This window comes from Henriciella mobilis, from assembly GCF_003576285.1.
GTDB classification, from domain to species: Bacteria; Pseudomonadota; Alphaproteobacteria; order Caulobacterales; family Hyphomonadaceae; genus Henriciella; species Henriciella mobilis.
In genome coordinates, this window is the sequence record NZ_QWFX01000014.1 from 1 (window position 1) to 113,796 (window position 113,796).

Annotated in this window: 104 protein-coding genes and 1 tRNA gene (1 of these 105 only partly in view); 47 read left to right on the plus strand and 58 right to left on the minus strand. The window is 61.5% G+C overall.

Annotation, left to right across the window (positions count from 1 at the left end):
• Positions 1-88: 88 nt before the first annotated feature.
• From tuf to D1223_RS14585, 12 genes are all read right to left on the minus strand, one after another.
• Positions 89-1,279, minus strand: a complete 1,191-nt coding sequence (gene tuf, locus D1223_RS14530) for an elongation factor Tu (RefSeq protein WP_119376170.1) — start codon at positions 1,277-1,279, stop codon at positions 89-91.
• 103 nt (positions 1,280-1,382) lie between these two features.
• A complete protein-coding gene (fusA, locus tag D1223_RS14535) occupies positions 1,383-3,527 on the minus strand; it encodes an elongation factor G (protein ID WP_119377168.1) in 2,145 nt (714 codons plus the stop codon).
• A 48-nt stretch (positions 3,528-3,575) separates the two neighbouring features.
• Entirely contained in the window at positions 3,576-4,046 is a 471-nt protein-coding gene (rpsG, locus tag D1223_RS14540; RefSeq protein ID WP_119377169.1) for a 30S ribosomal protein S7, read from the minus strand.
• A gap of 12 nt (positions 4,047-4,058) precedes the next feature.
• The gene (rpsL, locus tag D1223_RS14545; protein ID WP_119377328.1) at positions 4,059-4,430 is read right to left on the minus strand and encodes a 30S ribosomal protein S12; all 372 of its coding nucleotides are present in this window, start codon (positions 4,428-4,430) and stop codon (positions 4,059-4,061) included.
• A 253-nt stretch (positions 4,431-4,683) separates the two neighbouring features.
• The gene (rpoC, locus tag D1223_RS14550) at positions 4,684-8,880 is read right to left on the minus strand and encodes a DNA-directed RNA polymerase subunit beta' (RefSeq protein WP_119377170.1); all 4,197 of its coding nucleotides are present in this window, start codon (positions 8,878-8,880) and stop codon (positions 4,684-4,686) included.
• 89 nt (positions 8,881-8,969) lie between these two features.
• Entirely contained in the window at positions 8,970-13,097 is a 4,128-nt protein-coding gene (gene rpoB, locus D1223_RS14555) for a DNA-directed RNA polymerase subunit beta (protein WP_119377171.1), read from the minus strand.
• A 167-nt stretch (positions 13,098-13,264) separates the two neighbouring features.
• Positions 13,265-13,648: a 50S ribosomal protein L7/L12 gene (gene rplL, locus D1223_RS14560; protein WP_119377172.1), complete on the minus strand. Its 384-nt coding sequence runs from the start codon at positions 13,646-13,648 to the stop codon at positions 13,265-13,267.
• A gap of 57 nt (positions 13,649-13,705) precedes the next feature.
• Positions 13,706-14,221 carry a 50S ribosomal protein L10 gene (gene rplJ, locus D1223_RS14565; protein ID WP_119377173.1) on the minus strand — a complete coding sequence of 172 codons (516 nt, stop codon included), beginning with the start codon at positions 14,219-14,221 and terminating at the stop codon, positions 13,706-13,708.
• Between the two features lie 423 nt (positions 14,222-14,644).
• Complete coding sequence (gene rplA / locus D1223_RS14570) at positions 14,645-15,337, minus strand: 50S ribosomal protein L1 (protein WP_119377174.1); 693 nt, start codon at positions 15,335-15,337, stop codon at positions 14,645-14,647.
• A 4-nt stretch (positions 15,338-15,341) separates the two neighbouring features.
• Positions 15,342-15,785, minus strand: coding sequence for a 50S ribosomal protein L11 (gene rplK / locus D1223_RS14575; RefSeq protein WP_119377329.1), 444 nt, complete (start codon positions 15,783-15,785; stop codon positions 15,342-15,344).
• A 208-nt stretch (positions 15,786-15,993) separates the two neighbouring features.
• Positions 15,994-16,854, minus strand: a complete 861-nt coding sequence (locus D1223_RS14580; protein ID WP_119377175.1) for a M48 family metallopeptidase — start codon at positions 16,852-16,854, stop codon at positions 15,994-15,996.
• Positions 16,855-16,981: 127 nt separating this feature from the next.
• Positions 16,982-18,292 carry a hypothetical protein gene (locus tag D1223_RS14585; RefSeq protein ID WP_119377176.1) on the minus strand — a complete coding sequence of 437 codons (1,311 nt, stop codon included), beginning with the start codon at positions 18,290-18,292 and terminating at the stop codon, positions 16,982-16,984.
• A gap of 177 nt (positions 18,293-18,469) precedes the next feature.
• On the opposite strand from D1223_RS14585, the gene D1223_RS14590 reads away from it, so the two are divergent.
• Both D1223_RS14590 and D1223_RS14595 read left to right on the plus strand, forming a co-directional pair.
• Positions 18,470-19,282 carry a TrmH family RNA methyltransferase gene (locus D1223_RS14590; RefSeq protein WP_119377177.1) on the plus strand — a complete coding sequence of 271 codons (813 nt, stop codon included), beginning with the start codon at positions 18,470-18,472 and terminating at the stop codon, positions 19,280-19,282.
• 10 nt (positions 19,283-19,292) lie between these two features.
• Positions 19,293-20,180, plus strand: coding sequence for a class I SAM-dependent methyltransferase (locus D1223_RS14595; RefSeq protein ID WP_119377178.1), 888 nt, complete (start codon positions 19,293-19,295; stop codon positions 20,178-20,180).
• Positions 20,181-20,191: 11 nt separating this feature from the next.
• Here the strand turns inward: D1223_RS14595 and D1223_RS14600 are convergent, their stop codons facing one another.
• Complete coding sequence (locus D1223_RS14600; protein WP_119377179.1) at positions 20,192-22,789, minus strand: response regulator; 2,598 nt, start codon at positions 22,787-22,789, stop codon at positions 20,192-20,194.
• Positions 22,790-23,065: 276 nt separating this feature from the next.
• Between D1223_RS14600 and D1223_RS14605 the strand changes: the two genes are divergently transcribed.
• Positions 23,066-23,947 (plus strand): TerC family protein, encoded by an 882-nt coding sequence (locus tag D1223_RS14605; protein WP_119377180.1) that lies wholly within the window; start codon positions 23,066-23,068, stop codon positions 23,945-23,947.
• Between the two features lie 3 nt (positions 23,948-23,950).
• Here D1223_RS14605 and D1223_RS14610 read toward each other — a convergent pair whose 3' ends face one another.
• Positions 23,951-24,997 carry a FliM/FliN family flagellar motor switch protein gene (locus D1223_RS14610; protein WP_119377181.1) on the minus strand — a complete coding sequence of 349 codons (1,047 nt, stop codon included), beginning with the start codon at positions 24,995-24,997 and terminating at the stop codon, positions 23,951-23,953.
• Positions 24,998-25,294: 297 nt separating this feature from the next.
• The gene (gene dksA, locus D1223_RS14615) at positions 25,295-25,711 is read right to left on the minus strand and encodes an RNA polymerase-binding protein DksA (RefSeq protein WP_119377182.1); all 417 of its coding nucleotides are present in this window, start codon (positions 25,709-25,711) and stop codon (positions 25,295-25,297) included.
• Positions 25,712-26,064: 353 nt separating this feature from the next.
• Between dksA and D1223_RS14620 the strand changes: the two genes are divergently transcribed.
• Positions 26,065-27,276, plus strand: a complete 1,212-nt coding sequence (locus tag D1223_RS14620; RefSeq protein ID WP_147372850.1) for a hypothetical protein — start codon at positions 26,065-26,067, stop codon at positions 27,274-27,276.
• 3 nt (positions 27,277-27,279) lie between these two features.
• Here D1223_RS14620 and D1223_RS14625 read toward each other — a convergent pair whose 3' ends face one another.
• Genes D1223_RS14625 through D1223_RS14635 form a run of 3 tightly spaced genes read right to left on the minus strand, consistent with a single transcriptional unit; the run spans position 27,280 to position 28,634 of the window.
• Positions 27,280-27,924: a MarC family protein gene (locus tag D1223_RS14625; protein WP_119377184.1), complete on the minus strand. Its 645-nt coding sequence runs from the start codon at positions 27,922-27,924 to the stop codon at positions 27,280-27,282.
• Positions 27,925-27,934: 10 nt separating this feature from the next.
• Positions 27,935-28,213, minus strand: coding sequence for a hypothetical protein (locus tag D1223_RS14630; RefSeq protein ID WP_233353191.1), 279 nt, complete (start codon positions 28,211-28,213; stop codon positions 27,935-27,937).
• A 25-nt stretch (positions 28,214-28,238) separates the two neighbouring features.
• Positions 28,239-28,634 carry a flagellar biosynthesis repressor FlbT gene (locus D1223_RS14635; RefSeq protein ID WP_119377186.1) on the minus strand — a complete coding sequence of 132 codons (396 nt, stop codon included), beginning with the start codon at positions 28,632-28,634 and terminating at the stop codon, positions 28,239-28,241.
• 188 nt (positions 28,635-28,822) lie between these two features.
• Here D1223_RS14635 and D1223_RS14640 point away from each other — a divergent pair, with 188 nt between their 5' ends.
• On the plus strand, positions 28,823-29,689 hold the full coding sequence (locus tag D1223_RS14640) for an AAA family ATPase (RefSeq protein ID WP_119377187.1): 867 nt from the start codon (positions 28,823-28,825) through the stop codon (positions 29,687-29,689).
• A gap of 96 nt (positions 29,690-29,785) precedes the next feature.
• The gene (locus D1223_RS14645; RefSeq protein WP_119377188.1) at positions 29,786-31,102 is read left to right on the plus strand and encodes a M48 family metallopeptidase; all 1,317 of its coding nucleotides are present in this window, start codon (positions 29,786-29,788) and stop codon (positions 31,100-31,102) included.
• A 1-nt stretch (position 31,103) separates the two neighbouring features.
• Here D1223_RS14645 and D1223_RS14650 read toward each other — a convergent pair whose 3' ends face one another.
• The gene (locus D1223_RS14650; protein WP_199288220.1) at positions 31,104-33,242 is read right to left on the minus strand and encodes a beta-propeller domain-containing protein; all 2,139 of its coding nucleotides are present in this window, start codon (positions 33,240-33,242) and stop codon (positions 31,104-31,106) included.
• A gap of 50 nt (positions 33,243-33,292) precedes the next feature.
• Positions 33,293-34,051, minus strand: coding sequence for a TlyA family RNA methyltransferase (locus tag D1223_RS14660; RefSeq protein WP_233353192.1), 759 nt, complete (start codon positions 34,049-34,051; stop codon positions 33,293-33,295).
• Between the two features lie 97 nt (positions 34,052-34,148).
• Between D1223_RS14660 and D1223_RS14665 the strand changes: the two genes are divergently transcribed.
• Complete coding sequence (locus D1223_RS14665; protein WP_119377192.1) at positions 34,149-34,751, plus strand: superoxide dismutase family protein; 603 nt, start codon at positions 34,149-34,151, stop codon at positions 34,749-34,751.
• 33 nt (positions 34,752-34,784) lie between these two features.
• On the opposite strand, the gene arfB is transcribed toward D1223_RS14665, so the two are convergent.
• The gene (arfB, locus tag D1223_RS14670; protein WP_119377193.1) at positions 34,785-35,219 is read right to left on the minus strand and encodes an alternative ribosome rescue aminoacyl-tRNA hydrolase ArfB; all 435 of its coding nucleotides are present in this window, start codon (positions 35,217-35,219) and stop codon (positions 34,785-34,787) included.
• A gap of 117 nt (positions 35,220-35,336) precedes the next feature.
• Here arfB and D1223_RS14675 point away from each other — a divergent pair, with 117 nt between their 5' ends.
• Complete coding sequence (locus D1223_RS14675) at positions 35,337-36,023, plus strand: RcnB family protein (RefSeq protein WP_147372852.1); 687 nt, start codon at positions 35,337-35,339, stop codon at positions 36,021-36,023.
• A gap of 352 nt (positions 36,024-36,375) precedes the next feature.
• Here D1223_RS14675 and D1223_RS14680 read toward each other — a convergent pair whose 3' ends face one another.
• Positions 36,376-38,439 carry a lytic transglycosylase domain-containing protein gene (locus tag D1223_RS14680; RefSeq protein WP_119377195.1) on the minus strand — a complete coding sequence of 688 codons (2,064 nt, stop codon included), beginning with the start codon at positions 38,437-38,439 and terminating at the stop codon, positions 36,376-36,378.
• Positions 38,440-38,535: 96 nt separating this feature from the next.
• On the opposite strand from D1223_RS14680, the gene dapA reads away from it, so the two are divergent.
• Positions 38,536-39,411 (plus strand): 4-hydroxy-tetrahydrodipicolinate synthase, encoded by an 876-nt coding sequence (dapA, locus tag D1223_RS14685; RefSeq protein ID WP_119377330.1) that lies wholly within the window; start codon positions 38,536-38,538, stop codon positions 39,409-39,411.
• Positions 39,412-39,417: 6 nt separating this feature from the next.
• Positions 39,418-39,897, plus strand: coding sequence for an SsrA-binding protein SmpB (gene smpB, locus D1223_RS14690; RefSeq protein ID WP_119377196.1), 480 nt, complete (start codon positions 39,418-39,420; stop codon positions 39,895-39,897).
• Here the strand turns inward: smpB and D1223_RS14695 are convergent.
• The 4 genes from D1223_RS14695 to D1223_RS14710 form a co-directional block, all read right to left on the minus strand.
• Positions 39,894-40,889 (minus strand): threonine ammonia-lyase, encoded by a 996-nt coding sequence (locus D1223_RS14695; protein ID WP_119377197.1) that lies wholly within the window; start codon positions 40,887-40,889, stop codon positions 39,894-39,896. The two genes, smpB and D1223_RS14695, sit on opposite strands and share 4 nt — an antisense overlap.
• 2 nt (positions 40,890-40,891) lie before the next feature.
• Positions 40,892-41,893, minus strand: coding sequence for an NAD-dependent epimerase/dehydratase family protein (locus D1223_RS14700; RefSeq protein ID WP_119377198.1), 1,002 nt, complete (start codon positions 41,891-41,893; stop codon positions 40,892-40,894).
• Between the two features lie 69 nt (positions 41,894-41,962).
• Positions 41,963-42,838: a UTP--glucose-1-phosphate uridylyltransferase GalU gene (galU, locus tag D1223_RS14705; RefSeq protein ID WP_119377199.1), complete on the minus strand. Its 876-nt coding sequence runs from the start codon at positions 42,836-42,838 to the stop codon at positions 41,963-41,965.
• 79 nt (positions 42,839-42,917) lie between these two features.
• The gene (locus D1223_RS14710) at positions 42,918-43,187 is read right to left on the minus strand and encodes a hypothetical protein (protein ID WP_119377200.1); all 270 of its coding nucleotides are present in this window, start codon (positions 43,185-43,187) and stop codon (positions 42,918-42,920) included.
• Positions 43,188-43,423: 236 nt separating this feature from the next.
• Here D1223_RS14710 and D1223_RS14715 point away from each other — a divergent pair, with 236 nt between their 5' ends.
• Positions 43,424-44,467, plus strand: a complete 1,044-nt coding sequence (locus D1223_RS14715) for a mechanosensitive ion channel family protein (protein WP_119377201.1) — start codon at positions 43,424-43,426, stop codon at positions 44,465-44,467.
• Here D1223_RS14715 and D1223_RS14720 read toward each other — a convergent pair.
• A complete protein-coding gene (locus D1223_RS14720; protein ID WP_119377202.1) occupies positions 44,464-45,231 on the minus strand; it encodes an SDR family NAD(P)-dependent oxidoreductase in 768 nt (255 codons plus the stop codon). The two genes, D1223_RS14715 and D1223_RS14720, sit on opposite strands and share 4 nt — an antisense overlap.
• Before the next feature lie 57 nt (positions 45,232-45,288).
• Between D1223_RS14720 and D1223_RS14725 the strand changes: the two genes are divergently transcribed.
• From D1223_RS14725 to D1223_RS14735, 3 genes are read left to right on the plus strand one after another with little or no spacing between them, the layout of a single operon-like run.
• A complete protein-coding gene (locus D1223_RS14725; RefSeq protein ID WP_119377203.1) occupies positions 45,289-46,416 on the plus strand; it encodes a Re/Si-specific NAD(P)(+) transhydrogenase subunit alpha in 1,128 nt (375 codons plus the stop codon).
• Between the two features lie 59 nt (positions 46,417-46,475).
• Positions 46,476-46,781 (plus strand): proton-translocating transhydrogenase family protein, encoded by a 306-nt coding sequence (locus D1223_RS14730; protein ID WP_119377331.1) that lies wholly within the window; start codon positions 46,476-46,478, stop codon positions 46,779-46,781.
• A gap of 3 nt (positions 46,782-46,784) precedes the next feature.
• Complete coding sequence (locus tag D1223_RS14735) at positions 46,785-48,203, plus strand: NAD(P)(+) transhydrogenase (Re/Si-specific) subunit beta (RefSeq protein ID WP_119377204.1); 1,419 nt, start codon at positions 46,785-46,787, stop codon at positions 48,201-48,203.
• Positions 48,204-48,245: 42 nt separating this feature from the next.
• Here the strand turns inward: D1223_RS14735 and D1223_RS14740 are convergent, their stop codons facing one another.
• Positions 48,246-49,055, minus strand: a complete 810-nt coding sequence (locus D1223_RS14740; RefSeq protein WP_119377205.1) for an EAL domain-containing protein — start codon at positions 49,053-49,055, stop codon at positions 48,246-48,248.
• 220 nt (positions 49,056-49,275) lie between these two features.
• On the opposite strand from D1223_RS14740, the gene D1223_RS14745 reads away from it, so the two are divergent.
• Positions 49,276-51,300 (plus strand): S9 family peptidase, encoded by a 2,025-nt coding sequence (locus D1223_RS14745; protein ID WP_233353193.1) that lies wholly within the window; start codon positions 49,276-49,278, stop codon positions 51,298-51,300.
• A 27-nt stretch (positions 51,301-51,327) separates the two neighbouring features.
• Here the strand turns inward: D1223_RS14745 and D1223_RS14750 are convergent, their stop codons facing one another.
• Entirely contained in the window at positions 51,328-53,994 is a 2,667-nt protein-coding gene (locus D1223_RS14750) for a M14 family zinc carboxypeptidase (RefSeq protein WP_119377206.1), read from the minus strand.
• Between the two features lie 179 nt (positions 53,995-54,173).
• Positions 54,174-54,503 (minus strand): hypothetical protein, encoded by a 330-nt coding sequence (locus tag D1223_RS14755; RefSeq protein WP_147372855.1) that lies wholly within the window; start codon positions 54,501-54,503, stop codon positions 54,174-54,176.
• Positions 54,504-54,646: 143 nt separating this feature from the next.
• Between D1223_RS14755 and D1223_RS14760 the strand changes: the two genes are divergently transcribed.
• From D1223_RS14760 to D1223_RS14770, 3 genes are all read left to right on the plus strand, one after another.
• Positions 54,647-55,870 (plus strand): FAD-dependent oxidoreductase, encoded by a 1,224-nt coding sequence (locus D1223_RS14760; protein WP_119377208.1) that lies wholly within the window; start codon positions 54,647-54,649, stop codon positions 55,868-55,870.
• Positions 55,871-55,938: 68 nt separating this feature from the next.
• Positions 55,939-58,329: a transketolase gene (locus D1223_RS14765; protein ID WP_119377209.1), complete on the plus strand. Its 2,391-nt coding sequence runs from the start codon at positions 55,939-55,941 to the stop codon at positions 58,327-58,329.
• A 255-nt stretch (positions 58,330-58,584) separates the two neighbouring features.
• Positions 58,585-60,138 carry a phytoene desaturase family protein gene (locus tag D1223_RS14770; RefSeq protein ID WP_119377210.1) on the plus strand — a complete coding sequence of 518 codons (1,554 nt, stop codon included), beginning with the start codon at positions 58,585-58,587 and terminating at the stop codon, positions 60,136-60,138.
• Positions 60,139-60,214: 76 nt separating this feature from the next.
• Here the strand turns inward: D1223_RS14770 and D1223_RS18865 are convergent, their stop codons facing one another.
• Together D1223_RS18865 and D1223_RS14775 are read right to left on the minus strand one after the other, a co-directional pair.
• Positions 60,215-60,385: a hypothetical protein gene (locus D1223_RS18865; RefSeq protein ID WP_158588500.1), complete on the minus strand. Its 171-nt coding sequence runs from the start codon at positions 60,383-60,385 to the stop codon at positions 60,215-60,217.
• Positions 60,386-60,431: 46 nt separating this feature from the next.
• Positions 60,432-60,947, minus strand: coding sequence for a CBS domain-containing protein (locus tag D1223_RS14775; protein WP_119377211.1), 516 nt, complete (start codon positions 60,945-60,947; stop codon positions 60,432-60,434).
• A gap of 335 nt (positions 60,948-61,282) precedes the next feature.
• Between D1223_RS14775 and D1223_RS14780 the strand changes: the two genes are divergently transcribed.
• On the plus strand, positions 61,283-62,014 hold the full coding sequence (locus tag D1223_RS14780) for a type II restriction endonuclease (protein WP_119377212.1): 732 nt from the start codon (positions 61,283-61,285) through the stop codon (positions 62,012-62,014).
• On the opposite strand, the gene D1223_RS14785 is transcribed toward D1223_RS14780, so the two are convergent.
• Both D1223_RS14785 and dcm read right to left on the minus strand, forming a co-directional pair.
• Positions 62,011-62,394, minus strand: coding sequence for a very short patch repair endonuclease (locus tag D1223_RS14785; protein WP_233353194.1), 384 nt, complete (start codon positions 62,392-62,394; stop codon positions 62,011-62,013). The two genes, D1223_RS14780 and D1223_RS14785, sit on opposite strands and share 4 nt — an antisense overlap.
• 28 nt (positions 62,395-62,422) lie before the next feature.
• Entirely contained in the window at positions 62,423-63,685 is a 1,263-nt protein-coding gene (dcm, locus tag D1223_RS14790; protein WP_119377214.1) for a DNA (cytosine-5-)-methyltransferase, read from the minus strand.
• A gap of 175 nt (positions 63,686-63,860) precedes the next feature.
• On the opposite strand from dcm, the gene uvrB reads away from it, so the two are divergent.
• The 5 genes from uvrB (at position 63,861) to D1223_RS14810 (ending at position 68,903) form a co-directional block, all read left to right on the plus strand.
• Complete coding sequence (uvrB, locus tag D1223_RS14795) at positions 63,861-66,077, plus strand: excinuclease ABC subunit UvrB (RefSeq protein ID WP_119377215.1); 2,217 nt, start codon at positions 63,861-63,863, stop codon at positions 66,075-66,077.
• Positions 66,078-66,161: 84 nt separating this feature from the next.
• Positions 66,162-66,557 (plus strand): hypothetical protein, encoded by a 396-nt coding sequence (locus D1223_RS18755; RefSeq protein WP_147372857.1) that lies wholly within the window; start codon positions 66,162-66,164, stop codon positions 66,555-66,557.
• A complete protein-coding gene (locus D1223_RS14800; protein ID WP_158588501.1) occupies positions 66,523-67,071 on the plus strand; it encodes an ImmA/IrrE family metallo-endopeptidase in 549 nt (182 codons plus the stop codon). Before D1223_RS18755 ends, D1223_RS14800 begins: the two co-directional genes overlap by 35 nt.
• A 26-nt stretch (positions 67,072-67,097) precedes the next feature.
• Positions 67,098-68,153, plus strand: coding sequence for a beta family protein (locus D1223_RS14805; protein WP_233353195.1), 1,056 nt, complete (start codon positions 67,098-67,100; stop codon positions 68,151-68,153).
• 93 nt (positions 68,154-68,246) lie between these two features.
• Positions 68,247-68,903: a hypothetical protein gene (locus D1223_RS14810; protein ID WP_119377218.1), complete on the plus strand. Its 657-nt coding sequence runs from the start codon at positions 68,247-68,249 to the stop codon at positions 68,901-68,903.
• Between the two features lie 15 nt (positions 68,904-68,918).
• On the opposite strand, the gene D1223_RS18870 is transcribed toward D1223_RS14810, so the two are convergent.
• Together D1223_RS18870 and D1223_RS18875 are read right to left on the minus strand one after the other, a co-directional pair.
• Positions 68,919-69,398 (minus strand): thermonuclease family protein, encoded by a 480-nt coding sequence (locus tag D1223_RS18870; RefSeq protein WP_158588502.1) that lies wholly within the window; start codon positions 69,396-69,398, stop codon positions 68,919-68,921.
• A 20-nt stretch (positions 69,399-69,418) separates the two neighbouring features.
• Entirely contained in the window at positions 69,419-69,865 is a 447-nt protein-coding gene (locus D1223_RS18875) for a hypothetical protein (RefSeq protein ID WP_158588503.1), read from the minus strand.
• Between the two features lie 939 nt (positions 69,866-70,804).
• Between D1223_RS18875 and D1223_RS14820 the strand changes: the two genes are divergently transcribed.
• The 4 genes from D1223_RS14820 (at position 70,805) to D1223_RS19300 (ending at position 74,494) form a co-directional block, all read left to right on the plus strand.
• Complete coding sequence (locus D1223_RS14820) at positions 70,805-71,350, plus strand: GNAT family N-acetyltransferase (RefSeq protein ID WP_119377220.1); 546 nt, start codon at positions 70,805-70,807, stop codon at positions 71,348-71,350.
• A gap of 182 nt (positions 71,351-71,532) precedes the next feature.
• On the plus strand, positions 71,533-73,662 hold the full coding sequence (locus D1223_RS18880) for a hypothetical protein (RefSeq protein WP_158588504.1): 2,130 nt from the start codon (positions 71,533-71,535) through the stop codon (positions 73,660-73,662).
• 40 nt (positions 73,663-73,702) lie between these two features.
• Positions 73,703-74,128, plus strand: coding sequence for a DUF411 domain-containing protein (locus D1223_RS14830; RefSeq protein ID WP_119377221.1), 426 nt, complete (start codon positions 73,703-73,705; stop codon positions 74,126-74,128).
• A gap of 24 nt (positions 74,129-74,152) precedes the next feature.
• The gene (locus tag D1223_RS19300) at positions 74,153-74,494 is read left to right on the plus strand and encodes a DUF6665 family protein (RefSeq protein WP_119377333.1); all 342 of its coding nucleotides are present in this window, start codon (positions 74,153-74,155) and stop codon (positions 74,492-74,494) included.
• On the opposite strand, the gene D1223_RS14840 is transcribed toward D1223_RS19300, so the two are convergent.
• Positions 74,459-75,232 (minus strand): hypothetical protein, encoded by a 774-nt coding sequence (locus D1223_RS14840; protein WP_119377222.1) that lies wholly within the window; start codon positions 75,230-75,232, stop codon positions 74,459-74,461. The genes D1223_RS19300 and D1223_RS14840 overlap by 36 nt on opposite strands.
• 120 nt (positions 75,233-75,352) lie before the next feature.
• Entirely contained in the window at positions 75,353-76,954 is a 1,602-nt protein-coding gene (locus D1223_RS14845) for a peptide chain release factor 3 (protein WP_119377223.1), read from the minus strand.
• 139 nt (positions 76,955-77,093) lie between these two features.
• Here D1223_RS14845 and D1223_RS14850 point away from each other — a divergent pair, with 139 nt between their 5' ends.
• Entirely contained in the window at positions 77,094-78,722 is a 1,629-nt protein-coding gene (locus tag D1223_RS14850) for an AbgT family transporter (protein ID WP_119377224.1), read from the plus strand.
• Here the strand turns inward: D1223_RS14850 and D1223_RS14855 are convergent.
• Positions 78,719-79,099, minus strand: a complete 381-nt coding sequence (locus D1223_RS14855; RefSeq protein WP_119377225.1) for a hypothetical protein — start codon at positions 79,097-79,099, stop codon at positions 78,719-78,721. The two genes, D1223_RS14850 and D1223_RS14855, sit on opposite strands and share 4 nt — an antisense overlap.
• Positions 79,100-79,203: 104 nt before the next feature.
• On the minus strand, positions 79,204-80,139 hold the full coding sequence (gene gcvA / locus D1223_RS14860) for a transcriptional regulator GcvA (protein ID WP_119377226.1): 936 nt from the start codon (positions 80,137-80,139) through the stop codon (positions 79,204-79,206).
• A gap of 117 nt (positions 80,140-80,256) precedes the next feature.
• Here gcvA and cysG point away from each other — a divergent pair, with 117 nt between their 5' ends.
• The 8 genes from cysG (at position 80,257) to D1223_RS14900 (ending at position 86,989) form a co-directional block, all read left to right on the plus strand.
• Positions 80,257-81,660, plus strand: a complete 1,404-nt coding sequence (gene cysG, locus D1223_RS14865; protein WP_119377227.1) for a siroheme synthase CysG — start codon at positions 80,257-80,259, stop codon at positions 81,658-81,660.
• Positions 81,657-81,971, plus strand: coding sequence for a DUF2849 domain-containing protein (locus tag D1223_RS14870; protein ID WP_119377228.1), 315 nt, complete (start codon positions 81,657-81,659; stop codon positions 81,969-81,971). The genes cysG and D1223_RS14870 overlap by 4 nt, the downstream gene beginning before the upstream one ends.
• Entirely contained in the window at positions 81,968-82,585 is a 618-nt protein-coding gene (locus D1223_RS14875; RefSeq protein WP_119377229.1) for a glutathione S-transferase family protein, read from the plus strand. The genes D1223_RS14870 and D1223_RS14875 overlap by 4 nt, the downstream gene beginning before the upstream one ends.
• Positions 82,572-84,230, plus strand: a complete 1,659-nt coding sequence (locus D1223_RS14880; protein ID WP_119377230.1) for a nitrite/sulfite reductase — start codon at positions 82,572-82,574, stop codon at positions 84,228-84,230. The genes D1223_RS14875 and D1223_RS14880 overlap by 14 nt, the downstream gene beginning before the upstream one ends.
• A 20-nt stretch (positions 84,231-84,250) precedes the next feature.
• Positions 84,251-84,742 (plus strand): DUF934 domain-containing protein, encoded by a 492-nt coding sequence (locus D1223_RS14885; protein WP_119377231.1) that lies wholly within the window; start codon positions 84,251-84,253, stop codon positions 84,740-84,742.
• 8 nt (positions 84,743-84,750) lie between these two features.
• Positions 84,751-85,494 carry a phosphoadenylyl-sulfate reductase gene (locus D1223_RS14890; protein WP_119377232.1) on the plus strand — a complete coding sequence of 248 codons (744 nt, stop codon included), beginning with the start codon at positions 84,751-84,753 and terminating at the stop codon, positions 85,492-85,494.
• A gap of 93 nt (positions 85,495-85,587) precedes the next feature.
• A complete protein-coding gene (locus D1223_RS14895; RefSeq protein ID WP_158588505.1) occupies positions 85,588-86,259 on the plus strand; it encodes a GOLPH3/VPS74 family protein in 672 nt (223 codons plus the stop codon).
• Between the two features lie 100 nt (positions 86,260-86,359).
• A complete protein-coding gene (locus D1223_RS14900) occupies positions 86,360-86,989 on the plus strand; it encodes a murein L,D-transpeptidase catalytic domain family protein (protein ID WP_119377234.1) in 630 nt (209 codons plus the stop codon).
• On the opposite strand, the gene panC is transcribed toward D1223_RS14900, so the two are convergent.
• Positions 86,957-87,820 carry a pantoate--beta-alanine ligase gene (gene panC, locus D1223_RS14905; protein ID WP_199288221.1) on the minus strand — a complete coding sequence of 288 codons (864 nt, stop codon included), beginning with the start codon at positions 87,818-87,820 and terminating at the stop codon, positions 86,957-86,959. The two genes, D1223_RS14900 and panC, sit on opposite strands and share 33 nt — an antisense overlap.
• Positions 87,821-87,902: 82 nt before the next feature.
• On the opposite strand from panC, the gene D1223_RS14910 reads away from it, so the two are divergent.
• Both D1223_RS14910 and D1223_RS14915 read left to right on the plus strand, forming a co-directional pair.
• Entirely contained in the window at positions 87,903-88,358 is a 456-nt protein-coding gene (locus D1223_RS14910; RefSeq protein ID WP_119377235.1) for a hypothetical protein, read from the plus strand.
• 43 nt (positions 88,359-88,401) lie between these two features.
• Positions 88,402-89,298 (plus strand): division plane positioning ATPase MipZ, encoded by an 897-nt coding sequence (locus tag D1223_RS14915; protein WP_119377236.1) that lies wholly within the window; start codon positions 88,402-88,404, stop codon positions 89,296-89,298.
• A gap of 146 nt (positions 89,299-89,444) precedes the next feature.
• On the opposite strand, the gene D1223_RS14920 is transcribed toward D1223_RS14915, so the two are convergent.
• Positions 89,445-90,458 carry a D-alanyl-D-alanine carboxypeptidase family protein gene (locus D1223_RS14920; protein ID WP_119377237.1) on the minus strand — a complete coding sequence of 338 codons (1,014 nt, stop codon included), beginning with the start codon at positions 90,456-90,458 and terminating at the stop codon, positions 89,445-89,447.
• Between the two features lie 214 nt (positions 90,459-90,672).
• Between D1223_RS14920 and D1223_RS14925 the strand changes: the two genes are divergently transcribed.
• From D1223_RS14925 to clpA, 4 genes are all read left to right on the plus strand, one after another.
• Positions 90,673-91,098, plus strand: coding sequence for a phasin family protein (locus D1223_RS14925; RefSeq protein WP_119377238.1), 426 nt, complete (start codon positions 90,673-90,675; stop codon positions 91,096-91,098).
• 123 nt (positions 91,099-91,221) lie between these two features.
• The gene (locus tag D1223_RS14930) at positions 91,222-91,617 is read left to right on the plus strand and encodes a DUF1499 domain-containing protein (protein WP_119377239.1); all 396 of its coding nucleotides are present in this window, start codon (positions 91,222-91,224) and stop codon (positions 91,615-91,617) included.
• Between the two features lie 80 nt (positions 91,618-91,697).
• Positions 91,698-92,069, plus strand: coding sequence for an ATP-dependent Clp protease adapter ClpS (clpS, locus tag D1223_RS14935; RefSeq protein WP_119377335.1), 372 nt, complete (start codon positions 91,698-91,700; stop codon positions 92,067-92,069).
• A gap of 4 nt (positions 92,070-92,073) precedes the next feature.
• A complete protein-coding gene (gene clpA / locus D1223_RS14940) occupies positions 92,074-94,398 on the plus strand; it encodes an ATP-dependent Clp protease ATP-binding subunit ClpA (protein WP_119377240.1) in 2,325 nt (774 codons plus the stop codon).
• 58 nt (positions 94,399-94,456) lie between these two features.
• Here the strand turns inward: clpA and D1223_RS14945 are convergent, their stop codons facing one another.
• The 3 genes from D1223_RS14945 to D1223_RS14955 form a co-directional block, all read right to left on the minus strand.
• Positions 94,457-94,873 carry a DUF1489 family protein gene (locus tag D1223_RS14945; protein WP_119377241.1) on the minus strand — a complete coding sequence of 139 codons (417 nt, stop codon included), beginning with the start codon at positions 94,871-94,873 and terminating at the stop codon, positions 94,457-94,459.
• A gap of 10 nt (positions 94,874-94,883) precedes the next feature.
• Positions 94,884-95,615, minus strand: a complete 732-nt coding sequence (locus D1223_RS14950; protein WP_119377242.1) for a hypothetical protein — start codon at positions 95,613-95,615, stop codon at positions 94,884-94,886.
• A 94-nt stretch (positions 95,616-95,709) separates the two neighbouring features.
• Positions 95,710-96,594, minus strand: a complete 885-nt coding sequence (locus tag D1223_RS14955; RefSeq protein ID WP_119377243.1) for a DUF817 domain-containing protein — start codon at positions 96,592-96,594, stop codon at positions 95,710-95,712.
• A 122-nt stretch (positions 96,595-96,716) separates the two neighbouring features.
• Here D1223_RS14955 and D1223_RS14960 point away from each other — a divergent pair, with 122 nt between their 5' ends.
• The gene (locus tag D1223_RS14960) at positions 96,717-97,064 is read left to right on the plus strand and encodes a hypothetical protein (RefSeq protein WP_119377244.1); all 348 of its coding nucleotides are present in this window, start codon (positions 96,717-96,719) and stop codon (positions 97,062-97,064) included.
• On the opposite strand, the gene D1223_RS14965 is transcribed toward D1223_RS14960, so the two are convergent.
• The 3 genes from D1223_RS14965 to D1223_RS14975 all read right to left on the minus strand — a co-directional run bounded on the left by D1223_RS14965 (position 97,065) and on the right by D1223_RS14975 (position 99,427).
• Positions 97,065-97,886: an enoyl-CoA hydratase-related protein gene (locus tag D1223_RS14965; RefSeq protein ID WP_233349976.1), complete on the minus strand. Its 822-nt coding sequence runs from the start codon at positions 97,884-97,886 to the stop codon at positions 97,065-97,067.
• Positions 97,887-97,916: 30 nt separating this feature from the next.
• Positions 97,917-98,942: an acyltransferase family protein gene (locus D1223_RS14970; RefSeq protein ID WP_267896322.1), complete on the minus strand. Its 1,026-nt coding sequence runs from the start codon at positions 98,940-98,942 to the stop codon at positions 97,917-97,919.
• Positions 98,943-99,103: 161 nt separating this feature from the next.
• Entirely contained in the window at positions 99,104-99,427 is a 324-nt protein-coding gene (locus D1223_RS14975; protein ID WP_119377246.1) for an EF-hand domain-containing protein, read from the minus strand.
• A 363-nt stretch (positions 99,428-99,790) separates the two neighbouring features.
• Here D1223_RS14975 and D1223_RS14980 point away from each other — a divergent pair, with 363 nt between their 5' ends.
• The gene (locus D1223_RS14980; RefSeq protein WP_119377247.1) at positions 99,791-101,605 is read left to right on the plus strand and encodes a patatin-like phospholipase family protein; all 1,815 of its coding nucleotides are present in this window, start codon (positions 99,791-99,793) and stop codon (positions 101,603-101,605) included.
• Between the two features lie 6 nt (positions 101,606-101,611).
• On the opposite strand, the gene D1223_RS14985 is transcribed toward D1223_RS14980, so the two are convergent.
• From D1223_RS14985 to egtB, 4 genes are all read right to left on the minus strand, one after another.
• On the minus strand, positions 101,612-102,445 hold the full coding sequence (locus tag D1223_RS14985; RefSeq protein ID WP_119377248.1) for an aldo/keto reductase: 834 nt from the start codon (positions 102,443-102,445) through the stop codon (positions 101,612-101,614).
• Between the two features lie 93 nt (positions 102,446-102,538).
• Entirely contained in the window at positions 102,539-102,904 is a 366-nt protein-coding gene (locus D1223_RS14990) for an MmcQ/YjbR family DNA-binding protein (protein ID WP_119377337.1), read from the minus strand.
• Positions 102,905-102,933: 29 nt separating this feature from the next.
• Complete coding sequence (egtD, locus tag D1223_RS14995) at positions 102,934-103,872, minus strand: L-histidine N(alpha)-methyltransferase (protein WP_119377249.1); 939 nt, start codon at positions 103,870-103,872, stop codon at positions 102,934-102,936.
• On the minus strand, positions 103,872-105,146 hold the full coding sequence (gene egtB, locus D1223_RS15000; RefSeq protein ID WP_119377250.1) for an ergothioneine biosynthesis protein EgtB: 1,275 nt from the start codon (positions 105,144-105,146) through the stop codon (positions 103,872-103,874). Before egtB ends, egtD begins: the two co-directional genes overlap by 1 nt.
• 229 nt (positions 105,147-105,375) lie before the next feature.
• Here egtB and D1223_RS15005 point away from each other — a divergent pair, with 229 nt between their 5' ends.
• Positions 105,376-107,325 carry an ATP-binding protein gene (locus D1223_RS15005; RefSeq protein ID WP_119377251.1) on the plus strand — a complete coding sequence of 650 codons (1,950 nt, stop codon included), beginning with the start codon at positions 105,376-105,378 and terminating at the stop codon, positions 107,323-107,325.
• Positions 107,326-107,331: 6 nt separating this feature from the next.
• Here D1223_RS15005 and D1223_RS15010 read toward each other — a convergent pair whose 3' ends face one another.
• The 3 genes from D1223_RS15010 to D1223_RS15020 form a co-directional block, all read right to left on the minus strand.
• Positions 107,332-108,534: a lysozyme gene (locus D1223_RS15010; RefSeq protein ID WP_119377252.1), complete on the minus strand. Its 1,203-nt coding sequence runs from the start codon at positions 108,532-108,534 to the stop codon at positions 107,332-107,334.
• A gap of 83 nt (positions 108,535-108,617) precedes the next feature.
• Positions 108,618-110,009 carry a magnesium transporter gene (gene mgtE / locus D1223_RS15015; RefSeq protein WP_119377253.1) on the minus strand — a complete coding sequence of 464 codons (1,392 nt, stop codon included), beginning with the start codon at positions 110,007-110,009 and terminating at the stop codon, positions 108,618-108,620.
• A 65-nt stretch (positions 110,010-110,074) separates the two neighbouring features.
• Positions 110,075-110,159 (minus strand) — tRNA-Leu (locus D1223_RS15020).
• A gap of 82 nt (positions 110,160-110,241) precedes the next feature.
• Between D1223_RS15020 and lipB the strand changes: the two genes are divergently transcribed.
• Positions 110,242-110,946 carry a lipoyl(octanoyl) transferase LipB gene (gene lipB / locus D1223_RS15025; RefSeq protein WP_233353199.1) on the plus strand — a complete coding sequence of 235 codons (705 nt, stop codon included), beginning with the start codon at positions 110,242-110,244 and terminating at the stop codon, positions 110,944-110,946.
• Here the strand turns inward: lipB and D1223_RS15030 are convergent.
• From D1223_RS15030 to D1223_RS15040, 3 genes are all read right to left on the minus strand, one after another.
• A complete protein-coding gene (locus tag D1223_RS15030) occupies positions 110,934-111,758 on the minus strand; it encodes a DUF805 domain-containing protein (protein ID WP_119377255.1) in 825 nt (274 codons plus the stop codon). The two genes, lipB and D1223_RS15030, sit on opposite strands and share 13 nt — an antisense overlap.
• Positions 111,759-111,837: 79 nt before the next feature.
• The gene (locus D1223_RS15035; protein ID WP_119377256.1) at positions 111,838-112,353 is read right to left on the minus strand and encodes a DUF805 domain-containing protein; all 516 of its coding nucleotides are present in this window, start codon (positions 112,351-112,353) and stop codon (positions 111,838-111,840) included.
• Positions 112,354-112,417: 64 nt separating this feature from the next.
• A protein-coding gene (locus D1223_RS15040; RefSeq protein ID WP_119377257.1) for an acetyl-CoA carboxylase biotin carboxylase subunit crosses the window boundary here: on the minus strand, positions 112,418-113,796 show its 3' portion. The gene runs 619 nt beyond the window's last position; 1,379 of the gene's 1,998 nt are visible here — the last part of the coding sequence; the start codon falls outside the window, past its right edge — the gene reads right to left on this strand; the stop codon is at positions 112,418-112,420.

The following is a 113,796-nucleotide window of genomic DNA, read 5'->3' on the forward strand; positions in this document are numbered from 1 at the left end:
CCTTCAACAAAAAAGGGCCGCTCCCGGAGGAACGGCCCTTGATGTCTTGTGTCAGCCCCTTGCGGGGCGACAAGCACCTGTCCGATGCTTATTCCTTGACCGCCGAGACGACGCCGGCGCCGACGGTGCGGCCGCCTTCGCGGATAGCAAAGCGCAGGCCCTGGTCCATCGCGATCGGCGTGATCAGCTCGACGTCCATTTTGACGTTGTCGCCCGGCAGGACCATTTCCTTGTCCGCCGGAAGCGTGACAACACCCGTCACGTCCGTGGTCCGGAAGTAGAATTGCGGACGATAGTTCGTGAAGAACGGCGTGTGACGGCCACCCTCTTCCTTCGTCAGGATGTAGGCCTCGGCCTCGAACTTCGCGTGCGGCGTGATCGAGCCCGGCTTGCAGAGAACCTGGCCGCGCTCAACACCCTCACGGTCGATACCGCGGATCAGCGCGCCAATGTTGTCGCCAGCCTGGCCCTGGTCGAGCAGCTTGCGGAACATCTCCACACCGGTCACCGTCGTCTTCTGCGTCGGGCGGATGCCGACGATCTCGACTTCCTCGCCAACCTTGATGACGCCCGTCTCGACACGGCCGGTCACAACCGTACCGCGACCGGAGATCGAGAACACGTCCTCGACCGGCATCAGGAACGGCTTGTCCAGCGGACGCTCAGGGGTCGGGATGTACTCGTCGACCGCTTCCATCAGCTCGAGGATCTTCTTCTTGCCGATCTCTTCGTCACGGCCTTCGACAGCCGCCAGCGCCGAACCGGCAATGATCGGAATGTCGTCGCCCGGGAAGTCATACGAGGACAGAAGTTCGCGAACTTCCATCTCGACCAGCTCGAGCAGCTCCTCGTCATCGACCTGGTCGACCTTGTTCAGGAACACGACCAGCGCCGGAACGCCAACCTGGCGGGCCAGCAGGATGTGCTCGCGCGTCTGCGGCATCGGGCCGTCAGCTGCGTTCACAACCAGGATCGCGCCGTCCATCTGCGCCGCACCCGTGATCATGTTCTTCACATAGTCCGCGTGGCCGGGGCAGTCGACGTGCGCATAGTGGCGCTTGTCGGTCTCGTATTCCACGTGCGCGGTGTTGATCGTGATCCCGCGGGCCTTCTCTTCAGGCGCGTTGTCGATGTCCGCATAGGACTTCGCCGCACCACCATAAACTTCCGCCAGCGTCATCGTGATCGCCGCCGTCAGCGTCGTCTTGCCGTGGTCCACGTGCCCAATCGTACCAATGTTCACGTGAGGCTTGTTGCGCTCAAACTTTGCCTTGGCCATTTGGCCTCTCCTTCATTTCAACTAGCAAAATGCCATCTAATTCAAACTTGTCCGGATCGTTCTATCGCAGCCTGTTGAAGGGCTGGCGAACGATCCGATCTCGCTAGCCCGCCAGGTCCTGAACGATCTTCTGGGCCTCGGCCTTCGGAACTTCCGCGTAGTGGTCGAACTGCATCGTGAACTGTGCCCGGCCCTGCGACATGCCGCGCAGGTTCGAGACGTATCCGAACATGTTCACCAGCGGCACGAAGGCACCGATGACAACAGCGTTGCCGCGCGGGTTCGAGCCCTGGATCTGGCCACGACGGGAGTTCAGGTCACCGATGATGTCGCCCATATACTCTTCCGGCGTGATCACCTCGACCTTCATGATCGGCTCCATCAGGCGCGGATCGGCTTTCGTGCGCAGTTCGCGGAACGCCGCACGCGAGGCGATTTCGAAGGCCAGGACCGAGGAGTCGACATCGTGGAACTTGCCGTCGATCAGCGTCGCCTTGAAGTCGGTCACAGGATAACCGGCCAGAAGACCGTTTTCCTTGGCCTGCTCGAGGCCCTTCTGGACACCCGGCACGTATTCCTTCGGCACTGAGCCGCCGACAATCGCGCTCTCGAAGACAAAGCCCTCGCCCGCTTCGAGCGGTTCGAACTGGATCTTGACTTCAGCGAACTGACCGGAGCCGCCCGACTGCTTCTTGTGCGTGTAGACGATTTCAGCCGGCTGGCCGAGCGCCTCACGATACGCCACCTGCGGCTGGCCAATATTGGCCTCCACCTTGAATTCGCGCTTCAGGCGATCAACCAGGATGTCGAGGTGAAGCTCGCCCATGCCTTTCATGATCGTCTGACCGGACTCGATGTCGCTCTCGACGCGGAAGGACGGGTCCTCGGCCGCGAGACGGGCAAGGCCCGCAGACATCTTTTCCTGGTCAGCCTTCGACTTCGGCTCGACTGCAATCTCGATCACCGGATCCGGGAAGGTCATGGTTTCCAGGACAACCGGGTTCGACTTGTCGCACAGCGTGTCGCCGGTCGTGGTTTCCTTCAGACCTGCCAGTGCGATGATGTCGCCAGCACCGGCCCACTCGATTTCCTCGCGGGAGTTCGAGTGCATCATCATCATGCGGCCGACACGTTCCTGCTTGCCCTTGGTCGAGTTCAGCATCGAGCCGCCCTTGGCGATCGTGCCGGAATAGACGCGAACAAAGGTCAGCGAGCCCACGAAGGGGTCGTTCATGATCTTGAAGGCAAGACCGGAGAACGGCTCATTGTCGTCGGCGTGACGCGCAACGTTGCGAACTTCTTCCTCATCGCCCGGCTTGAAGCCCATATAGGCTGGCACGTCGAGCGGCCCCGGAAGATAGTCGATCACAGCGTTCAGCAGCGGCTGGACGCCCTTGTTCTTGAAGGCCGAACCACAGAGAACCGGCACGAAGGACATGCTGAGCGTGCCCTTGCGGATCAGCTCACGAAGCTTCGCCTCATCCGGCTCGTCGCCTTCGAGATAGGCTTCCATGGCCTCTTCGTCCTGCTCAACGGCAAGCTCGACGAGTTCGGCGCGCATTTCTTCGGCCTTGGCCTTCAGGCTGTCGCGGACTTCACGGACGTCCCAGGAGGCGCCGAGGTCGGAGCCTTCCCAGACCCATTCCTTCATGGTGATCAGGTCGACCACGCCTTCGAGCTCGTTTTCGGACCCGATCGGCAGCTGGATCGGTGCCGGCGTCGCACCCGTGCGCTCCTTGATCATCTTCACGCAGTTGAAGAAGTCGGCGCCGGTCTTGTCCATCTTGTTGACGAACACAATGCGCGGAACTTCGTAACGGTCAGCCTGGCGCCAGACGGTTTCCGTCTGTGGCTCGACACCGGCATTGGCGTCGAGAACGCACACAGCCCCGTCGAGCACGGCCAGCGAACGCTCGACTTCGATGGTGAAGTCAACGTGTCCGGGCGTGTCGATGATGTTGAAGCGGAAGGAGGCTTCCTTCGGCGTTTCGCCATAGATACCCGTCGGGTTCTTGCCGTCCTCGGTACGGAACCAGAAAGTGGTCGTGGCAGCGGACGTGATCGTGATGCCACGCTCCTGCTCCTGTTCCATCCAGTCCATCGTCGCAGCACCATCGTGCACTTCGCCGATCTTGTGCGACTTGCCTGTGTAGAACAGGATGCGCTCGGTGCAGGTCGTCTTGCCGGCATCAATGTGAGCCATGATGCCGAAGTTACGATAGCGCTCCAACGAGTATTCGCGGGCCATGGGATTAACCTTTATTTCTGGTTCCGGGAGGGGGAACGATGTGTGGGCTTACCAGCGGTAGTGCGAGAATGCGCGGTTCGCTTCCGCCATGCGGTGCGTGTCTTCACGCTTCTTCACGGCAGAACCACGGCCTTGCGACGCGTCGAGGAGTTCGCCGGCAAGGCGCTCGCGCATCGTGTTTTCATTGCGGGCGCTTGCAGCAGCAGCGAGCCAGCGGATTGCCAGGGCCTGACGGCGCTCGGGACGCACTTCGACCGGCACCTGGTAGGTCGCACCACCAACGCGGCGCGAACGGACCTCAACGGCCGGGGAGATGGCTTCAAGTGCCGAGTGGAACACTTCCACAGGGTCTTTCTTCGCCTTGTTTTCCACCAGATCGAAAGCACCATAAACGATGCGTTCGGCGGTCGACTTTTTACCATCCTGCATGATCTGGTTCATGAACTTCGTGATGACGATGTCCTTGAACTTTGGATCCGGCAGGACCTGACGTTTCTCAGCGCGGTGACGACGTGACATGGCGGGGGACCCTTATTTCGGTTTCTTCACGCCGTAATGCGAGCGGCGTTGCTTACGGTTCTTGACGCCCTGCGTATCCAGAACACCACGCAGGATGTGATAGCGCACACCCGGAAGGTCTTTCACGCGGCCACCACGGATCAGGACAACGGAGTGCTCCTGAAGATTGTGGCCTTCGCCCGGGATGTAGCACAGCGATTCAAATCCGGACGTCAGGCGCACCTTGGCAACCTTACGAAGGGCCGAGTTCGGCTTCTTCGGGGTCGTCGTGTAAACGCGGGTGCAGACGCCGCGACGTTGCGGGTTGCCCTTGAGGGCCGGAGTTTTCGACCGCGCTGGCTTTGGTTTGCGCGGATTGCGGATCAGCTGTTGAATCGTGGGCATGAGGGCCTTTTGACTACTTTCTTCCTTGGCCCCATCGGACCAGTTCAAACCAAGATAGCCCGATGGGGCCATTCCTGACCCGATCGAACCACCAATTCCGTACTAGGCCAGCTTTACGGCGCCAGTTAAGGGCCGCAAAAGACCATCCGACAGGACGGTCCTAGCCAGCGTTCGGCGCGTGTTAAGACCCTGCAGACGTCCCGTCAAGTGTTGCTGACGGTACGCGCTGCGATCAGGGCCTTGTCCACGCCGCCTATTCTGCCGCGTCGGGCGCCGGAAGCGCGGCGGCGGCTTCTTCCGCAGCCCGGCGCCGCTTCTCGCGAAGCTTGGCGTCGCGTTGTCCGGCCACACGGCGGAAGTTGCGCATGCCGCCACCCGTACCGGCCGGGATGAGCCGGCCGACGATGACGTTTTCCTTCAGGCCTTCCAGCGTATCGACCTTGCCCTGCAGGGCCGCTTCGGTCAGCACGCGGGTCGTTTCCTGGAAGGATGCCGCGGAGATGAAGCTGCGCGTCTGCAGCGATGCCTTGGTGATACCGAGGAGGACCGGGACGCCCGATGCCTCGCGCTGGTCCTGCTTGCGGGACCGGCGCACGGCAGCGTTTGCCTCGTCGAGTTCCAGCAGGTCGACATGCTCGCCCTTGAGCAGCGTTGTCGTGCCCGGATCGGTGATCTCGATCTTCTGCAGCATCTGGCGAACGATCACCTCGATGTGCTTGTCGTTGATCGGAACACCTTGCAGGCGATACACCTTCTGGACCTCGTCCACGAGGTAGTTGGCAAGCGCTTCGATGCCCAGCGAGCTCAGGATGTCCTGCGGCGCCGGGTTGCCATCGACGAGGTACTCGCCTCGGCGGATGAAGTCGCCATCCTGGAAGGAGATGCGCTTGTTCTTGGGTACCAGGTACTCGACCGGGTCGGCCCCATCCTCTTCCGGAATGATCGCGATCTTGCGCTTGTTCTTGTAGTCGCGAAGGTAGGACACGCGGCCATCGATATCTGCAATGATCGCGTTGTCCTTCGGACGGCGGGCTTCGAAGAGTTCGGCCACACGCGGCAGACCACCGGTAATGTCCTTCGTCTTCGCACCGCCTGTCGCGGTCCGCGCAAGGCTGTCGCCCGGGCCGATCTCGTCACCGTCATTGACGGAGAGAATGGCGCCTGGTGACAGGAGATAGCGGGCCTCTGTGCCGTTCGGCAGCGTCTTGGCCTCGCCCTTCTCGTCGGTGATCAGCACCGCCGGACGCAGGTCGTTGCCCTTGCTGCCGCGATAATCGACGATCACGCGCGACGAGATGCCCGTCGCTTCGTCGGTCTCGTCGCGGGCCGTCATGCCGTCGACAACGTCGATCAGCTTGGCAACACCGGCAATTTCGGAGACCAGCGGCTGTGCGAACGGATCCCAGTCGGCCAGCTTGTCGCCCGGCTTCACCTTGGCACCGTCCTTCACATAGAGGCGCGTACCGTAGCCAGGCTTGAAGGTCTGGCGGGTACGGCCGTCGCCGTCGAGCACGGAGACGGACATCTGGCGGCCGACAACCACGAGGGTCTTGTCGGTCCGGGTCACCGTCTCGGCATTCTCGAACTTGATCTTGCCTTCGAAGGCCGATTCCACGGACGATTCTTCAGCAACCGTCGCGGCGCCGCCGATGTGGAAGGTCCGCATGGTCAGCTGCGTGCCCGGCTCGCCGATCGACTGGGCCGCGATCACACCGACCGCTTCGCCCTTGTTGACGATCGTACCGCGCGCCAGGTCACGGCCATAGCAGGCCACGCAGACGCCGGTCTTGGTCTCACAGGTCAGCGGCGAGCGAACCTTCACCTCGTCGACACCAGCCTCTTCGACAGCGAGAGACAGGGCTTCGTCGAGATAGGTATTCGCCGGGCAGATCAGGTCGCCAGTCTTTGGATTTTTGACGTCCTCGCCGGTCGTGCGGCCAAGAATGCGCTCGGAAAGCGGAACGACAACATCCGCGCCCTCCATGACCGCATTGAGCTGGATGCCCTGCTCGGTCCCGCAATCGTCTTCGACGATAATGCAGTCCTGGGCAACGTCGACCAGGCGGCGGGTGAGATAACCCGAGTTGGCGGTCTTGAGCGCGGTATCGGCCAGACCCTTACGGGCGCCGTGGGTCGAGTTGAAGTATTCAAGGACGGTCAGGCCTTCCTTGAAGTTCGACACGATCGGCGTCTCGATGATCTCGCCGGACGGCTTGGCCATCAGGCCGCGCATACCGGCCAGCTGCTTCATCTGGTTCTTGGAACCACGGGCGCCGGAATGGGCCATCATGAAGACCGAGTTGGTCTCACGCTGACGGCCGGTTTCCGGATCCACTTCGGCTTCACCGGCGACGTCCATCATGGCGTCGGCAACCTTGTCGGTACAGGTCGACCAGGCGTCCACTACCTTGTTGTACTTCTCGCCCCGCGTGATCAGGCCTTCAGCATACTGACGCTCATACTCGGACACCTGGGCCCGTGTATCCTCGACCAGTTTCGCCTTGGCTGCCGGGATCTTCATGTCGTCCTTGCCGAACGAAATGCCGGCCTTGCAGGCCTCACGGAAACCAAGCTCCATCAGCTTGTCACAGAAGATGACCGTCGCCTTCTGGCCGCAGTTCCGGTAGACCTCGTCGATCAGTTTCGAGATCGCCTTCTTGGTCATCAGGTCGTTGACGATTTCCGGGCGCATGCCCTTCATCTTCGGCAGGAGCGACGCAATCATGTAGCGGCCCGGCGTCGTCTCGATGACGCGGATCTCTTCCTCGCCTTCCTCGTCGACACCCTCAAAGCGTGCCTTGATCTTGGCGTGCAGAGAGAGCTTGCCGCTCTGCAGCGCATGTTCGAGTTCGGAGACGTCGGAGATGGCCATGCCTTCGCCCGGCTCACCATCCTTGTCGAGCGACAGGTAGTAGAGACCGAGAACGATGTCCTGCGAGGGAACAATGATCGGCTTGCCGTTGGCCGGCGACAGGATGTTGTTCGTCGACATCATCAGGACGCGCGCTTCCAGCTGGGCTTCCAGCGAGAGCGGCACGTGAACGGCCATCTGGTCACCGTCGAAGTCGGCGTTGAACGCGGCGCAGACCAGCGGGTGGAGCTGGATGGCCTTGCCTTCAATCAGCTTCGGCTCGAAGGCCTGGATGCCGAGACGGTGGAGCGTCGGCGCGCGGTTCAGAAGAACCGGGTGCTCGCGGATCACCTCTTCCAGGATGTCCCAGACTTCCGGCTTTTCCTTTTCGACGAGCTTCTTGGCCGCCTTCACCGTGCCTGCGAGGCCCTTGGCGTCGAGGCGGGCATAGATGAACGGCTTGAACAGCTCGAGTGCCATCTTTTTCGGCAGGCCGCACTCATGCAGCTTCATGTTCGGGCCAACCACGATGACCGAACGGCCGGAATAGTCGACGCGCTTGCCGAGCAGGTTCTGGCGGAAGCGGCCGTGCTTGCCCTTCAGCATGTCGGAAAGCGACTTCAGCGGGCGCTTGTTGGTGCCCGTGATGACCCGGCCGCGGCGGCCATTGTCGAACAGGGCGTCGACCGATTCCTGCAGCATCCGCTTCTCGTTACGGATGATGATGTCCGGCGCGCGAAGCTCCATCAGGCGCTTCAGGCGGTTGTTCCGGTTGATCACGCGGCGATAGAGATCGTTGAGGTCGGACGTCGCGAAGCGGCCGCCATCCAGCGGGACAAGCGGGCGCAGGTCCGGCGGGATGACCGGGACGATCGTCATGATCATCCATTCCGGCTTGGCACCCGAAGCCAGGAAGGCTTCGACCACCTTGAGGCGCTTGGAGTACTTCTTGGTCTTCAGTTCGCTGGTCGACTCGGCGAGGTCCTCGCGCAGCTGGTCAGCCAGCGATTCCAGGTCGAGCGCGCGCAGAAGCTCGCGGATGGCCTCCGCACCGATCATGGCGGTGAAGGCATCTTCGCCATGCTCGTCCTGGGCGTCCATATACTCTTCTTCGGTGAGCAGCTGGTTCGGCTCGAGCGGGGTCAGGCCCGGCTCGATGACGACATAGCTCTCGAAGTAGAGCACGCGCTCGACTTCCTTGAGCGGCATGTCGAGCAGCGTGGAGATGCGCGAAGGCAGCGACTTCAGAAACCAGATGTGGGCGACCGGCGCGGCCAGATCGATATGGCCCATCCGCTCGCGGCGGACCTTGGCGAGGGTGACTTCCACACCGCACTTCTCGCAGACAATGCCGCGATACTTGATGCGCTTGTACTTCCCGCAAAGGCACTCATAGTCCTTTATCGGACCGAAGATACGGGCGCAGAACAGGCCTTCGCGCTCAGGCTTGAAGGTCCGGTAGTTGATGGTTTCCGGCTTCTTGATCTCGCCGGACGACCAGGACCGGATCTTCTCCGGGCTGGCGATTGAAATCTTGATTGCCTCGAAGCTCGTGGCTGGGGCGTTCTGGTTGAAGATGCTCGTGACGTCTTGGCGCATAGTGTCCGCTCCTTGGGAGGGGTGGCCGGATCATCCCGGCCGGATAAATTCAGTTGTCGTTACTCGACCCGAAAATGCCTGATGGCAGCCTACTCGGCTGCCACCGGCGGTTCATCGTCATCCTCATTGGCTTCGATCAGTTCGACATTGAGACCGAGCGAGCGCATTTCCTTGACGAGCACGTTGAAGCTCTCGGGAATACCAGCCTCGAAGGTATCGTCGCCGCGGACGATCGCTTCGTAGACCTTTGCGCGGCCTGCCGTGTCGTCGGACTTCACGGTCAGCATTTCCTGCAGCGTGTAGGCGGCACCATAGGCCTCCAAGGCCCAGACCTCCATTTCGCCGAAGCGCTGGCCACCGAACTGGGCCTTGCCGCCCAGCGGCTGCTGGGTAACGAGCGAGTACGGACCGGTCGAACGGGCGTGGATCTTCTCGTCCACCAGGTGGTGGAGCTTCAGAAGGTACTTGTAGCCCACCGTGACCGGACGCTTGAAGGCTTCGCCGGTACGTCCGTCGAACAGGGTTACCTGGCCGGACCGGTCGAGACCGGCACGCTCCAGCAGTTCGACAATGTCGGCTTCACGCGCACCGTCAAAGACCGGCGTTGCGATCGGCACGCCATTGCCAAGGTTGGAAGCGAGCTCGACGATCTCCTCATCGGTCTCCGGCAGCTCTTCGCCTGCACCGTAGACCGTCTGGATCGCCTCGCGCAGCGCCTTGTTGTCCTTGTTGGCATTCCACTCGTCGAGGGCATTCTGGACCATCCGGCCAAGGCCGTTGGACGCCCAGCCCATATGGGTCTCGAGGATCTGGCCGACGTTCATCCGCGACGGCACGCCGAGCGGGTTGAGAACGATATCGACAGGCGTTCCGTCTTCCAGGAACGGCATGTCCTCGGCCGGGTTGATCTTCGAGATGACACCCTTGTTGCCGTGACGGCCGGCCATCTTGTCGCCCGGCTGAAGCTTGCGCTTCACGGCCAGGAAGACCTTCACGACCTTCATCACGCCCGGCGGCAGGTCGTCGCCGCGCTGCACCTTGTCGACCTTGTCGTTGAAGCGGGCTTCCAGCTCGCGCAGCGACTCGTCGAAACGGACCTGCAGCTGGTCGAGTTCACCCTGGGCCTTTTCAGACTTCAGCGCGATCTCCCACCACTGGCTCTGGCGAATTTCAGCGAGAGCATCCTCGGTGATCTTGCCCGTCTTGAAGCCTTTCGGCCCGGCAGCGGCTTCCTTGCCGACCAGCAGTTCCTTCAGGCGCGCATAGGTGTTGCGCTCGAGAATGTTCTGCTCGTCTTCCTTGTCCTCCTGCAGCTGCTCGATCTGCTCGCGCTCGATCTGCAGGGCCCGCTGGTCCTTGTCGATGCCGTGACGGTTGAAGACACGGACTTCGACGACCGTACCGGCGCCGCCCGGAGGCACGCGCAGCGAGGTGTCGCGAACGTCGGACGCCTTCTCGCCGAAGATGGCGCGCAGGAGCTTTTCTTCCGGCGTCATCGGGCTTTCGCCCTTCGGCGTGACCTTGCCGACGAGGATGTCGCCAGCTTTCACTTCGGCACCAACGGCCACGATACCGGCTTCGTCGAGGTTGCGCAGGGCTTCCTCGCCGACGTTCGGGATGTCGCGGGTGATTTCTTCCGGGCCGAGCTTCGTGTCGCGGGCGGCGATCTCATACTCTTCGAGGTGGATCGAGGTGAAGACATCATCTTTCACGATCCGCTCGGAGATGAGGATCGAGTCCTCGAAGTTGTAGCCATTCCACGGCATGAACGCGACGAGCACGTTGCGGCCGAGGGCCAGCTCACCGAGATCCGTCGACGGACCGTCCGCGATGATGTCGCCAGCGCTCACCTCATCGCCCACGCGCACGATCGGGCGCTGGTTGATGCAGGAGTTCTGGTTCGAACGACGGAACTTGGACAGGCGATAGATATCGACGCCGGACTTGGCGGAGTCGATATCCTCGGTGGCGCGGACCACGATACGGGTCGCGTCGACCTGCTCGATCACACCGGCGCGGCGGGCAACGACAGCCGCGCGGCTGTCGCGGGCCACGACGGACTCCATGCCGGTCCCGACAAGCGGGGCCTCGGAGCGGACAAGCGGCACCGCCTGGCGCTGCATGTTCGAGCCCATCAGGGCGCGGTTGGCGTCGTCGTTTTCAAGGAACGGAATGAGGGCCGCAGCAACCGAAACAACCTGTTTCGGCGACACGTCCATATATTCGACTTCCTCACGCGGCACGAGCGTCGCTTCGCCGTTCACACGGGCGTTGACGAACTCGTTTTCCAGCTCGCCCTTGTCGGATACCGTGGCGTTCGCCTGGGCGATCGCATAGCGGTGCTCTTCCATGGCAGACAGGTAGACGACCTCGTCGGTCAGCTTGCCCTTCACAACCTTGCGGTACGGGCTCTCGATGAAGCCATACTTGTTCACGCGCGCATGGGTGGCGAGCGAGTTGATCAGGCCGATGTTCGGGCCTTCCGGCGTCTCGATCGGGCAGATCCGGCCATAGTGGGTCGGGTGCACGTCGCGCACTTCGAAGCCGGCGCGCTCACGGGTCAGACCGCCCGGGCCGAGCGCCGAAAGACGGCGCTTGTGGGTAATCTCGGACAGCGGGTTGGTCTGGTCCATGAACTGCGACAGCTGCGAGGAGCCAAAGAATTCACGCACCGAAGCCACGACCGGCTTGGCGTTGATCAGGTCGTGCGGCATCACCGTGTCGATATCGACCGAGGACATGCGCTCCTTGATGGCGCGCTCCATGCGGACGAGACCGATGCGGTAATTGTTCTCCATGAGCTCACCCACGGAGCGGACGCGGCGGTTGCCGAGGTTGTCGATATCGTCGACTTCGCCCTGCCCGTCCTTCAGGTCGAGAATGACCTTCATGACGCCGACAATGTCATCCTTGCGCAGGATACGCGTCGTATCGTCAGCGGGCTCGTAATCGTCCAGCGCCATGCTGAGACGCATATTCATCTTCACGCGGCCAACCGATGAAAGGTCGTAGCGCTCGCCATCGAAGAAGAGCTGATTGAAGAGCGCGTCTGCCGCTTCCTGCGTCGGCGGCTCGCCAGGACGCATGACGCGATAGATGTCGGACAGCGCCTCGAAGCGCGTCTCGTTCTTGTCGGCCTTCAGCGTGTTGCGCAGCCACGGACCGCGGTCGGCGCCGTCAATGTTGAGAACCTCGATCGACTTGTGGCCCTGCTCACGCAGCTCGGCGACGAGTTCTTCCTCGATCACATCGCCAGCTTCGCCGAAAATCTCGCCGGTTTCGCGATTGACGATGTCGCGGCCGAGGAACTTGCCGACCAGCGCGGTGGACGGAACCAGCAGCTCATCGGTGCCGCCTTCGGCAATCCGCTTGGCAGCGAGGGCCGTGATCTTGCGGCCGGCCGGAGCGACGACCTTGCCGGACTTGGCATCGACCAGGTCGAATTCCGGCTTCTGGCCCTTCCAGGCCTCGGCGCGAAAGCCCGTGATCCAGCCCTTCTTGTCCAGGCGGTAGACAGAGCGGGTGTAGAACAGGTCGATGATTTCGTCGGTATCGTAGCCGAGCGCATACAGCATCGTGGTGGCCGGCAGCTTGCGCTTGCGGTCGATCCGGATGTTGAGGATGTCCTTGGCGTCGAACTCGAAGTCGAGCCAGGAGCCGCGATACGGGATGATGCGGGCTGCAAACAGCAGCTTGCCAGAGGAGTGCGTCTTGCCACGGTCGTGGTCGAAGAAGACGCCCGGCGAGCGGTGCATCTGGGAAACGATGACACGCTCGGTGCCGTTGACGATGAAGGTACCCTTGTCCGTCATCAGCGGGATATCGCCGAGATAGACTTCCTGTTCCTTCACTTCCTTGATGGACTTGGCGCCCGTATCCTCGTCGACATCGAACACGACCAGCTGCAGCCGCACCTTGAGCGGCGCTGCGTAGGTCAGATCGCGCTGCATGCACTCCTGAACGTCAAATTTGGGGGGTTCGAATTCGTAGGAGACGTATTCGAGTGTTGCGCGCTCGTTGAAGTCAACGATTGGAAAAACGCTTTTGAAGACACCACCAAGGCCATCATCGGTCCGCTCCGCGAGCGGCGTATGCATTTGCAGGAAGTGCTCGTAGGAGGAGCGCTGCACTTCGATGAGGTTTGGCATGTCGATGGCTTCGGGAATACGACCGAAGGATTTGCGGATACGTTTTTTTTCCGTGAAAGAAAGAGCCATCTCTTGTTCCGTTTCTTGCCGCGCCGGGCCGAGGACTGGCCAGCGGCGGCTTGCCACCTGAAACGCGAGCACGCGGCAGGACCAGGAAGGTCCCGCCGCGCTTGTAATCTACTGAAATTGCGCCTCGCGCAGACGCAATCCCATTCTGAAGCAAGCCTGAGGGCGGCTTACTTGATTTCGACCTTGGCGCCAGCTTCTTCGAACTTCTTCTTGAGTTCTTCTGCTTCGTCCTTGGAAACGCCTTCCTTGATCGGCTTCGGAGCGCTCTCGACGAGCTCCTTGGCTTCTTTCAGGCCAAGGCCGGAGACGACTTCGCGCACGACCTTGATGACGTTGATTTTCTTGTCGCCGCCGTCGGTCAGGACGACGTCGAATTCGGTTTTCTCTTCAGCAGCAGCAGCTTCGCCGCCGCCGGCACCCGGTGCTGCAGCAACAGCAACAGGAGCAGCAGCCGAGACGCCCCACTTCTCTTCGAGAAGCTTGGCCAGCTCGGAGGCTTCGAGAACGGTGAGGTTGGAAAGATCCTCAGCGATTTGTTCAAGTTTGGACATATCTAAAGTTCCTAGTTCGGGATGAGGTTTGGTCTGTCAGCTTGGGAAAATGACCGGTCAGGCGGCGTCCTTGTTGGCGTACGCACTGATGACACGAGCCAGTTGGCCAGCCGGGGCCTGAACCACGCCTGCGACCTTGGTCGCCGGAGCCTGGATGAGGCCGATAAGCTTGCCGCGAAGCTGATCAAGGGAGGGCAGTTTGGCGAGGTCCTGGACGCCGGAAGCGTCGAGCACCTGCTCGTCCATGATCGCACCGATCAGAACGAGCTTCTCGTTTTCCTTCGCAAAATCCGCAGCAGCCTTGGCAGCAGCAACCGGATCCGGCGAATAGGCGATGACAGTCTGATCCTGGAAAAGTTCCAGGGCCGCATCGCCGCCCTTACCGTCAAGCGCGATTTTCGCCAGACGGTTCTTGACCACCTTCAGCGCAGCGCCCTGCTCTCGCAGGCCTCCACGCAGCTTGGTCATTTCCGCAACAGTCAGACCGGTATAGCGGGCGACAACAACCACCCCCGACTCCTCGAAAACACCACGAAGGGTTTTCAGGGACTCGGCTTTTCCAGCTTTATCCATTGCGGATCTCCTTCTAAGGCGTCCGGCCCATCCGGGCGCCCGGGAATTCGCCTAGAGCAGCCACCGGGCTGCCTTCAGCGCCTGCCCAGGGCCTGGCGAACCCGACCGGCCGGATCGCAAAATCCGGTAGCCTCGACAGTCGCCTCACCCCGTCTATCATGGGAATTACAAGCCGTATGGCAGGACCCATGGTCTTGGACAGGAAAACGGGAGGCCGCCGAATGGTTCGGTGATCTCCCGTCGAGCCGTGCCTGTTAACGTGTTATCCACGGCGCTGCAACCCCTCGCCAACAGAAAATAGCATCCGGGCGGGGTTGTCTTGCGTCGCTTTCCGAAACGCTACTTCGAATCCGGCTCAAAAGCAAACACCCGGGCCGCGAGACCCGGGTGCCTGTCGATATCACTTGTCCGTCAACGGAGCGATCAGGCGAGCGCCTCGGCGGTATCGACCTGGACGCCCGGGCCCATGGTCGAGGACAGGGCGACCTTCTTCAGATAGGTGCCCTTGGCGCCTGACGGCTTGGCTTTCATCAGCGCATCGATGAACGCCTTCACGTTCTTTTCCAGGTCGGCTTCGCTGAAGCTCGCCTTGCCGATGCCGGCATGGATGATGCCCTGCTTCTCGACACGGAACTCGACGGAGCCGCCCTTGGCGTCCTTCACCGCTTGCGCGACATTCGGCGTGACGGTGCCGACTTTCGGGTTCGGCATCAGGCCGCGCGGGCCGAGCACCTTACCGAGACGGCCGACAATCGCCATCATGTCCGGGCTCGCGATGACGCGGTCGAAATCCATCATGCCGCCCTGGACCTGTTCCATCAGGTCTTCGGCGCCGACAAAGTCCGCACCGGCTTCCTTGGCTTCCTCAGCCTTGGCGTCGCGGGCGAACACAGCCACGCGGACGTTCTTGCCGGTGCCGGAGGGCATGGTGACCATGCCGCGGACCATCTGGTCGGCATATTTCGGATCAACACCGAGATTGACGGCGACTTCGATCGTCTCGTCGAACTTTGCGTTCGCGTTGGACTTCACCAGCTTGATGGCTTCGGCAAGGCCGTAGACCTTTGTGGCCTCAACCGTGGAAGCAGCTGCGCGATAACGTTTTCCTTGAGCCATTGTCTCACCCCACCACGTCGAGACCCATCGAGCGCGCGGAACCCTTGATGATTTCCGTCGCAGCGTCGAGGTCGTTAGCATTGAGATCGACCATCTTCAGTTCGGCGATCTCGCGGCACTGGGCAACCGTCACCTTGCCGGCAACGTCCTTGCCCGGCTGCTTGGCACCCGAATTCGGCTTGCCGATCTTCAGGCCGGCAGCCTTCTTCAGAAGCACGCTCGCAGGCGGCGTCTTGGTGACAAAGGTAAAGGACTTGTCCTGATAATAGTCGATCACGACAGGGATCGGCAGGCCCTTCTCCATCTTCTCGGTCTTCGCATTGAAGGCCTTGCAGAATTCCATGATGTTGATGCCGCGCTGACCGAGCGCAGGACCAACAGGTGGAGACGGGTTGGCCGCACCGGCCGGGATCTGGAGCTTGAGCTGCCCCAGCAGTTTCTTAGCCATGTTATCCTCTCTGGCTGTTTCCGGCCGGTGGTCTTTCGATCCGGCCGCCGTTTTGTAGAGGTCCCGTGGTGCAGCCCGGCGATGGTCTTCTCCGCCGGCACCTCCCACGAGGGGTTCGCCCATTGCCTGAGCGAAGGGCGCGATACACACGAAAAGACCCGGCAGGTCAAGCCCGCCGGGTCAGTCAGCCTGAGGGCTGGCGCATCGCTCACATGAGGGCATAGCCCTTGGCATTGATATAGCGCACCAGCTCATCGATCCGGGTGGATGGATGGGGGTGGGTCGACAGGAATTCCGGCTGGCGGCTGCCTGACGAATTGGCGTCCATAACCTGCCACAGGCGGACCGACTGCGTGACGTCGTATCCGGCCTCATGCATGTAATCGACACCGGCGCGGTCAGCTTCCAGTTCGCTCTGGCGGCTATAGGGCAGGATCACACCGAACTGCACAGCGGCGCCGCCTAGCGCGGCAATCGCGCCGCCATACTGGCTGGCGGTTTCCGACGTGGACAGGGCGACCTGCCCGGCTGCGAGCGCACCCTGGGCCAGCATGGCGCGGGACAGGCGGCGGTTGGCATGGCGGTAGACCGTATGGCCGACCTCGTGTCCGAGGACCGAACTCAGCTGGTCGTCATTCTCGACGAGTTCCACGATGCCGCGATAGACGCCGACGCGGTTGCCGGGCATCACGAAGGCATTCACGTCATCGGTATCGAAGACCGCAACATCCCATTGTTCACCGGCTTTCGGTGTCTTGCTTTCAATCCGGCTCCAGACATTGAGCACGCGGTTTTTCATCGAGGCACTCGACGTCTGCGGTGTCTGTGCCTTCAGGTCGGTCCAGGCCGAAGCGGCCATGGACGCAATCTGCTGATCGCCCATGAAGGCGAGCTCAGTCTGCCCCGTATAAGGATTGGTCGTGCAGCTCGACAGGATCGGGAAGACGCTGCCAGCCGCCAGTCCCGAAATAATCGCCCGCCGCGACAGGTTGACCTTCGGCAAGTCCCGAAGCAGTTCGCCGTCGATTTCGACGCGCTCTGCGCCATCCAGATTCAGTTCGTTCGCCATGGTCACCTCCAATCGGCAATCTTTACCCTGTGTCTATTAACTCTGACAACCGGATAGAGTTCGATGGTGACCGTATGATGGCGCCAGAATGAACGGGAGCTGAAGCCGTTGGCCGCCTCCGGGCCGATCAGTCTGCCTTCTGGTTGGCCGATACCAGCTCGCGCGCCTGGCTGACCCAGTCCTCCCGGCTCACACGTCCGGCGAAGTTCAGCTGGTCATCGATCCAGATCTCGTTTTCCGGCGACCATTCGGCGATCTGCGAGAAATGCCAGATGCCAAGCTCATTCAGGATGGTCTGGATGCGCGGGCCGACACCGGTGATGAGCGTAAGATCGTCGGCCTGGCCATCTGCCTTTTCGAGAGCGGGCGGTGCCACACCGGCAATTTCGGGCTCCTCATCCTCGTCTTCGGTCTCATCATCCTCGGACGACGCATCTGAAGCGGCCTCTTCTTCCGGCTCATCCTCGACAGCGTCATCGTCGCCGGGGGCCTCTTCCTCGACCGTGTCTTCCGCATTATCCGCTTCGCTGGCGTCGAGGGCCCGCAACATTTTCTCGGACGGGTGCTCGCTCTCATCCTCGTCCTGCCCGTCATCCTCGACCGTCGACTCTGTCTCGGATGCGACATCGATCGAGGTGACATTGTCGGGCATCTCTTCGCCGGTATCGTTCGAGGCCTCGGCGACCGCTTCAGGCGCATCTTCCTCGACGGCCGGGACATCCTCGGCTGGCGGCGGCGCGGCCGGCTCTTCGGCAGGTGACTCCTCAAAATAGGCGAGGCGCCCTTCAAGATAACGGTTGCGCCAGCGCAGGCGCGCCAGCTCTTCGTCGGCCGCCTTATCGACCGGGGCTTCAGCCGGGACCGCGGCGGCATTCCCGGCTTCGACCAGCTTCTCCTCCAGCGCCGCGACGCGGGTCTTCAGGAAGTCGATCTGCCAGTCCTTCTTCTGCTCGGGGTCCTCGTCGCCGGACGACTCGGCAGATGCGGCCGGTGCTTGCCCCAGCTCATGAATTTTTGCCTCAAGCTCGCCGACACGCTCTTCCAGGTAGCTGTTGCGGGATTTCAGTTCCCCGACTTCATCCGAGCCTGCGCTTTGTTCGGGCGCTTCCGTGCGCGCATCGCGCAGGGCCTGCAGCTCCGCCTTGGCGCTTTCCAGTTCGCTTGACACCTGCGCGAGGCGTTCGTCACGTTCCTTGAGCTCTTCGGGTGCAATGGCCGAACTCGCCGCGGCCTGCTCTCGCTGTTTGCGCTGGGCGGCATACAGACTGTCGAGTTCGCTCCGGACCTGCTCGAGCTCGGTGATCGCAACATCCCGCTCGACCGTGGCACGACGGGTCTTGCCCGCGCTCATCATGCCCCGGATGATCAGGCCCAGGAGAAAGGCGACAAAGGCCGCCCCACCCAGGGCAAACCAGATATACTCTTGAATCATGTCCATACTGCAGGCTCCATTTCCAGGGCGCTTTAGGGCATACCGATTACAGCGGAGTGTGGCCGAATGTTGATGCCCCTCAATCTTCCGGCGTCCCTTTGATCACCCGGAACAGTTCGTCTCAACAGCTCGATGCATGCCGCATCAATTGTTTTCAGGCAAGTGTGTGCTAAAGGCCGCGAAATGCCTGCATCGCTCGAAATCATATCCAGCACTGCCAATCCTCTGATCAAGACCCTGCGGAGTCTCGACCGGAAGAAGACGCGCAACGAATCGGGGTTGTTCCTGGCCGAAGGGGCCCGCCTCGTCGAACAGGGCCTGCAGGCGGGCTGGCAACTGGACAGCCTCGTCGTCTCGGCGTCGAGCGCCGAACGCGGCTTTGTGCAGACGCTCATCGAGCGGGCGCAGACCGCTGGCACACGCACCGTACAGGTGCCCGACAGGCTCGCCGGGCAGATTGCCCGCAAGGACAATCCGCAATCGGTGATCGGCGCCTTCAAACAGCGTCATCTCGGCCTCGATGACGTGACCGCGTCAGCTCGCGATCTCTGGATTGGCCTCTACGAGGTCCGCGATCCGGGCAATCTCGGCACCATCCTGCGCACCGCCGACTGCGCCGGAATTTCCGGCGTCGTGCTGATCAACCGTTGCTGCGATCCCTACAGTATCGAGGCCGTGCGCGCCTCCATGGGTTCGGTCTTCGACATGCCATTCGTCCATGCCGGATTCGACGCCTTCGACACATGGCGGTCGCGTGGCGGCCTGAACATGGTCGCCGCGAGCGTGAACGGCACGGAGCGGCACACCGATATCGACATGGCGCGCGGCACCGTCATCCTGATGGGCAATGAACAGTCCGGCCTGCCGGATGACATCGAGGCGCGCTGCGACACACTCTGCCTTATCCCGATGCGCGGCGGCGCCGACAGCCTCAACCTCGCCCAGGCGACCGCGATCATGACCTATGAAGCGTGGCGCCAGAGAGACTTCGCGTGAGGAAATTCGAATGAAGTACGACCAGACCCTGTTTCTCGCTGACGACTGGAAAGACTATGCCCTGCTCGACTCCGGGGACGGGATGAAACTCGAGCGCTTCGGCTCGCAAACCGTCGTACGGCCCGATCCGCAGGCTTTCTGGCGCCCGCAAAAACCGGTGAAGACCTGGAAGGCCGATGCCTGGTTCGACGCCAAGGCCGGCGACGATGAGCGCGGCCAGTGGCGCAAGCTCAATCCGAAGGCGCCGGACCACTGGCCGGTCGAATGGCATGGCCTGACATTCAATGCCCGCCGCACGCCATTCCGGCATCTCGGCGTCTTCCAGGAACACTCCGTTCACTGGGCTTTCGCCATCGAACAGCTAAAGGCCGCTGGCCGTCCGGCGAAAGTGCTGAACCTCTTCGGCTATACCGGGATGATGTCGCTCGCCTGTGCCCAGGCCGGCGCAGAGGTTGTCCATCTCGACGCCAGCCCGAAATCAAACGGCTTCGGCAAGGAGAACCAGTCTCTCTCGGGCCTCGACGACCGGACGATCCGCTGGATTGCCGATGATGCGATGAAGTTCGTGGCGCGCGAAGGCCGGCGTGGCAATAAATATGACGCCATCATTCTCGACCCGCCAAAGTTCGGACGCGGCACCAATGGCGAGACCTGGAAATTCGAGGAGGACCTTCCGGCCCTGCTTGATGCGATCGTTCCGCTTCTGGTCGACGAGCCGCTTTTCGTGATCCTCACCGCCTATGCCGTGCGCCTCTCGCACATCGCACTTGCCCAGGCCCTTGGTGACCGGCTGGAGCCGTTTGGCGGGCACATCGAGATGGGCGAGATGGCCATCCCGGAACAGAAAAGCGGCCGGATGCTTCCGACCGCCATCTGTGCCCGCTGGCGGGCCGACTAGGCTTTCAGGCTTTACGCCGCCTCGCGTTCCTTGCGCAGGCTCAGCTGCTGCTTCACGCGTTCAGCCAGCTGGCGCACGCTGAACGGTTTCGGCAGGAAGGACACCTCGCGGTCGTCGTCCAGCTTCTTGGCAAGATCGCGTTCGGCATAGCCGGAGATGAAGATCACACGGGCATCGCCGAGCTGTTCCTTCGCCGCCTTGATAAGCGCGGGGCCGTCCATGCCCGGCATGACGACGTCCGAGATGACGAGATCGAACGTGCCGGCCTCGTCCTCGAGGATTTCGAGCGCTTCCTCGCCATCCTCGGCCGCGACAACCTCATAGCCGCGCGAGATGAGGTGCATGACCGCGATGTCGCGCACGCCCTTCTCGTCCTCGACCAGCAGGATCTTGCCGCGCCCGGAAATGTCCACGGGGCGATGGTCGACGGCTTCTTCCTCGGGGCCGACAATCTCAGGCTGCGGGATTTCGTCAGCGCGAAGGGCCGGCAGGTAGATCTGGAAGGTCGTGCCTTCGCCAACCTTGGAAATCGGGCAGACATAGCCTTCCGACTGCTTGATGATGCCGTAGACCGTGGCAAGGCCAAGCCCCGTGCCGACGCCGACATCCTTCGTCGTGAAGAAGGGCTGGAAGATCTTGTCCATGATATTGGCCGGGATGCCGTGGCCGGTATCGGCGATCTCGATGAGCAGGTAATCGCCGTCTTCGACGAAATTGAAGCCGTGCTTGTGCGCATCGGCGCCCGTAGCCCGGGACGTACGGATCGTCAGGCTGCCACCGGCACGGCCATTCTGAAGCATCGCATCGCGCGCATTTGTGACGAGGTTGAAGATCGCGGTTTCGAGCTGGTTCTTGTCCGCCTTCACATAAGGCAGGTTGCGCTGCGGGATGTTCTGGAACTCGATCCGCTCGTCGAGGATCTGACGCAGCAGGATGGAGAGCTCCGACAGGAAGTCGTTCACGTCGAACACTTCGCGCTTGAAGGTTTGCTGGCGCGCATAGGCGAGCAGCATGTGCACAAGGTCCTTCGCGCGCACCGAGAACTCATGGATCGACTTCAAATTCTCATAGGACGGATCGCCGACAGGGTGACGGGTCATCAGCTCGTCATTGTTGAGCATGATGCCGGTCAGCACATTGTTGAAGTCATGCGCAACGCCGCCGGCAAGCTGGCCGATGGCCTGCATCTTCTCACCCTGCGCCAGGCGCAGCTCGAGCTCTTTCTGCTCGGTCATGTCGATGATGTAGGCGACCGACGGCTGGCCGAGATTGTCCAGCGTCACGAAGACGTTCACGGATTTCGGCTCATCGCCTGCCAGTTTCAGCGGCACAGGCTTGTCGATTGCGTCGATCAGCCTGGAGGACAGCTCATCCTCGCCATCCTCATCCACGAGGAACAGGTCGGAGAATTTCGTACCCGGCGCAGACCGTCCCTCGGCCATTTTCAGCAAGGCCTTGTTCGCGTCCATGATGATTGCGCTCTCGACGGAACTGCCTTCCAGGCGCACCGCGCCAAACGGCGCGTCGTCGAACATCGGGTCGCTATCGGGACGGGCCGGGCGGCTGGCGGACGCCGCCAGGAAACGGCCCTCGCCCTCGAGCTGGTTCTGATTGTTGCCGACCACCACGGTCCGGCCCTGCGCATCGGCGCCCCGTCCGGTCCATGTCGTCATGGTCTGCACCGGCATTTCTACCCCGTCGCGGGTCCGGATCATGATGTTCGCCCGGCCCGGCGCGCCTGACTTCTTGTCCCGGCCAAGCATCTTCACGAACTCCGGGCGCATGATGTCATCAAGGCGGACATTCTTTGCCGTTTCCGGCAGGCCGATCAGTTCGCGCAGCCAGCCATTCGCATAGGTCAACGTTCCGTCGGGCTTGGCCGCGAAAAAGCCAATGGGGGCATCCTCGACATACAGCGCCTTCATGTCGGCCGCGCCGGTCGCATTCTCCGCGCCGTTGATCCGGCGCAGGCGCCAGATGATCCGCCCGCGTGGCAGCGGGGAAACGCTGGCCTCGTACTGCACCGGCAGCGCATCGGACCCGATTGTCATGGCCGGCAGCACTTCGCGGTGCGCATCGCCCGTCTTGGCTGATTTTGAAAGCCGGAAGATCGGCGCGGCAAGTCCGGGGCTGGCGCTGAAGATCCGGTCGACCGTGACCGGCCCGGCCGAATCCTGCTGGCCGGCAAGCGCGATGCGCGTCAGCTCACGATAGCGTTCATTGGCAGCAATCGGCGCGCCGCCCTGGTCGGCGATCAGGACCGCCTCATCGAGCGATTCGATCCAGCCGAATCGCGGCATCTGGGCGTTGACCGCATCAGCGGCCGCACCGCGCTGCGGGAAAAGGCCGAGGCGGCGCCCTGCCCCCTTCAGCACCCAAAGCAGGAAGACCATGCCACCGGCGGCCATGGAGATCAGCAGGATCGGGCCTGTATTACCGACGGCATCCGGCCACGCGATCGCAACGCTGGCGGCGGCGACAGCGATCAGCAGGCAGCCCCAGAATGCCAGCTGAAGCAGGTCGAGATGGTCTAGGCGGCCTGTGCCCAGCCCCAGCTCATCATCAGCTTCGGCGATTCTGGTTTCGTCTGTCGTTGCGGGTGACGTCATGAGGCCCAAACTCCTGCCGCCTGTCTGGCCATTCTGCCATGTGGCGATTCGATTACTCTATACCAGAAGTCACCGAAGCACACTTTGCCCCGGTGACCTGTCCACCTGCGATTTCTCGCCCTGAAAGGTTAATCAATCCAAAAGCGGTGTTAATGCGACCTGTGAAACTTTCGCAATTCCACACCGTTGAGTTCAGCCTGCGAGGCCATTGCGCCGCCCCTTGCACTCTTGTCCTGACGCGGCCACAACACATGCAATCAGACCAAGGGGGGCGTCATGCCTGAGATCTTCGGCGACCTGTTCACGGTGGGCGGCTTCTTCACACTGCTCATGCTGCTGATGCTGCAGGCGGTGCTCGGTTTCGACAACCTGCTCTACATCGCGATCGAATCGAAACGCGTCGGCGAAAAGGCCCCGATGGTCCGGCGCTGGGGCATCGGCCTCGCCATGCTGTTCAGGATCGTCCTTCTGATCATCATTGTCAGCCTGTTCGGAGCGCTAGCCGAGCCCCTCTTCACAATCGCCATTCCGCGCGTGCTCGATGGAGAGTTCACGCTGCAGTCCATTGTGACGCTGGGCGGCGGCGGCTTCATCATCTACACCGCGGTGAAGGAGATCACCCACCTGTTGACGGTCGACGACCTTGGCCATCATGGCGGCGGCGAGAAAAAGTCGGTGATGCAGGCGATTACCATGATCGTCGCCATGAACCTCGTCTTCTCTTTCGACTCGATCCTGTCAGCCATGGCCATTGCCAACGTCAAGGAGACCGTGGATGGCGTGACCGAGACACGCTACCAGGTCACGATCATGACGGTTGCCATTGTCTCCTCCGGCGTCGTGATGATGCTGATGGCCGACTATGTCGCCGAATTCCTGAAACGGAACCGGATGTACGAAGTGCTCGGGCTTTTCATCCTGTTCCTGGTCGGCGTCCTGCTCGTGACCGAGGGCGCGCACCTGGCCCATATGCACATCTTCACCTTCCCGATCGATGCGATGTCGAAGTCGAGCTTCTATCTCGTCGTCGGGGTCCTGGTGATCACCGATATCATCTCGACCAAGTTCCAGAAGCGCCTGTGGGCGCAGCGCGAAGCGGAGCTGCGGAAGGCGAAGGCCTATGACGCCGCGGAGGCGCGGTCGAAACAGGCCGAATGACGATCAGCTGTTGAACGTCTTCCGGATGCGGATGGCCATATTGTTGCCCTTGCGGCCAATATCGCCCTCAAAGGCTGGCACGCCGTCGCGTCCACCGGACAGGAGCTGAACCGGCTGGTCCGCCGGCAGGCCAAGCAACAGCGTGTCGCCGGCCTTGAGGCCCGTCAGCTTGCTGACAGGCACGTTCAGCGAAGCAAGCCGGGCGGTCACAACAGCCGTGACAGGGCGCTTGCGCGGCTGCTCCGACGGGCCAGCTTCGGATCGGACCGCTTTTTGGGCCTCCGTGACCAACAGGTCGAGTTCGATGGCCTCATCATTCAGGACGACCTGGAACCGCACGCGCTCACCCGACTGGCCGGGCACAAGCGCGCCAACAAAGCGGTGTTCGGTTTCGACCCCGATAAATCCGGTCTCCGGATCGAAGGCTGCGCGCAGCGGCGCCAGCAACTGTTCAATAAGGGCACAGTCAATCGCGCTGAATGCCCGCTTGAATGGCTGCGTCTGGAGATCGGCCACGCCGCCGCAGGCATGGGAGACCAGTGCGGCGCCCAGCGTCTCGGGCACCTGCAGGACATGGGTCACCGTGTCTTCGCCAGCGCCGTAGCAGATATAGGCCGCGGTGGCATCCGATGCCGTCTCGACAAGCGCCGCTTCGACATCATTGACGCGCGCCGATGAGCGGAAACGGAAGGCCGCCTTCAGCCCTGTTGCCTGCGCAAAGATCAGTGACAGCCTGGCCGCCAGCCGCTTGCCGCCTTCGGCGCCGAGCAGCTCGACATCGTCAAAGGCGCGCTCGACCGGCTGGTCCTGTCCGGGCTGGGGCGCTTCAGTGTCGTTGATGGTCGGCAGGTCCGGACGCAGCAGCGCCTCGATCTCGGCCTTGGACAGGACACCGCGCGGCGTCGGGAACTTGTAGTCATCCACTGGCGGGCGCCGCTTGCCGGGCATGTCACGCATGACTTCGCGCTCACGCCGTTCCGGCATGGCCCATTCATCTGCTTCCTGGAGCGGGGCGCCCTGCATCGTGTTCCCGTCTTTGCTTTCGATCATTTCTGGGCCGCGCTGGTTAATGAGGCGTTAGGATTCTCGGCGCTCTGCAGGACAAATACGGCAGGTTTTCGGCATCAGCGCCGAAACTGGCTAACAGAATCGCCTCTGACGTTTACCACTTCGGCGCATGATTCATCAGCCGGAAACTTCTGCTTAGGAAATGATTCGGATTCCGGTGGCAAAGTCAGCTTCAACGGATCGGCACTCAGAAAAAACCGCCGGGCGTTGGGTGATGCAAAAGCGGCAGCGACCATTCCGGGCGCTGCCGCTTTTCTCTTTTAGCTTTTCAAGGCTCGATCAGTCGTCGCGGACCGTACGTTCCTGGCGCTCGTGGCGCTCTTGCGCCTCAAGGCTGAGCGTGGCGGTCGGACGCGCTTCCAGACGGCGCAGGCTGATCGGCTCGCCCGTCTCGTCGCAATAGCCATACGTCCCTTCATCGATCCGGCGCAGGGCCGCGTCGATCTTTGCGATCAGCTTTCGCTGACGGTCACGGGTCCGAAGTTCCAGCGCCTTGTCGCTTTCCGAAGAGGCACGATCGACCAGGTCGGGCAGATTGCTCGAGTCTTCCTGGAGATTGTTGATCGTCGATTTGGTTCCAGCGAGGATGTCCGCCTTCCACTGCTCCAGCCGAGCGCGGAAGTAAGCCTGCTGGCGAGGGTTCATGAACTCCTCATCATCAGAAGGAACATAGTCCGTGATATCTGGTTCTGACATCGTCTCCACTCCTCCAACAAGGCGGGCCTATATAGCGTGTCGCCTGCCTGTGCAAATGCACTTTGCATTTTCCGTGCTAAATGCAGTCTCACACGAATAAGGCGTGAATCGGCCCAAATTGGCGAGTTTTTTCACCGCTGCCACAAAACCCTGCCGATACGGTCTTGCGTCTGACAGCGTGCCCGTGCGGTATAGCGGCATGCCCGGTGCGGGCGATTTGCGTACTAACTTTACCCAGGTCGAACATGGCCAGACTCCGCAGAAGAAGGGAAAGCAGCCGACAGGGGACCTGGCGCCAGGCCCTGCTTTTTAACAGTTTGCTGCTTCTGCTTGCGGTGCTCGGCGCGCGGATCATGACCAATGCCTACACCGCCGAAAGCGTTGGCGACGTGCCGGACATCCAGGCCCGCACCGAAACCCGGCGCGCCATCGACGAGGCTTTCCAGACCATCGTGCCGAAAGGCAATGTCGCGCGTGCCTTCTGGGCCGACCAGATTTCGCGCGAACTGTCAGCGCGCGATTTTTCGGCCGCGCGCGGCTATCTGCTGGCCGCCCCGGTCATGCTGGAGCGTGATGATGGGCGTGCGATCCTCGCGGCGGCCGATGCCGAAGAGACCGGCTCCCAGGACCAGCGCTTGGTGAAAGCCGCCCTGCTCTTCCTGCCGAATGAAACCCGCGCCGAATACGAGCGGGCCATCGAACCGCCACGTGTCAATATCGAGCCTGACGAGGCCGAGGGCGACGTCATCGCTTCGAGCGAAGCCAGTAGCGACCGCACGGATCCTGATTTGGCGCCCGAGAGCCCTGCCGATGGCGAGGCCGGCGCGGAATTCGGCGACGGCGACATCCCCGACGAAGACCTCTACGCCCCGCGGCGCGCCTCTGCCTTTTCGCTCGTCGGAGACCGCGCCGATCTCGTCCGCCGGGCCCAGCGCTGGGTGAATGGCGATGCGGTCGACAGCCTGCAGATTCGCCTGAGCGCCATCGGCCTGATCGACATTCCCAACCCGGACGAGGAGATCGACTATGCGCGGGCCATTTCCGTTCTGAAGGCTGCCGGACGGGCGCGCCGCCTGACATCAAAATACCGCGAATACCTGACCGGCCGTGTCGACCTCGCCCTGCCCGAAGAGCAGGCTTTCGCGGCCGTGCGCGATGCCCTTTCCCAGGTTGCACCGATGAACCAGCTGGAAGACCAGGTCGTCGCCGCCTTCGAGGCGACCATCGTGCCTGAAGGCTTGCGGCGGCTGGAAAGCGACCTGGCGGCCATTGACCGGATCGCTGCCCTGACAAGCCCATCCGGCGCGGTCACGCTGCTGGAGAGCGCCGACTCGCCTGAAGATGTCAGGAAGCTGCAACTGATCGCTGAAGCCGGTGGGGACCGCGCCGTCGCACTGTCCAAGGAGATCGGCCCGCGCGTGCTGCGCCTGGCTCAGATCGGCATCAAATGGTCGATGAACCTTGCCCTGCAGATCATGGGGCTCGCCGCGATCGGCATGGCGCTGGCGTGGACGGCGCTGTCAGCGGTCGGCCAGGCCCGGCCGGTTCGTCATATCCGAAGCTGAGCCTCAGCCGCCGATCCCGAACGCGCCGATAATTCCATCGATGATGAGCTGCGTCGACAGGGCCGCCAGGATGACGCCGAAGATCCGCGTGATGGCCCCGGCGACGCTTTCGCCAAGCGCCTTGACCAGCGGCGCCGCCAGCAGGAAGACGACCAGGCAGAGCAGCATGTTCACGCCGATTGCGGAAAGGACAGCGCCCTTCTGCTCCCAGGACGCCGACTGGGACATGAACAGCATGGCCGTCGCGATCGACCCGGGCCCCGCCAGCATCGGAATGCCGATCGGAAAGACCGAGACGTCATCGGGTTTCTCATGTTCTTCCAGGTATTCGTCGGCTCGCGTCTCGCGCCGCTCGGTGCGTTTCTCGAACACCATGTCGAGCGCGATGAGAAAGAGCAGGACGCCGCCTGCCGCCCGGAAGGCGTCGATAGTGATCTTCAGCTGCTGCAGCAGCCAGGCGCCAAAGAAGGCAAAGCCGAAAATGATCAGCGAAGCGACAAAGATCGACTTCCAGGCCATTTCCCTGCGGTAGCGCGCATCGCCGCGCGCCGTCAGTGACGCAAAGATAGGCGCCACGCCTACTGCGTCGATCAGGACGAAGAAGGTGACGAAGGAAGCTGTGAAAACTGAGAAGAAATCGCCGGTCATGGCGTGCGCTCTAGTCTGCCGGTCTGAGCGCGTCCAGTATCTCTTCCACCGCCGGATGCAGGGCAGTCTTGTCCTTGCGCATATGCGCCGGACGCTCGACCGGCTTCAGCTCGGCCATCATCTTGATCAGGCGCAGGCCGCGCGCCCTCTGCAGCAAGCCGTCCAGCTCGTCATCGCCCGACACGCTCGCGACAACGCCTTCGCCGAAATCGATCTGGATGTCAGCGTCGGCCGTCCCCGTCTCTAGGCGGGAAATGCCTTCGTCCAGAGGTAGGATCTCGTCTTGCATATCGCCCGCCGGGCCTGAGTTTGCGTTACCCATGTTGGGCCTCCGCCTCGGAGTCGCGCCGTACCAGCTTACGGCATGTTCCCAACGCCTTGTAGACCTGACCGGCCGCCAGCGACCGGGTGATGGAGAGAATCTCCGTGCGGTCCTTTTCCTCGCGGGTTTCCTCCATCAGATCAGCAAGCGCGGAAATACAGGCATCGTAAAGCGCGCCGCCCTTGTCGCCGGTCAGATACATCTGCATGACCGAGAAATAGGCGGCATCCTGAAGGGTCTTCACCTGCTCGGGAAACATGATGTCGCGTTCACGCAGGATACGCGCACGCGTTTCCAGCAACAGGGTGCCGCGCCGCTCACCATTACGGATCACGGCGCCATTCACCACAACGGCTTCGCCGGGTTTGAGCGACAGTTTGAGCGGCATTCAGCCTTCCCCCCGCAGGATACTTCTATCCGAATCAGGCTTTTACAATAGGTTACGAATGGTTAATACGACATTGAAAATGCCGTTTGCAAACCCCTGCGCAGTTGACGCGAAGTCACATTGCAGCGAGCGGTTGCTCTCTGGCGCGCTGCCTCTATCATCTGGAAGCGGAAGAATTGGAGAAATCGATGCGCTTCGAAGGCACACAGGATTATGTCGCAACAGAGGATCTGCGCGTGGCCGTTAACGCCGCGATCGCTCTGGAACGCCCGCTTCTGGTCAAGGGCGAGCCGGGCACCGGCAAGACCGTTCTCGCCATCGAGGTCGCGAAGGCACTCGGCGCGCCGCTGATCGAATGGCACATCAAATCGACGACCAAGGCCGCCCAGGGCCTCTATGAGTACGATGCGGTGAGCCGCCTGCGCGATGGCCAGATGGGCGATGAGCGCGCCAAGGACGTCTCCAACTACATCAAGAAGGGCAAGCTCTGGGAAGCCTTCACCGCGAAGGAACGCCCGATCCTGCTCATCGACGAGATCGACAAGGCCGATATCGAATTCCCGAACGACCTCCTGCAGGAGCTCGACCGGATGGAATTCTATGTCTACGAGACTGATGAGACCATCAAGGCCAAGCAGCGCCCGATCGTGATCATCACCTCGAACAATGAGAAGGAACTGCCGGACGCCTTCCTGCGCCGCTGCTTCTTCCACTTCATCAAGTTCCCGGACGAGCAGACGATGAACGAGATCATCGAGGTGCACTATCCGGGCATCAAGAAGAAGCTGGTCTCCGAAGCGCTGACCACCTTCTACTCCATGCGCGAAGTCCCCGGCATGAAGAAGAAGCCGTCGACCAGCGAACTGCTCGACTGGCTGAAACTGCTGATGAATGAGGATATCGACCTTGAGACCCTCAAGGAGCAGAACCCGGACAAGCTGACCCCGCCGCTGCATGGCGCGCTGCTCAAGAACGAGCAGGACGTCGCCCTGTTCGAGCGCCTGGCCTTCCTGTCGCGCCGCGAGAACACCCCGCGCCGCGGCCCGTCTGGCTGATCGGGCGGGCTCGCTTCAGCGCGAGCTTTCAGGAAAATACAGGCTTGAAGGCCTTTGGGCTTTCTCCATAATCCCTCCTCGGGGGAGGGACGCATCATGGCTGTGGCCGATCTGAAGAAACTGAGGCATCCGTCTGAGACGAGCCGCTTCCTTTTCGCGCTGATCGTCGTCGTGCCATTGTCGCTGGTCGCGCTTGTCTATCTGGTTCTGACGCTCGGCCTGATCCTGCTGCCTATCCTTCTGGTCCTTGTCTTCATCCGCAACATCGTCCTCGCCAGCTTCCTCGGCAACTATGTCCGGGTCAGCGAGCACAATTTCCCGCAGATCGCGCAATGGAGCGACGAGGTCTGCGCTTCGATCGGCTACAACAAGCCGATCGATGTCTTCGTGTATGAGGACGGCTCCTTCAATGCGATGCTGGTGCCGATCCTCAAGAAGAAGGCTGTCCTGCTGAATTCCGAGACGGTGCACGGCGCCGACGAGACGGAAATGAAGTGGCTGCTCGGCCGGTTCGTGGGATACCTGAAGGGCAAGAAGATGCGCTTCTGGGTGTTCGAAGTGTTCCTCAACGCGTTCGAGAACCTGTTCGTCTTCAACTTCTTTCTCTACCCCTATGAACGCTCCGCCGTGCTGACCGGCGACCGCATCGGCGCCTATGCGGCCGGCTTCAACCAGCCGCGCATTCTCTCGGCCATGGCCAAGCTCATGGTCGGCCCGGACGTTGCGGGTCAGGTCACCGCGCAGGGCATCGCCGAACAGGACGGGATGCTGCGCCGCAAGCCCTTCTTCAGCCTCATGGCCCGGCTGGCCTCACCCTTTCCGCACATGACGCGCCGCTACACCGAGATGCTGATTTTCTTCCGGGAAGGCGCGAGCGATCTACCGCCGCCGGAAGCCCCGAGTGCCTCTGCAGCGAGCCGGCACCCGGCCTACGCGTCCACATCGCCGGGCGGCGATGCTTTTGCCGCCGACCTGCCGGGCAGAGCAAGCGGGCCGGGTCTCGGCATGCTCATCCTGGCGCTGGTCCTTGGCCTGGCCGCCTATGGCAGCCTGACACGCCTTCTCGATCTCTCTGAGCCCCGGCTCGTCGAACCGGTCCTGTCCTGGCTCACCTTCGCCGAGCTTCCACTGCTGCTCGGTAGCGGCTGGCCGCTCGAATTGCAGTTCTGGGGCTGTGTCGCGGCTGGCGGCCTGGTGGCCGCCCTGGTGGGCCGGCGAAGCGCTGCCGTGAACGCCTATGTCGGCGTCCTGTTCATCTGGTCTCTCGGCTTTGCAGGCTACACCTGGGTCGATGGCGGCATGGAGACCGGCGCGCTCTGGACCTATACTCAGTACCTGCTGCTCGGGACCGTCATGATGCTGATCGCCTGCATCCCCGGCTATCTCGCCTCCCGCCTGTTCGGGAATGAGTGACCTACTGTTCTGACGCGACCGCCACAGGCAATGTCAGGTCGACGCGGCGGATTTCGCTGATGCCCCTGTCCGCGTCCAGCTGGCCCTCGATGACCGTCGTGCCGGACAGCGCAAAGATCCGGCCGAGCGTGAAAATCGGCCGCGAATTGCCGTACCAGTCGATGCAGGACACCTCGCACTCATAGCTCGGATCCGGCTCTCCATCAGCGCCCATCAGCGTCCCGGCCGAATGGAGTGAGGCGTCCGTGCCGACCTTGATATAGCTGAGATCGGAATTGTCCGAGCGCCACACCCAGCGGCCGGCTTCCCAGGTCTGCTGGACAGTCGGCAGACCGATCAGGCCATCGCCCTCCGGTCCGATACGGCTATTGAAAGCGTGGCTGCGATTTTCCGATTCATAGCGCGAGACCAGGGTCACCTGCCCGGCGACCTTCGGGGCCTCGCCGCGAAGATCGATGCTCGACAGGCTGAGGCCGCGCCGGTCCATGTATCCGGTGGCGACAAGATGGTCGCGGGCGCGTTCCAGCCGGATGACGCTCTGATGGACATCCAGCGTCAGGGGGCTGGCCGGGTCCCCCAACGGGACAAGAGTCAGCCGCGACGACGCCAGCGGCAGCTGCTCATCGGACGACCAGAGCGGCACGGTCTCATTATATGTCGTGTAGGCGAAATGCGTGTTTGTGAACCGGTTCTCGATCGTGCCGTCCTCGACGTCCGGCAGCGCCACATAGTCCGCCGGGTCGATATCGGCAGCTGCCGCGCCGATCCGCTCGCGCGGCAGCTGCATCAGCGCATAGCCCGCCTGCCCGTCATCCTCACCCTCCTCCAGCCGGACGAAGGCGCGGAACACATCGCTCGCCGCGGCCATCGAGAACTGGTTGACGGGCTCGCCCTGCACCTTCGCGACGCCGGGCGCTGCATCGCCATAGGGGATTGAATAGAGCAGCGCCGGATTGTCGCCGTCATGATCGCCCGCCGAGTTCTGCCACCAGCTCTTGTCGGCCGCATTCACCCAGAGCCAGACAGCGTCCTGCGAGGCGTAGTATTCATAGCTGTCACTGGCGAGAAAGGCCGTGGTGCGGCAGTCCGGAGCCGTCCCTGTATCTGCAAGGACTGTCTTCAGCGGACAGAGCGTGATCGTGTGAAGCAGCGGGTCGTTGGTATCCTGCAGCGGCCGATAGACGGTCTCTGCCTTGAGGCGCGAGGTGTCGGTCTTCGCCATGGTGCGTGACAGGACTGGCGCGTTCAGCGCCTCGAAATCATCGATGTCGACAAGGTAAAAGCTTGTGTGCAGCGCGAGCTGCCCGTTGACGAGGCGGGTCGTGTAATTGTCGCCGTCATAATAATCCATGGCCGGCAGGAAGAAGCGGTCCCGGAAGGTGATCGTGCCATCTTCGGCAAGTTCGAGAACAGCGAAGACGGATGCTTCGGCATCGTAGGAATAGCCAATCACGATCATCTGGTTCCCGAAGACCAGCATCTCGTCATACCAGGTGTCTTCCTCGGCCGTCTGGTAGACATTCTCGCGATCGACGAATTTCAGGCCGGGCGCGCCATCCGGCATCAGGTCGACCGAAAAGAGACGGCCATCCTGCATGACGATCAGATAGCGCCCGATCTGTTTGACGACATCGCCTTCATCGACGCCGGCCTCCTGCGTGTTGGTGATCGATGCGGCCTCTTCCGCCGAGCCGGTCACCGTGACCTGGTCAACGCCGGCCGCCGGTTCAACGTCGGCCATTTTCGGGGCGGGCTCACTGGGAGCAGGCGCGCTTGGCACCGGCGCGCTCGGCGTGGGTGCGCCCGCCGAAGGTGGCGGGGGTGGAGGCGGCGGCGGCGGAGGAGGAGGAGGCGCTGGCGGTGGCGGAGGTGGAGGCGGTGCCGACATGGCCGGTGCGGCGCTCTCAAACCAGGCGTCGTCGTCCGCGGACTCATCCCTGTCGAGCTTGCCCGTCAGCGTGCGGTAATAGTGCTCGAACTCCGCCTCGCTGGCGAAGGGCGCAAGCGTCGGCCAGACCGTCTGCGAGGGCTGGGAGAAATCCGGTTCAGGCGCAGCGGGCTCAGGCGTTTCAGGAGCCTGCGTCACACAGGCGCCAAGAAGGAAGGCGCCCAGCGCCACCGAGACTGAACCAACTCGCATTATATCCTCCCACCTGCTGCCTGTGACCATCGAAGAAAAATATGGCGAAATCAAGCAATTGGCGCGGAGCTATCATCCTGAAGCCGAGCATGCACCAGGCGTTCGGAATTGCCGTCTCCGCCCTGGATCGGGCTGTCCGCCCGATCGACAACCTGCCAGCCTTGCTGCTCCAGCCACGCGCAGAACGCATCCTCGGCATCGCGGACGGCTTTGGCATCGGTGACGATCCCGCCCTTGCCGACATGCGCCCGGCCGACCTGGAATTGCGGCTTGAAGAGGCAGACCAGATCGGCGCCTGGCGCGGCCAGTGACAGTGGCACCGCCAGCAGCTTCTCCAGCGCGATGAAGCTTGCGTCACAGACGATGAGACCCGGCAAAAATCCGATATCGCCGCGCGTCAGCTGGCGCGCATCGAACCCTTCCAGCGACTTCACCCGCTCATCCCCGGCAAGGCTCGGATGAAGCTGGCCACGGCCGACATCGACCGCGCAGACCCGCGATGCGCCCCGGCTGAGCAGGACATGGGTAAACCCGCCCGTCGACGCGCCGACATCGAGGCAGTCCCGCCCGGTCGGATTAACACCGAAGAGATCCAGCGCATGGGCAAGCTTCACCCCGCCTCGCGACACCCAGGGATGGGCCGGCGCGGCCTCGATCCGGTCCGTATCGCGGATTTTCGCAGATGGCTTGGTGAGCTGCACCCCGTTGACGGCCACGCGCCCGGCGCTGATGGCGGCCTGCGCAGCTGCCCGGCTCTCGAAGTGGCCAAGCGCGACCAGCACGCGGTCTGCCCTGTCGGGATTACTCAAAATTCACGCCCTTCCGGAACGACACAGCCCTGACCGGCATTGGTCACCTTGCCGCTCTTACTATATCAGTGAGGGCGAAACCAAGGAGTTCGGAATCATGCGGAAATTCTCGATACCACTGGCCGTCTGCGCCACAGCTGTCCTGTTTGCCTGTTCGCAGCAGGCCTCGGATGCCCAGGACCAGGAGACAGCGGAGGCGCCTGCTCAGGATGAAGCTGCCCTGCCCGAACCCGGCGGCAGCGAGTCCCTTCCATCGATGATGCGCGCGACCGGAGACCTGCTCGGCGGTGACGGCAACACGATCGGCAGCGTCAACCTGATCGAAGGGCCGAACGGCATCCTCATGGAAGTCAGCATCGACGCTGGCGGCCTCACACCCGGCTGGCATGCCATCCACATGCACCAGACCGGCGATTGCAGCGATACGGGCAGCTACACCGCCTCCGGCGGACACGTCGGCAAAGTCGACGGCGGCCATGGTCTGCTCAATCCAGCCGGCCCCGAGCCGGGTGACCTCCCCAACCTCTATGCCTTCGAGGACGGGTCGGTTCACTTTGAAACATTCACCGACCTGGTCAGCCTGTCTGACGTAATGGACGAGGATGGCGGGGCCATCATCATCCATGAAGGCCGCGACGACCATCTGAGCCAGCCCATTGGCGGCGCCGGCGGTCGCGTGGCCTGCGCCGTCGTCAACTAGGCCCCGATGAGACGGCGCTGACGGATCGGCCGGTCACTCCGAGCGGTCGATCTTCCCGCGTAGTGCTTTTTTCTCGCCGTGTTCCTTCTTGGCCTTGATGCGACGCTCGACGGCGCCGCGTCCTGGCCGGGTCGGAATGCGGCGTTTGCGTTTCTGGGCCGCCTGCCGGATCATGCCCTGCAGCCGGGTTCTCGCCGCCTCGCGGTTTCGGGCCTGCGAGCGGTGCTCGCTCGCCTCGACGATCACATCGCCTTCCTTGGTAATGCGGGACTTCCAGCGCTGGCGGAAACGGGTCTTGATGGCCTGCGGCAGGCTCGAGGCATCGACATTCCAGCGCAGCTGCACAGCCGTCGAAACCTTGTTCACATTCTGCCCGCCCGGCCCTGACGCGCGCACGAATGTTTCGACCAGCTCCCAATAAGGCACTGAATAATCGTCGTTTATTCTGAGATCGTCGCTGGATGACATGATGAAGGGTCTGTTCAGGCAGGGTTCAAGCTTGCGAACCTATTATTCAATCAGGGTTTCAGCACTGAAACCAGATCAACGCCGGACAGCCGGTAATTTCATCGGGAGGCTAAATCAATGGCTCTCTACAAGACACTCGTGCGAATGGGGGCATCCGTTGTCCTCTCATTCGCCATGCTTGCGCCGGCTGCAATGGCCGAAGAACGTGGCCGCGGCGACCGCGGCGGATATCATGACCGCGGCGACCGCGGTGACCGGGGCCATCGCGGCGACCGTGACCACAGAGGCGATCGCGGCCACAGGGGCGATCGCGGAGACCGTCATCATGGCGGGCGGGATCATGGGCGCGACTGGAATCGTGGACGCGATCACGGCCGTGACTGGAATCGCGGCCGGGACCATAAACGGGACTGGCGTCATTCACGCGACCACCGCCGCGACTGGAGCCACAATCGCCACCGCGACCGCGACTGGAATCGCGGCTATCATCACCGCCGGCACTATTCGGCCCCGCGCGTCGTGAACCGCTACTATTACAGCGCGCCTCGCTACAACTACGGCCATTACCGGCCGCGTGTGACCTTCCACTATGATCACGGCTACTATCATGGCGGCTACCGGATCGGCGGCTATTACAGCTATCGTCCGAACACGATCATCATTCGCGACTATTCGCGCTATGGCCTCTATGCCCCGCCGCATGGCCATCACTGGGTCCGCGATCCCTATAGCGGCGACGCGGTCCTGGCCTCCATCGCCACGGGTGCCATTATCGGCCTCGCCGTCGGCATCCTGGCGCAATAAGTCACCCCGGACACGCAATAAAAAACGCCCGGCCCTCGCATGAAGGCCGGGCGATTTTTTTGTTCACCTTTCATTAGGCACGAGTCATGCTTTAATTGTCAGTGCCGGACCATTTTGCGGCCGGTGCTTTGTTTTCAGCAACAGAAAGGAGGTGATCCAATGTCGAGTGAGAAACCAGGGGCGGCTATTGGATCCGTCCGTGCTGGTGGACTTGGAGAGCAGCCTCTCTTTGACCGCTAGCACTGGCAAAGGCAGGCCCTGAGCCTGCCGGGATTCAGAGCCAAACCGGCTCACGGAGGCCGCCCGTCAGGGCGGCCTTTTCGTTTGCGGAAATAGAGGGATGGCCGCCCGCCTAGTTGCCCGAGGCAGCGCCCCCGCCAAACCACATGCGACCGCGCTGCAGGTCCTGGCTGAGCCGGATCTCGACCGGTTCGCCGGACAGTCTCTGGCGATAGACCTGCGTGTTCTCCAGGACGCGCTGGACATAGTTGCGGGTTTCGGAGAACGGGATGAACTCGATCCAGTCGATCGGATCAATCTCACCGGTGCGCGGGTCGCCATAATCACGGATCCAGCGCGCCGGCCTCGACGCGCCGGCATTATACGCCGCCGCCGTCATGATGTAGCTGCCATTGAACCGGTCCAGAAGCGTATCGAGATGCGCGCCGCCAAGCGTCATGTTGTAGCCTGGATCATCGGTCAGCCAGGACGTCTTGTAAGGCAGGCCGATATTGCGGGCCTCCATCCGGGCGGTGCTGGGGATGAACTGCATCAGGCCGCGCGCATTCGCATGCGAGACCGCCGACGGGTTCATTTCGCTTTCCTGACGCGACAGCGCATACATCATGGCCCGTTCGACGTCCGGCTCACGGAGCAACTCGAAATCGGGCACCGGGAACGCGGCATCCGTCGCCACGATCCCCTTGGCGAGGCCTGCCTTCGCGCCGCGCACACCAATGTCTGCATACAGATAATCGGAAGCGAGCTCGGACAGGAGCAGGTAATCCGCCTCGGTCGCGAGCATGTCATCCAGGTGATAGGCGAACTGACGGAATTCACCGGCCTCGCCATTCTCCGCCAGCAGCTTCAGCGCCTGCACGAGCGGGCGGGCGTTGAAGGCCGCGCGCTCCTCCTTGCTTACCGGCTGGCTGGCCTGCAGGAACAGCTGGGTATTGCCGGTCTTTTCCGCGGCCAGCTGGCCATAGAAGACGAACGGATACTGCGCCGCCAGCGCATAAGCTTCCTGCGCCTCGTCTGTCCGGCCGAGCGCCTCGAGGGCACGGCCGCGCCAGTAGTCGGCCCGCGACTGGCTGATCGGGGTCGAGACGTTCTTGCCCAGGTTTTCGAAATGGCCGAGCGCCTTTTCTGGCTGCTCCAGCTGACGCAAGGCGATCCAGCCGGCCAGCCATTCGGCTTCGGCAAAGTCCGTGCCCTCGCTCATGCCATGCGGCTCGGCAAGCTGGTAGGCGGTGGTGAAATCGCCATCCTTCAGCGCCGAACGCAGCGCCATGGACCGCTCACGCCAGAGATTGTCGCGACCGACAGACGGCACTTCGGCCCCGTCGATCTGCGCCAGAAGCGGGACATAGTTCGACTCCGGCTGGCCCGCCCTGCGGCGCCATTTCGCCCGGTCATAAAGCAGGCCCGGATTGTCCTGAAGGTATTCCGGGACAGCATCGACGGCCCCATCCACACCGCGGCGGCGCAGCTGCAGGCTGGAGCGCGCCTCAACCAGCCTGCGCCAGTCCGGGCTGAGATAGGGCTGCAGACGCGCGGCCGCCGAATGCTGGGCGGTCCAGAGCAGGAAGTCGGCGCGCTGCTGGTGATCGAACGGCGTCAGGTCACTGCCATACCGGGCAAGGACCTGGTTGGTGAGGTCGTCATCCAGCGTGTTCCCGTGCCAGGCCTGCCGGATATAGGTCAGCGCCTCCTCGCGGCGCCCCTCACGGCGGAGCGCCTCGGCCAGCGCGACGCGGCCGGCACCGGAGACCGGACCGCCAATCTCTTCGAACCAGTCTATCTGCTGCTGCGAATTCAGCGCCGAAAGTGAAACGGCCTCCTCCGCCCGGACCTGGACGCTGGTCATCTGCGGCCAGTCGCCCTGCGAGCGCAGCAGGTTGCTCAACTCGTCGAAGGACATGATCAGGTCGCCGCGGCCGCGATACCAGCGAATCACCTGCCGGACGATTTCCGACCGCGCCTGCGCTTCGAGGTTGCGAACGGTGCTCCAGCGGTTCTCCGCAGCGGCATTGAGCGCGCTGCGCAGAATGCCCGCATCCGTTGTCGACACGACATTCGATGCCGCAACCAGATCGGGCTTGAGGCTTGGCGCTGGTGGAATGGCTGCAGACGCGCTGGCTGCAGCCGAAATCAGCAGCAATGCTGCGAGACTTGCCCGATGATTACGTAGGCGCATGGACCCTGCCTGTTTTCTTTGCGTTCACAGCGTGCCAAACACGCTGTGTCGAATCTCGAATTCAGTTATCAACACATAAATCGCGGCAACAATACGATGTTCCATGGATCGATCCCTGCACTGGTCACACCCTTCAAGAACGGTGAAGTAGATCGCAAGGCCTATGCCGATTTGATCGAGCGACAGATCGAAGGCGGTAGCGGGGCGCTTGTGCCGTGCGGGACGACCGGCGAGTCTGCAACGCTCAGCCATGCAGAGCACCGCGAAGCCGTATCCTTCTGTGTCGAAGTGGCCGCCGGCCGGGTTCCCGTCATTGCTGGCGCAGGCTCAAATTCCACAAGAGAAGCCATCGGCCTGGTTCAGCACGCCAAGGATACTGGCGCCGATGCCGCGCTCTGCGTCTGCCCGTATTACAACCGTCCGGACCAGATCGGCCTGGAAGCGCATTTCCGCGCCATTGCAGACGCCGTCTCGCTGCCGATCATCATGTACAATGTCCCGGCCCGCACCGTCTCCGACGTGCAGCCCGACACAGTGATCCGTCTCGGCAAGCTGCCGAACATCGTCGGGATCAAGGACGCGACCGGCGACCTTGCGCGCGTCAGCCTGCATGCCGCCGGCCTGCAGGGCGAGCAGTTCGTGCAGATCTCGGGCGACGACCCTTCGGCGCTTGGCTACTGCGCCATGGGTGGCAAGGGCTGTATCTCCGTGACGGCAAACATCGCGCCCGAGCAGATGGCGAAGATGCACAAGGCCGTCCAGGAGGGTGACCTGGCAACGGCTCAGGAGATCGAGCGGAAATTCATCGCCCTGCACAAGGCGCTGTTCGTCACCCCCTCCCCCGGCCCGGCGAAATACGCGCTGGCCAAGCTCGGCCTGTGCTCCGGCGAGGTCCGCCTTCCCATCGTCGCGCCGCACGATGCAGCCTGTGAGAAGATTGACGCTGCAATGGAAATCGCAGGCCTTATATAGACCGGCATGTCCAAGAAGACCCAGATCAAGGGCCGCACTGATGGCCTCGTCGCAGAGAATCGGCGCTCGCGCTTCGACTACCATGTCGAGGATACGCTTGAGGCCGGTCTCGTGCTCGAAGGCAGTGAGGTCAAATCCCTGCGCAATGGGCGCGCGAACATCGCCGAGGCGTATGCCGCCGTCGAGAATGGCGAGCTGTGGCTCGTGAATGCCGACTTCCCGCCCTATGAGGGCGCCAACCAGTTCAACCACGATCCGAAGCGGCGGCGGAAGCTGCTCGTCTCGAAGCGCGAGATTGCGAAGCTCGCCCAGGCCGTTGACCGCGCCGGGCGGACGATCGTGCCTCTGAAACTGTACTTCAACGATCGCGGGATCGCGAAACTGCTGATCGGCATCGCGACCGGCAAGCGCGCGCCCGACAAGCGCGAGACGGCAAAGAAACGCGACTGGCAGCGCCAGAAGGCCCGCATCCTGAAAGAGAATTAGGCCGAAACGATCCGTGCATACTGGCCCGGATCGACATTGCCGCCGGAAATCACGACGCCAACGCGTTTGCCCTTCGCCGCTTCCGGCAGGTCATGAAGCGCGCTGGCCAGGGCGGCCGCACCGCCGGGCTCGACGACCAGCTTGAGGTGCCTGAAGGCCTGACGCATCGCGTCCTCGATGGCCGTATCGTCGACCGCGCAGCCACCCGCCAGCAGCCGCTTGCCGAGCGCCCAGGTGATCTCACCCGGCGCGGGCGTCAGGATCGCATCGCAGATGGAGCGCGAGCCGGGCGCATTCGCCACGATCTCGCCGGCGGCCAGCGAGCGGCGCCAGTCATCATGCTCGGCTGGTTCGGCGGTCCATATCTTCGTGGCGGGGCTCAGCGCCTCGAAGGCCAGCGCGATCCCCGTGATCAGGCCGCCTCCGCCGACACAGCAGATGAGATGGTCGAGCGGGGTGCCGGCCGCCTGCATCTGCTCGGCAAACTCGACACCGGCCGTGCCCTGCCCGGTGATGATGTACGGGTCGTCGAAGCTCGGCACGAGCACCGCCTCGCGAAGATCGGCTTCAGCCGCCGCAATCGCTTCGCGGCTTTCATTGTGTCGGTCATAGAAACGGATCTCGGCCCCGTCGCGCCGCACGCCCTCAACCTTGATGCCCGGCGCATCCGACGGCATCACGATCAGCGCAGGCATCTCAAGAAGCCGCGCGGCCCGGGCGACGCCCTGGGCGTGGTTGCCTGAGGAGAAGGCGACGACGCCGCCTTTTTGCCGGGCCGGGTCGATCTGCATCAGCCGGTTGGTGGCGCCGCGAATCTTGAAACTGCCGGTCAGCTGCAGGTTCTCGCATTTGAAGAAGAGCTCTGCACCAGCCAGTGCGTCGATGGCCTCGTTGCGCAGCACAGGCGTGCGAACAACGTGCCCCTGCAGACGGCGGGCGGCCTCAAGCACATCGTCAGGACTGGGAAGCGTTCCGTCCGGCAGCCCGTTCATCGTTACATGTACCGCCGCGAGGGACCCGATGCGACGCGCTGGGTCTTGAACCAGTCGACGAACTTGCCGATGCCTTCTTCGAGGCTGACTTTCGGGTCATAGCCGTAGTCGGCCTGCATCTTGGAAATGTCGGCGCAGGTCTCGGTGACATCGCCCGGCTGCATTGGCTCAAGCGCGATGCGCGCCGTCTTGCCAGTCGCTTTCTCGATGGTGCGGATGAAGTCCATCAGCTGAACGGGCTGGTTGTGGCCGATATTGTAGAGCAGGTGCGTGCGCTCGCCATCGGCAAAATGCGGCTCGCCCGTTGCGATCGCCTTCAGGCCGGCGATGGCATCGTCGATATAGGTGAAGTCGCGTTTCATCTTGCCGCCATTGAAGACGCGGATCGTCTCGCCGCGCAGGATCCGGTCGGTGAACGACCAGTAGGCCATGTCGGGGCGCCCCCATGGACCGTAGACGGTAAAGAAACGCACGCCGATCTGCTGCAGGTCATACAGCTTGGCATAGGCCTGGCTCATCAGCTCGTCGGCGCGCTTGGTGGCGGCGTAGAGCGAGACCGGCCGGTCGACATTGGCGTCTTCCTTGAAGGGCGCCACGGCATCGTCGCCATAGACCGAACTCGAAGAGGCATAGACCAGCATCGGCGCCTTTGCCGCACGCCGGCAGAATTCCAGCACGGCGAGATGGCCGGTCATGTTGGACGCGGCATAGGCGAAGGGATTCTCGAGCGAATAACGGACACCGGCCTGGGCGGCGAGATGGATCACCCGGTCGATCGAATCGCGCTCTGGCAAGGCCAGCAGCCGGTCGTGATCGGAAATGTCGAGCTTGCGGAACTCGAACTCCGGCAGGCGCTCGAGCTGGTGCAGCCGCTCCTGCTTGTAGGTGACGTCGTAATAGGCATTGAGATTGTCGAGGCCGAGGACGCTATGGCCCTCTTCAAGCAGGGCTTTCGAGATCTGCGACCCGATAAAACCCGCAACGCCTGTGACTAGAAATCTCATTCATCTACCTCGCCAGCATGGCTATAGCGGGCAGGTGCAGCCGGGAAAAGAAGCTGACTGAGAATGCGCTCAAAGCCGCGAAGCGTAACGGGCGATAATGTCGCGCGCATCCTTGGATGTTTCCGGATTTTCGATCGCATGGGCCAGCACAGCCTCGAAATAACCCGCCTTCGAGCCGCAATCGAATTCCTCGCCTTCGAACTCGAATGCGTAGAAGGCCTGCTTTTCCATCAGGCGCTCCATCGAGTCGGTCAGCTGGATCTCGCCGCCGGCGCCCTTGCCCTGGTCTTCCAGCAGCGCGAAGATTTCCGGCTGGAGAATATAGCGGCCGGTGATCTTCAGGTTTGACGGGGCTTCCTCGCGCGGGGGTTTTTCCACCATGCCGCTCATCTCGATCAGGCGGCCATCGCGGGACTTGGGCGCGATGACACCATAAGAGGAGACGCGCTCTTCGGGCACCGGGTCGACCGCCACGATATTGCCGCCAACCTTGTTGTAGGCCTCGACCATCTGGGCAAGGCAGGAAGGCTTGGCCCGCACGATCACGTCGGGCAGCAGCACGGCGAACGGCTCGTTGCCGATAATGTCCTTGGCGCACCAGACGGCATGGCCGAGACCAAGCGGCGCCTGCTGGCGGGTGAAGCTGGCAGCGCCTGCAGGCAGCTTCGTCTTCTGGACTTCCTTGAGGATGTCGGCCTTGGAGGCCTTCGCCGCGAGCGAGGTCTCAAGCTCGAACGCCTCGTCGAAATAGTCCTCGATGGCGCCCTTGCCGCGGCCCGTCACGAAGACGATGTGTTCGATCCCGGCTTCGAGCGCCTCGTCGACGACATATTGGAGCGCGGGACGGTCGACGACCGGCAGCAGCTCCTTGGGTATGGATTTCGTTGCAGGAAGAACACGCGTGCCATGACCGGCCACCGGCAGAACCGCCTTACGAATTCCCATATTTTCCCCCAAATCATTCATTCTGGTTCATGTGAGGCCGAGGACCATACAGGCTCGCCTCCGATTGGCCAGCGCCGTGCTACCAGATTCCGTAAAAGAAGAATATGCCCAGCAGGGTCGTGATGCCCGAAGCCGATGCGAGGACGCGGCCGATATCCACGATCCGCTCGCGCCTGTGGTGCGCTTCCATCGACCGGGCGAGGTTTTCCTGCATTGCACGTGCAGGCGATTCTGCAGCCTCGACATCCGGACGCGCGGAAACCTCTTCGAGACCGGCCGTATCCGTATCGGTTGCTGGCGTCTCATATGTTTCCGGCTCGTGGTGATCTGGCTTCTTGATCGCAGACATGTCGGCAGCCCTCTCCTTCAGGCCCCATTTGCCACGCCCATCCCTAATGAAGCGCTAAATGGCGCTTTGTAATTGATCGGGAATTCGGGTTTTCCGGCCATTCGGTACAGCGCCTGCCCGAATATGCCCAAGCAGCGGGCAATAAGCGCTGCCCCGGGATGAATCTGCCCGCGGGGTGTCATCGGTGCGGCAGAATCCGCTATGGTCGGAGCGCGTTTTCAGGACCCTTTTAGCCGATGGAAAACAAGATCCCCGGAAAGCTCGCCTGGATTGGCCGACTTCGCATGCCCGCGCTGATCCTTCTCACCGCCCTGGCGCTCTGGGCCGGTGCGAAGTTCCTCTGGGCGGAAAGCGGTTATGTCGAGACGACGCTGATCGGCGTCCGCTTCCTGGTGATCTCGGCGATTGGCTGGGCCGTCACCTCGCTGACCGATCTCGCCATCAAGCGGCGCATGGGCCGCCTGGACATCGATGTCGCGGACAATTTCCAGGCCCGCAAATCGGCAACCCGCCTCGATGTGATGCGGCGGGTCATCATTGTCGTAGGCGCGATTGCGACTCTCGCCTGCGCGCTCGTTGTCGTGCCGTGGGCGCGCCAGCTCGGCGTATCGCTGCTGGCGTCTGCGGGGATTGTCGGCATCGCGGTTGGCCTCGCCGCGCGGCCGGTCCTGTCGAACCTGATCGCGGGCATCCAGATCGCCTTCACCCAGCCGATCCGGATCGAGGATGCCGTCGTGCTGGAGAATGAGTGGGGCTGGATCGAGGAGATCGACCTCTTCTACGTTGTCGTCCGCATCTGGGACCGCCGCCGCCTGATCGTGCCCCTCACCTATTTCATCGAAAAACCCTTCCAGAACTGGACGCGCAAGTCCGGTACGATCATTGGCGCGGTCTATTGGTGGCTCGACTATCGCGCCCCGGTCGCCAAGATGCGCGACAAGCTGGAAGAAATCTGCAAGTCGACCGAGCTCTGGGATGGCGAGGTGGTGAACCTGCAGGTGTCGGAAACCGACAAGATGACCATCCAGGTCCGCGCACTCGCCACCGCCAGCACAAGCCCGCGCGCCTGGGACCTGCGCTGCTATATCCGCGAGCAGATGATCAACTGGCTGCAGGCCGAACACCCCGAAGCCTTCCCGCGCATCCGGGCCCGCGCCGAAGTGTCCGACGAGCCGATGAATTTCGCCCCGCCGCCGAAGCCATCCGACATCGAATTGGGTGACCAGTCGCTGGACGGCTCCGAGCTGGCGGACAGCGGTGCGGGTGAACCGAAACCCTAAAGCGTGCTCACCACATGGCCGCCATCGACGACGATGGTCGACCCGGTCATGTAGCTGCCCGCATCGGACGCCAGCAGCAGCAGCGCGCCGGCCAGCTCCTCATGCTTGCCGAAACGGCGCATCGGGACGCGCTTGCGCATCTTGTCACCGGCCTCGCTGTCGAGGAATTCGTCATTGATGTCGGTCTTGAAGTAGCCGGGCGCGATCGCGTTCACGCGGATGCCGTAGCGGGCCGATTCCAGCGCCATTACGCGGGTGAGATGGTCGACAGCGGCCTTGGACGCAGCATAGGCGGCAATGGTGTGCTGCGGGCGCAGGGCGGTGATCGACGCGATGTTGATGATGGAGCCGGGCTTACCCGCTTCCATCAGCGCATTCGCCCCGGCCTTGGCGACGCGCCAGACACCGTCGAGGTTGGTGTTCATGACCGCGCGCCAGTCTTCCTCGGTCATCTGCGTGAACCAGTTGTCCCGCGAAATGCCGGAATTGTTGACGATGATATCGACGGGGGCGCCCAGCTTGTCCTGGACGGTCTTGAAGGCCGCTTCGACGCTGGCCGGGTCGGTGACGTCCATTTCAACCGCGAGCGCCTTTCCGCCGGAGGACTCAATTTCGCCGGCCAGAGCTTCCAGTTTTTCAAGGCGCCGCGCCGCCAGCACCACACCGGCTCCAGCCTTGGCCAGGGCGCGCGCAAACGCTGCGCCAAGTCCACCTGACGCACCGGTAACCATCGCCGTTTTTCCTGTTAGTTCGAACAATTCCATGCCTCGTTTTCCGTTTCGCTATTGCTTTCGCGCAAGATTTTTCCGATCACTCGCGCCATGAAGCTCACAATCTTAAAAGAAACAAGTCCGGGGGAAACGCGCGTCGCGGCAACTCCGGAGTCGGTGAAAAAGCTGATTGGGCTCGGGCATTCGGTGACCATTGAATCTGGCGCCGGAACCGCTGCGGGATTCCCGGACAAGGCTTTTTCGGAGGAAGGTGCAACCATTGCCAAGACGGCGGCAACAGCACTGAAGGGGGCTGACCTTCTGCTGAAGGTCCGCGCGCCGAGTGCCGAGGAGGCCGGGAAATATCCCGAGGGCCTGACCGTCATCGCGCTGATGAACCCGTTCAACATGGGCGACCTCACGGACGCTTATAACGCGAAGAAACTCAACACGCTCGCCATGGAATTCACCCCGCGCATCACGCGGGCCCAGTCCATGGACGCGCTGTCCTCGCAGTCGAACCTGGCCGGCTATCGCGCCATGATCGAGGGCGCGCAGATCTATGGCCGCGCCATGCCGATGATGATGACCGCTGCGGGCACGGTCGCCCCGGCCAAGGTCTTCGTCATGGGCGCGGGCGTCGCCGGTCTTCAGGCCATCGCCACGGCCCGCCGCCTTGGCGGTGTTGTGACGGCGACCGATGTTCGTCCGGCGGCCAAGGAACAGGTCGCCTCGCTCGGCGCCAAGTTCATCGCTGTCGAGAACGAAGAGTTCAAGGAAGCCGAGACCGCTGGCGGCTATGCCAAGGAGATGTCGGACGACTACAAGAAGCAGCAGGCTGAACTGACGGCGAACCATATCGCCAAGCAGGACATCGTCATCACCACCGCCCTCATCCCGGGCCGGCCTGCGCCGGAACTGGTCAGCGAAGCGATGGTGAAATCGATGAAGCCGGGCTCGGTGATCGTCGACATGGCCGTCGCCTCGGGTGGCAACTGCCCGCTGTCCAAACCCGATGAGGTCGTCGATGTCGACGGCGTGAAAGTGGCCGGGTTCTCCAACCTGCCCGCACGCCTGCCGGCCGACTCCTCCTCGCTCTATGCGAAGAACCTGCTCGCCTTCCTGCCGCTGATCACAGCCGAGGATGGCGCGCTGAACCTCGATACCGACGATGAAATCGTCACCGCCATGCTGCTGACCCGCGGCGGCGAAACCGTGAATGAAAGGCTGAAATCATGAAAGCCATTCCAGTAATCCTGTCGGCAGCGGCCCTCGCCCTGCCGGCGCAAGCGGCCGAGATATCGGCCATCAACCCGACGGTCTTCCTGGCCGCGATTTTCGCGTTGGCCTGTTTCGTCGGCTACTATGTCGTCTGGTCGGTGACCCCGGCCCTGCACACCCCGCTCATGGCCGTGACCAATGCCATTTCGTCGGTGATCATCGTTGGCGCCATCGTCGCGGCGACGGCCTCCGGCGCGATCAATGGCGGCTGGATCGCCAAGGCGCTGGGCGGACTCGCCGTGGCGCTGGCCAGCGTCAACATCTTCGGCGGCTTCCTCGTCACCCAGCGCATGCTGGCCATGTACAAGAAGAAGGGGGAGTAAACCGTGGAACAGTTTGCAAACACATGGGCGCCGCTACTCTACCTGGCGGCCGGTATCCTCTTCATCCTTGCCCTGCGCGGCCTCTCCAGCCCGGCGACCAGCCGGAAAGGTAACCGCAATGGCATGATCGGCATGACCATCGCGGTGGTCACGACGCTGGTCCTGCTCTGGGAAAGCCTCGACCCGACCACTTGGGCGATCCTGATCGGCGGCGCCGTAATCGGTGGCGCAATCGGCGCGCTCATTGCCCGCCGGATCGCCATGACGGCGATGCCGCAGCTTGTTGCCGCCTTCCACTCGCTGGTTGGCCTTGCCGCCGTGCTCGTCGCCGCTGCCGCGCTCTATGCGCCGCTTGGCTTCGGTATTGGTGTCGTGGGCGACATCAACCTCGTCTCGCTGATCGAGCTGTCGGTCGGCTCGGCTATCGGTGCGCTGACCTTCACCGGCTCGGTGATCGCCTTCGCCAAGCTCAACGGCAACATGTCGGGCTCGCCGATCCTGCTGCCGGCCCGCCACCTTCTGAACATCGCACTGGCTGCCGGCATTGTCGCGCTGGTCGTGGTGCTCATCATGTCGAGCGGCGCTGCGACCTGGGCGTTCTGGGGCCTCACCGTCCTTGCCCTGATCCTCGGCATCACGCTGATCATCCCGATTGGCGGGGCAGACATGCCGGTCGTGGTCTCGATGCTCAACTCCTATTCCGGCTGGGCAGCGGCGGCGCTGGGCTTCACGCTCGGCAACTTCGCGCTGATCATCACTGGCGCGCTGGTCGGCTCGTCCGGTGCGATCCTGTCCTACATCATGTGCAAGGGCATGAACCGCAGCTTCATCTCGGTCATCCTCGGCGGCTTCGGCGCTGATGATGATGGCGGCGCGTCCGCGGGTGCGCAGGTCGACCGGCCCTTCAAGCAGGGCTCGGCTGACGATGCGGCCTTCATCATGAAGAACGCGTCCAAGGTCATCATCGTGCCGGGCTACGGCATGGCGGTGGCGCAGGCCCAGCACGCCCTGAAGGAAATGGCCGAGCTGCTGAAGGAAGAAGGCGTGGACGTGAAATACGCGATCCACCCCGTCGCCGGACGCATGCCGGGCCACATGAACGTGCTGCTCGCCGAGGCGCAGGTGCCGTATGACGAAGTGTTCGAGCTGGAAGACATCAATTCCGAGTTCAACACTGCCGACGTCGCCTTCGTCATCGGCGCGAATGACGTGACCAATCCGGCTGCAAAGACCGACAAGTCCTCGCCGATCTACGGCATGCCCGTCCTCGACGTGGAAAATGCCGGCACGGTGCTGTTCATCAAGCGCTCGATGGGCTCCGGCTATGCCGGCATCCAGAACGAACTGTTCTTCAAGGACAATACGATGATGCTGCTGTCGGACGCCAAGAAGATGGTCGAGGAGATCGTCAAGGCGCTGTAGCCAATACGGCCAAGCGGCGGAAACCGGTCCCGTGGATCGGTTTCAGGCCGACATTGCAAGACCGGCGGAGCCCAGAGCTTCGCCGGTTTTTTCTTGAGGCCTGCCGCGCCATTGCAGCGCCGGCAACCGGTCCAGTTCGGGCCGCGCAAACAGGAACCCCTGCATCAGCCGGACGCCGAGGCCATACAGGACCTCGAATTCCTCTGGTGTCTCGATTCCCTCGCAGACGGGCGTGATGCCGAGGTCGCTGGTCATGTTCAGGATGTGCCGGACAATCGCCTGCTTGGCGCTGTTCGTATCGATCCCGCGAATGAGCTCCATGTCGAGTTTCACGAAATCCGGCTGGAACGCCGAAAGCAGGCCGAGCCCGGCATAGCCCGCGCCGAAATCATCGATCGCGGTTGAAAAACCCATCGACCGATAAGAGCGAAGGATGTTGAGCAGGTGATCGGTGTCCAGCCGCTCGCTCTCGGTAAATTCGAAAAGGATACGGTTCGTCGGGAAGCCGGACTCCAGGGCCGCAGATAGCGTCTTGCGGATGCAGGCACGCGGTTCATAAACGGCGTTCGGCAGGAAGTTGATGGAGAGAAACGGCGCAGCCGCGGCATCGCGCAGCCCCAGCGCCGACGCCTGCGAAATCGCCGTCACGCGGCACGCCTGGTCGAACTGGTAGCGGGTTTCATCCGTCACCCGCGACAGGACTTCCCCGGCGCCCTCGCCGGCACGCCCGCGCACAAGTGCTTCATAGGCGAAGACCTGCAAGGCGCCGAAATCAAAGATGGGCTGGAACGCCATCGTGATACCGAAATCGGTATCGGCGGCGCTTCGGCAGCGGTTGCAATCGGTCATCATCCCGGCGTTTCTCCCCTTCTCGCTGCAGTTTACGGCGGCTGGGTTACCGAGTTATTGTTTGGCTGACACCAGGCGCAGCAGAAAGCAGGTGCGAGGGCCACGCCTCTGTCATCCATTCCCGTGACGTCTGCGGAAAGGTTTCGCCAAGAGCGACGAAAGTCCCGTTGCGGGCTTTTCGCCTTGATGTAAGGTCTCGCCATTCGCAATGAGGACGACGACCTTGAAACCATCAAAACTCATCGTCACGGCTGCCGGAGCTTGCTCCGCGCTGGCCGTGCTTTCTGCCCCCTTCTCCGCCATGGCCCAGGAAAAGGGGCCCGTCACCATCGAGGCGCTTGCCAAGCTGAAGCGCGTGTCTTCGCCGGCGATCAGCCCCGATGGTGACTGGATCGCCTATGTGGTCGAAGGCCGCGTCGAGGGCGCTGACAAGACGCGCGCACAGCTCTTCATGGCCTCCGCCGATGGCAAGACCGTGCTGCCCATGACGTCGGCCTCCTATGACGCCCACAGCCCGCAATGGAGCCCGGACGGCAAGCAGCTCGCTTTCCTCGCCGCGCGCTCCGACCTTGACGAGAACGCCGCGACCCAGGTCTGGACCCTCGACATGCGGGGCGGCGAAGCGCGTGCCTATACAGACGTCACACAGGGCATCTCCGGCTTTGAATGGGCCCCCGATGGCAAGCGCATGCTGCTGATGATCCAGGATGAAGGCGAGAATGCCCGCAAGAAGCGCGAGGCGCGCGAGGCCGGCGAAGACGAGCCCGAACTGCCTTGGGTGATCGACCGCCGCCAGTTCAAGGAAGACGGTGTCGGCTATCTCGACCGCTCGCGCACCCATATCTACGTGATCGCCGAACGGCTCGCAGAGCCGGTGCAGATCACCGATGGCGACCGCGACGACCATGGCGCGACCTGGAGCCCGGATGGCACCAGGATCGCCTATGCCACCAATGTGACCGAGGACCCGGACGGCAACTACAATACTGACATCTTCGTCATCGACGCGGCCGCTGGCAGCACCCCGGTTCAGGTCACGACGAATCCGGGCGGTGAGACATCGCCGGCCTGGAGCCCGGACGGCAAGACGCTCGCCTATACGACGTCGCTGAAGCCCGAGCTGCTCTGGTATGCCACCAGCCACCTTGCCACCTCGCCCGCGACGGGCGGGTCCGTCCGGCTGCTGACAGAAAGCCTCGACCGAAACGTCTTCGATCCGGCCTGGAGCCCGGATGGCAAGTCCATCTACTTCACGATCGAGAATGAGGGCATGCAGCCGATCATGGCAGCTGATGTCCGCACCGGACGCCTCAGCCAATACGTCTCCGGCCAGTTCGCCATCTATGACTATGACGTCGCCGGCAATGGCGACCTCGCGCTGCGGCTGACCAATCCGACCCTGCCTTCGGAAATCTTCCTGAAATCCGGCCGCCAGCTCACCCAGGTGACGCGGACGAATGAAGCGGTGCTGGATACGCTCGACCTCGCCAAGCCGCAATTTGTCTCCTTCGACAATCCGGACGGCATTTCGGTCGATGAATTCATCTATCCCGCCAAGGACGTCACCGGCCCGGCCCCGGCCATCCTGTTCAATCATGGCGGCCCGGTCGCGCAATATGACTACAGCTTCGAACCCTTCGCCCAGCTCTTCGCGGCCAACGGTTATGCGACCGTCATGGTCAATCCGCGCGGCTCAAGCGGCAAGGGTGAGGACTTCAAGAAAGCGATCTTCGCCGAATGGGGCGTGAAGGATTTCGCCGATGTCATGGCGGGCGTCGACACGGCCGTCGATCTTGGCCTTGTCGATCCAGACCGCCTCGGCGTCGGCGGCTGGTCCTATGGTGGCATCCTGACCAATTACGTCATCACCCAGACCGACCGGTTCAAGGCAGCGGTCAGCGGCGCCAGTGAAGTCAACTACACGGCCAATTATGGCCACGACATCTACCAGCGCGAATGGGAGATCGAGCTCGGCCTGCCATGGGAAAACCAGGAAGGCTGGGACGCCATCTCGCCCTTCTGGGACGCACCGAAGGTCACCACGCCGACGCAATTCATGGTCGGCCAGGAGGACTGGAACGTCCCGGCAATGAACTCCGAGCAGTTTTATCTCGCGCTCAAGCGGCTCGGCATCGACACCAAGCTGGTCGTCTATCCCGGTGAGGATCACTCGATCGACCGGCCGAGCTTTGTCGATGACCGCTACCAGCGGTTCATCGACTGGTACGACACCTATCTGAAGCCGTAAGGCAGATGCCGGTTTCCGGCCTGCGCCCTAGCGGGCGTGGGCCGGGCCGAAGATCAGCGCGTTTGCGACCAGCAGGTTGAGACCATTCAGGTAGGCGCGCGTGAACGGGCTTTCGGTGAAGGCGATCACCATGCCCTCGCCATGCGGCTCGACCATGACGAAGGGCTTGAAGGCGATCTGGGCCCGGTTCTCTTCCCAGAGATAGCCGCTCGCCAGCAGCTCATCGGCGGCTGCAAAGTGGAACACGTTCGTCCCCTCATCTGCCATCAGCGGGCGGTAGACGCTGGACCCTGCATAAAGCGCGATCGTTTTCGCATAGCCCGACGACAGCCAGTGGTCGGTGTTGGCAACGACATTGGCGAGCACGCCCGGAACATCGTCCGGCGCAGCGTCCGGGTCTGCGATCATGGCGTCATAGGCATCCTTGCCCGCGATGTGCGTGCCGTCAGCCCGGGTCTCGTCCTCCTCGCCTTCGCCTGACGCTTCTGCAGCCGAGTCGCCATCGGCATAGGCCTTTTCCAGTTTCGTCGACAGCAGGCCCGCATCCGCGCTCGCCAGGAAGTCGACAGCGCCGCCGACGCCAACCAGGACGCCGCCCTGCTCGACAAAGGATTTGAGCGCTGCGGCGCCGCCGTCTCCGAGACGGTGCGCAAAATCGCCCGACGTATCGGGCACGATCAGCACGTCATATTTGCCAAGATCGGCCCCCGCCAGATTGTTCACGCGGATCGGCGCGACCGGAACGGAAAGCTGGCGCTCGATCACGTAACGCGTCGCGCCGGTTTCGGTCGGGATCGTGCCCTCGCCCCAGGCCATGGCGACCCTGGGCATAGCCACTGTCTTGAACTTGTCGCTGCCATAGTTGGGTCCGTCTTCGACCCAGCTGGTCTGCAATGCGACGACTTCGGCGCCGATTTCGCTCGCCATCCGGTTCAGCATCGCGCCAAGCCCTGCGGTATTGTCGGCGACGGGGAAGATGATCGTTCCGCGCGGGAAGGACCGTCCGCCGGCGATGAAGGCCTCTTCGGTCGCCTTGCCGACAGCGCCCTCCTTCAGGGCCGCCAGGGCGAGTTTCGCGCCGCCCGTATCGGTCCACGGGATGGCATAGCCAAAGGCCGCATTCGGTGCCGTCACGGCCGGGATCGGGTCATCGGCGCCCACCAGGCTTGCCGACGACAGGTTCACGCGTGAGCACGTCGAGCTGGTCACGCCATCCATGAGCGGCAGCGACCAGGCCGTCACATCGTAAAGCTCGTGATTGAGCCCGCGGTCACGGCGCCCTTCCTGTTCGGCAACATAATCGACCGGCAGTTCGGTTTCCTTTTCGAGCAGCGTCGCGATGCGTCGCCCGGCCGGCTGGGCGCGGTCAACGACCAGGGCACCGGACGGATAGCGCGTGCCGCAGGCCTCGAAGCCCGGTCCAACGCGCTGGACGGCAATCTCCTGGGCGGCGAGCCGGCGGCCGAGATCCTCGACCTGCCATCTGCGCTCGGCGAGGTCGAAGATGAAATAACGGCTTTTCGACTTACGCCCTTCATCGGCCACTTCGCTGCGATAGTCGGCAAAGTCCCCGAGGAACAGGTCGTGATTGTTCGCGACGACTTCAGCCGTCGACAGGGTGGAGATGAAGTGGTGCTCGACGCCGTCGCGATAGGTCAGCATGCTGCCGTCCTTGCGCTGGTATTCGAGGCCACGGGCAGAGCCCTGCTCATAGGTCATCGCCACCGCGCCGCCGAGCTGCGGCCACATGTCGGCATAGCCCGGATAGAAGGCATCATAGACTTCGCGGGTGAAATATTCGAAGCCGCGGCTGTCAAACCATCGGGCATGATTTTTCCCGATCAGGGTCTGCTTGGCGCGTTGTTCGTCTCTGATATAGGGATTGAACGGGTCAGCCGATGGCGCGAAGAAGTAGGTCTCCTCGCCGCCCATTTCGTGGACGTCCACAACGACGACCGGATACCAGTCCAGCATCTGCTCGACGCGGCCGACGGTTTCCGGTTGCGTCATCGCAAACCAGTCGCGGTTCATGTCAAACAGGTAGTGATTGTAGCGCCCGCCCGGCCAGGGCTGGTCATGTTCGGCGGTTGCCGGATCGGCGGATGTTTCAAGGCCGCGCGCAGCTTCGAAGGATGCCTTGAAGCGGGCGCGCCCGTCGGGGTTCTGCATCGGGTCGATGATGACGATGGTCTCGTCGAGGATCCTGTCGACCGTCGCATCGTTTTCTGCAGCGAGCAGGTGATAGGCGAGAGCGAGCGCGGCATCGGTGCTCGAGATTTCATCGCCATGCACGCCATAGGACAGCCAGACAACGGCCGGCGTCCGGGCGACCAGGTCCGCGCGCTCACCCGCCGAAAGCGTGCCAGAAGCGATAGACTTGATGTCGGCCTGGATCTCGTCGATGCGGGCCATGTTCTCCGGCGAGCTGATGACGCCGTAGACCAGCTTCCGGCCTTCCCAGGTGCGCGCATACTCATTGAGCTTCATCCGGTCCGGGGCGGCGTCGGCCAGCATTTTCATGTAGGCAAGCGCATCGGCAGGCGCGGTAATCTCCTCGCCGGGAGAATAGCCAAAGGTTTCCTGAAGCGTCGGAATGGCCGGATCGGCCTCGATGTCGATGAAGGACTGCGCCACCGAAATTGGTGATAGCCACGCCGCAGCGGCCATCAGGCCGCCAATCAGGAATCCACGCATAAGTCTCTGAACCTCCCCAATACGATGCAGGCATATTAATTGGAGAGCAGAGCCAAAATACAGGCTTGTGCTGCTTTCAAGCAGATTCCCCCGGCGAGTGTGTCACCGAACGGCTTTTGATGCGGCGGCAGGCAGGTTGTGGTCAGAGCGCCAAACCGCAGGACGGTGTGGCTGGCTGGTCAGTCTTTTGGCGTCACATCCGGATCGGGGACGCTGTAGGCATCTTCAAGACGGCGGCCATCGGGCATCTTCCTGACGGCTGCATGTTTGCCGACCTGGGTACTGGAGGCATCATCGGTATCGTCATTCGGAACGTTCGGCACGCGCTCATCGGACATGCCGGTCACGAGATCGGCCTCGTGCTCCTGCTGATTGGCCACAGGCGAGCCGTCCTTGTACCCCGCAGCGTTCGTGGGCTGGTCTTCGACATCCTCGCCTTTCTTGAAGCCTTCGCCATATCCGCGCTGGCGTTCGACTTCCTCGATTCTCTGATGGTCGCGATCGGCCATGAATGTCTCCTTTGTCATCTGTTGCCATAAAAACGGGCAACCCCGCACGCTGGTTCCCCGGCTCTGCCAGCACGGCCCCCTTCGCCAGCCCCGAAACGCTCCGAGATGGACAGGGTCTGCGACGCACGTCATGACGTTGGGTCATGGGGCGATCTCTGAACATTGCCGTTTGCGGGGCCGGGATCGGAGGCCTTTCGGCCGCTGCCCTTCTGGCCCGGCAGGGACACAGCGTCACCCTGCTCGACCAGTTTGACGCGCCTGCCCCGGTCGGCTCTGGCCTGATGCTGCAGGTGACCGGCCTCACCATCCTCGACCACCTTGGATTGGCAGACGATATCCGACAGCTCGGCAGCCCGCTGAAGCGGCTGTGGGGCCTGACGACACCGTCGCAGCGCCCGGTCCTCGATGTGCGGTTCGAGCATCTGCGGGCCGGGCTCGTCAGCTATGGCGTGCAGCGCGGGCTCCTGTTCGACCGGCTTCTGGCGGCCGCGACACAGGCCGGCGCCAAATTGCTCACCTCCCGGCGCGTCGAAAGCGTCGATGCGAAGACGGGCGACATCATCCTGGAAACGGGGGAGTTCCTGAAAGGCTTCGACCTTGTCGTCGATGCGCTCGGCGTGCGCTCGCCCCTGACGCGAACACCGCGCAAGGAACTCGCCTATGGCGCACTCTGGGCCACCCTGCCCTGGCCGGCAGACGGCCCGTTCGACGAGACAGCGCTGGAGCAGCGCTACAAGTCGGCCCGCAAGATGGCCGGTGTCATGGCGTCGGGCCGCACAGCCTCGAACGGCCCGGTCAGCCTCACCTATTTCTGGTCGATCCGCCGCGATGACGAGGCCGCCTGGCGCGCCGCGCCGCTGGACGACTGGAAGCGCGAAGCCCGCGCCCTCTGGCCGGAGACCGAGCTTCTGCTCGACCAGGTCAGCTCGCATGACCAGCTGACCTTTGCGCGCTATCGCCACCGCACACATCCCGATCCGCTCGGTGGCCCGCGCCTCGTTCATATTGGCGACGCCTGGCATGCCGCCTCACCGCAGCTCGGCCAAGGCGCGAACATGGCGCTGCTGGATGCCTGGGCCCTCTCGCTGGCGCTGGAAGGGTCCGAGGACATTCCCCACGCGCTGGCCCGCTATGTCGCCCTGCGCCGCAACCATATCCGCCTCTATCAGGCGATGAGCTGGCTGTTCACGCCGGTCTATCAGGGTGACAGCCGCATCATGCCCTTCCTGCGGGACTGGCTTGCTGCCCCACTCACCCGCGTACCGCCCGCGCCGAAGCTGCTCGCCGGCATGGTCACCGGCGCGTTCGGATCGCCGCTGAAAAAGCTCGGCCTAAATCCTTCTTCCGGGGCCACATCTGGGCCCTGATCTGGACCCGGCCCGCACCCCGTGCGATGAGGCGAGGCTCCTATTGGTTGCAAATGCAAAGAGTGCCCATGCCTGCCGATCTCGACATGCTGAAGACCATCGAACAGCGCCTTCTCTGGCTGTCGGCCTGGACGGTCCACAATGCCAACAACATCCGGCCCAAGGAAGAAGGCGCGGTGAAGGTCGGCGGCCACCAGGCCTCCTGCGCGTCCATGGTGCCGATCATGACGGCGCTCTACTTCCATACGCTGAAGCCGGAAGACCGCGTCGCGGTGAAGCCGCACGCCTCGCCCGTCTTTCACGCCATGCAGTACCTGATGGGCAACCAGACGCGCGAGAAGCTCGAGACCTTCCGCGGCTGGGGCGGCGCGCAGTCCTATCCGAGCCGCACCAAGGATGTCGACGATGTCGACTTCTCGACAGGGTCTGTCGGCCTCGGCGTCGCGGCCACCGCCTTCAACTCGCTGGTGCAGGACTATATCGCTGCGAAGGGCTGGTCGAAGGACATGAAACTCGGCCGGCAGGTCGCCCTCGTCGGCGATGCGGAGCTGGATGAAGGCAATGTCTATGAATGCCTGCAGGAAGGCTGGAAGCACGACCTGCGCAACACATGGTGGGTGATCGACTATAACCGCCAGAGCCTCGACGGCGTCGTGCATGAGGGCCTGTGGGAGAAGATCGACGCCATCTTCAAGGCCTTCGGCTGGCGCACCGTTGTGCTGCGCCACGGCGTCCTGCAGCGCGAAGCCTTCAAGGAGCCGGGCGGCGAAGCCCTGAAGGAATGGATCCAGTCCTGCCCGAACATGGATTATTCCGCCCTCACCTATCAGGGCGGCGCGGCCTGGCGCAAACGCCTGATGAACGACATTGGCGACCAGGGCGATGTCTCGAAACTGCTCGACAAGCGCTCGGATGAAGAGCTCGACGCGCTGATGAACAATCTCGGCGGCCAATGCCTGAAAACCCTCACCGACGCCTTCGACGCCATCGACGACGACAAGCCGACCGTCTTCCTCGCCTACACGATCAAGGGCTGGCAGACGCCGCTCGCCGGGCACAAGGACAATCATGGCGGCATCATGAACAAGGCCCAGTTCGCCGACTTCCAGAAACAGATGGGCGTGCCCGAAGGCGAGGAGTGGGAAACGTTCGCCACCGTCGATGATCCCGACGCCCTCAAGGCCTTCCTCGATGACGTCCCCTTCTTCTCCAGGGGCACGCGCCGCTACAGTGCGCCGGAAGTCAAAAGCCCCGGCCCCGTCTGGCTCGATGACCGCGAGCTTGCCACGCAGGCCGGCTTCGGCAAGATCCTCGACAGCCTCGCCAAGTCGAAATCAGACCTCGCCGACCGCATCGTCACCATGTCACCGGATGTGACCAGTTCGACCAACCTCTCGGCCTGGGTAAACCGGCGCTCGCTGTTTGCGCGCCGCGAGGTCTCCGACACCTTCAAGGAGCAGTCGATCCCCTCGACCCAGAAATGGGAGTTCTCCCCGGACGGCCAGCATTTCGAACTCGGCATCGCGGAGATGAACCTCTTCCTCCTGCTCGGCCAGGCCGGCCTTGCGCACAGCCATTTCGGCGAGCGGCTGATCCCCATCGGCACGCTCTATGACCCCTTCGTGATGCGCGGCCTCGATGCGCTGAACTATGCCTGCTACCAGGATGCACGCTTCATCTTTGCAGGCACGCCGTCGGGCATCACGCTCGCCCCGGAAGGCGGCGCGCACCAGTCGGTCGGCACCCAGCTGATCGGCATGAGCCAGGACGGACTTGTCAGCTTCGAGCCGGCCTTCCTCGACGAGCTGTCCATCATCATGGACTGGAGCTTCGACTATCTCCAGCGCTCCGGCGAGAACGATCCGGACGAGCGCACATGGCTGCGCGACGAGACCGGCGGCTCGGTCTATCTGCGCCTGTCGACCCGGCCCATCGAACAGCTCGGCCCCCGCAACCGCGACGATGAGGAATTCCGGCGCGGCGTTGTCGACGGCGCCTACTGGCTGCGCGAACCGGGGCCGAATTGCGAAGTCGTCATCGCCTATCAGGGAGTCGTGGCGCCGGAAGCCATCGAGGCGGCCGGGCGCATCGGCAACGACCGCCGCGACATTGGCGTGCTGGCGGTCACCTCCGCCGACCGTCTCAACTCAGGCTGGACCGCCGCCCGCCGGGCCCGCGCCCGCGGCCACAGCTCGGCGATGAGCCAGATCGAGCGGCTGATGGCGAAGGTGCCGCGCGACGCGACCCTGATCACCGTCACCGACGGCCACCCGGCCACCCTTGCCTGGATCGGCTCGGTCGCCGGCCACATGACCGCCCCGCTCGGCGTCGAGCATTTCGGCCAGACCGGCACCATCCCGGACCTCTACAAGCACTACCAGATCAACACCGACGCCATCGTCAACGCCGCCCAGCATCTGAGCGCAGGGCGGCGGATCAGGCTGGCTGGAAAGGTCTAGCTGACGGATTGGAGACGAAGAAGGCCAAGGCAGCCGCACCAGCGAACACAAGCTGCCCGCCCTTCCCGTCTCCACATTCGCGGTCGAAAGCCCCGGATGCCCGGACATGAGTGGGTAGATGTCCCTATTTCACCGGCCTCCATTTCCCGTATCTTGATCGCTCCCCGCAAACAGGTTCAGGCATCTGCCCTCCTCTTGCCGGGTCGGGCGATGACGGTCTGTCGCGTCGCCCATACGCCGCACGGGAGGTCCTGAATGGCTGATGCTGGCAAGACTGAGTGGGACACGATTGTCATCGGTTCGGGCATGGGCGGCATGACCGCTGCCGCAGCACTGTCGAAGTTTGGTCACAAGGTCCTGTTGCTTGAGCAGCATCAGACGCTGGGTGGACTGACGCATAGCTTCTCCCGCGATGGGTTCAGCTGGGATGTCGGCCTTCACTATCTCAGCCGCCTTGCCCCCGAGGACCGCGAGCGCGAACTGCTCGACTGGCTCTGCGACACGCCCATCGACTTCGTGTCGCTGGGGGCGATCTACGACATCGTGCAGATCGGGTCCGCCGAGCCGCTATCGCTGTCGCGTCCATACGAAGCGCAGGAAAGGGACCTCAAGGACCGCTTCCCCGACCAGGCCGAAGCGATCGAGGCCTGGACGCATGCGCTGCGTGAAGGGCGCGATGCGATGATGAAGATCATTCCGACCCGGGCCATGCCAAAGGTTGCGGGCGACATACTCGACTGGTGGAACCGGCACGCCCTTGCAAAATGGTGCGCCAGGACAACGCGGGAGGTCATCGACGATATTACCGACGATCCGGACCTCGCAGCCGTATTGGCATCGCAATGGGGCGATCATGGCGGGCGGCCCGGCAAGGCAAGCTTCGCCATGCACGCCCTGATATCGGCGTCCTATCTGTGGAGCGGGTCCTGGTACCCGGTCGGCGGCAGCGCGGCCTTCGCCCAGCACATGCTGCCGACCATATCCCGGCATGGCGGGGAAATCCGTGCGGGGGTCCGCGTTCGGGAGCTGATCGTCGATGGCGGTACTGTTGTCGGGGTCCGCACAGATGATGGCAGCGAAATTTATGCCCGGCGTGTGATCTCGGACATCGGCGCACGCGAAACGATCGACACGCTGTTGCCCGATGCCTGCGGGCACGAAAGCTGGATAGACGAGGTCCGCTCGCTGCCCTCCAGCATCGCCCATTTCACCCTGTTTCTCGGCTTCGAGGGCGACATCGAAGCGGCCGGTGCAACGAAGGCAAATCGCTGGATCTACCCGAACGCAGAGACCGACGCCGTCTGGACGAATGCTCCCGACAGCCCGCCGCCGCAGATGACGGTTGCCTTCGGTTCGCTCAAGGATCCGGAACACGATCCCGGGCCGGAACAGAAACATACCGGCCAGGTGCTGGCCTGGACCCACTGGTCCACCGTCGCGGAATGGGCAGACCTGCCGGCCGGCCAGCGCGGCGAAACCTATGCCGATTTCAAGCGCCGGGCCGAAGCCATGCTGATGTCGCAATTCGAGCGGTACTTCCCCGATCTTGCCAGGCTGGTTGTGTACAGGGAACTGGCGACGCCCCTGTCCACCGTCACCTTCACCGGGCACCGCAAAGGCGCGTTTTACGGCCTCGACGTGACGCCTGAGCGCGTCCTGTGCGACGGGCTGCGCGCCCGCACGCCCATTCCGGGCCTGTTTCTTGCCGGTCAGGACGTCGCAACCCCGGGCATTCCCGGCGCCCTATGGGGCGGCCTGATGGCTGCCGCCAGCGTCGATGTGAAAGTGCTGTCGAAATTCAGGCACTAAGGGCACGTGATGACGTCCGCAGCAGTCGCGTGGGACGGGCCTGACCGACCGGCCGCAGGCACTGGCGTTGCAGCCCTTACTGGAGCAGGTCCTCGTAAAGATAGCTGAACCGCCGGTGAGAAGACCGGTCGTTTTTCAGATCGAGTTCGTTTCGCCGGTTGAAGAATGCTTTGCGGTCCCTGGCCGGAACATCCACATGCATCTTCGCAATGTCCCTGGGCTTGTTTGGTGTGTGGCCATCATTCATGAGGTCTCTCCCAATGCATTTGCGGTCCAGCGGAGGGGCTTCAGGTTCACGCAAACAGCGTGAAGGCAGTGCCGACCAGCAATGTGTAGGCAAGCACGGCGGCCAGGATCAGGAAAATCTGGTATGAATTGCCGACCGTGGACTTGGTCAGGGTGACCGCCTGGGTCATCAGGTCCGGCCAGGTGTAGGAGACGAAATCGCCCTGCGTCATGATCGACGTCAGCCGGCCGTCTTCATCGACAATGGGCAGGCGCCGGAACCGCTCATTCGACATGATCCGCAGCCAGTCGATCAGATTGTCGTTCTCGCTGGCGACCCTGAGTTCGCTTGTCATGATCTCGCCGACGGACGTGTCAGCCGGATTGCGTTCCTCGGCGACGGTCCGCCGCATGATGTCCCGCTCGGTGACAAGGCCGAGCACTTTCCGGTCACCGTCCACCACGACAATGGCGCCGTAATTCTTCGACGACATCTTTTTTGCAGCGCCGAGAATGCTCTCCTCTGGGCCACAGGTGAGGGGATCGGGCTTGGTCGTATATTCAACGCGGTCTTTGATTTTCATAGGCTTCTCGCTTTCCCCACTCCAACTGTTCCGAAGCGCAGACCTGTCAAGAAAGGCCCCGGATCCAGCCGCGCGGACGAAGGCGGGTGCCCAGTCATGCTTTGCTTGGGATGATATGGCGCGCAGTCAGCCGCTCGGGCGAGTGTCGGCGCCCGACACGTCGGCCAGACCGGCACCCTCCCGGACCTCTACAAACACGACCCGATCGACACCGACGCCATCGTCGGCGCGGCCCAGCATCTGAGCGCGGGGCGGGGGATCAGGCTGGCGGGAGGTTAGGCTTTTTTTGACTGCATACAGCTAAAAGTCTCCATTCTTGATTATGGGAGACAAGCATGAAATCAGGCTCAGAGTTATTCAAAGACGGTAAAGCGAATATGCCGAGCAAGGCGGAAGTCAGTGAGCAAGCGATTGATCGCGTGTTTTCATCTGAGCCTCGGCTCACAGACATTAAGGCCAATTTTAGCCACTTGGTCCAAGAGGTAGAGAGAGTAGCCTACGAGATTTATCTCGAATCCGAGTCTCGCGTTTACTCCGAACTATTGGACGAATTCGTAGGAGACGGATCAAATAGAATCATAAATGAAGATAAGTTTATTGTACTAAATCAGTTTTTTACCAGTCTCTCGAATTCACGAAAAAGTCGTGCTGGCGATACGTTCGAGCTGAACATCAAAAATATGCTGGAGCGCTTGAATTATCCGTTTGTGCATCAGGCGAAGCTGGGCGACGACCGCCCCGATTACATCATGCCCACACAAAGCCATTATGAAGCCCTTCCTGCTGACTGTATCATTTTTACGTGTAAACGCACTCTAAAGGAACGCTGGAAGCAGATTGTTAGCGAAGGCTCGACCGGGACTACATTCTTTCTCGCTACGATCGATGAAAAAATATCAGGTAGCGGCCTAAAGAACATGGCCAGCAAAAACGTTCAGGTAGTGGTTCCTCGAAAGCTCAAGCATGACAAGTACAGCGAGTACCTGAACGTAATTAGCTTCGAGGATTTCATCGAAGACCACTTGGATCCTGGCGTCGAACGGTGGAAAAAACGAGGGATACTTTAGGATTTGATTTCCTCTCCTAGCGCGGTCAGGCGATCCAACAGCTTGCTGGATTCGACGCGGAGTTCGCATTCCCAAAGCTCGATAACTTGCCATCCCTGCTTTTCAATTTTTTCCCGGTTGGAGCGATCCCGAGTTCGATTGGATTCAATTTTTTTGCGCCAAAAATCTGGACGTGTTTTCGGCCACTTGAACAGGTGACATTCGTGGCCATGCCAGAAGCAGCCGTGGACAAAAATTGCCGTCCGGTATTTTGGCAAGACCAAATCCGGCTTTCCGGGTAGCCGTTTATCGTGAAGCCTGTAGCGAAACCCCATCGCGTGCAGGCCCCGTCGCACAATCATTTCTGGTTTCGTGTCCTTGCCACGAATGCCGGACATCATGCGGCTTCGGACTTCTGGCGGGACTATATCAGCCAACGGCGGCCAGCCTTGCTCCCCGATAGAGATCCTTCTGAGCCGGTTGGGCAGGAGACTTGTCGCCAACCGCCTTTCGGATATGTGGCTCCATCAGCTCGGCAATAGCCTCAACAACCGGCACAACAACCGAGTTACCGAACTGCTTATAGGCTTGCGTGTCAGATACACACTGGGACCAGACGCGATTACCCTTTTCAAACCCCATGAGCCGCGCGCATTCCGTGGGGGTCAGGCGGCGCGGACGCTTTCCTTTGCCACGGTCGACCAGAACCTCCGAGCCGTCCTTGTAATAGCGGGCCGACAAGGTTCTGGTCACATCATCGGGACCGCACAGACCGAAACCGAAGCCATTTCCTGCCTTGGTATGCTTCTCCTTGTAGGCCTGAAGATAAGCCCAGAGCTTTTCGGTCAGGATGTACTTGTCATCGACCTGGTCTTCAGGTTCGAGGATATCGCCCAGTTTGGGCCAGGGCTGGTCCGGAATCTGAAGATCTTCAAAGCTGAATCCGGATTTCTTCTTGAACCCGACCAGAAAGATACGTTCGCGCTTCTGCGGTACCCAGGGCTCTGAACTGATGATGCGATCTTCGACATGGTAGCCGAGCTCCTCGGTCAGGACCTTCATGATGGTCGCGTAGGTCCTGCCCTTGTCGTGATTACGCAGGTTCTTGACGTTCTCCAGAAGGAAGGCCTTGGGCTGGTGCCGCTGGATGATCTTGGCAACGTCAAAGAAGAGCGTGCCCTGCGTTTCGTCCAGAAAACCATGCTTGCGCCCAAGAGAGGTCTTCTTGCTCACACCCGCAATGGAGAAAGGTTGGCATGGAAAACCGGCCAGCAGCACATCATGCTCCGGGATCATGTCCAGCGTGGCATCATTCTTCGTGAACTCCCGAATGTCTCCATTGAAGACGTGGTCTTCGTCCTCGGGGAAATTCCGCGAATAGCTTTCCCGACAGAAACGGTCCCATTCGCTGGTGAAGACACATTTTCCGCCGATCCCCTCAAAACCGATCCGGAGGCCTCCTATACCGGCGAACAGGTCTATGAACCGGAACGCAGGCTCCGCGACCAGGGGACGCCGCTGCGCGACTTTCTGCTCCAGGATGATGATTTCCGCATGAGCCGGTTCGGACTCACCTTTCTCGTAGCGCCTTACCGTTCTCTCGGAGATTCCAAGTTCGCTTGCCACTTCAGCCAATGTCATCCCTAGATCACGCCTGAGTTCAGCGAAGCGGGTAAGGTCTGGGTCTGACATGGCGCAAATCCTCTGGGACAATTTTTGACAAACTGTCCTGATTTGACTCGGGCAACAAGCCTTAAGTTCGTTTTTTGTTCTGACTTTCCACAGCTGATATCCGCACCACTCCTGACACACCCCTGTCAGCAGCGCCCCCTTTACCTCTCCCCACCCCTGCCCCATCTTCTGCGGCATGGCTCCTCCCCCTGCTTCCGGCGTGCGTGACGCCTCTGCGACATTCGACTGGTCCGGCGCGGCGCGTGATGCGGCGGGCGGGCTGCCGTCCGACAACTGGACGCCGCACCGGCCTGACCGGCAGTGGGAGAAGATCGAGGGCGGCAAGCGCTTCAAGGTCGCCTCGGAATACGAACCGGCGGGCGACCAGCGCACCGCCATCCCGGAACTCGTCGAAGGCATCACCGCCGGCGAGCGCGACCAGGTCCTCCTCGGCGCGACGGGCACCGGCAAGACCTTCACCATGGCCAAGGTCATCGAGGCGGTGCAGCGCCCGGCCCTCATCCTCGCGCCCAACAAGACGCTCGCCGCGCAGCTCTATGGCGAGATGAAATCCTTCTTCCCGGACAATGCGGTGGAGTATTTCGTCTCCTATTACGACTACTACCAGCCGGAGGCCTACGTCCCGCGCTCGGACCTCTATATCGAGAAGGAATCCTCCATCAACGAGGCCATCGACCGGATGCGCCACTCCGCCACCCGCGCCATCCTGGAGCGCGACGATGTGATCATCGTGGCGTCGGTGTCCTGCATCTACGGTATCGGCTCGGTGGAGACCTACACCTCGATGACCTTCAAGCTCGAGGAAGGCCAGCAGATCGACCCGCGCCAGGTCGCCGAGAAGCTCGTCGCGCTGCAATACACACGCAACGACACCGCCTTCCAGCGCGGCAGCTTCCGCCTCAAGGGCGACGTGCTCGACATCTTCCCGGCGCACTATGACGACTGCGCCTGGAAGCTCAGCTTCTTCGGCGACGAGCTTGAAAGCATTGTGGAATTCGACCCGCTCACCGGCAAGAAGATCCAGGACCTGCCGGCCATCAAGCTCTACGCCAACAGCCACTATGTCACCCCGCGCCCGACGTTGAACAACGCCATCAACTCGATCAAGGCCGAGCTGCGCGAGACGATTGCCCACTTCGAGAAGCACAACAAGCTGCTCGAGGCCCAGCGCATCGAACAGCGCACCACCTACGACCTCGAAATGATGGCCGCCACGGGCAGCTGCAACGGCATCGAGAACTATTCGCGCTACCTCACCGGCCGCAAGCCGGGCGAGCCGCCGCCGACCATGTTCGAATACCTGCCGGACAATGCCCTCGTCTTCGTCGATGAGAGCCACCAGACCGTGCCGCAGATCGGCGCCATGTTCAAAGGCGACTTCAACCGCAAGTCCACCCTCGCCGAATACGGCTTCCGCCTGCCAAGCTGCATCGACAACCGCCCGCTGAAATTCCCCGAATGGGAGGCGATGCGCCCGCAGACCATCCACGTCTCGGCCACCCCCGGCCCGTGGGAGCTCGACCAGACGGGCGGGGTGTTCACCGAACAGGTCATCCGCCCGACCGGGCTCATTGATCCGCCGGTCGAAGTGCGCCCGGTCACCGGCACCAAGGAGAACGGCAATATCAACCAGGTCGACGACCTCCTCGCCACGGTGAAGGACGTCGCCGCGCGCGGCATGCGCTCGCTCGTCACCACGCTGACCAAGAAGATGGCCGAGGACCTCACCGAATATCTGCACGAACAGGGCGTGCGCGTGCGCTACATGCACTCCGACATCGACACGGTGGAGCGCATCGAGATCATCCGCGACCTGCGCCTCGGCGAGTTCGACGTGCTGGTCGGCATCAACCTGTTGCGCGAGGGGCTCGACATCCCGGAATGCGGCTTTGTCGGCATTCTCGATGCGGACAAGGAAGGCTTCCTGCGCTCGGAGACCTCGCTGGTCCAGACCATCGGGCGCGCGGCCCGCAATGCCGAGGCGCGCGTCGTGCTCTATGCCGACAAGGTCACCGGCTCGATGCAGCGCGCCATGGACGAGACCGAGCGGCGCCGCGAGAAGCAGATCGCGCATAATGAGGAACACGGCATCACGCCGACCACGATCAAGCGCGCCGTGGCCGACATCCTCGCCGACCTCGGCGAGAAGCCCGGCGGCAAGTCCCAGCAGCTCAAGGGCGGCAAGTCCCGCCGCACGGGCCGCGGCGTTGCCGAAGACAAGGCGCCGAAGCTCGAAGCAGGCGCGGGACACAACCTGCAGGCCGTCATCGCCGACCTCGAAAAACAGATGCGCGAAGCCGCCGCGAACCTGGAGTTCGAAGAGGCGGCGCGGCTCAGGGATGAGGTGAAGAAGCTCCGCGAAAGCCGCGAAGGGCTGGAAATGGGGCTTTAGAAGCGCCCTCCTTCCGCATCTTCTTTAACTTTGTGGTAGTGCGAACGCCTATCAGCTAATAACAAGCTAAAGGGATATAGCGCTGTGGCGGCGAGATCAAAGACGCAATATTGGCTCGTGGCGGTGGTTTGCTTTCAAACTGTCGCAATCCTTTTCCTAGCGTTTAGCTCCTTCGAGCTGCGGTTAAAGCCGATCTCGATGACTTACGCGGATTGGATCGCAATTCTCTTGACTGCAGTAGCGGTAATCGTTACCGTTCTCGCTTTGTTCCTCGGCATCCTGGCTTTCGTTGGTTGGCAAACATTCGACAAACGAATTCGACAGCGGGTGGTTGAATATATCAAGACAGGCTTCAGTCGAGACGGAGATTTGCGCGAAGAACTTGCTGAAGCGGTGGAGAGGGCTTCGTATGACATTGCAGCTAATGGCAAACAGCAAAACGACAATGAAAACGGCGAAGAGAACGATGCTGACGTTTAATCGTATTCGTCCGTGGAGCCCTGAATGGAACAGGCTTGGTGAAGCAACTCAAGAAGTGCTTTTGGGCTTCCTTCAGGAAGCTCCGGTTAAAATATCGCGCATCTGCAATGCTCTTAGCATCAAGGTCGTAGCAGCGCCCTTGCCCGCACGGATTTCTGGAGAAATTCGTTATAATCCAGAGGACGAAAGTTTTAAAATCAAGGTCAACAGGTACGAGTCGTCAAACCGCCAACGTTTTTCTGCAGCGCACGAGCTCGCACATTATTTACTGCATCGAGATCTGATAATTAAGGAAGGTAGCATTGTTGACAATGTGCTCTTCCGGTCGAACGTCTCCAATATGGTGGAAGCGCAAGCAAATCGACTAGCAGCTGACCTTCTGATGCCTATTCATCTGTTGCGCGAGTACATTAATGCGCACGAAGCAAATCAGAACGATGATACATTTATAGTTGAAATGGCCCAAGATTTTGGCGTATCAGAAATGGCGCTACGTTTCCGTCTAGGTATCTAATGGTTCAATTTGCCCGCTTGGAATACTTGCCAACTTTCATTTTTCGTTGGTCAGAAATAATAGGCATAGAGAATCTATCTGAAGAAGAAAAACAACTTCTTTTTCCGCTCTTTCGTATACGTCCTTGGGCAAACTCTAAGTCGCTGGCCAATTCTTTCGACCGGATCAATCAAGCGATGTCCGGGAACCCATTCGCTTGTGACGTCGACGATTGGTACGATAAAGAACGCAGCAACACCGGTGCTGCGCAAGAACTAAGAAACATTCTGCAAGATCCGTCCTACTCGCAATGGTATGAGTTCGTTCGGCAATTCGATAACGCGATCCCATGCCTCAGATTGGACACAGAAATCGAAAACATCGAGGACGCTCTGCGGCAAGAATGGCTAGAAGCAAGGGGATTCGGAATCGTTCTCAATGAGTACAACCTTCGATACTTGCGCAATGCGTTAGCTTGCTTGCCGAACATCCATCACAACAACTTTTTCGTTGCAGTGGACATGGGCTGGTCTCGCGATCCTCTACAGCAAGCGCAACAAGCAACGTCAATTTGTGTGGATTTGTTGAGAGCGAAGCCTGACGTTACCATTTTTCTCTCTTCGTCATCCTTTCCGGTGTCATTCGACAACTTTGGTTTTGGAGAAGCGGTGAATTGCGCCGAATACGCGCTTTACGACGAAGTGCGGAGACAGCTTCAAGCCGTCAACAACGAGTATTTTGTGAAGTATGCAGACTGGGGAACGACTCGCCCCCCCTCAGATGGCGGCGGCGGATGGATACCTCGAATCGATTTGCCTAGAGGACGAAACATCCGACTTTACCGCAGGCGGATTGCAGACGACGAGACAAAAGATGAAGTTTGCTCAGCGATTGCCGCAGAAGTCACTGCCTCAGACGAGTGGGTAACCCCACCTCCATCTTGGGGGCATTACCAGATAGAAACGACAGCTGCCGGGGGCCAACAAGGGATTTATCACGCGCGGAAAAATTCCGCGACAAGAATAAATATGTATCTACATCAAAAACTTTCAGAGCTCGGTGCGCTGCCCGAAGTCACGGGTGAAGAGCCTTTTGAAGGATAGTTACAGCCTAACGAGCTTCTACAATTCGAAAAACCGTCTTCTGAGACAAGTTAAATACTCTACCCCTCCCTCTCCACCCCCATACTCCCGCCCATGATCACACAGGGGTTCATCGAGACGGGGCTCAACGCGATCCGGGACGCGCTGGTGGCGGCGGCGGATCGGGCGGGGCTGACGCTGGCGGAGAAACATGTCACGCGTCATGCCGCGCGGCGGTTCCGCTCGACCGTGCGCCAGCTGGAAAACATCCTGCGCCGCCTCATCGTCCTGCTCGCTGCCCAGCTCGACCTCGCGCCCGCGCCGCCGCGCGCCCCTCACCGCAATGATCCGCTCAACCCTGCGAAGGCCGGGACCTCCCTCGGCCAAGTCCAACCTCAGGACACGCCCCGCCCGAAAACGCCCCGGCCCTACCATTTCGCCCTCACGCCGAAAGCCGGGTTCGACCCGGACAAACTGATCGCCCTGCGCGAACGCCAAAAAGCAGGCCTGGCGCAATCATACCGGAATTGTACTGGAATCAGACCGCTTCTGAACCGTTTCCAGACCCTGATGCGCCATCTCGACAGACCTGAGCGCCTCGCCCGGCGCATGGCGCGCCACCTCGCCCGGCTGCGGGCCGCTGGCGCGATGCGACCGATCTGCCCGCCGCCGCAGCACACGCACCGGCTCGGCCATGAGCTCGGCGTGATCGCGGATTATCTGCCCTTCGCCATCGGTGACGCGCTGGCGGGCTGGTATGATACGAGCTGATTTGGGGCGCGCAGCCTAATCCGCGCACCAGTCCACCTGGCGGCCCTCGTCCAGCGGCCGGGCCAGGCCCTCCTTCGACAACAGCCAGCCAATATGCGTGCCGTCGAGATAGACGTGAGCACGCACGCGCCCGTACCTGTCTGTTTCTTCTGGTAAAAACGTGACCTTGCTGCCCGCCTCGAAGAGCGCCCGCGCGCGGGTTTCGACCGCGCGGCCAAGGGCATCTTCCGCCGCGCACCGGGCGGCATCGCCCGTCTCCGGACTGTCCCAGCCGATCAGCCGCAGCCGGACCCGCTCTTCCCCGCCGGCCCGGTTGAGGCGGCGGAGTTCGAACGTGTCGCCATCGACCGCCAGCAGATCTCGCACAGAAGCACTGACGCAGGTCGTATCGGGATTGTCGCAGAGATTGGCCGGCTTTTCATATCCGCCCCCGCCGCTGCAGGCGGTTGAAAACACGAGGAAAAACGCCGCAGCGCCCGCCGCCCGCCAGCGCATCCTGGGGCGTCCCGCCCGGCTCAAAACCGGTAATAGGATTTGATGGTCACCGTCACCGAAACGCTGGAGGCGCCCGGATCCGGCTTCGGATTGAGCATCAGGCAGGCTTCCTCGCCGCCCTGGGTCGATGCGGCGATCTTTCCGGCGATCTTGGAGGGCGAATAGCTCGACCCCAGCGCCGCCAGCTGCAGCTCCCGGCTCGTCATGATACTGTCGGCAGAGGATTTTTTCACGAAGGCGCCTTCCACCGCGCCGCCGCTGACAGCAATGTCGGCCACGAGTTTGCGGTTGGCGAAGTTCGGCTTGTAGCAATACTGGTAGCTCTGGGTGGCATTCACGCGGACCGTCTCGTCCTTCACCGCCGTCTGCGGGAAAACGGTCGCCCGGGCGCCGAGCCAGAGAATGCCGACGATGGTAATTGTGCCGATAAAGCCGCCAATGCCGCCGCCCGATGTCTTTTCGCTCATGATCCCCCCCCTCCTCCTCGCTGAGAACTATAATGCCAGCAACAGTCAGGGCTGATAATATGACGCCCGAAAAGGCCGGATGGCAAGCCATGGCGGGGCTTTTGAGGGTGTCCACAGGGCTGGCGGGCCAATCCACAGCCGGGCGTCAAACCTGTGAACAAATCCAAAAATTAACCTTGATCCCTCTCGACTCACCCCCGTTTTTGAGAGATCGTTTCGGAACGCCAACGAAGTCCGTGTGAGGAGCAAACCTCAGCTGCGGCGCGAAGGCGAAGCACATCGCCCCCGATACGTCGGCCGGGCCAGGAGCAAAGCGGTGAGAGCCGTGGCGCAAAGGGCCAGGCAGAGGCGGCGGGATAAAGCAGGCGATGTCCGTGAGGCAGGGTCCGGACCTGCCGCAGCGGTGCTGTAAGCCGTGACCGGAGCGCGATACCGAAGCACGGCGCCAAAGGCAGATGTTTCCCGGCTGGGAAGCAAGTCGGCGGCAGGCCAAAGGCAGAAGCCCCTTTAACGGGACGACTTGCCGGCGGCGGGCAAAGGGAAACGATGGTGGTGTCAAAAGCCGCGAAACGCCCTGGAGCCAACGATTGAAGGCGCGCAGGCCCGACGGGCCCAAAACCGGGCCGGTGCGTCATGCAATCGATACGGGAGTCTGACCGATTGCCGCGAGCGGTGCACACGCAAATGGCAAAAGGAAAAGGCGCCCGGGTGTTCTGAACCACGGACGCCTCATTCGCTGTCACAAGTGTCTGGGTATGACGATTCGGAACACAGTGGAAGGCGCGATTTGCTCTCTAACGAGCGAAGTCGCGCCTTTCTTTTGTGATTTTGGCGCAAGGGAACTGCCGCTGGCCCCCTTTCCCTGCCTTTCCATCCCGTCTACAAGATCGCCCCGCCTGCAATCATGACCCCAGAAGGGGCCTCGGGGAGCAAGAAAGCATGTTCGAGCTTGTGGCGCTGCATGAGTGCGATCCGCGCCAGGTCGCAGAATTCCTGACGCTCAACCGCGAGCGTTTCCGCCCCTACTCCCCTACCCGGTCGGACAACTATTTCACACGCGAACACTGGAAGGCCGCATGCAAGCTCGCCAAGGTCGAGTGGCGGGAAGATCGCGCCTACCGGTTCTGTATCGTTCACCGGAATGAAAGCGTGATTGGCAAGATCGATCTCGACCGCATCGTACGCGGCCCCTTCCAGTCGGCCACACTTGGCTACATGCTCGACCGTCGCCATGAAGGCCAGTCGGTGATGCGCAGGGCGCTCCAGGACGTACTCGAACTCTCGTTCGGGGAATTCAACCTGCACCGCGTGGAAGCCGCCATCATGCCGGACAATCAACGCTCCCGTTCGCTGGCGGCTCGGCTCGGCTTTCGCGAAGTCGGCCTCGCGAAAGCTTATCTTGAACTCGATGGGGCTTGGCGCGATCACATCCTGTTCGAGATCCTGAAGGACGATTTCTCGCCTGAGACGGGAGAAATGGCCTGAAAAGTGTCCCGATCCGGGATTCCGCCCAAAAAGCGCCGTTCAGGGGACATTAAACCGGTATAATGTATGCATATACGGGTTGACCGTCCCCAAGCCGCTCGCCCTAATGGCGGGGCTGGGGCCTCTGTTTGCCGCGACTTTTAGGGTCGCGGCGCTTGTGGAAAACGCGTAGATTGGCCGCCATGGACGCAAAAGACCCGAAACATCCGGAGCATCTCCCGACGGTGACTCCCGTCCGGAACAATGCCGGAACCCCATCGGAGCACCTCCGAAGCCTTTCCGATGCGCGCCAGAGCGGGCGCAGCTTCCTCTGGATCGGCCTCGCGGGCGCCTTCGCCTGGTGGATCGCTGCCTTTGGCGGCGCGGTTGCGCTGATGGGGCTCGACCAGTTGTCGACCTATTCCGCTGCGGTGATTGGTGCGGGCTCGGTCGCGCTCGCCATCCCCGGCCTGATGATCCTGATGGCAGGCCTGCTGGCGCGTGAGAATGCGCGCGCCGCCTCGACCAATGCTGTCGTGCTGGAAGCGGCGGCCCGCTTGCTTATGCCGATGCAGAGCACCGGTGAAGATGGCGCGCTATTTGCCGACCAGATGCGCCGCAGTGCCAGTGAAGTCGATCGCTCGATGGCGCATGCTCTGTCATCGATGAAGGCGATGTCCGCGGAAATTTCCGATGAAAGACAGCGCCTTGAAAGCGTCTCCTACGTCACAGCCGACAATGCCAAGGAGCTGTCCAAACGCCTGCACGATGAGCGCAAGTCGCTCGAGACACTGGCGGCCGACATCCGCAAGCAGACGGAAATGATGAGTGAAGCGATCCCACGCCAAGCCGCCCAGATGCGCGATTCCGCCCGCGCAGCCGCTGCCGATATTGCGCAGGCCGACCAGGCCCTGGAAGTGCGGCTTGAAAACCTCGATTCCGCCAGCTCCAAGCTGTCCGAGAAGGTGAACTCGCTCGACACGATGTCCATCGAGGCCGCCAAGCGCAGCGAGGAATTGATCTTCGCCGTCGCGCGGATGGAGGAAAAGCTCGAACAGTCCCGCAAGATGGTCGAACAGGCGCTCCGTGCCGGCGAAATGGTAGCCGCCAGCGCACACACCACGGGGGACCGGCTGACCGAAGCTGTCAATTCAGCTCTCGACCGCGCCAAGGCCGCTTCCCGGGATATCCAGGCAGAGGCGCTCGAAGCATCCGAACGCGCTGCCGCGTCTCTGTCCCAGCTGAAAGCTGCGGGCCTCGAGGCTGCACAGGCGGTTCGGGCTGCGCGGGCCGAGGCAGATGCCGAGCATGCCCGCCGCGCAGATAATCCGCCCGCAGGTCCAACAACAACACCGACGGAAGACTCCGCCTCGCGCAGGGCCCAAATCCTCGCCTCGTCGCCAGGCCTGCCGAGCGCGCCGTCAGGGTGGCTGAAGCCCAAGAAACCGGCGACGTCGCAGCCCAAGCTCGAAGACGATGATGTCTTCGAGGATACGCCCCAACCTGAGAACACAGCGCCCGAGACTGGTGACGACGACCTGTTCGAAGGGAGCAGCGCGTCACGTTCCCAAAGTAGCGAGTCCTCCCACACCTACAATGAGGACGACTTCGGCCAGCAGGCCGGGTCTGCGGACAATGAGAACGAGGATGCCGGCGCGCCCGCACCAGAGGACCGCGACGAGCCATCCGGGCAAAACCAACCTCTCCAGTTCTTCCGCCGCCGCACGGACCGCCCGCCCTACCTTAAGCCGGTTGGCGGCAGCCAGGCCGTAAACCTTGCCACCGCCGAAGAGCCTGATCCGGACGATGAGGAAGATGAAGCTGCTTTCGCAGAGGCTGAGGCCGAGACTGAAGAGGTCGCCGAGCCCGAGACGGACGTACAGGCTGAAGCCGAACCGAATACCGCGCCGCAACAGCACGCGGCAAAGCGCTCCGACAGCCAGCAATGGAGCGACATCATCGCCGACATGGAGCGCGATGAGCATCCGACCATGCCACGCGAGGAAATCGCCGAAGAGGTTATTCACCGCCTCATGGACTCCGGCATTCGCCTGGGCGAAATCTTCCGTCCCCGTGACAAGAAGAAGATCGCCAGTGCGTCCCGCAAGGGCGAGGGCCTGCGCCGCAAGGCGATTAGCGATGCGGCTTCACGCCAGGTCCAGCGGGTTCAGAAGCGCCTCGACGTGGATAGTCAGCTGATGCAGATGTCGCGGGAGTTTCTCGTCATGGAAGAACCGGACGCCCTGATGGCGCTCGACAAGACCTGCCGGTCCTCCAAGAATGCAAGCGCGCGGCTTTCCGCATTCCTGCTCATTGACGCTGCCCTGGGATAAGGGCCATTCTGGCGGTCATGTCCCAAAGGAAGACTGGCCTATGATCCGTTTCGCCTCACTTGCCCTCGCCGCACTCATGATCCCGCTGATGGCACTTGCCCAAGCAGCGACCATGTACAAAACGCCATGGTGCGGCTGCTGCCTAGGCCATGCCAAGTACCTGGAAGACCACGGTTTCGAGGTCGAGATCGTCGAGCTTCAGCCCGACGCCCTCAATGAGCTGAAAGCCGAACGCGGCATCCCTGCCCGACAAGGTGGCTGCCACACGCTCATTGTGGAGGGTTACGTCGTGGAGGGGCACGTCCCCGTCGAGGCCATCGAGACCTTGCTCGAAGAACGGCCTGACATTACCGGTCTCTCGCTTCCCGGCATGCCAGCCGGCTCTCCGGGCATGGGCGGCGAGAAGTCGGCGCCATTCAAGATCGAAGTGATTGGCACGCCGGGTAAAATCTTCATGGAGGTATAAACCCTGACTGTCCGGTCTCCGACAATCAGAACCTTTACCCGTGTCCAATCGGCCGAGGCCAAAAGCTCTCTCGAAGCGGAAGTCGCAGCCGAGAAGGCCGCAGCTCTTGGCCGGGCCGGGCGCGCCATCGAGACAGCCCTGCTGCGGCTGGAATATCCTGATGATCAAACGGCACGGGAAGACCTTCTGCTCGACGCGGCAGAGGCCGTTCAGGCCTACTTCCTTCAGCGCGAATTAAACGGGCTGCGCGACCAGCGCGATATCATCCAGGCCTTCGCCATACCGCGCGCGGTTCTCAACCGCATCGGAATCGTCCGGCGCCGCCCGGTATCAGCGTCCGCGAAAAAAGCGGAACACGCCAAATAGTCCGGCCAGCAGAGAACCCGCTCCACCCAAAATCATGAAGACCGGATCAAGCGAGTCGGCCGTCGCCAAAACTTGACCGAGCCTCGAAACACGGACCTCTACCCGGTCGGTAAAGGTTCGGATCGGCAGGGCTTCATTGTTTTCGAGTGCGAAGAGCTCAATCCGCAGTTCGTGCGTCCCCGTCTCGAGCGGTGTCACCCGCCAACGCCAGATATTCTCGGTCACCGGCGATATCGTCTGCACGGATGGCGAGACGATCTCGATATCGAATGCCGATCCTGACAGGGTCGCCTGCGCTTTCTCCAGCACCTGCGCTTCGCCTTCGACGATGTTGCCTTTGCCGGGAAGTGCGTCGGCAGCGCTGCTGTCGCCGGTCGCATCGATCGCGACGGTCACTTCGAACGCGCGGTTGAACTTTGCCTGGGTCGGGGTCTCATGCGCAATCGGAACCGTGCGCAGCCGTTCCATGAGCCGGTCGGTCGCGCTGGCAACGCCAAAAGTGTCTTCATCGGCCAATGCACCGAAGCTGTCTTCGTCAGGTGTCACCTCGAAGGCGGCCATGTCATCGGCCGAACCGCGCGGGACATCGGTTTCAAGTGATTTGGTCTGGAAGGGCTGGCTCTCGACGACGGCCTTTTCGTCCTGGGCGCCGAAATCGCCTGAGTAGATCCGATAGCCGCCCCATCCGACGAAGGCGACGCCAGCGAGGAACAGGATGAGTGAAACCAATCTCAGCATTGCGCAACCCCAATTCGACTGAGCCTTCGGGTTATCCGGCTGGTGAGACACCAGTGAACTGAAGACCGCCAGCCCTGTCCAGATGGATTATCGGCCAATTCTGGCAGGGATTGGGCGAAGCTAGAGCAACCGCTCTTTCGTGGCGGTGAATTTCAGCTCGGGATTCTTTTCCTGGGCATAGCCGACATCCCACGCATTCTTCGCAAGATAAACCGGCGCGCCGTCGAGATCCGTGCCCACAGCCGAGCGGTTCTTTTCGAGGAAAGCTTCGAGCTTGGCGGGATCATCGGACGATATCCAGCGCGCGACATTGTAGGAAGCGGGCTCGAAGACGACTTCAAGATTGTATTCAGCCGCGACCCGTTCAGCCATGACGTCGATCTGCAGGGACCCGACCGCGCCGACGATCATGTCCGACCCGAGCGCCGGCGTGAAAAGCTGCGTCACGCCCTCTTCCGCCAGGCTCTCGAGCGCCTTGCGCAGATGCTTCGACTTCATTGGATCCTTGGGTCGGGCCCGTCGCAGGATTTCCGGGGCAAAGTTCGGAATGCCCTGGAACTTGATGTCGCCGTTTTCCGACAGCGAGTCGCCGACACGCAGCTGGCCGTGGTTTGGCACGCCGATCACATCGCCGGCGTATGCCGTCTCTGCGATCTCGCGATCCTGCGCCAGAAACATCAGCGGCGCGTGGACATTGATCTGCTTGTTCGACGTCGTCTTCAGGCGCATGCCGCGCTTGAACTCGCCCGAACACAGCCTCAGGAAGGCCACACGGTCGCGATGGTTCGGATCCATGTTCGCCTGGATCTTGAAGACAAAACCCGAGACGGCCTTGTCAGACCGTTCGACGACAATCGGCTGGTCTTTCTTCTCCGCCTTTTGCGGGCGTGGGCCCGGTGCAAATTCAGCAAGCGTCGCGAGCAGTTCGTTGACGCCGAAATGGCGTAGTGCAGAGCCATAGACGACCGGCGTCATATGGCCTTCTTCATAGGCCTGACGATCAAACTCCGGCAGGGCTTCGGTCGCCAGTTCTGCGCCCTCTTCCAGCTCATCCATGACCATCGTGTCGATGGTGCCGCGCGCTTCCTGCATGCCGATGCGGTGGCTCGGGCCAACCTCAGCCTGCTGATCGGCCGTCTTCTTCCGGAAAGAAATGAAGTCGCCCTTGCGCAAATCCTTCATGCCGGCAAAGCGCTGACCGGAAGCAGCCGGCCAGAACAGCGGCGCAGTGTCGAGCTGCAGCTTGTCCTGGATTTCATCCAGCAGTTCCAGCGGGTCGAGCGCCTCCCGGTCCATCTTGTTGATGAATGTTGTGATCGGGATGTCGCGCATACGGCAAACTTCGAAGAGCTTCAGCGTCTGCGGCTCGATGCCCTTGGCCGCATCGAGCACCATCACGGCGGAGTCGGCAGCGGTCAGCGTTCGGTAAGTGTCTTCGGAAAAGTCCTCGTGGCCTGGCGTGTCGAGAAGGTTGAAGACGAGATTGTCGTGCTCGAACGTCATCACGGAGGCCGACACCGAGATACCCCGGTCGCGCTCGATCTTCATCCAGTCCGATTGGGTACGCCGCCGTTCGCCGCGCGCAGCCACCTGCCCTGCCAGCCGGATCGCCCCGCCTGCCAGCAGCAGATTTTCCGTCAGCGTTGTCTTGCCGGCGTCCGGGTGGGAGATGATCGCAAAGGTCCGCCGGCGTGCGGCTTCTTCTGCTGGCGAAAGGGACATGGAAGCGTACTCGTTCGAAAGGTGGCTCAAGCGCGCTCGCCTACCCGATATTGCAGCTGAATGAAAGATGATCGCTGGATTGCCTTTCAAGCCCAAGCCCGGCTAGGGTCGCCGTTTCGTAAACATAAAGGGTCAGGGCATGTCGGATCAGTCAGTGGCAGGTGAAGCGAAAGGATTTCTTGGCTGGGTCGAGAAAACGGGAAACAAACTACCCGACCCGGTCTTCATTTTCTTCTATCTGATCATCGCGCTGATGCTCGTCTCTGTCGTTGCATCGATGATGGGCGCGAACGCCGTCCTGAACGATCAGGTGCTCGGCGGTATGGCGGAGTCTCAAAAGACGCGGTTCTCGATCGGTGAGGATGGCATCATCCCGGCCATAAGCCTGTTTTCGCCGGACAACATCCAGCGCCTCTGGGTCGACATGCCAGAGACATTCACGCACTTCCACCCGCTGGGCTATGTGCTGGTCGTCATGCTCGGCGCGGGTGTCGCGGAACGGTCGGGCCTGTTTGCAGCCGGCATGCGGTCTGCTGTTCGCGGCGCCCCCAAGGCGCTCCTGACGCCGGTTGTTGCGCTTGTCGCCATGGTTGGGAACCACGCCGCCGACGCCGCCTATGTCGTGCTGATCCCGCTCGCCGGTATTCTTTTCGCCTCGGCTGGCCGCCATCCGATTGCAGGCATCACGGCCGCGTTCGCAGGTGTTTCGGGCGGATTCTCAGCCAACCTCTTTCCCGGTCAGCTCGACGCCCTGCTTTTTGGCATTACGGAGGCGGCGGGCGAAATCCTGGTGCCGACTTACGATGCGAACATTGCCGGGAACTGGTGGTTCATTGTGGCCATCCTGTGCATCTACCTTCCGATCATCTGGTATGTGACAGACCGCGTAATCGAGCCAAAGCTCGGCCGGTTTGTCGCGACCGGCATGGCCGCGAACAGCTTCAATGAGGATGACAAGCCGCTAGAACCTGATCAGGTCAAAGGCCTGAAATGGGCGGGCCTGGCCTGCCTTGGCACACTCGCGCTCTGGGCCTTCATGACCTGGGGGCCGGGCACACCGCTGATCAACGAGTCTGCAGCAGACGAAGCGGTGCCGTGGTACACGGAATACGCGCCTTTCTTCAATTCGCTGGTGGCGTTCTTCCTGGTGCTGTTCCTGTCGGCAGGCTGGGCCTATGGCGCGGCCGCCAATACGATCAACAATCACAAGGACCTCGTCGAGATGATGGCCGAGGCGATGAAGGATATGGGCTATTACCTGGTCCTCGCCTTCGCGGCGGCGCACTTCGTGGCGATGTTCCAGTGGTCCAATCTGGGACTGATCTCGGCCGTTCACGGCGCCGACGCCATCGAGAATTCCGGCCTGCCCCTGCCGATCCTGCTCGGCCTGATCGTGCTCTTCTCGGCCCTGATCAATCTTTTCGTCGGATCGGCCAGCGCGAAATGGGCCCTGCTGGCGCCGGTCATGATCCCGATGCTGATGCTGCTCGGCATTAGCGCTGAAGGCGCGACGGCGGTCTATCGTGTTGGTGACTCGGCGACGAACATCATCACGCCGCTCATGGTCTACTTCCCTCTGATCCTGGTCTTCGCGAAACGCTGGGAGAAGGATTTCGGGCTTGGCAGCCTGATGGCAATGATGATCCCGTACTCGATCTGGATGCTGGTTTCCGGCGTGCTGCTGGTCGTCGCCTGGGTATATCTCGGCTGGGATCTCGGGCCGGGCGCGCCGATGGAATACACCCTGCCGGCTGCCCAGACGCCCTAATGGGCGGCGGCTGCCTGCTGGTCATCGTGGGACTGGACGCTGGCCTGTCCGGCCAGTGAACCGCGCGCAAACACGTCGAGCACCGGCGCCGGTATAAGCCTCAGCATCGGCTCGCTCGAGCCGTCGGACCGGTGTCGCAGGATGAGACTGTTGGCCCCGGTCCGGGAAATGATCAGGGCAGCCAGATCGCGCGCTTCCTTGTCGGAGAGGGTTTCGCGCGTCACGCGAACTTCTTCGAGCCGGCCCTGGACAAATTCAACGACTTCGCAGGCCCGAAGCCCATAAGGCTTTCCGCAGCCGATCATTTTCCAGCGCCGCTCAAGATGCATCTCGGGCAGTGCCACATTGACGATCTGGTCATTCAGCAGGAACAGCATCCCCGGTACCCCGCAAGCCTTGGGACAAGATGTCCCTGATTTGGTCTTAACGGGGAGTTACTGAGCAAGTTCGATGCCGGATTCGCCTGTCAGGCGCATTTTTCTCAAACGCCGTGAATTTCTCCGGCGGCTGCCTCTGCTTTCACCCACTTGATAAAGGCCCGAACGTCCTCTGACAGGTGGCGCCCCTTGGGCCAGACCAGCCAGTAGCCGAAATCAATACTGGTAGAACCGTCAGCGAAGGGGGCAACCAGCCTGCCGGCTGCCATGTCGGATGAGGCAATCGCCCGCTTGGCGAGAACGACACCACGTCCGGACGATGCCGCTTCAATTGCCATTGAGGACTGGTTGAAGCGCGGCCCCCGGGCTGAGTCGACCCTGTCAGTCACCCCGCGCGCTGCAAGCCAGCTGGTCCAGTCCGGGCAGGACGGATCCTGTTCGGTGCTCTCATCGTGGATCAGGGTGTGCTTGGCCAGGTCCTCGGGCTTGCGGATGGCATCAGAGCCTTCGAGAAGGCGCGGCGAGCAAACCGGCAGCACTGTCTCGTCCATGAGTTTTTCTGACTTGAGCCCGTCATATTCGCCGCGCCCATAGCGGATTGCGAAGTCGGCATCGGCCGTCGTGAAGTCGGTAATCGCGATGTCGGCGGAGATCCAGGCCTCGATGCCCGGATAGGCGATGTGAAACCGGTCGAGGCGCGGCGCGAGCCATTTGGCCGCAAAACTCGGCGCACAGGATACCATCACCCGACCCTTGCGGGCTGGCTGCTGCATGATGCGGCCGGCTTCCGTAATTTTCGAGAAGGCCTCACGCACCAGTGGCAGGCTGGCCTGCGCGGCATCTGTCAGCAGGACACTGCGTCCCGTCCGACGGAAAAGCGGCGTACCGGCATATTCCTCCAGTTGACGGATATGCTGGGAGATCGCACCCGGGGTAACGTTCAGCTCCTCTGCCGCCTTGCTGAAAGACAGCCTGCGGGCGGCGGCTTCGAAGGCACGCAGGGCGTTCAGGGGAGGAATACGGTCATTATTGTCGGCCATGCCAGGCCTCTCATAGTTTATCTAAACGATCGGATCAGGGGTCTACGCTTGCCGAAGCGCCCCCACAAGTCCCATTTTCCCGCCAGTCCAGCCAGATTTCTTTCAAGCGAGTTCCCCATGCGCCTCTTCCCCGCCTTCTTCCAGATGGACGATGCCCATGTCGTGATCTTCGGCGCTGGCACGAATGCCGAGCGCAAGACGCGGCTGGTGGCGAAGACGCCCGCCCGTATCTCGCTGGTCACAAAAAGACGTCCGGACTGGGCCGAGCCTTTCAGTGACCAGCTGACTATCGTCACACCGGAGCATGCCGGACAAGCGCTGGACACCGCCCGCTTCACAATCATCGCGAGCGACGACGAAGCGGAAGTCCAGTGGGCCTATGAACTTGCCCGCGCCTATGGCGTGCCAATCAACGCCGTCGACCGCAAAGAGCTCTGTGATTTCACGATTCCCAGCATGCTGGACCGTGGCCAGGTCGTCGCTGCGGTTGCAACCGGCGGTGCAGCCCCCGTGCTGGCCAAGGACATACGTTCGAAGCTTGAGACACTCCTGCCGGAGCGTATTGGATCGCTCGCCGCGCTGGCTGAACGATGGCGTCCTGCCGTCAAGGCGGCCATCGACACCGAGACCGGCCGACGTCACTTCTGGGAGGCCGCACTTCGGGGCGCTGTCGCCGAGGCGGTCTATGCGGGTGATGACGCGGGCGCAGAAGCGCTGATGGAAGACGCCCTCTCGAAATTTGCCAACGAAACTGCAGGAAATGAAACCGGACCGGTTCACATCGTCGGCGCCGGACCGGGCGACCCGGAACTGCTGACGCTCAAGGCTTTCCGCCTGATCCAGCAGGCCGATGTGGTCTTCCACGACAAGCTAGTCTCAAAGGAAATCATGGACCTCGTCCGCCGCGATGCCGAACGCGTGCCGGTTGGCAAGTCCAAGGGCGAACACCTCGTCCCGCAGGATGGCATTCATGAACTGATGATCGCCGCCGCTGAAGAGGGCAAACGCGTCGTCCGCCTCAAGGGCGGCGACCCCTTCATCTTCGGACGTGGCGGTGAGGAAGTCGAAGCCCTGCGCGAAGCGGGTATTGAGGCGCATGTTGTGCCGGGCATCTCCTCGGCGCTTGGCTGCGCGGCTTCGGCCAACATCCCGCTCACCCATCGCGACCACGCCCAGACGCTGACCTTTGTGACCGGCCACGCGCAGAAAGGCGGCGTACCCGATCTCGACTGGCAGGGCCTTGCAAAGCCGCACCAGACCATCGTCGTTTTCATGGGTGTCGGCACAGCGCCGGTCATTTCGGAGAAGCTACAGGAAGCTGGCCTACCGGGAAAAACGCCAGTCGCCGTGATCGAGAACGGCACGCGCGCAAATGAAAAACGCGGCTTTGGCTCGCTGGATTCCCTTTCCCGCGTCATCGAGGAAAAAGGCATTCGCGGACCAGCACTTCTCATTATAGGAGAGGTTGCCGGCCTTCCAGCCGAAGCGCTGAACAGAAAAATCGAAGAGGCCCTGGCATGACATCCGTTCGCCCGAAACTGAAGCCGGAGCAGCCCAAGGCTGTCACTGCCTGGGAAACCGCCACGGGCAAAGTCGTCTGGATGGCCCCTGACGGCAGCTGGTCAGACGATCCGGACAAGATCGGTGTCTTCACCGGCGAAGAAGCCGAAAAGCGGCTGGCCGATGCGGAAGCCCAGGAAGGCATTGTCACCGATCCATACTTCATGCAGGTCACTGATGACGGCGCCATCGATGGCCGCGAGACGCTGCGCGAGACGATCCGCGCAAACGGCCCGACAATTCACCCGCAATTCCAGAGGTCTGCGCGATGATCCGCATTTTTGGCGACAGTATTTCTGGCAACTGCCTGAAGGTAAAATGGGTGGCTGACCGTCTGGGTGTCGAACACCAGTGGGTCGAGGTCGACATTCTCAAGGGCGAGACACGCACCGACGCGTTCCTCGCCATCAACCCTTTCGGCCAGGTGCCGGTCGTCGAGTTTGAGGATGGCAGAACGCTGGCGCAGTCAAATGCGATCATCTCCTATCTCGCCGATGGCAGCGAACTCGTCCCCGATGATGCCTTCGAGCGCGCAAAGGTGTTGGAATGGATGTTCTGGGAACAGTATTCCCACGAGACAGCGATCGCGGTGCGCCGCTTCCAGAAGCATTACGAGAAGAAAAGCGACGACGAGATCGATCCGCACCTGATGGCCAAGGGCCGCCGCGCGCTGGGCCGGATGGAACTCGCCCTGCTCGGCAATGACTGGATCGCGGGCGGCGAGGCCATGACGCTCGCCGATATCTCGCTGCTTGCTTACACCCGCCTGGCTCACGAAGGCGGTTTCGACGTATCCGAGTTTCCGGCCGTCCAGGCCTGGATTGCGCGCTGCGAGCGCGAGCTCGGCCTGCCCCATCTCCACGAGGTTACCGATGTACAGATATGACGAATTCGACGCGCAGATCGTGCGCGATCGGGTCGAACAGTTTCGCGGACAGGTGGCCCGCCGCCTGTCTGGCGAAATCAAGGAAGACGAGTTCAAGCCGCTCCGCCTGCAGAACGGTGTCTATCTTCAGCTGCATGCCCACATGCTCCGGATCGCTGTACCGTATGGCCAGCTTTCACCCCGGCAGATGCGGCGCCTTGCCAAGATCGCGCGGGACTATGACCGCGGTTATGGCCACTTCACGACCCGCCAGAACATCCAGTTCAACTGGGTCGCCCTGAAGGATATTCCGGATGTACTGGCCGAACTGGCCGAGGTTGAGATGCATGCCATCCAGACCTCCGGCAACTGCATCCGCAACACGACCAGCGACCATTATGCAGGGGCAGCCAAGGACGAGATCATGGATCCGCGTCCCTGGTGCGAGATCATCCGGCAATGGTCGACCTTCCATCCGGAGTTCGCCTTCCTGCCGCGCAAGTTCAAGATTGCGGTCACCGCAGCTGAACATGATCGCGCGGCCATCCGCGTCCATGATATCGGCCTGCACATGCGCGAGCGCGACGGCGAGGTTGGCTTCGAGGTGCATGTCGGCGGCGGACAGGGCCGCACGCCACACATCGCCGCCAAGGTTTCAGAGTTCGTGCCGGAGAGCCAGCTGCTCGACTATCTTGAGGCGATCATGCGCGTCTACAACCGCTTTGGCCGTCGCGACAACAAGTACAAGGCACGGATCAAGATCCTCGTCTCGGAAACGGGCGAAGAAGAATTTCGCAAGCTGGTCGAAGAAGAATTCGCCGCCCAGCGTGACCATGAAAAGATTGACCTGCCGCAGGCGGAAATCGACCGGATCAACGCGTATTTCACGCCGCCGGCCCTGCCCCCCAAGCCAGCTACATCCGAGGCCTTCGAAAAGGCAACGGTCGCCGATGCCGGCTTCGCCCGCTGGACCCGCGCCAACCTGCATCCGCACAAGGTCGACGGCTACACCTCCGTCACCGTCAGCCTGAAACCCATTGGCGTCGCGGCTGGCGATGCCACCGACACACAGATGATGGTCGTCGCGCATCTGGCCGAAACCTATGGTCATGACGATATCCGGGTTACTCACGCGCAGAACCTGGTCCTGCCGCATATCGCGCTGGATGACGTCTACGAGGTTTACAGAGAGCTTGACGCGGCCGGCCTGGCCACGCCGAACGAAGGCCTGATCTCGGACATGATCGTCTGCCCGGGCCTCGACTACTGCAACCTGGCCAATGCCCGGTCGATCCCGGTCGGCATGGCGATCCAGGAGGCCTTCTCTGATCCGGACGACCAGGCCGATATCGGCAAGTTCCACATCAATATTTCCGGCTGCATCAACGCCTGCGGCCACCACCATGTTGGCCACGTCGGCATTCTTGGTGTCGACCGGAAAGGCGAGGAATACTACCAGATCACGCTCGGTGGGCGCGCCGATGAGAAAGCCGCCATCGGCCAGATCGCCGGCCCGGGCCTTAAGGCGGAGGATGTGCCATCGGCACTGAAACGCCTTGTCGATCGTTACCGTGAGCTGCGAGCCAGCAAGGACGAGACCTTCATTGAAACCTTCGAGCGCGAAGGCATGGAGCCGTTCAAGGAAGTCATCTACGCCGGCGCGTAGACCAGTAAGGTTACCCAGAAATGCCACTGATCAAAGACCGACAGGAAGTCGATGATGTCTGGGCTTTTGTCCCGGACGATACACCACTGTCACCAGGCGGGTGTGTGACCGTCTCGCTCGGACGATTTCGCAGCGAAACCGAAATTCTGCTCGCCCGTAACAGCAACATCGGCGTCAGGCTTGAGCCGGCCGATGACCCGCATGAACTGGAGGAGCATCTCCACCGGCTGAACCTGATCGAGATCAGTTTTCCGAAATATACCGACGGGCGCGGATACTCGCAGGCACAGCTTTTGAGGCGGCGTCTCGGCTATGAAGGCGAGCTTCGAGCGGTCGGCCACGTCCTTCGAGATCAGATTCTCTATATGAACCGTTCAGGCTTCGATGCTTTTGAGACGGCACGCGCCGAACTACCTTCAGTCCTGCAAGCGCTGGAAGAGTATTCAGCGTTCTATCAACCAGCGGCCGACGGCGCGACCCATGTGTTCAAGCGCCGGCACCAGAAGGACTAGAGGCGTTCATGCCCTATACCGACTATCAGACACGCCTGCGCGAGCCCGTGACCGAACGGCTGGACCGCCTCAACGCTGAACTGCGTGATGCGTCGGCCACGACGATCCTGCGCGCTTCGCTTGTGCGTGAGTGGCCGCAGAAGCTGACTTATGTCTCCAGCTTCGGCGCCGAGAGCGCTGTGATGCTTTCGCTGATCGCCGATGTGGACCCTGATTTCCCGGTCATCTTCCTTGAAACGGGGATGCACTTTCCGCAGACGCTCGACTACAAGGATGAGCTGATCGACCGGCTGGGCCTGACCAATGTTCGTGAAACACCGCCGAGCGAAACCGAGCGGAAGGTGCTAGACCCTCAGAACCGCCTCTGGAAAACGGATCCGGACGCATGCTGTGCCCTTCGCAAGGTCCGCCCGCTGGAGCCGGCGCTGGAAGGGTTCGACGCCTGGATCACGGGCCGCAAGCGCTTTCATGGTGGCGCGCGGCTTTCGCTTCCTGTGTTTGAGCATGCCAGCGGCCGCTTCAAGGTGAACCCGCTCGCCAGCTGGACGCAGGAAGACGTTGACCGTCACTTCGCTTACCGCAACTTGCCGAAGCATCCGCTGGTCGACCAGGGCTATCCATCGATCGGTTGCTGGCCGTGCACGAAGCCGGCCGCGGACCCAAGCGATATCCGGTCTGGCCGCTGGGCCGGTATGGCCAAGACCGAGTGCGGCCTGCATGTCGACAAGAAAGAACGCCCCCGCGTTTTCTAGGCATTCGCTCCCTGCGGACTTATTTATTGAAAATCGATATATTCGTCTCCATATCAACCCTGTTCGACTGAGCAGATGATTGGAGGAGAATGGATGGACCTGACCATTGCCGAGGGTTTCGCGTTGCTGGCACTCAAAAATGAGTCTGGCGAAAAACAGGGACAGTTCGTCGAGTATGGCCTCGCCGGAAGCGCCCTGTCCGAGCTGATCCTTCGCGGCAAGCTCGCTCAGGACCCAGCCAAGCCGAAACGGCTGAACATCATCGATACCGAAACGACCGGTGACCGCTTCCTCGACTTTTGTCTGTCGATCCTCCTGAAGGCAGGCGGCGGCAAGAAGATTTCGACCTATGTGAACAAACTTGCCCACAAGTCGAAGCTGTTCCGGGAGCAGGCGCTTTCACTCGTCGAAAAGGGCGTCCTTCGTACCGAGCCGAAGTCGTTTCTTGTCTTCAACTGGACGCAATACCCGGAAGCTGACACGGTCACAGAAGCCAAACTGAGAGAACATCTGGCCGCAATCATGTTCGATGGAAAGGCACCAGTGGCGCGCGATAGCGTGATCATTGCCCTTGCCGAAAAGACGCAATTGCTCGGGAAGAACTTCGACAAGTCCGAAATCAGGGCCCACAAGGCACGGATCAAGGAAATCGCCAAAGGCGACATGCTAGCCGCGAAAGCAACGGTGGCTGCGATTGATGCGGCGCTGGCGGCCGTCATCGCCGCGACAACGGTCACCACCGTTGCCGCCACGACCGGCAGCTAGATTTCCAGCAACAGGCCGAACCAGCCGCAAAAAAGACAAATCCGCACCGCAACGTGTAAGCCATATCTAACGCTGGCGAATATCCCTGGTATTATTGAGCATGGCACGAACCGCACGCTTGCTTCTGGTTTCGCTTCTTCTGGCTTGCAAGCCTGCTGGCCTGGCCCTGGCCAAGTCAGCACCTGAAGTCATGGGACAGCACCTCTGGCAGGAGGCCGTACAAGTTCAGACGCGCTTTGCAGCCAAGGCGAAGAACGACAGATATATGGTGGTCATCGATTATAGTCGGCCATCGGCAGAGCCTCGATTCTTCCTGGTCGACCTCAAGACTGGCTCCGCCAATGCCTTTCTGGTCTCGCATGGCCGCGGATCAGACCCCGACCATGACGGCATGGCCGATCGCTTCTCGAACGTCCCCGGCTCGAAGATGACTTCGCTCGGCGCCTTCGTCACAGCGGAGACCTATTACGGCAAGCACGGTCTATCCCTCAGGCTCGACGGACTGGAGACGCAGAACAGCGCGGCGCGCGAACGGGCGATTGTGATTCACGGGGCCGATTATGTTTCGCCGCAGCGAAAGAAAATGGGACGCAGCTGGGGCTGCCCCGCGCTTGAGCGCAGGGTCGCTTTGGACCTCATCCCCAAAATCGCGAATGGCGTTCTGGTCTACACTTACGGGCCGCAGAAAAGCGCCGGCCTAGACTCCGAGATTGTCGATCAGGCGGGTTGAGCCCATCCAGGCCGCCGCGAGCAGCCGGCACGCCTGCCCTGCTGCGAGCGGGCCGTCAGCCAGGTCCTGAAGACTGGCCGGATCGACGGCACTGACATAGTCGAGCCTTGAAAAGCCAGCCGCCAGGATATGGCCCCTTGCTTCCCTCACTGCCGTTTCAACGGGCACGCCGATCCGAATACGGCAGGCCGCCCTGTGGAGGGCGCCGAAGATCGCATTGGCTCGGCTGCGCTCCTCCTCGCTGAGATAGGCATTGCGCGAGGACTGGGCGAGACCATCGCGGTCGCGCCAGGTCGCCCCGCCAACAATCTCAATGCTAAATCCGAGATCACGCACCATGCGGCGGATAATCTGCAGCTGCTGAAAGTCCTTCTCGCCAAAGACGGCGACGTCCGGCTGGACGTGAATGAAAAGCCGGGCGACCACTGTCGCAACCCCATAGAAGAAGTGCGGCCGGTAGATGCCATCCAGAAGGTCTGACATTTCCTCGACGCGGACATTGGTCAGCGAGCCTTCGGGATACATCTCGTCGACACTGGGGCAGTAAACAATGCTGCACCCAGCTTCGCTGAGACGGGCTACGTCGCCCTCCTCGTCTCGGGGATAACGCTCAAGATCTTCGCCTGGGGCGAACTGGGTCGGATTAACAAAAATTGAGGCTACGACGGTCTCACACTTTTCCCCAGCTTTATTGACCAGGGAGATGTGGCCATCATGGAGCGCGCCCATTGTGGGTACAAACCCGATTTGATTGCCCTTTTTCCGCTCTGCCGCGACGGCTGCACGCAGATCAGCGCGCGTCCTGACGATCCTGGCCTTCTTATTGTTCACTTGGAGACTGCTCCGAACTCTGATTTCGTAAACGACCTGTTAACCAATTCGCGTGAATTCTTCACTTATGAGAAAGCCCATCATGCCCCGACTGAAAGTGCTGCTCGCCTGTGCGGGCCTGTCCTCACTGAAGCGTCGCGATCTGGATCGAGCCAGTGCGATCGAGCCGGAACCTATCAGGCGTCCGCTTGATGACAACTCGGCTGCACATACAGATGACTGGCTTTTTGACGCACAGCCTGAGGCGACCGCGCATGGCCGTGCGCTCGATACACTGACGCGCTCCATGATGCGGCTTCGCGAATCACTCTCCGGCATCGCGGACTTCGCGCCGCTTACCGTTGAGCCGGAGCCGATTCACTCGCTCGGCGCCTTCAGTTTCGATAATGACCTGTTCGACGGCGAGCCCATGCTTGCAACCTCGCGGTCGGCAAGCACCGTGGCCCTCGACCATGACCTCTTTGAAGAAGAGGCTGGCGATGCTCTGGTCTTCGGTGTCGAGGCAGATCAGGCACCGCTTTACCAGCATGCCGCCTAAGCCCCCGCATCCCTGACGCAAGGCGAAAGTGGAGTTTTCCCAAATGCCCGCAGACGGATTCGGCTCAGTCACCACCAGTCGCGACGACGCCGTCACGCTCCAGCCTTCGCCGGACCGTGATTGCCGCGTTCTCGTCGTCGGCAATGAAAAAGGTGGCGCCGGCAAGTCTACAGTCGCGATGCACCTGTCCGTGGCGCTCATGCGCATGGGGCAGCGCGTCGGTGTGATCGACCTCGATGTGCGCCAGCGGACGCTGACGCGCTATCTTGAGAACCGTCTGCGCTGGATGCAATCGACTGGCTCGAAACTGCCCATGCCGGAAATCATCCGCGTGGATGCCAGCACCGACCGTGACCTGGACACCGCCGAGCGCGAAGAAACAGACCGCCTGATGGGCGCGGTTGAGCGCCTACGCGCGGTCAGTGACTATATTATTATTGACGCCCCGGGCGGTGACACCTTCCTCTCCCGCTCTGCTCACACGATCGCAGACACGCTGATTACGCCGCTGAATGACAGCTTTGTCGATTTCGACCTTCTTGGCGATGTGAACCCGCAGACACTCGAGGTCATCCGGCCAAGCTTCTATTCCGAGATGGTCTGGAACTGCCGCAAGAAGAAAGCTCAGACCTCCCGCAAGCCGATTGACTGGGTTGTGATGCGCAACCGCGTGTCTCCGCTAGAGGCGCGCAACAAGCAGAAGGTCGGCGAAGCGCTGAATAACCTGTCCAAACGGATTGGTTTCCGTCTTGCGCCAGGGCTCTCCGAACGGGTCATCTATCGCGAGCTTTTCCCGGCCGGCCTGACCTTGCTGGATCTCACCGAGCGCGGCTCGAATGTGGCTTTCACGATGAGCCATGTTGCTGCCCGCCAGGAGCTGCGGGACCTCGTCATCCTGCTCCAGCTGCCGGCGCTCGCAGGCGCGGAAATTTCTTTCTAGTTAAAGCACCTCTCGCTTCTCTGTTCGCAGGCGCACAAGGCTTTGGTTTACCCTGAAGCGTCAGGCGCATGTGTCTCAGCATGACTGCGGGTGTCTTCACTGTCGCGAAATCGGACGTTGGTGAAACCCGCCGGGGAAAGGGCCGGCTAGGGCCCTTCGATAACAGGCTTGGACGGGATCAGGGATTCAAACGCCATATCGTCGCTCGTGCTTTCGTCACCCTCGCCAACGGGCGGCGTGAACACTTGTCCGTTGAGCATCGGCAGCGCCGCGCCATTCGGATTGACCGGCGATTGCAGGGCGCTGAAGGCGTAGCTCGCCTTGATCTCGTCGGCCTGCTTGTTCTCGTCGAAGCTCTTGTAAGCTGCCTCGATAAGGTCGGTGACATGCGCATCGCGTGATTTCGACGTCGATCCGCCGAACATGATCGCAATGACCCGACGGCCGTCACGCTTGGCCGAGGCCATCAGGTTGAAACCCGAAGCCCGGGTATAGCCGGTCTTGATGCCATCAACACCGTCGACGGACTTCAGCAGGTTGTTGTGATTTTTATAAGTCCGGTTGCCCCAGGAGAAGCTGGCCCGGGAGAAGTAATGATAGTAGTCGGCGTGATCCTCGAGCAGACGTTCGGCAAGGATGGCCATGTCGCGTGCTGTTGATAGCTGGCGCGTATCCGGCAGGCCCGAGGCGTTTCGAAAGGTTGTATTATTCATGCCGAATGTCTTGGCTTTCGCGGTCATCAGCGTCGCAAACCGCGACTCGGTCCCACCGAGCCGTTCGGCGACGACCGCTGCCACGTCATTGGCAGATTTCGTGATCAGCGCATCGATGGCATCGCGCACACTGATGGTCGAACCCGGTGTCAGGCGCAGCGAGGACGGCGGCTGTGACGCGGCGTGACGCGAGACATAGAGGCGCTCGGTATACGAGACCTCTCCCGACTTTAGCGCGTCGAACAGCATGTAAAGCGTCATCGCTTTTGTCAGCGACGCTGGATAGCGCGGTTCATCGGCATGTCTGGCATGAAGGACTTCGTTGGAATCGGCATCGACGACAATGGACGCATACTTCTCTGCGATGGCCGCCGGCGCTAGCGCAACAAGCATGACGAGTGCGCCAATAGCTGCCCGGATATTCTTCCCGCCAGCACGAAATGCCATGGATTTCCCTCCTCAGAGCGTTACGAACCCCGGCCTCCCGATGATTCGATCATAGGGTGGCTAAATTGTATTATCCACCCGTTAAGCGCACAGTCTTGCACGATGCATACCGCCACTGAATCGTTAATGAACACGGAAAATATTGTGCGGTGCACAAAAATTGTTGCAAGTGCGAACAGATTGGTCTATATAGGCTTCATCAAAGGAGTAACCTATGGCCAAGACCGATACAAACATGTTCGGGGCTTTCACGCCCGAGACTTTCGTAAAAGCTTTCCCGTTCGCGACGCAGTTCGGCGACATGGGCAAAGATGCAATGACCGCTGGCACGGAAAGCGCAAAAGCGTCCGTGAAGAGCCTTCAGGATGCCAGCGCCGCAATGATGCGCCAGGCACAGGATCGCGTCAGCATGACGGTTGAGACCGGCAAGACGCTGGCTGGCGCCAAGACTGTTGAAGAAGCCATGGAAATCCAGTCGGCTTATGTCCGCAGCGCTTTCAAGGCCCATCTCGACGGTCTCAGCGAACTGGCCGGCATCTACTCGACGGCGATGAAGGACTGCATGGAACCCTTCGCCGGCTACACCAAAGAGATGATGGCCGAGACCAAGAAGGCAACGACGAAGGCGAAAGCCTCCTGATCTGCGCACTTCGCAGGCAAGTTTTCTGGTTGGCCGGCTGAGATTTCAGCCGGCCAATTTTTTTGCCCGATTTTTTTCATGTAGGGTGAATACTCATGAGGTCTGGTTGTTTAAGGTTGCTGGATGAGCGCACGTGTAGACTTCGAAACGATTGAACGCCCCGGCTCGCCGAACACTTACCTCGTCGCGCCCGAAGGCTTGTGCGCAAATGCGACGCCCGATGCAGACGCCCCGAGCTTCGACCTGTCGCCCGAGGCGCTCTTCGCGAAAGTCGAATCCGTACTGTCGGACAAGTCCAACTGGTCGGTCACACATCGTGACCCCGCCACGCGCCAGATCGACCTCGTCGCCAGGACACCGCTGCTGAAATTCAAGGACGATGTGGCAATTCGTGTCCTGCCCGACGGCGCAAATCACGGAAAATCCCGATTAGCTGTCTATTCTCGTTCCCGAGTCGGTTATCATGACTTGGGCGCGAACCGGAAAAGAGTGGATTCGCTGATCGCGGAGTTGAAATAATTCAGATGAGCTGCAGCTTGAACAGCAATGCACTTCTGATCAGGCTTAAAATTGCCCAAACTGAACCATATCTGTTTGACATGACCGTTAGAGACGACAGACCCAGACTCGCCGAGCCGGAAGGACCTTCCGGACCAACGCGCGATGGCGATACGGATGGTACCGGCCTGGCGACCGAAACGCGGGTCAAGACGAAAAAGCCGTCCATGTACCGCGTGCTGCTCCTGAACGACGACTACACGCCGATGGAGTTCGTGGTCTTCGTACTTGAACAGTTTTTCAACAAAAGCCGCGAACAGGCGACCCGCATCATGCTTCATGTGCATCAAAAAGGGGTTGGTGTTTGCGGAGTGTACACTTTCGAAGTCGCTGAAACGAAAGTGGCTCAGGTCATGGACCTAGCGCGGCGCAACGAGCATCCTCTGCAATGCACGATGGAGAAAGAGGACTAAGCCTATGCCGTCACTGACAGACAGCCTCGAAACCGCCCTGGAGAAAGCGCTCAACCTCGCTGGAGAGCGGTCTCACGAATACTCGACGCTCGAGCATCTCCTGCTCGCGCTGACCGAGGATACCGACGCGGTTGAAGTGATGACGGCGTGCAAGGTCGATATCAACCAGCTGCGCCAGTCGCTCACCCAGTATATTGATGAAGAACTTTCCAGCCTGATCACGGACAATCCGGCCGCCAGCGTGCAGCCGACGGCCGCCTTCCAGCGCGTCGTCCAGCGCGCCATCCTGCATGTCGAAAGCTCCGGCCGCGACGAAGTCTCAGGCGCGAATGTGCTGATCTCCATCTTCTCCGAGCGTGAGAGTCATGCCGCCTACTTCCTGCAGGAGCAGGACATGACCCGCTATGACGCGGTGAACTTTGTGTCCCATGGTCTGGCCAAGTCGCCCGGGATGTCGCGCAGCTCGACCCCGCGCGGCGCCGAAGAGACCGAGCAGCAGCAAAAGGCAGGTCCTGCCAAGGAGGCGCTCGAAGCCTACTGCGTGAATCTCAATGAGAAGGCACGCCAGGGCAAGATCGACCCGCTGATCGGCCGCGATTTCGAAATCGAGCGCTGCATCGAGGTGCTGTGCCGCCGGTCCAAGAACAATCCGATCCTTGTCGGTGACCCTGGCGTCGGCAAGACGGCGATCGCCGAAGGCCTCGCCAAGAAGATCGTCGATGGCGAAGTGCCGGAGATCCTGGAAGACGCCGTCATCTGGGCCCTCGACATGGGCGCCCTGCTGGCTGGCACGCGCTATCGCGGCGATTTCGAAGAACGCCTGAAAGCGGTAATGAAGGAAATCGCCGAGCAGGAAAAAGGTGTCCTGTTCATCGACGAAATCCATACGGTCATCGGCGCTGGTGCGACATCCGGCGGGGCCATGGATGCTTCCAACCTGCTGAAGCCCGCCCTGCAAAGTGGTGAGGTTCGCTGCATGGGTTCCACGACTTTCAAGGAGTTCAAGCAGCACTTCGAAAAGGACCGTGCCCTCGCCCGCCGGTTCCGCAAGATCGACGTGGTCGAGCCGTCCGTGCCGGACGCCGTGAAAATCCTCACCGGCCTGAAGCCGACCTTCGAGGAGTTCCACGGCATCCGCTATACCAATGAGGCCATCAAGGCCGCCGTGGAGCTTTCGGCCCGATACATCACTGACCGCAAGCTGCCGGACAAGGCGATCGACGTGATCGACGAGGCTGGTGCGACGCAATGGCTGCTGCCCGAAAGCAAACGGCGCAAGCAGATCGGGACCAAGGAGATCGAGGCCATCATCGCCAAGATCGCCCGCATCCCTCCCAAGCAGGTCACCAAGGACGACGCCGTCGCGCTCAAGAATCTCGAGCCGGACCTCAAGCGCGTGGTCTATGGCCAGGACGATGCCATCGAGGCGCTCGCCTCCTCGATCAAGCTCGCTCGCGCTGGCCTGCGCGAACCGAACAAGCCGATCGGCTCCTACCTGTTCACCGGTCCGACCGGCGTCGGCAAGACTGAGGTCGCCCGTCAGCTCGCCTCCATCATGGGCGTCGAGCTGCTGCGCTTCGACATGTCGGAGTATATGGAGCGTCATACGGTCTCCCGCCTGATTGGCGCGCCTCCGGGCTATGTCGGCTTTGACCAGGGCGGCCTGCTCACCGATGGCGTGATGCAGCATCCGCACTGCGTGCTGCTGCTCGATGAAATCGAGAAAGCGCACCAGGACCTGTTCAACATCCTGCTGCAAGTCATGGACAATGGCTCACTGACGGATGCGAATGGCCGCAAGGTCGATTTCAGGAACGTGATCCTTATCATGACGACCAATGCCGGGGCGTCGGATGCCGCGAAGAACTCCATCGGCTTTGGCCGCGGCAAGAAGACCGACGAACAGGAAGACGCGCTGAAGCGCCTGTTCACGCCGGAATTCCGCAACCGCCTGGATTCCACCATCCTCTTCGGTGGCCTTACGCCGGAAATCATCGAGCGGGTTGTCGAGAAGTTCGTTCTCCAGCTGGAAGTCCAGCTGGCGGACCGCAATGTGACGATCGAGCTGTCAGAGAAAGCCCGCAACTGGCTGGCTGAACGTGGCTTCGACGAGGAGTTTGGCGCCCGGCCTCTGGCACGCACCATCCAGGAGCACGTCAAGAAGCCGATGGCGGAAGAGCTTCTCTTCGGCAAGCTCGCCAAGGGCGGCGCGGTAAAGATCGACATCGACAAGGACGACGACGACAAGCTCTCCTTCGAGTTCATCGAGGACAAGGGCAAGAAGTCCAAGCCGAAGAAGAAAAAGGACAAGCCGGAACAGGTCGACTAGGCCAGAACCAGCCCACAAAACCAGAAGCGCCGCCCTTCACCCGGGCGGCGCTTTTCTTTTACCAGACCATGGCTTCCTTGAGCTTGGCGTGCAGGTCAGGCGGGATGTCATCGCCGCCGCGGCCGGCCTTCAGGTCCGCCGGGGCGTCCTTGGGCTTGAGATAGCGCCAGCCCTGGAAAGGCCGTTTCGGCATTGGCTCGACCGCAACAAGCTCCGGCTCGAAAACAAGCTCGCAGGCGCGCTGGCCGTTGCGGTCATCAATGACGCGAATATCGGTGAAGGCCTGGCGAACCTGGATCACGCCCTTGATCACCCAGTAAATCGACCCGCCATCGAGCAGCTCATCAATCTGCTTGGGAACCATGCGCGTGTGATGCAACGGCGCCGGATGACGTGTCATCAGCCGCCTCTGCCAGGCTTCAAGGTCGCCGACATCATCCGCGCCGACGCAGAGTTTGACCATGTGCAATGTCACGAGTCGAAGTTTAGCGCGCTGCGAGCCCGGGACCAGAGGCGGACTGCCGCTGGCTTGTGAATTCCGCCTTGGCCTGCTCATTCGCAAAGAAGATCTCGATGGAGGTCACTGTCGCCGTATAGTGCCGGCGAATGGTCCTGAAACCGCCCTTGGCTTCGAGGCTGACCGAATAGGACGCGACATAGGAAAGGCCCCAGTTGGGTTCAGTCTCCAGCAGGTAGGTCTGATCGAATTGCGTCAATCGCCCTCCTTCAGGACCGCGGACCGGGTTGGGAAGATCATAGTCGATGCGCAGGAAGCGCTCTGACACCGGATCAAGCCAGGCCTTCGCATTGACCCGGTCGGCAAACCAGACATCCAGTTCCGTGTCGTTCAATGAAGGATTGTGGCGGAAGCTCACCCGCCAGGCTGCCCCAAGATCGGCAACGTCCACCCGCTGACCAATGCTGGGCCTGAGGTCATCGGGAAACAGGCGTCCGTCCGGCGCCGCTTCAGCCCCCCAAGAGGCCGCTGCTTCGTCGAGATCGTCATCCTCGCCACGCGCCGACACTGGCTGCCAACGTGCATCGCCTTCAAGGCGCGGGTCATAGCGGAACGTCCGGCGCGCCCTGTCGCTGACAAGTTCCACTGTAAACGCCGCTCGCAGGGTCTCAGGAGCTTCGGTGGCCAAAAGCGCCGCATCAACCGGGCCGCTCGAGGCCGAGATTTCATATGCGATCGCAATCAGCAGCCCGACTGGCAAAGCACCCTCCTGGCCAGCGCATCCTGCTGCCGGCAATTAACCATGACCCATGCCTAATACCCGCGGGATTTACATCGCCTGAATGCGGCAGAAATCAGGTTACGAGATCAGCACCGGTAGACTTTCTCGCGCCATGCCCCGCCCGCGCACCATGAACCAGCGCGACCAGCACGAAGCTGATAATCATCAGCAGATACCAGGAGCCGAACTTGACCGGCGACACCATGGTCCAGACCGTCTCCTGCCCAGGATAGGTCCAGGCCCGCGCGAGCGTGCCAATATTCTCCGCAAACCATATGAAGAGCGCAACAAGGCCAAAGCCGATAATGAGCGGCATAGGCCGATGTGTCTCGTCCGCCCGGAACCAGACCACGCACCGCCCATAGATCAATACCGTCGCCACGAAGAGCCCGGCACGGATATCGACCGTATAATGATGGGCGAAGAAATTGACGTAGATCGCGGCCGCCAGAACGCCCTGCAGCCAAAGCGGTGGAAACCGGTCAAAACGGAAATCAAAGATCCGCCAGACCCGGGCCAGGTAGCTGCCGACGGCTGCATACATGAAACCTGAAAACAGCGGCACACCCGCAATTCGCAGAAAGTTGTCTTCCGGGTAGATCCAGCTGCCGGCGCCCGTCTTGAAGATCTCCATGACGGTGCCGACGATGTGAAATACGAATATGATCCGGGCTTCTTCCCAGGTCTCAAGTCCGGTCGCGATGAGGAGCGCCTGTATGGCGATGGCCGCGATGACAAGAAAATCGTACCGGCTTATCGGTGCGCCCTCTGGATACCAGAGATGCGTTGCAAGGATCAGCGCAAGCAGCGCGCCGCCGAAGATGCACGCCCAGCCTTGCTTGATGCCGAAGCTCACGAACTCGAAAACCGCTTTGGAGAATGGACCGCGCACAGCGCGCGCGCGAAGTTGCTCGCGATGACGCGAGAGGGCAGATTTTATGGATGATACGCTCGGCATATGTTTCTCTTTGCCGGGCACCGCGGCAGGAAAGTGGCGCAATCGCAACCATTTATAGGGTTACTAGTCAGCGCCGCTCCGCTGGTCTAGGCTCGCGCCTGTGCCATCAGAGGGGATGAATCATGGCTTACATGGACAATCGCAATGTCAGCATGGCTGCCGGCGTCATCATCGGCGGCATCGGCGCTTATCTCGGTTTCGAGCAGGCTGCCGCAACGGGCGTCAGCCCCATACTCGGCGCGCTGATATTTGGCGCCGCAGGCTTCGTTGTTGGCATGGCGGGCGCATTCATTTTCAAATCGCTAGCGCAGTTTCTGGTCTTCCTGGTCCTGATCGGTGCAATCATATATTTCGCGCAGGACCCGATCACGCAGATGACAGGCATCAACCCGGTTGAAGCTGTCCTGAACATCCTGCGCAATCTTGGGCTGACAATTGGCGAGGTTGCGAGCCAACCGCCCGGCGGCTGATCAGCCCACCCAATAGGGTTTCCGCTTTTCGAGGAATGAGGACAGGCCCTCACGGCCCTCCTCGCTGGCACGGCGTGCGGCAATCCGCTTTGCCGTCTCGTGGCTGAGCGCCTGGTTGATTTCCAGCCCGGCAAGATCGAGCACCAGCCGTTTCGCATCCTGGATCGCCCCCGGCGCAGCATGCATGGCGAGTTTGGCCAGGTGCTCTTCCATCGCGGTGTATTCGTCCTGCGTCTGAACGACGTACTGGACGAGCCCGATCTTTTCAGCGAACGCCGCATCGAAGCTTTCTGCGGACACAAACAGCGCCTTCGCCCAGCGCGGCCCGATCGCCGAGATGACAAAGGGGCTGATGGTGGCTGGTGTCAGGCCAAGACGCACTTCCGAGAAGCGGAACTTCGAGTCGGCCATGGCAACCGCGATGTCGCACGCTGCCACAAGCCCGGCTCCGCCCCCCATGACTGCGCCATGGACAAGCGCGACCGTCATCTGCGGCAGCGCAGCAAGTTTACGCAGCATCTCCGCCAGCTTGTAGGCGTCCTGCTCGTTTTCATGCCGGGTATAGTCTGCCGCGGCCTTCATCCATTCGAGGTCTGCGCCAGCAGAGAAGCTTGGCCCGTTTCCCCGCAGGATCACCATACGGATCGTTTCCTGCTCCTCCAGCGTTTCCAGCGCATCGGTGAGCTCCTCGATGACCAGGGCGTTCAGCGCATTGTGACGGTCAGGACGGTCCAGCGTCAGCACGGCGATGCCGCCGGGGGTCGCATCCAGGTTGATGGTCTCGTACTCGTCCATGAAATCCTCCTGCTTTGCAGAAAGCATAGGCCTCCTGCCGGTCTTGTGAAACGGGGATCAGCTGCCTGAATCCGCTTTCCTGTAATGGCTGTCCCTGCGCAGCGCTGGTTTCTCAACCAGATGCCACAACATCAGGCTGGCAAACAGCACACCGACCGCCGCAAGAACAAATGCCGCAGGCAGTGGCAAAGCGGCGAAAAGCCCCGCCATCACCATGGCCTGCAGGATTGGGAAATGGGTAATGTAGACCCCATAGCTGATGTCGCCGAAACGGGCGGCGCGAATGGCCGGTCCAGGCGCGAAGGCCAGGCAGGCGATGACACCGGCCAGCCCTGCCGCACGCAGGGGCTCAAGGATTGGGTGAGTGTAGGATGCAGCCAGGATGGCGGTGCCGGCCAGTCCTAACCGGATGGCTCGTGCCTTTGCCAGATCCCAGACCTTCCAGAGCACCATTCCACTGGCAAAGAAGGCCATCTGGCCGGGCAGCTGCCGGGCCAGTTCCGGCGCCAGCGGATGATCGAGATAGACCGGCAGCAGTAGCCGCCAGGCTTCGGCGGCACCATAGATTATCAATAGCAGGACCCACCAGGCCTTCCCGAACAAGCGCATGACGAGGGCAAGCGCGGGGAGCGCCAGGTAGAACATGACCTCGATCTTCAGGGTCCAAAGTGCGCCGTTCACCTCGGTGAACCGGTTCCCGGCAAACAGCCCCGGCAGGTTCGGCTCGAGAAAGTTGAGGAAAATCAGGTTCGTGCCGAGATACCTTGCGATTGCTTCCACATCGCCCCAGCCGGTCATGAAGCCACTCACAATGGCGGGCAATAGAATAATCACGGCATAGGCGGGATAAAGCCGGCGGACCCGCTTTGAACCGTAGACTCCAAGATTTTGTGATCGCTCGAGCGACCCGAAAACAAGCGCGCCCGATACGATGAAAAACCCCTGGATGCCAAGTTCGGCTGCGCGCGCCAACCCGGTCTCGACCTGACCACCAGGCCCGGCAGCCGACAGCACACAGGCATGGTAGGCAAACACAGCGCCTGCAAAAACAAGGCGCAGAAAATCGAAGCGGTTGCTGGCCAGCGAAGCCTCCTGAGTCCAGTCCTGTGTTGCAAGCGGCTTTGGCGCGGGAAATCAAGAAGAAACAGTCAGGTGGTGCAGGTGACTACGCAAAGAAAAGCCCGCTCCCACAAAGGGAACGGGCTGGAGTCGGGTCTGAAAAAAGGGGGTCAGAAAAACTCTGATTAGTAAGAAGAGCCGGTGTCCGTGCGAACATCGAGTTCGACGTCAGCGCCGACGTCGGCATCCTTATTCTTCCAGGCTTCTTTCGCCGCAGCGAATTCGGCCTTGGAGACCGACCCGTCGGCATCAGCATCGACCATGAGGAACATGTCGGATGCTTCCTGCGCGGAATGGTCGCCCTTCGCAGTCTTGTAGGTGACGAATTCCGACTCACTGACCGAACCATCACCATTGGCGTCGATATCGGTGAAGGCGACCATTTCGCCGGCAGATGCCGCCAGGGCTCCAGCTGCGGCAAAGGTGGAAATAATTGCGAAGCGTTTCATGGGTTTCTCCAATCGTTTTCGCGTCGAATTTCTGTGACGCAGCCATAGAGACGCACATACCAGCCGGTTTGATGCGTTACGATTCGGTCAGGCCGATTAACTCTTCGAAATGGCGCCAAAAACTGCCCTTTAAACAAACAGTTGCGCGTGCATTAAATCGGCTCAACGCTTTACCAGCGGGCGATCCCTGAACGTTTTTGAACGTATCACGCCCTGTCATGGACCGTTTCTTGCAGCACTGTTGCCGCAATCGGGCATTTGAATGCCGGACACGAGATCATGTTCAGGACCGTACCACCGTGGGGAAACGTTGCAGGTAAAAGACCCTTTTCAGAAGGGCCGGCTGCTAACACATTCAGACCTATGAGTCTGAACATCGCGCCCACGCTGAAGACGATCCCCTTTCTTGAGGATGTACCCAAGCGCGCCCTGCGGGCGGCTGGACGCGAAGCACGCTGGTTTTCGCTGCCGGCGGGCTGGGAGCTGTTCAAGGCGGGTGAAATCTCGAACTCCATCTATTTCGTCCTGTCAGGCTCGCTCGGCGCATTCAGGACCATGCCGGACGGACGCAGCGACTTCATCGGCCACATTCGCGCTGGAGAACCGGTCGGAGAGATGGCGCTGTTCGAGGGCGCTTTCGACGACGACGGCGACGGCATTCCGGATAATGCGCCTCACACGAGTTCCGTCTACGCCCTGCGTGACGCGGAAATGCTTGAGATTTCCCGCGCAGGCTTCGACCGTCTGGTAAAGGCGGAACCTGAAATCCTGACGGCCATGATCCGGCTGATGCTGACCCGCTTGCGCGAAGGCCGCAAGCCAAACCGGCGCAACGCGCCCAAGGTCTTTGCGCTGGTCGCGACCTCTCCGACGATCGACCTCAAACTGCGTGCCCGTTCGCTCAAGGCCTCGCTCAACAAGTTTGGCCTGAAGTGCCGGATCGTCGAGGAGACTGAAGGTACCGACCAGCCGACGGGCTTCTTCGACAGGCTAGAAGCCGAAAATGATGTCGTGATGCTGGTGTCCTCTGTCGGGGATACAGGCTGGTACCGGTTGTCGGTTCGCCAGGCGGACCGGATCTGGGTCGTCGGACGCGCAGACGCCCGGCCGTCAAATCCTCTGATGCCGGAAGACAACTCGCCGGCCCGGTCGCTGAAACTGATCGATGTGATTTTGCTCCACCATGGCGGCGAACGCCAGGCGGCCAAGCCTGCCGAATGGCTCGATGCCGCGAATGCGTCACGCATCCTGCACTGGGAGGGCATGGACGGCCCCTCTTGCGAGCGGCTGGCGCGGATCATGGCCGGCCGGTCTGTGGGGCTTGTCCTGTCGGGCGGCGGGGCACGAGCCTACGCCCATATCGGGGTCGTCAAAGCCCTGCGCGAAGCCGGCATACCGATCGACTTTGTCGGTGGCTCCTCCATGGGCGCTGTTGTGGCCGCCTGTGTCGCCATGGGCTGGGACGATGCAGAGATCGACCGTCGCATCCGCAAGGCCTTCGTCGAGACAAATCCGCTCGGCGACTATGTCCTTCCTGTGGTCGGCCTTGTTCGCGGCAAACGTGTGAACACGCGCCTGCACGAGCATTTCGGAGACGCGGAGATTGGCGACCTCGGCGTGCCCTTCTTTGCCGTTTCAACAAATTTGACGGATGGAACCTACCTTGTCCATCGGCGTGGGCTGCTGCGCGAAGCACTGCGTGCGACCATTTCTCTACCCGGCATCCTGCCGCCAGTCGTTCATGACGGCGAAGTGCTCGTCGACGGCGCGGTTCTCAACAACTTCCCGACCGGTATCATGCGCGAGCTCCATCGCGGCGTGGTCGTTGGATCGGATGTCGCTCGCGCGCCGGAAGGCCTCGCCGCCGAGGATTTTGCAGACCCGCCCGGTTTCTTTGGTTGGGTCTGGAAGCACGGCTTCTCCTCGGCGCCGCCCATTGCGGGACTGCTTATGCGGTCTGCAACACTGAGTGTCGATCCGTCAGCCGGGCGCGAACTGGTCGATGTTCTGGTGGTACCCGAGCTGCGCGATATCGAGCTTCGCGACTGGGAGGCTTATGACGAAGCGGTGCAGGCTGGGTACGAGGCGGCCCAGAAGGCCCTGGCGTCAGGCGAGCTGATCGACTTCTGCTATGGGCCAAAGGCACAGATTCCAAGCGTGACGATCGATAAGGTCTAGCCGGACTTACGCTGCTTTATCCCAAGCAGGGGCCCAGCCGGGATCGACGAGACGCTGATGACTGGCTTTCAACGCGTTGATCCGCCCCATTTCGTCAGCACTCAGCTCGAAGTCATGCACATCATTGTTCGACGCAATGTGTTCCGGCGACGATGAACGCGGAATTGTGATGATACCGGGCTGCTGCACAAACCAGCGTACGACCACCTGTGCCGGTGTCTTGCCATGCGCAGCACCAATTTCCTTGAGCAGTGGATCGTCAAGAACCTTGCCCTGTGCGAGCGGACAATAGGCCGTCACCGACATGCCCAGCGCATGCGCAGCCTCAAGAACCGGGGTCTGGTCAATGAAGGGGTGGTACTCGACCTGGTTAGTCACGACCGGCGCTTTCGACAGCCTGACCGCTTCGTCCATTTGCCTGACGGTGAAATTCGAGATGCCGATGTTCCGCGTCATGCCCTGGTCATGCGCATCGTTCAGCGCACGGATCGACTCTTCCAGCGGTACGTCCTGGCTCGGCCAGTGAAGCAGGACAAGGTCAACATAATCGAGACCGAGGCGTTCCAGGCTTTTGGAGATCGACGCTTGCAGGTCGCCATCCTCAAATTCGGACATCCAGACTTTGGTCGTCACCCAGATTTCGTCGCGTGGTGTCGGAGAGTCAGCGATACCCCGCCCCACATGAGTCTCGTTTTCATAAACCTGCGCCGTGTCGATCATGCGATAGCCAGCCTCGATGGCCTTCGTGACGCACATCTGCGCCGTCTCATCACGCAGCTTCCACGTACCAAACCCGATCTTCGGAATATCGACGCCAAAATGTTTCGTCGTGAGGGTCATCGCTTCTCCTGTACGTCCTGATAAGTCACTTCAACATTGGAAACGGATCGCCACCATCTGTGTTCCGCCCTGGCGGTACAAAGAGAACAAGCATCAGCTCTGATTTAGGCCCAGCTCCTTTTGAAGCTTTTTCGTCAGGCCCAGAGACACAAGACGGTAGCTTTCCTTCAGATAGTCCTTCAGCGCATCATCACCGACAGCATCAGCATTGTAGCGCTGGATCCATTTCATGCCGCGTGAGGCGAGATGAGGTGCCCCCCGGCATCCTGGCTGCTCGCGCAGGATATCGAAGGCCAGGTCAGAGACCTTGAAACTCACCCGGAAACCGTCCGGGCCATTCTCCCCACCAATTGCAAAGACCTTCCCGCCCACCTTCCAGACGTGGCTGCCGCCCCACTGAAAGACATGCGTCGTGTGCGCGAGCGAGCCGCAGAATTCGTTGTACTCAGCCAGGGTCATCATCCCGCTCCCCTAATGCCGCCAGACGTCTACTGCGCTTCGAGCAGCATGACGGCAAACAGTCCGTCCGGATCGGTCCAGTGCCGCGTGAGCGCCCAGCCCGCTGTCTCCGCCAGCGCCGAAAACGCGTCGAGCGCAATCTTGCGGGAATTCTCCGTATGGATCGTCTCCCCCTTCCGGAAGGCGAATGTCTCTCCCGCCACTTTCACCGACTGGTCCTTGAGACTTGTCAGATGCATCTCGATACGGCTGGCAGCACCATTCCAGCGCGCTTCATGCGCAAAGGCACCGATATCAATATTTCCGCCGAGTTCGCGGTTCATACGGACGAGGAGGTTCTTGTTGAATGCCGCTGTCACGCCCTGCGCATCATCATAAGCCGGGACCAGGATATCCGGTGACTTTGGCTGGTCGAGGCCAATCACAAAGCAGGCCTGATCTCCCAGGTCAGCGCGCGCATTGCGCAGGAACCGGCAGATATCGTCATCGCCGAGATTGCCAACCGTCGAACCGGGAAAGAAACCGGCGCGACGCCCCGCCGCTTCCGGCAGGGCTTCGCCAAGGTTGGAGGCCATGAAGTCCGACGCAATCGGCTGTATGACCAGATCGGGATAGTCTGCCTGCAATTCGTCTGCAGCCGCGTCGAGGTGGGAGGCCGATATATCGACCGGCACGAATACTGCTGGCCGTTCCAGTGCGTCCAGCAGGAGGCGAATCTTTAGCAGTGAGCCGGCACCGTACTCCACGATGACCGCATCCGGCCCGATGGCTTCGGCCATCTCATCTGCCCGTTCACGAAGGATGCCCAGCTCTGTCCGGGTCGGATAATACTCCGGCAGGCGCGTGATCTGGTCAAAGAGCTGAGAGCCTTTCTCGTCGTACAACCAGCGGCTGGGGATTGCCTTTTGCGGCTTCGCCAGCCCTTCAAGTACATCTTCGCGGAAAGGATCCCTGGTCAGGCCGTCCATCAGGCATTCCTCGCCAGGCGCAAGCCAGAGAACTGCCAGCGCTTGCCGGGATGGAAGAAGTTCCGATAGGTCGTCCGGATATGGCCCGCCGGGGTTGAGCAGGCCCCGCCTCGCAGGACGTACTGCCCACTCATGAACTTGCCATTGTACTCGCCGATAGCGCCCTCCTCGGCCTCGAAACCCGGATAGGGCGAGTAGGCGCTTTGCGTCCATTCCCAGACATCGCCAAACAGTCCGATCAAACCCTTGCCCGCCTGCGGCGCCGGGCTGAGCCGGCCCGTGCCAGCATCGTTGCCCTCAAGCCTTGCACCAGTACCAGCAGCTGCCGTTTCCCATTCGGCTTCACTGGGCAAGCGTGCGCCCGCCCAGCTGGCATAGGCGTCGGCTTCATACTGGCTGACATGGCAAACAGGCGCTTGCGGGTCGACTGGCTGCCAGCCTCGCAAGGTCATTGTCGACCATTCGCCGTCCTCCTTGCGCCAGTAAAGCGGCGCGTTCCAGCCCTCGGCCAGACACATCGCCCAGCCGTCCGACAACCAATGGTCCGAACGCTCATAGCCGCCATCGGCAATGAATTCCATCCACTCCTCGTTTGTGACGGCGCGATTGGCGATCTCGAACGGTTCGAGCCAGACCTTGTGGCGCGGACCTTCGCAATCGAAGGCGAATTCGCCGCCTGTGTGGCCAATCTCCACCAAGCCGCCGTCAAAGCGCGTCCAGGCAAGAGGTGCCGCTGCTCCTTTCATCAGGCGCGGCTCTGGCGCGCGGAAGGCCGGTTTTAAGGGGCTCTGCGCAAACAGGTGCAGAATGTCTGTCAGGAACAATTCCTGGTGCTGCTGTTCATGGTGCAAGCCAAGTATGACAAGTCTCGAAAGCGCGTCGCTGGCCCCGCCCGACAGGAGGCTCCCCATCGCCCGGTCGACATGCGCGCGGTAAGCCAGCACATCGTCAAGGGCCGGCCGCGTAAGCAGGCCCCGCCTGGGCCGCGGATGCCGGTCACCCACGGCATCGTAATAGGAATTGAAAAGGTAGTCATAACGCTCATCGAAAGGCGAATAGCCCGGCAAGTGCTCGCACAGTACAAACCGCTCGAAAAACCACGTTACGTGCGCGAGGTGCCATTTTGCTGGACTGGCATCCTCCATGGACTGAACCGTCGCATCAGCATCTGAAAGCCCCTCGGCAAGCGCCAGAGAAGTGGCGCGAACGCGCTCGAAGCTCGACTTCAAGCCCGTTTCTTCGTTTTCATGGCCGGGATGCGTTCCGATCGGCATTGTGTTCTCCTTTCGGACTGGCGACCGGCACTCAACGCTGCAACGGTACCGGGGTTTCATTTCAGACATGTGTCGCCTGACGAAGCTGACAACCATTTTCCGGGTAGCCAAGTCCGGATAGTGACAAATGAGTAGGTGATGTCAAAGGCAGACAGGCCCTCATCCTAAACACACCGTTAAGCATGTTGCCGCAGATTCTACTGGAATCACTACAGTCGCAGAGATTTCCATGGACGCATCAACCTTCGACCTTCTACCCATAATCGTGTGCGAGGTCGCCCCTGTGCGCGATGAGGCGGGAGAGATCATCGACTTCGAATGGACTGGCGCCAATAGCCTGATGCAGAAGTCAATCCTGCCCGAGGGTGGCAGCGTGCTGGGCATGCGCATCTTCGAGTTCGACCCGGCCTACCGGGACTCTGAAATGGTCCGGAACGTCAGAAAAGTCCTCAACACCGGCGAAACCGTTGCGTTCACCACCAGTCAGGGCCGCGCTGTGAAGATGCTCAGCAAGGTGATGCGAACCGTCGTCATTCCCAATGGCGACAGTGTCATCTGCTGTTCGCACGAGGTGACAGACCTGGCGCGTGAGCGCGACGAGGCGATCAGCCAGGCGGAATTGCTCAAGCTGGCGTGTGACACTGCAACCCACTGTATTGCCATCGCGAACGGTGACGGCACGCTGATCTACGTCAACGATGCCATGCTTACCCTGTCGGGCTATGAAGCGGGCGATCTGATCGGCCAGAGCGCCGCCATTTTGATGGAGGAAGACGCTTTCAAAGAGTTGGTGACACGGTTCACCGGTCCGGGGACAGGCTATTCGAACAAGACGGATGCCAAGCTGAAAACCAAATCTGGTGAACTCATCCGGATATCGGTCGCCATGAATGCCGCCCGGCTTCCAGGTGAGGACACAACAGTCTTCATCACCCACATCGAGGATGTTCGTGAAACTCGCCGCAAGGCGCACGAGCTGCGCGAGGCCCTGCACAGGGCTGAGCAAGCGACCCGCATGAAGTCGGAGTTCCTGGCCAATATGAGCCACGAGATCCGCACGCCGCTGAACGGTGTCCTCGGCATGGCGCAGGCACTGGCCCATGAAGACCTTACAGCCTCGCAGACCGAACAGGTCTCGATCATCCTCGATTCCGGGCGCGCGCTCATGGTGCTGCTCAACGACATTCTCGACCTGTCAAAGATCGAGGCCGGAAAGCTCGAAATCTCCCCCGTCGAGAGCGACATCCGCCACAAGCTGAGCAGTCTGTTCAAGCTGCATATGTCGATCGCAGAAGAAAAGGGCATTGATCTGCGCCTGCATGTCGACCCCAACGTGCCGTCTCGTCTTGCCTTCGACCCTGTCCGTGTTCGCCAGTGTATCGGCAACCTTGTCTCAAATGCGATCAAGTTCACCGAAGAAGGCGAGGTGATGATCGTTGTGACCTGTTCACCGGCTGAAAGCGGCAAGGCGACTGTGACCGTTCACGTCACTGACACAGGCTGCGGGATCGCCGAGAACAAGATCGAACACATCTTCGCGTCCTTCTCCCAGGAGGATGGCTCGACGACCCGCCGCTTTGGCGGCACGGGACTTGGCTTGGCCATCACACGCCAGCTGGCACAGATGATGGGCGGCGATGTCACCGCGGTCAGCGAACCTGGCCGTGGATCGATCTTCACGCTGACCTTCAGCGCGGACGTCGCGGATAGTGCCAGCACGCCGGCGGAGAACAACACGGTTCAACTGGCCAGCCACAGACCCCGTTCCGGCCTCGGCGGTTGCAGGGTGCTGGTCGTTGACGACAATCACATCAACCTGCGCGTCGCGCGCTCATTCCTGAACAGCTACGATCTCAAGATTACTGAGGCGTCCAATGGTGCAGAAGCCTTGGAGCACCTGAATGACGGCGCGTTCGACATTGTCCTGATGGATGTCCATATGCCGGGCCTCGACGGCATCGAGGCCCTGAAGAGGCTGCGCATGTCTGCCAATCCCAACCGCTTCGTCCCGGTGATCGCGCTCACAGCCGACTCGATGGAGGGCGACAGGGAACGGTATCTCAATATGGGTTTTGACGGCTACGTCTCGAAACCCATTGACGAACGCGGCCTGATCAGCGCCATGGGCCAGGTGCTGAGCCTCGGCAAGCCGGCGGAACTGCACAGCGTTGCGGTCTGACCTGTCTCAGCGCCGGGAAATGATGGCGCGTATCCAGTAATAGATCATAACCACGAAAATCAGCGCGCCCGTCATCATCAGGAATGGCGGCAGGTAGCCATAAGCGTTTGCGTGGCCTGGAAGGCTTGTCCCGAACCAGCCAAGACCAAAGGCTCCACCCAGAAGGAAGATCAGGGCGCCAACCATCGCGATAACGGCAAAGACGACCATTTCGGTCAGGTTGCCCGCATCATCGCCGCGGCGCAGGTCCGGGTCGGCTGGCGGAATTTCGGCTGGCTTTACATCGTCGATATACAGGCGGTTTCGGCGTGCCCCAGCCGACGTCTCGACGACATCGAGCTGGCCGGTTTCAATATCGAAGGCGTCGGGATCGAGATCGGCAGCGATATCCTGGGCATCAAGGCCCGCACCATCGTCCTGATCGTCGTCTTCGGCGACAAGCGCGGAAATCGCGGCGCGAATTTCTTCAACGCTCGCTTCCTGCTCGGCAGCCGCCTTGACGGCAGCTTCGGCGGTGTCCTCCTCCTCCGAACCAGCCTTGGTGCTTGTGTCTTCATACTCGCCCAGAATGCGGGTGAGGCGCTCCTTCACATTACGCGCAGCCGCTTCCGTCGGTGTTTCGGCGCGTTGTTCCTCTGCTTCCGGCGCGGCCGCTTCGCTGACCTTGAAGTCTCCCCAGCGGGATGGTTCCGGCTCTGGGCGAGGCTCTGGCGTCGGGCGGAACCGGCTTGAGGCGGCGAGCGGAACCGAGCCGGTCGTTTTCAGGAAAAGCGCTTTTTCGTCTGCGCGGCGACGGATGAGTGGATCCACGATCATGTTCCTCGGGCCGACCTTCGCATTGCACCAGAGTTCCAATGCCCGTGCGGCGGCCATGCGGTCACCGGCATTGAGCGCCGAAAGCACATCGGAGGATTCGAACTGGTCTACGCCCACATTGAATACAAAGGACACCAGCGCATCGAATTCATGCTGGTTCAGCGGCACGAGAACGAGTTCCTGCAAGGCCTGTTCAATCGGCGGCAGGTCAAACTCTCTCAGGATGGCAGCGGCCTCCGGCTGGCTGACTTTCAACCCGGCGCGAGCCGCGCGCATATGCCCATAGCCGATCACCCAGCGACCGTCAGGCAGCCGCGTGGAATGAGACCTGAATCCCTCATACGCCATGATCAGCTTCAGTCCGGATTCGGACGTACGAAGGGCTGAACTCATACTTTGCTCCAAACCGATACAGACGGCACTGTTCGATCAGGCATTACTGCAAGTCATACGCCTGATAGGAGAAACCTGCGCAATTACAGCAGAATAAGGGTCGCAAGGCCGAGAAAGCTGAAGAAGGCCATCACATCTGTCAGCGTGAGCACGAAGACGGATGAGGCCACAGCCGGGTCGGCGCCCATCTTTCGCAGGCCAAGGGGCACGATGACACCCGAGAAACCTGCCCAGACGAAGGTTGCGAACATGGCTATGCCAATGGTGAGAGCCAATGCCACGCTCTGGAACCAGAAGCCCGCAATCGCGGCCACGCCGATGGCAAAGATCACGCCGTTGGCGATGCCTGTCAGCGTTTCGCGGACAATGGCACGGCGGCTCGCATCGCCGTCCATCTCCCGCTCGGCAATGGCGCGAACGGCAACAGCAAGGCCCTGGCTGCCGGCATTACCACCCAGCGCTGCCACGACGGGCATCAGGATCGCCAGTTGAACAAACCGGTCAAGCGTGGTCTCGAACATTGAAATAATGCCTGAGGCGATGAAAGCCGTCAGCAGGTTGACCGCCAGCCAGGGTGCACGCGCCTTCACCGAATCCAGCACGGTGTCTGTGCCTTCAGCCGAGCGCACGCCCGACAGGGCCAGAAGGTCTTCAGTATTTTCTTCCTGGATGACGTCGACCACATCATCGACGGTCAGCATGCCCATAAGCCGTCCCGCATCATCCGTGACTGGCGCGGAGGCAAGCGAGTATTTCTGGAACTGGTAGGCCGCATCCTCCTGGTCCATGTTGCCTTTGATGTCCGACTGGACCTCTTCCATGATGTCGTCGAGCTTTACGTCACGTGGGGTCCGCAGGAGCGTCGCGAGCGGCACCTGCCCCTTGAGGCGGTGAGTCGGGTCGATCACGTAGACTTCATAGAATTCAGCCGGCAGCGCTTCGGCGTTTTCACGCGCATGGTCGATGGCATGCCCGACCGTCCAGAATTCAGGCGCCGCGAAATACTCGCGCTGCATGAGACGGCCGACCGTGTCTTCGTCGAAGGCGAGCCCCTGTTCGAAGGAGGCCCGGTCCGCCGGCGTCAGTTCGTCGAGAATACGCTCGCGCCGGTCATCCTCAAGGTCTTCGAGAATGGTCGTGACATCGTCTGAATCGAGCTCACCCAGGACCGCCGCCACCGCATCGTCAGGCAGCACGTCGACGGCTTCGACGCGATACTCGTCGCGCAATTCGATAATGATGTCCGTCGGCAGTTGGCCACCCAGCAGCGAAACCGCATCGGCGAAGTCGTCGGTCGAAAGCTGTTCGAGAAGGTCAGCGGCATCGGCCGGGTGAAGCCGGTTCAGCGTACGCGACAGCCAGCGCGAATCCTTGTCCCAGACAGCCTCGCGGACATCCTGCTCCAGGGCGAGATGCTTCGCCTGGACGACGTCTTCGACATGATCTTCCTGTGGGGTCTCAGGCAGCTCGGACATGGGGAGAACCTCCTATCCTGAATGGACAGGATTCCTGCCCTACTGCCAACACGTCTTCCCCGGGATGGTGCGGTCGAGAGGACTCGAACCTCCACGGATTGCTCCACAGCGACCTCAACGCTGCGCGTCTACCAGTTCCGCCACGACCGCTAAGTCCCGTACGGGAAGAACGCGCGGTATAAGTGCGCAGGAAGGCTTTGTGAAGCCCTCCTTGCACCTCTATATGCGCAGAATGACAGATTTTCCTCCCGTCGAATGGGCCGTCAGCCCAGCGCCTGTGGATTACGAGGCCGCGCTGGCTTTCATGCAGCGCCGCGTGCAGGCGATCCGGGAGACGGGCGCACCGGAACTTGTCTGGCTTCTGGAGCATCCGCCGCTCTACACAGCTGGGACCAGCGCCAGGGCGGAAGACCTGAAGGATGCTGGCCGCTTCCCCGTCTACGAGGCGGGCCGCGGCGGGCAGTATACCTATCACGGCCCCGGCCAGCGCGTGGCCTATGTGATGCTCGATGTCGGCCAGCGCGGGCGCGATGTCCGCGATTTCGTGGCAAGGCTCGAAGCCTGGATCATCGAGGCGCTGGACCAGTTCAATGTAAAGGGCGAGATTCGCGACGGTCGCGTCGGCGTGTGGGTCGACCGCACCCAGCCGGGCGGCCCGTTGCGGGAAGACAAGATCGCCGCCATCGGCCTGCGCCTGAAACGCTGGGTCAGCTTCCACGGCATCAGCCTGAACGTGGAGCCGGACCTTTCCCACTTCACCGGCATCACGCCCTGCGGGATTTCCGAGGATGGATTGGGTGTCACCAGCCTCGTCGATCTCGGCCTGCCGGTGACGATGGACGATGCCGACGATGCGTTGAAAAAGGCGTTCCGGAAAGTCTTCCTGTCGGAAGTCGTGGACGCGCCTGCCCCGCTTAGCGAAGCTCAGGCTTCATAGGGACGCCGGTCGCCACTTTCCGCCTGCACGGCTTCTTTCTCGCCCGGATACCGCCCGAAATACGGCGCGCGGGCGACCCACATCAGGCTCCAGATCGCAATCGGCGCGCTGAGCAGGATCATGATCATCTGCATGGGGGGCAGCGCATTCTTCAGCACGAACTCGGCCTTCGGCGGCAATGGCTGTTCAAAGTTCATCATACCGCCCGGACCACCGGGACCACGGCGTCCCTGACCCTGCGCCTGGCTGGGTGCAGCTTCGCCATTGGCTTCAGCCTCCGCGGCCTTCTTCTCGGCTTCGGCTTTCGCCTTTTCCCGCTCTTCACGCTGCTTTGCGCGGAAGCCGTCCGGATCGGCCAGATAGTCCTGCCGCATCTCGAACCGCTTGTCATACTGGGCCGACTGCCCTTGCGCGGTCATCATGAAGACCGCCAGTCCAATAATGAGTGGAATCAGCGGGATGATCGCCAGCAGCGGCGTCTTTCCGGCATCTAGGAGTCGCCGCGAGTGGATGACATAGGAAATCAGCGTCGTGACGATGAACACCACCGGCGTCGCGAACAGCCCGAACTCACCAATCGGCTGGCCGTCCCCGCCGGCTGAATTGAAGATCAGAGCGATCGACCACGGCAGGATGATCACCAGCAGCTGCAGCATGAACAGCAAGGTCCAGGCCCGCGTGAAATGCAGGCGCGGCGACGTGCCCGTTGGATTGAACAGCGTCTGCAGCCAGTTCATGTTGGCTGGCAGCTCACGTTCATCCGTCAGCCAGGGGCGCTTTCGGTCAAGGGCAGTCGTGCTTGAGTCTGACATCCGGGTGGGCCTTCGCGTTCTTATCGAAAAACGCTTATACGCCCTTTTCCTAATTTATCAATAAACGATAAGAAAAATGTCAGCTGAACTCGTCATGCTCAGTTCCAGGCACCGGACCATGCTTGTTGGTGCGTGGCTCGGTCGCCAGCGAACCGACGATGAAGCCGACGATCGCATTGTTTGCGACAACAGTCATGATGGACAGCGGCAGCATGATTTCAGCCAGCCTTTCCTGCGCCTGCATGAAGACGTCGAACTCGCCCTGCGCCAGTCGTTCGGCCGCTTCTGCCTGGATGGCGCGGCCGGATTCTCCCAGAAACATCGGGCCCAGAATCATGCCTTCAATGAAACTGAGCACCAGGGTGCCGAGCCAGACGACGATCACCCACCACCCCGTCGTTCCGGCGTCGTGGAAGCGTTTGGCGTAGACGCAGATATAGGGATAGATCATCAGCAGCGAGACGATGCCGAACATCGTGCCGAGATAGACCGGCAGCGCCGTGACGATCACGGACGCGACAGTCAGCACAACCAGGCCCTGCCAGAACCTGTTCTTCAGGATCCGCCCTTGCGGGTTGAATAGTAGATTGCCCATGGCGTGTCTCCAGCGTCAGAAGGACAGACTACTACGATGTCCGAGGGAGGGGGACAATCGCCTCCTACTCGAATTCGACCATCACTTCGTCAGCTGCGACGCTGTCGCCGGCTGCGACATTGATCGCCTTCACCTTGCCGCTCGCTTCGGCGCGGATGATGTTCTGCATCTTCATCGCTTCGACGATGCAGACTGCCCCGCCCTCCTCGACGTCCATGCCGACCTCGACATCCATCGAGACGACAAGCCCTGGCATCGGCGAGATGACGAGCTTGGACGTGTCCGGCTTCGGCTTTTCTGGCAGACGGGCATGCAGCGCTGCCGTCATCGGCGTGCAGACCAGCGCCCGAACTGACACGCCGCGATGGCGGAAGACATAGCCTTCGGTCTTGTCGGAGAACTTCACTGCGAAGGATTCGCCGTCCAGCTGGCCTTCGAAGAGGTGGGTGCCCGGTTTCCAGTGCGTATAAAGCGTATGGTTGGTCCCATCGATAGCGATAGTGGCCTCATGGTCGCCCAGATCAAGCTCGATCTCATGATGGGTGTCGCCCAGGATGACGACCCAGTCCTTACGCTGTGGGCCGGGCTGGCTCATGCGGCCAGAGATCTTCTCGGCGCGTCGGGCGAAGACACCGTGCACATAAGCGGCGGCTGCGGTCAGGATCAGCGTCTGGTGGTCTGTCGGCTCGGTGCCGTTGAAGCCGTCGGGGAACTGTTCCTTGATGTAGTTCGTCGTGATGTCGCCGGAGCGGAAGCGCTCTTCGTCCATCACCGCGGCCACGAAGGGAATATTGTCCTGGATGCCCTCGATGTGGAAGCGGTCGAGCGCGGCGGCCTGGACGTCCAGCGCGTCGTCCCGCGTCTTGCCGTGCGTGACCAGCTTCGCGATCATCGGGTCGTAGAACATCGAGATCTCATCGCCCTCGCGCACGCCTGAATCCATCCGGACGGTCCCGCCCATGAGTGGGCCTTCCTCTGGCGGATGGAAGCGTTTCAGCCGGCCAATGGACGGCAGGAACTTGCGATAGGGGTCTTCGGCATAGACACGGCTCTCGACCGCCCAGCCATTGATCTTCAGGTCCTTCTGCTTGATCGCAAGCTTTTCGCCATAGGCGACGCGAAGCATCTGCTCGACCAGGTCGACGCCAGTGATCATTTCGGTCACCGGGTGCTCCACCTGCAGGCGGGTGTTCATTTCGAGGAAGTAGAAGCTCTTGTCGACGCCGGAGGCGACGAACTCGACCGTGCCGGCGCTGTCATAATTGACAGCCTTGGCCAGCGCGACAGCCTGCTCGCCCATCTTCTTGCGGGTTTCCTCGTCGAGCAGCGGGCTCGGCGCTTCCTCGATGACTTTCTGGTTGCGCCGCTGGATCGAGCATTCGCGTTCGAACAGGTAGACACAATTGCCATGCTTGTCGCCCATCACCTGGATTTCGACGTGGC

What these genes read in the sequence shown, in the direction of transcription:
- tuf (WP_119376170.1), bottom strand. Translation starts at nt 1,279, where the DNA reads ATGGCCAAGGCAAAGTTTGAGCGCAACAAGCCTCACGTGAACATTGGT.
- fusA (WP_119377168.1), bottom strand. Translation starts at nt 3,527, where the DNA reads ATGGCCCGCGAATACTCGTTGGAGCGCTATCGTAACTTCGGCATCATG.
- rpsG (WP_119377169.1), bottom strand. Translation starts at nt 4,046, where the DNA reads ATGTCACGTCGTCACCGCGCTGAGAAACGTCAGGTCCTGCCGGATCCA.
- rpsL (WP_119377328.1), bottom strand. Translation starts at nt 4,430, where the DNA reads ATGCCCACGATTCAACAGCTGATCCGCAATCCGCGCAAACCAAAGCCA.
- rpoC (WP_119377170.1), bottom strand. Translation starts at nt 8,880, where the DNA reads ATGCGCCAAGACGTCACGAGCATCTTCAACCAGAACGCCCCAGCCACG.
- rpoB (WP_119377171.1), bottom strand. Translation starts at nt 13,097, where the DNA reads ATGGCTCTTTCTTTCACGGAAAAAAAACGTATCCGCAAATCCTTCGGT.
- rplL (WP_119377172.1), bottom strand. Translation starts at nt 13,648, where the DNA reads ATGTCCAAACTTGAACAAATCGCTGAGGATCTTTCCAACCTCACCGTT.
- rplJ (WP_119377173.1), bottom strand. Translation starts at nt 14,221, where the DNA reads ATGGATAAAGCTGGAAAAGCCGAGTCCCTGAAAACCCTTCGTGGTGTT.
- rplA (WP_119377174.1), bottom strand. Translation starts at nt 15,337, where the DNA reads ATGGCTCAAGGAAAACGTTATCGCGCAGCTGCTTCCACGGTTGAGGCC.
- rplK (WP_119377329.1), bottom strand. Translation starts at nt 15,785, where the DNA reads ATGGCTAAGAAACTGCTGGGGCAGCTCAAGCTCCAGATCCCGGCCGGT.
- D1223_RS14580 (WP_119377175.1), bottom strand. Translation starts at nt 16,854, where the DNA reads ATGGCGAACGAACTGAATCTGGATGGCGCAGAGCGCGTCGAAATCGAC.
- D1223_RS14585 (WP_119377176.1), bottom strand. Translation starts at nt 18,292, where the DNA reads ATGGACATGATTCAAGAGTATATCTGGTTTGCCCTGGGTGGGGCGGCC.
- D1223_RS14590 (WP_119377177.1), top strand. Translation starts at nt 18,470, where the DNA reads ATGCCTGCATCGCTCGAAATCATATCCAGCACTGCCAATCCTCTGATC.
- D1223_RS14595 (WP_119377178.1), top strand. Translation starts at nt 19,293, where the DNA reads ATGAAGTACGACCAGACCCTGTTTCTCGCTGACGACTGGAAAGACTAT.
- D1223_RS14600 (WP_119377179.1), bottom strand. Translation starts at nt 22,789, where the DNA reads ATGACGTCACCCGCAACGACAGACGAAACCAGAATCGCCGAAGCTGAT.
- D1223_RS14605 (WP_119377180.1), top strand. Translation starts at nt 23,066, where the DNA reads ATGCCTGAGATCTTCGGCGACCTGTTCACGGTGGGCGGCTTCTTCACA.
- D1223_RS14610 (WP_119377181.1), bottom strand. Translation starts at nt 24,997, where the DNA reads ATGATCGAAAGCAAAGACGGGAACACGATGCAGGGCGCCCCGCTCCAG.
- dksA (WP_119377182.1), bottom strand. Translation starts at nt 25,711, where the DNA reads ATGTCAGAACCAGATATCACGGACTATGTTCCTTCTGATGATGAGGAG.
- D1223_RS14620 (WP_147372850.1), top strand. Translation starts at nt 26,065, where the DNA reads ATGACCAATGCCTACACCGCCGAAAGCGTTGGCGACGTGCCGGACATC.
- D1223_RS14625 (WP_119377184.1), bottom strand. Translation starts at nt 27,924, where the DNA reads ATGACCGGCGATTTCTTCTCAGTTTTCACAGCTTCCTTCGTCACCTTC.
- D1223_RS14630 (WP_233353191.1), bottom strand. Translation starts at nt 28,213, where the DNA reads ATGCAAGACGAGATCCTACCTCTGGACGAAGGCATTTCCCGCCTAGAG.
- D1223_RS14635 (WP_119377186.1), bottom strand. Translation starts at nt 28,634, where the DNA reads ATGCCGCTCAAACTGTCGCTCAAACCCGGCGAAGCCGTTGTGGTGAAT.
- D1223_RS14640 (WP_119377187.1), top strand. Translation starts at nt 28,823, where the DNA reads ATGCGCTTCGAAGGCACACAGGATTATGTCGCAACAGAGGATCTGCGC.
- D1223_RS14645 (WP_119377188.1), top strand. Translation starts at nt 29,786, where the DNA reads ATGGCTGTGGCCGATCTGAAGAAACTGAGGCATCCGTCTGAGACGAGC.
- D1223_RS14650 (WP_199288220.1), bottom strand. Translation starts at nt 33,242, where the DNA reads ATGCGAGTTGGTTCAGTCTCGGTGGCGCTGGGCGCCTTCCTTCTTGGC.
- D1223_RS14665 (WP_119377192.1), top strand. Translation starts at nt 34,149, where the DNA reads ATGCGGAAATTCTCGATACCACTGGCCGTCTGCGCCACAGCTGTCCTG.
- arfB (WP_119377193.1), bottom strand. Translation starts at nt 35,219, where the DNA reads ATGTCATCCAGCGACGATCTCAGAATAAACGACGATTATTCAGTGCCT.
- D1223_RS14675 (WP_147372852.1), top strand. Translation starts at nt 35,337, where the DNA reads ATGGCTCTCTACAAGACACTCGTGCGAATGGGGGCATCCGTTGTCCTC.
- D1223_RS14680 (WP_119377195.1), bottom strand. Translation starts at nt 38,439, where the DNA reads ATGCGCCTACGTAATCATCGGGCAAGTCTCGCAGCATTGCTGCTGATT.
- dapA (WP_119377330.1), top strand. Translation starts at nt 38,536, where the DNA reads ATGTTCCATGGATCGATCCCTGCACTGGTCACACCCTTCAAGAACGGT.
- smpB (WP_119377196.1), top strand. Translation starts at nt 39,418, where the DNA reads ATGTCCAAGAAGACCCAGATCAAGGGCCGCACTGATGGCCTCGTCGCA.
- D1223_RS14695 (WP_119377197.1), bottom strand. Translation starts at nt 40,889, where the DNA reads ATGAACGGGCTGCCGGACGGAACGCTTCCCAGTCCTGACGATGTGCTT.
- D1223_RS14700 (WP_119377198.1), bottom strand. Translation starts at nt 41,893, where the DNA reads ATGAGATTTCTAGTCACAGGCGTTGCGGGTTTTATCGGGTCGCAGATC.
- galU (WP_119377199.1), bottom strand. Translation starts at nt 42,838, where the DNA reads ATGGGAATTCGTAAGGCGGTTCTGCCGGTGGCCGGTCATGGCACGCGT.
- D1223_RS14710 (WP_119377200.1), bottom strand. Translation starts at nt 43,187, where the DNA reads ATGTCTGCGATCAAGAAGCCAGATCACCACGAGCCGGAAACATATGAG.
- D1223_RS14715 (WP_119377201.1), top strand. Translation starts at nt 43,424, where the DNA reads ATGGAAAACAAGATCCCCGGAAAGCTCGCCTGGATTGGCCGACTTCGC.
- D1223_RS14720 (WP_119377202.1), bottom strand. Translation starts at nt 45,231, where the DNA reads ATGGAATTGTTCGAACTAACAGGAAAAACGGCGATGGTTACCGGTGCG.
- D1223_RS14725 (WP_119377203.1), top strand. Translation starts at nt 45,289, where the DNA reads ATGAAGCTCACAATCTTAAAAGAAACAAGTCCGGGGGAAACGCGCGTC.
- D1223_RS14740 (WP_119377205.1), bottom strand. Translation starts at nt 49,055, where the DNA reads ATGATGACCGATTGCAACCGCTGCCGAAGCGCCGCCGATACCGATTTC.
- D1223_RS14750 (WP_119377206.1), bottom strand. Translation starts at nt 53,994, where the DNA reads ATGCGTGGATTCCTGATTGGCGGCCTGATGGCCGCTGCGGCGTGGCTA.
- D1223_RS14755 (WP_147372855.1), bottom strand. Translation starts at nt 54,503, where the DNA reads ATGGCCGATCGCGACCATCAGAGAATCGAGGAAGTCGAACGCCAGCGC.
- D1223_RS14760 (WP_119377208.1), top strand. Translation starts at nt 54,647, where the DNA reads ATGGGGCGATCTCTGAACATTGCCGTTTGCGGGGCCGGGATCGGAGGC.
- D1223_RS14765 (WP_119377209.1), top strand. Translation starts at nt 55,939, where the DNA reads ATGCCTGCCGATCTCGACATGCTGAAGACCATCGAACAGCGCCTTCTC.
- D1223_RS14770 (WP_119377210.1), top strand. Translation starts at nt 58,585, where the DNA reads ATGGCTGATGCTGGCAAGACTGAGTGGGACACGATTGTCATCGGTTCG.
- D1223_RS18865 (WP_158588500.1), bottom strand. Translation starts at nt 60,385, where the DNA reads ATGAATGATGGCCACACACCAAACAAGCCCAGGGACATTGCGAAGATG.
- D1223_RS14775 (WP_119377211.1), bottom strand. Translation starts at nt 60,947, where the DNA reads ATGAAAATCAAAGACCGCGTTGAATATACGACCAAGCCCGATCCCCTC.
- D1223_RS14780 (WP_119377212.1), top strand. Translation starts at nt 61,283, where the DNA reads ATGAAATCAGGCTCAGAGTTATTCAAAGACGGTAAAGCGAATATGCCG.
- D1223_RS14785 (WP_233353194.1), bottom strand. Translation starts at nt 62,394, where the DNA reads ATGATGTCCGGCATTCGTGGCAAGGACACGAAACCAGAAATGATTGTG.
- dcm (WP_119377214.1), bottom strand. Translation starts at nt 63,685, where the DNA reads ATGTCAGACCCAGACCTTACCCGCTTCGCTGAACTCAGGCGTGATCTA.
- uvrB (WP_119377215.1), top strand. Translation starts at nt 63,861, where the DNA reads ATGGCTCCTCCCCCTGCTTCCGGCGTGCGTGACGCCTCTGCGACATTC.
- D1223_RS14800 (WP_158588501.1), top strand. Translation starts at nt 66,523, where the DNA reads ATGAAAACGGCGAAGAGAACGATGCTGACGTTTAATCGTATTCGTCCG.
- D1223_RS14810 (WP_119377218.1), top strand. Translation starts at nt 68,247, where the DNA reads ATGATCACACAGGGGTTCATCGAGACGGGGCTCAACGCGATCCGGGAC.
- D1223_RS18870 (WP_158588502.1), bottom strand. Translation starts at nt 69,398, where the DNA reads ATGCGCTGGCGGGCGGCGGGCGCTGCGGCGTTTTTCCTCGTGTTTTCA.
- D1223_RS18875 (WP_158588503.1), bottom strand. Translation starts at nt 69,865, where the DNA reads ATGAGCGAAAAGACATCGGGCGGCGGCATTGGCGGCTTTATCGGCACA.
- D1223_RS14820 (WP_119377220.1), top strand. Translation starts at nt 70,805, where the DNA reads ATGTTCGAGCTTGTGGCGCTGCATGAGTGCGATCCGCGCCAGGTCGCA.
- D1223_RS18880 (WP_158588504.1), top strand. Translation starts at nt 71,533, where the DNA reads ATGGACGCAAAAGACCCGAAACATCCGGAGCATCTCCCGACGGTGACT.
- D1223_RS14830 (WP_119377221.1), top strand. Translation starts at nt 73,703, where the DNA reads ATGATCCGTTTCGCCTCACTTGCCCTCGCCGCACTCATGATCCCGCTG.
- D1223_RS14840 (WP_119377222.1), bottom strand. Translation starts at nt 75,232, where the DNA reads ATGCTGAGATTGGTTTCACTCATCCTGTTCCTCGCTGGCGTCGCCTTC.
- D1223_RS14845 (WP_119377223.1), bottom strand. Translation starts at nt 76,954, where the DNA reads ATGTCCCTTTCGCCAGCAGAAGAAGCCGCACGCCGGCGGACCTTTGCG.
- D1223_RS14850 (WP_119377224.1), top strand. Translation starts at nt 77,094, where the DNA reads ATGTCGGATCAGTCAGTGGCAGGTGAAGCGAAAGGATTTCTTGGCTGG.
- D1223_RS14855 (WP_119377225.1), bottom strand. Translation starts at nt 79,099, where the DNA reads ATGCTGTTCCTGCTGAATGACCAGATCGTCAATGTGGCACTGCCCGAG.
- gcvA (WP_119377226.1), bottom strand. Translation starts at nt 80,139, where the DNA reads ATGGCCGACAATAATGACCGTATTCCTCCCCTGAACGCCCTGCGTGCC.
- cysG (WP_119377227.1), top strand. Translation starts at nt 80,257, where the DNA reads ATGCGCCTCTTCCCCGCCTTCTTCCAGATGGACGATGCCCATGTCGTG.
- D1223_RS14870 (WP_119377228.1), top strand. Translation starts at nt 81,657, where the DNA reads ATGACATCCGTTCGCCCGAAACTGAAGCCGGAGCAGCCCAAGGCTGTC.
- D1223_RS14875 (WP_119377229.1), top strand. Translation starts at nt 81,968, where the DNA reads ATGATCCGCATTTTTGGCGACAGTATTTCTGGCAACTGCCTGAAGGTA.
- D1223_RS14880 (WP_119377230.1), top strand. Translation starts at nt 82,572, where the DNA reads ATGTACAGATATGACGAATTCGACGCGCAGATCGTGCGCGATCGGGTC.
- D1223_RS14885 (WP_119377231.1), top strand. Translation starts at nt 84,251, where the DNA reads ATGCCACTGATCAAAGACCGACAGGAAGTCGATGATGTCTGGGCTTTT.
- D1223_RS14890 (WP_119377232.1), top strand. Translation starts at nt 84,751, where the DNA reads ATGCCCTATACCGACTATCAGACACGCCTGCGCGAGCCCGTGACCGAA.
- D1223_RS14895 (WP_158588505.1), top strand. Translation starts at nt 85,588, where the DNA reads ATGGACCTGACCATTGCCGAGGGTTTCGCGTTGCTGGCACTCAAAAAT.
- D1223_RS14900 (WP_119377234.1), top strand. Translation starts at nt 86,360, where the DNA reads ATGGCACGAACCGCACGCTTGCTTCTGGTTTCGCTTCTTCTGGCTTGC.
- D1223_RS14910 (WP_119377235.1), top strand. Translation starts at nt 87,903, where the DNA reads ATGCCCCGACTGAAAGTGCTGCTCGCCTGTGCGGGCCTGTCCTCACTG.
- D1223_RS14915 (WP_119377236.1), top strand. Translation starts at nt 88,402, where the DNA reads ATGCCCGCAGACGGATTCGGCTCAGTCACCACCAGTCGCGACGACGCC.
- D1223_RS14920 (WP_119377237.1), bottom strand. Translation starts at nt 90,458, where the DNA reads ATGGCATTTCGTGCTGGCGGGAAGAATATCCGGGCAGCTATTGGCGCA.
- D1223_RS14925 (WP_119377238.1), top strand. Translation starts at nt 90,673, where the DNA reads ATGGCCAAGACCGATACAAACATGTTCGGGGCTTTCACGCCCGAGACT.
- D1223_RS14930 (WP_119377239.1), top strand. Translation starts at nt 91,222, where the DNA reads ATGAGCGCACGTGTAGACTTCGAAACGATTGAACGCCCCGGCTCGCCG.
- clpS (WP_119377335.1), top strand. Translation starts at nt 91,698, where the DNA reads ATGACCGTTAGAGACGACAGACCCAGACTCGCCGAGCCGGAAGGACCT.
- clpA (WP_119377240.1), top strand. Translation starts at nt 92,074, where the DNA reads ATGCCGTCACTGACAGACAGCCTCGAAACCGCCCTGGAGAAAGCGCTC.
- D1223_RS14955 (WP_119377243.1), bottom strand. Translation starts at nt 96,594, where the DNA reads ATGCCGAGCGTATCATCCATAAAATCTGCCCTCTCGCGTCATCGCGAG.
- D1223_RS14960 (WP_119377244.1), top strand. Translation starts at nt 96,717, where the DNA reads ATGGCTTACATGGACAATCGCAATGTCAGCATGGCTGCCGGCGTCATC.
- D1223_RS14965 (WP_233349976.1), bottom strand. Translation starts at nt 97,886, where the DNA reads ATGCTTTCTGCAAAGCAGGAGGATTTCATGGACGAGTACGAGACCATC.
- D1223_RS14975 (WP_119377246.1), bottom strand. Translation starts at nt 99,427, where the DNA reads ATGAAACGCTTCGCAATTATTTCCACCTTTGCCGCAGCTGGAGCCCTG.
- D1223_RS14980 (WP_119377247.1), top strand. Translation starts at nt 99,791, where the DNA reads ATGAGTCTGAACATCGCGCCCACGCTGAAGACGATCCCCTTTCTTGAG.
- D1223_RS14985 (WP_119377248.1), bottom strand. Translation starts at nt 102,445, where the DNA reads ATGACCCTCACGACGAAACATTTTGGCGTCGATATTCCGAAGATCGGG.
- D1223_RS14990 (WP_119377337.1), bottom strand. Translation starts at nt 102,904, where the DNA reads ATGACCCTGGCTGAGTACAACGAATTCTGCGGCTCGCTCGCGCACACG.
- egtD (WP_119377249.1), bottom strand. Translation starts at nt 103,872, where the DNA reads ATGGACGGCCTGACCAGGGATCCTTTCCGCGAAGATGTACTTGAAGGG.
- egtB (WP_119377250.1), bottom strand. Translation starts at nt 105,146, where the DNA reads ATGCCGATCGGAACGCATCCCGGCCATGAAAACGAAGAAACGGGCTTG.
- D1223_RS15005 (WP_119377251.1), top strand. Translation starts at nt 105,376, where the DNA reads ATGGACGCATCAACCTTCGACCTTCTACCCATAATCGTGTGCGAGGTC.
- D1223_RS15010 (WP_119377252.1), bottom strand. Translation starts at nt 108,534, where the DNA reads ATGAGTTCAGCCCTTCGTACGTCCGAATCCGGACTGAAGCTGATCATG.
- mgtE (WP_119377253.1), bottom strand. Translation starts at nt 110,009, where the DNA reads ATGTCCGAGCTGCCTGAGACCCCACAGGAAGATCATGTCGAAGACGTC.
- lipB (WP_233353199.1), top strand. Translation starts at nt 110,242, where the DNA reads ATGACAGATTTTCCTCCCGTCGAATGGGCCGTCAGCCCAGCGCCTGTG.
- D1223_RS15030 (WP_119377255.1), bottom strand. Translation starts at nt 111,758, where the DNA reads ATGTCAGACTCAAGCACGACTGCCCTTGACCGAAAGCGCCCCTGGCTG.
- D1223_RS15035 (WP_119377256.1), bottom strand. Translation starts at nt 112,353, where the DNA reads ATGGGCAATCTACTATTCAACCCGCAAGGGCGGATCCTGAAGAACAGG.